Source organism: Janibacter sp. GXQ6167, assembly GCF_041365945.1.
Lineage (GTDB): Bacteria > Actinomycetota > Actinomycetes > Actinomycetales > Dermatophilaceae > JBGFSK01.
This window is the reverse complement of the sequence record NZ_JBGFSK010000003.1, coordinates 295,352-404,439: the sequence shown is the minus strand read 5'-3', so window position 1 is coordinate 404,439 and position 109,088 is coordinate 295,352. Positions and strand designations below refer to the sequence as shown.

Sequence of the window (109,088 nt, the reverse complement as noted above, 5' to 3'; positions counted from 1 at the left end):
GAAACGCCCGGTCCCATTCCGAACCCGGAAGCTAAGCCTCTCAGCGCCGATGGTACTGCACTGGAGACGGTGTGGGAGAGTAGGACACAGCCGGACAAACTTTCATACAAAGGCCCCATAACGACCGTGTCGGTTGTTGTGGGGCCTTTGTCATGCTCCGGTGAGGTGCGATCGGTGGCCGGCGTTTTTAGGACGGCTATTAGTTGTACGAGGCCACCACGTTCCTGACGCCATCCGGTAGGCGGGCCGCGGGCGGTTGGCCTCCTGCGGCACTGTGGGGCCGGTGGTAGTTGTAGTGGATGTTCCAGACCCCGAGGGCATTTCGACGTTGATCCTCGGATAGCCAAGTGGGGGCGTAGAGGAACTCCTCGGCGAGAATCCGGTTGTACCGCTACGATGTGGACCATGTGGGACCGGCCTGCGGGCGGTGATCTTGCGAGGCTCTCGATTAATCTCCCCGATCGGGTCGATGAACCTGCGCCGGTTCAGGTTCATTGCCGCGAGGTGTCGGGTAACGGTGCGGCGGCTGATCGTCACCCCCTCCTCCTGGAGATCGTAGGCAATGCGTGTCGCTGGCCACTTGTGAGATCGGCGCATCTGCTCGATCCGGGCCACGATCGCGCCGCCGGTTGCGGTCGGCCGAGTGTTGGCCGCCGGTTGCGGTCGGCCGAGTGTTGGGGGCAGAGGACCGGTCCAACAGCGCGAGTTCGCCGTAGCGGTGGTAGCGGTTCACCCACTTCGAGGCGCATGCCCGTGAGATGCCCATCTCGGCGGCCACGTGCGCGATCGGCCTGGTTTGGCAGCGGGCGACGAGCCGACGACGTCTTCCCACGGACAGCGACGCGTTCCGATGAGCTGTCACGGGTGACTCCCTTGCGGTCGAGTTGGCTCCGTTAGCGAATGATGATTCACTAATAAGGTGGCGAGACCAAGACGCGAGGAGCAAGACGTCCTGATCGACCGCATCGCGGCGGCGCTGAGCGCGCGGGAGCAGCTCGAGCCGTGGACGCTGGCCGACATCGCCCCGGCCGCCGGCCTCAGCCCCGCAGGACTGGTCAAGCGCTTCGGCTCGCGCAGCGGAATCCTCCAGGCACTGAGCCGCCGGTGGATTGAGTCGATCCCCGATGGCCCGCGGGCCATCTCGGCGGAGGAGGAGCTGCGGACATGGGTCGCCGGTCGCTTTGCCGCCGGCGGGCCGCACGCGGTCGCCTACGGCTTGGTCAACCTGGTCGATGACCTTGTCGATGACCAGCTACGCCCCCTTCTCGCCGAAGGATGGGGTAAAGAGATGCGCTATCTCGCAGCAATGCTTGAACAACTCGGGCTTCGGCGTCTATCCAATCCGATGGCAGGAGCCGCCCTGCTGTTCGACGCGCTACATGGGGCGATGCTCCGCGGCGCTGTTGAAGCGGATCTACCCGCGCCTTCGCGCATCCTCGACCAACTCTTGGAGGCATGGACATGAAACGAGAGCACAACTGGAAGGGGCGGGTCTTTATCGGAGCCAGCCTCGACGGCCAGATCGCCCGGCCAGACGGGAACATCGACTGGCTCACCGACCCAGCTCCCGGTCCCAGCCATGCCAACATCACCAGCAGTACCAAGGTGGAGGCGTGGGACACCTTCTTCCCAAGCGTCGACCACCTGGTGATGGGCCGGGGAACCTACGAGAAAGTAGCCACCTTCGACGCATGGCCCTACGAAGGCAAGAAGGTCATGGTCCTGTCCACGACACTTGAGCCAGGTGATGGCCGGATCGCCATCGTCCGCAGCCTGGAGGATGCAGTGCGACGCCTAGACGAGGCTGGCGCCGAGCAGGTCTACGTCGACGGCGGCCAGGTCATCCAGGCATTTCTCCGCGCGGACCTGATCGACGAGATCAGCATCGGCTGGGCCCCCGTACTTATCGGGTCAGGCCGACCCCTCTTCGGTGCGCTCGACGCCGACATCCAACTGGCGCTCGTTGCCAGCAACGCCAGCAGCGGCGGGATGGTGCACGCGACCTACCGTGTTCACCGCGGACACCCCTCGCAGGACTAGCCTCGATTGCCGCGCCGTCGAGCAGTTTGAGAAGCAGCAGGCTTGAAATTCCTACTCCAACCGGGTCTGATCCGCTCCTTGCTCCATCGCTAAATCACTGAGCGTGCACAGGATTTGGTGCCGCTCGCTGTGGCACCGCCGCCGTCGAACGTCCTGACCTCACCACACTCACCCTGTCAACAACGTCCCGGCCCGCAACAATTAGTGGCCTGTGAGCGCGCCGAGCGCCCGCCCGAGGAGCGCCGGTTTCCCCGTGCGCTCTTCCTCGCGGTCGGCCCATTCGGCCGCCTTGAGGCCGAGATTGATCCCGGCCCACCGCAACGGCTCCGGCTCCCACGAAGGGCTGTGATGCCCGATCCACGGCAGTTCGGTGCGCTCGGAGGGTTCGCCGACGAGAAGGTCCGCCAGGGTGCGGCCGGCGAGCTGGCTCGCGGCGACGCCATCGCCGACGTAACCGCCGGCCCACCCGACCCCCGCACCCGAGTCGTACCCGACGCTCGGGTGCCAATCGCGCGCGATGCCAAGCGGTCCGCCCCAGGCATGGGTGAAGGCGACGCTCGCGAGTTGTGGCAGAAGGGAGCGCAAGGTTGCACGCAAGGCGGCAAAGACCCGCGGGTCGTGATCGAAGGCCGGCGAGATCCCCGAGAAGGGGTGATAGGGCGCGCCCCGCCCGCCGAAGGCAATCCGATCATCGGGGGTGCGTTGCCCGTAGATGATGACGTGCCGGTGATCGCTGAAGGTTTCCCGTTTGGCGAGTCCGATCTCCTCCCACAGCGCAGGAGCGAGCGGCTCGGTCGCGACCATGAGCGAGTAGACCGGGGCGATCCGGCGCCGCAAGGACGGCAGTCGCGCGGTCCAAGCCTCGGTGGCACGCACGATCTGGCGTGCTCTGATGGTGTGCCCGCCCGCGACGACAACGGTGCCAGGAGAGGCGCCGGCGACCGGGGTCCCTTCGATGATCTGCCCGCCGCGGGCGCGCACGACGCGAGCGAGGCCGTCGACGAGACGGCGCGGATGAAGCCGGGCACAGTCCGGGTCGAAGGAGGCCCCAAGGACCCGGGAGGCCTGGATCCGCGCCTGCGCAGCCTCGCGGTCGAACCAGATCGATCGGCCGCCCCAGGCCTGATGGGAGGCGACCTCGTCGCGAGCCCGGGCCACCTGGGCGGGTGATCGCGCGAGGGAAATCGTCCCGCCTTTGATGTAGTCGCACTCGATCCCCTCGGCGCGGGCAATTTCGCCGATCGCGTCGACGCTCGCGCGGAGGTGAGTTCCCATGGCTCGCGCCGCTGGAGCACCATAGCGCCGAGCGAGCACCGAGGCGCCGACGGGATAGAGGGCGCTTGCCCACCCCCCGTTGCGTCCGCTGGCGCCGAAGCCGACACGTTCGGCCTCGAGGATCACGACGTGGGCGTCGGGTCGCCGCCTCAGATAGTGATAGGCAGTCCACAGCCCCGTGAAGCCGGCGCCCACGATCACGAGGTCGGCTCGCCGCGGAAGGGCGTCGACCTCGTCACCGGCCGGCGCCGCGTCGTCGGACCACAGCGGGGCCGTGGCCTGCCCGTCCATCACAGGTAGCGGCTGGCCTCGCTCAGGACCGAGCGCAGACGCTGCTCGATGTCATCGAACTCGGCCTGGCCGATCGTGAGCGGCGGAGCGAGCTGGAGCACCGGGTCGCCGCGGTCGTCGGCGCGGCAATAGAGGCCCGCGTCGAACAGGGCCTTGTCGAGATAGCCGCGGAGCAGGCGCTCGGACTCCTCGTCCGAGAAGGTCTCGCGGGTCTGCTTGTCCTTGACCAACTCGATCCCGTAGAAGAAGCCCTCGCCACGCACATCTCCGACATGCGGCAGGTCGAGCAGCCGCTCCAAGGTGGCGCGGAAGGCCGGGCCCTGCGTCTTGACGTGCTCGTTAATCCCTTCGCGCTCGAAGATGTCGAGGTTCGCGAGGCCAACGGCAGCCGAAACGGGGTGCCCGCCGAAGGTGTAGCCGTGAAGGAAACTCGTCGTCCCCTTCGCGAAGGGCTCGAAGAGGCGGTCGCTCGCGATCATCGCGCCCAAGGGGGAGTAGCCGGAGGTCATCCCCTTCGCGCAGGTGATGATGTCCGGGACGTAACCGAAGTCCTCACAGGCGAACATCGAACCGATCCGGCCGAAGGCGCAGATCACCTCGTCGGAGACGAGCAGCACGTCGTACTCGTCGCAGATCTCGCGGACTCGCTCGAAGTACCCCGGAGGCGGTGGGAAGCAGCCCCCGGCGTTTTGCACCGGCTCGAGGAAGACCGCGGCGACGGTATCGGGACCTTCGAACTCGATCGCCTCGGCGATCCGGTCCGCGGCCCAGCGGCCGAAGGCCTTCGGGTCGTCGCGCAGCGACTCGTCGGCGCGGTAGATGTTGGTGTTTGGCACCTTGTGCGCGCCGGGGACGAGCGGCTCGAAGGCCTCCTTCAGCGGCGGCAGCCCGGTGATGGACAGGGCGCCCTGAGGGGTGCCGTGGTAAGCGATCGAGCGCGAGATGACCTTGTGCTTGCCGGGCTTGCCGACGAGCTTGAAGTACTGCTTGGCGAGCTTCCACGCGGACTCGACCGCCTCGCCACCGCCGGTGGTGAAGAAGACGCGGTTGAGGTCACCGGGGGCCCCGGCCGCAAGGCGCCCCGCCAGCTCAATGGCGCTTGGGTGGGCGTAGGACCAGAGCGGGAAGAAGGCGAGCTGCTCGGCCTGCTTCGCGGCGGCCTCGGCAAGCTCGGTCCGGCCGTGGCCGACCTGCACCACGAAGAGGCCGGCGAGGCCGTCGATGTACTCACGGCCGGTGCTGTCCCAGATCCGGTGGCCCTCACCGCGAACGATGATCGGGACCTCGCCCCCTTCTTCGTAGACCGAGTGCCGGGAGAAGTGCATCCACAGGTGGTCGCGGGCGGTATCGGCAAGGCTCTTGGTCATGATGCTCCCCAGTGATAGTGCTGCTTGTTGAGTTTCAAGTACATGAAGGTCTCGGTCGAACGGATGCCTGGCAGGCCCCGAATCCGCTTCGAGAGCAGGTCGAGCAGTTCGTCGTCATCGGCGCAGACCACTTCGACGAGCATGTCGAAACTCCCCGCGGTGGTGACCGCGTAGGCGACTTGCGGGATCTGCGAGAGCGCCTCGCCGACCTCGGCGAGGTCGCCGTCCACGCGGATGCCGATCATCGCTTGGCGGTAGAAGCCCACCTGAAGGGGGTCGGTCACCGCCACGATCTGCATGACCTCCGCTTCGAGGAGGCGCTGCACCCGCTGGCGCACGGCCGCCTCGGAGAGCCCGACCGCTCGGCCGATCGTCGCGTACGACTGGCGGCCGTCGATCTGAAGGCGCTCGATGATCGCCATCGAGACCTCGTCGAGGCGCGCGGCATCGCTGGTCGGGGGTCGGGACATGCCCCCATCGTGGCCCGCGTTCACGCCGGGCGCAAGCCTCCCTAACGACGAAATCAGTTGTTTGGTGATCGAAGCGCGGCGGATTTCGAAACAGACATCGAGAAAGGGTGTTGTGATCGGCAGTTCCGGACTATCGTGCAGGTCACAGTCGGTCGATGGTGATCGGCCGTGGCCTCACCGAGCGCCGTGCAGGGCCCATAAGGTCCCGCGGCGCGCCCCAACGAAAGGGTTTTGCTCGTGTCGGACGTCCGTCAGCTGCGTAACTTCATCAACGGCGAATATGTCGATCCGCGAGGGGATGAGCGCATCGACATCGTGAACCCGGCGTCGGCCAAGGTCGTCGCGAGCGCTCCGGTCAGCAGCGAGGCCGATGTGGACGCCGCCTATGCCGCCGCGGACAAGGCCTTCGAGACCTGGGGTGAGACCACGCCGGGGGAGCGGCAGGCGGCGCTGCTGAAGTTTGCCGATGCCCTCGAGGCTCGCGCCGACGATCTGATCCGCCTCGAAGGCGAGAACACCGGTAAGCCCCACGCGCTGACGGCCTCCGAAGAGGTCCCGGTCATGTGCGATCAACTCCGCTTCTTCGCCGGTGCGGCTCGCGTCCTCGAAGGGCGTGGGTCGGCCGAGTACATGGCGGGCCACACCAGTTGGATCCGCCGCGAACCGATCGGCGTCGTCGGCCAGGTCACGCCGTGGAACTACCCGATGATGATGGCTGCCTGGAAGATCGGCCCGGCCCTCGCCGCGGGGAACACCATTGTCTTAAAGCCCAGCGACACCACGCCCGAGACCACCTTGCTCATGGCCGAGATCGCCTCGGAGTTCTTCCCCGCGGGCACCTTCAACGTGATCACCGGCGATCGCGAGACCGGCCGGATGCTGGTCGAGCACCACACGCCGGGGCTCGTCGCGATCACCGGTTCGGTGCGCGCCGGGATCGAGGTGGCCGCCTCGGCCGCCAAGCAGGTCAAGCGCGCCCACCTCGAGCTCGGTGGGAAGGCGCCGGTCATCGTCTTCGACGACGCCGACATCGAGGCCGCCGTCGAGGGAATCGGTACCGCCGGGTACTTCAACGCCGGGCAGGACTGCACGGCGGCGACCCGCGTGCTCGCCGCGCCCGGGATTCACGACGAGTTCGTGGCCGCGCTGTCGGAGTTCGCCAACAACGAGGCCAAGGTGGGCGGCGTCGACGACGAGGACGCCCTGCTCGGCCCGGTCAACAACCGTGACCAGCTCGGCAAGGTGAGCGGGTTCATCGAACGCCTGCCCGATCACGCCACGCTCGCCGCCGGCGGGACCCGCGTGAGCGAGCTCGGCGATGGCTTCTACCTTCACCCCGCCGTCGTCGCGGGCCTGCGCCAGGACGACGAGGCGATCCAAAACGAGATCTTCGGCCCGGTCATCACCGTGCAGAAGTTCTCCGACGAGGCCGAGGCGCTCGCCTGGGCCAATGGCGTCGACTACGGTCTCGCGTCCAGCGTCTGGACCAAGGACTTCGGGCGCGCGATGCGGATGAGCAAGCGGCTCGACTTCGGCTGCGTCTGGATCAACACTCACATCCCGCTCGTCGCCGAGATGCCGCACGGTGGGTACAAGAAGTCGGGCTATGGCAAGGACCTGTCGATGTACGGCTTCGAGGACTACACGCGGATTAAGCACGTCATGGCCAATATCGAGAGCTGATCGCTTCGGCACCAGCGAGATCGCACCACCCGCACCACCGGCCTTCGGCGCTGGGGTGATCACCGAGCAGGGGGGCTTGGTCATCACCGCAGCGCCGGAGGCCGCCTCCAACCCACGCCCCACCTAAAACGAAGTGCGAGCCCTTCATGTCCCCACTGAGGCCCCCCGCTGATCCGATGACCGCGGCGCTGATCCGTGCCGCCCAGCACAGCCAGCGGGCGCGCCTCACGCGACGTACCGTGCTCGGCGCGGGGCTCGCCGGGATGGGCGCGGCGGCGCTCGCGGCGTGCGCGCCACCTTCGCCACCGACCGGCCTCGGCGCGACCGGCCCCACCCTGCCCGAGGACCGCAGCGAGACCGAGAAGACCATTAAGTGGGCGAACTGGACCGCCTACCTCGATATGGACGATGACGACAAGGGCTACCCGAGCCTGGAGGCCTTCAGCAAGAAGACCGGGATCAAGGCGTCGTACTTCGAAGAGATCGAGGACAACGACTCCTACTACAACAAGATCGCTCCCCAGCTGCGCGCCGGGCAGAGCATCGACCGCGACATCTTCACCTTCACCGACTGGATGGCCCTGCGCGTCATCCGCGACCAGCTCTGCCAGCCCCTAGACCTCATCCAGATGCGCAATGCCTCGAATCTGCTCGAGGCGCTCAAGGAGGTCACCTTCGACCCCGGGCGCCGCTATTCGCTCACCTGGCAGTCCGGCTTCGCCGGCATCGGTTACGACAAGTCCAAGGTCGGCCGAGAGCTGAAGAGCATCGAGGACCTCTGGGCGCCGGACCTCAAGGGTCGGGTCACCGCCCTGTCCGAGTTCCGCGACACGGTCGGGCTGATGATGCTCGCGCAGGGCGTCGACATCGGCAAGGACTTCACCAAGGAGCAGTTCGAAGCCGGAGTCGGCGAGGTCGATAAGCGGGTCAAGGACGGCAGCATCCGCAAGATCAAGGGCAACTCCTATATCGAAGACCTCAAGTCCGGCAACGCCGTCGCGGGGATCGTCTGGAGCGGTGACCTTTTCATCCTGCGCGCCGAGACCAACAACCCGAACTGGGAGTTCGTCATCCCCGAATCCGGGGGCACCCTCTGGAGCGACAACATGATGATCCCGATCACCTCGACCCATCGTCAGAACGCGATGACGCTGATGGACTACTACTACGAGCCGAAGGTCGCCGCCGAGGTCGCCGCCTGGGTGAACTACGTCTGCCCCGTCGAGGGGGCGCAGGACGAGATGGAAAAGATCGACCCCGAACTCGCGAAATCCCCCTTCATCTTCCCCAGCGATGACTACATCGAGAAGCACAACATCCAGGGTTTTCGGGCCCTCGAACCGCAAGAGGACGCCGATTTCAGCGCCATCTGGCAGAAAGTGCTGGGCAACTGATGGCACGCACGAGTGGATTCCGCGATGCGACCGGCGACCTGCGCCTCGTCGACGTGACCAAGAGTTTCGGCGACTTCACCGCCGTCGACGACCTCACCCTGACCGTCCCACGCGGCTCGTTCTTTGCCCTTCTAGGCCCATCGGGATGCGGTAAGACGACCACCTTGCGGATGGTGGCCGGCCTCGAGCAGCCGACGGCCGGGCGGGTGCTCATCGGAGAGACCGATCTGACCGGATCGCGGCCCTACGAGCGTCCGGTCAACACGGTCTTTCAGTCCTACGCGCTCTTCCCCCACCTCACGATTCGCGACAACGTCGCCTTCGGTCCCAAGCGAAGGGGGGACAAGAACGCCGTCGCCCTCGCCGACGAGGCCCTCGAACTGGTCCAACTCGCTCACCTCGCCGGTCGCAAGCCCGCCCAACTCTCGGGTGGGCAACAGCAGCGGGTGGCGCTCGCGCGGGCGGTCGTGAACCGGCCCGAGGTCCTGCTGCTCGATGAACCGCTCGGCGCGCTCGACTTGAAGCTCCGCCGCCAGATGCAGGTCGAGCTCAAGCGCATCCAGTCCGAGGTGGGCCTCACCTTCATCCACGTCACCCACGACCAGGAAGAGGCCATGACGATGGCCGACACCGTCGCGGTGATGAACCACGGCCGGATCGAGCAGATGGGAGAGCCGGTGGCGCTCTACGACCTGCCGCAGACCCCCTTCGTCGCGAACTTCGTCGGCCAGTCCAATCTCGGGACCGGCCGGATCACCGGCAGCGACGGCGGTCACTACGTCGCCGATATCCAAGGCACGCGGGTGAAGATTCCGAAGGAGCGATGCGCGGTTGACGGCGGGGAGGTGACCTTCGGGGTGCGCCCGGAGAAGGTCAAGGTCAAGCGGGATCGAGTCGACGGCGTGGGCGATGACGCGCGCGGCACGGTCCTAGACGTCTCCTTCACCGGAGTCGCGACGCAATACATCGTGCGCCTGCCGAGCGGCACGACCTGGTCCGCCTACGAGCAGAACCTCGACCTCGAGCCACTGGACCNACGCGCGCGGCACGGTCCTAGACGTCTCCTTCACCGGAGTCGCGACGCAATACATCGTGCGCCTGCCGAGCGGCACGACCTGGTCCGCCTACGAGCAGAACCTCGACCTCGAGCCACTGGACCTGCGCCCGGGTGACGACGTGTGGCTCACCTGGAACGCGGGCCACGCTTTCGGGGTGCCGGTCGACGAGCAAGAGGCCGCGGCCGCCGCGGCCGCGGTGGACTGACCCGATGAGCGCGCTCGCTCACGTCGGTGGCGGGGGACCCGCGGCGGATACCAAGGCGTCCCGCAGGAAGAGTCGGACGGCGTACCTGCTGCTCCTGCCCGGAACGCTTTGGCTCATCGTCTTCTTCGTCGTCCCGATCGCCCAACTCTTCACGGTCAGCCTGCAATCGCAGATCCCGTGGGCACCGGGCTACTACTACCGCGACGTCAACCTCGAGAGTTATGTGCGGGCGCTCACCGACTTCGCCCCCCACTTCGGCCGCTCCCTTCTCTTCGCCGGGCTCGCGACCTTCTTCGCCTTCTGCCTCGCCTATCCGTTGGCGTACGCGATGGCCTTCAAGGCGGGGAAGTGGCGGGGCCTGATGATGATCTGCGTCATCGCCCCCTTCTTCACCTCCTTCATCCTGCGCACGATCGCCTGGCGCCAGATCCTCGCCGACGAGGGCTGGCTCGCGCAGAGCCTCAACGCCTTGCACCTGCTGCCAGGCGGGCGAATCACCGAAACCTGGATCGCGGTCGTCGCGGGCCTGACCTACAACTTCCTGCCCTTTATGGTCCTGCCGATCTATGCCTCCTTAGAGCGAGCCGACGCGCGGGTCATCGAGGCCGGCGGGGACCTCTACGCCAACGGGTTTACGACCTTTCGGACGGTGACGCTCCCGATGAGCATGCCCGGAGTGATCGCGGGGACCTTGCTCACCTTCATCCCGGCGATGGGTGACTACGTCAACGCCGAACTCCTTGGATCCGACCAGGACAAGATGGTGGGCAATGTGATCGAGAGCCAGTTCTTTAAGGTCCTCGGCGGCTTCCCCGTCGCGGCCGCGCTCTCCTTCACCCTGATGGCGCTGATCCTCGCGATGGTCTTTATCTACGTGCGCAAGTTCGGCACCGAGGAGGTGTTCTAGATGAGTACTCCGGGCACCGCCTACCGGCCGAGCGCGTGGCGCCGGGCGACCACCTGGATCTCGAACCGGTTCGCGATGATCATGGCGATCCTCGTCCTCGGCTACCTCTTCTTGCCGGTCGCGTACACCTTCGTCTTCTCCTTCAACGATTACCGCAAGTCGAATATCTCGTGGAACTCCGACGCGGGACCGACCCTGAAGCACTGGAGGAACCCGTGCGGAGCACCGGGGGTGTGCGAGTCCCTCGGGAACTCGATCCAGATCGGGCTGATCGCGACGATCGTCGCGACCATCCTCGGCACCCTGCTCGCCTTTGCGCTCGTGCGCTATCGCTTCCGCGGGCGCTCGGCGGGCAACATGCTCGTCTTCATCCCGATGGCGACCCCGGAGATTGTGCTCGGCGCGAGCCTGCTCACGATCTTCGTCCAGGGCTTTTCGAACGTCGGCCTGCGCCTAGGCTTTTGGACGATCGTGATCGCCCACATCATGTTCTGCATCAGCTTCGTGGTCGTGACCGTCAAGGCCCGGCTGCAGAGCCTCGACCCGCGGCTGGAAGAGGCGGCACAGGACCTCTACGCCGGGCCCGGCTCGACCTTCTGGCGGGTGACCTTCCCGCTCGTTCTGCCCGGCATCGTCGGAGCGGCGTTGCTCTCCTTCTCGCTCTCCTTCGACGACTTCATCATCACCAACTTCGTCTCCGGCAACGAGATGACCTTCCCGAAGTTCGTCTACACCTCCTACCTGCGCGGCATCCCCGCGCAGGCCAATGTCATCGGTTTTTCGATGTTCTTGATCGCGGTGACCCTGGTGGTCGTCGGGACGCTCATCGCCAACCGCCGCCGGCAGTCGTAGGCGAAGGGGATGTCCGGTCCGATGCGACGGACGGGTTCGGAGGTTGTCGGCGCGGGGCCGTAGCGTTAGCCGGATGAAACTGCGCGATCTCGAGCGCACCCGCTGGGCCGCCGACCTAGACGAGCGGACCATGCTGCAGGTCTTCGGCTCGGCGACCCTGGAGCGAGCGACGCTCTACGCCCATGACGGCGCGATCGAGCGGCTCACCGTCGGGGGAGAGGGCGAGGTCCTCCTCGCCTCGGTCCGCGGCACTCGATCGACGCCGTATCAGGTCGTGATCCAGGCGGAGCGCGCGAGCGAGACCGGGCGAGTTCGGATCACCCCACGCTGCAGTTGTCCCGTCGGGTCGGCGTGCAAGCACGCTGCTGCCGTCTTGATCCACCTGCGGACCGCGCACGATGCCCAGGTGCTCGCGACGCCGGCCGCGGTCGACCTGCCCTGGCGCGAGGCCCTCGCCCCTATCGCCGCGCTGAGCGACGACGACGCCGAGGTCGCCGGGACGGATCTCCCACCAGCGGGGCTCTTCATCGAGATGGAGCGCCGACCAGCGAGCGCATGGGAGCGGCGCAGCGAGGTGGTGGTCACCTTGCGCGGGACGCGCTGGGGTAAGAGCAAGCGCTGGGTTCGCAACCTGAGCTTCGAGGCCCTCGCCTACGGGCAACACGACTACCGCCGGAGTAGGCCGGTGCTGCTGGCTCGTGAAGAGCACGCACACCTTCTCGCCGAGTTGATGACGCTGAGCGAACGAGGACGGCCGCGGCGCGGCTACCGCTACGGCTACGGGTCCCCAGGGTCCGGGTCCGCGCTCGATCTCGACGATGTCGGTGAAGCCTTCTGGGAGTGGGCCAGACGCGCCACCGACGCGGGGCTACGCCTGCTCGGGTCGTCCGAAACTCCCGAGGTTGGTGGCGTGGACTTCACGCCGGTCGGCGTGAGCGTTGACCTCACCCGCGATGACGAGGGCCTGCGTCTGAGCGCCCAGATCGACGGGGTGGATGACCCTCGGGGGCTTGGCCTCGAACTCATCGGTTCGCCGCCGCACTCGGCGGCGGTCGGCAGCGGCGACCAGATGACCTTGCACCCCGTCGCCGGCCTCACCGAAGAGATCGTCGCTCTCCTTCGAGCCGGTGACATCCATGTCCCCGCGGCGGATGAGGCGGAGTTGGTCGAAAACTACCTCCCCGCGTTGCGTCACCGCGCGCAGTTGATTTCGACCGATGGCTCGGTCGACGTCGCGACGGCCGCGCGACTTCGCCTCGTCGCTCACGTCACGGCGCCGAGCGCCGACAGCGTCGAGATCACTTGGGGGGTCGAGACGCTCCTTGGTGAGAGCGCGAGCGCCTCACCGGTTCGCCCCCTTCGCCCTCACGGACGCGAACCGCGCCCTCAGGTGCGCGACCTCCTCGTCGGCATCGACCTCCTCGCGCAGTTGCCCGATGTCAAGCACCGAGGTGCCTGGAACGAACCCCCGCCGCGCAGCCATCTGACCGGCGCGGACGCTGTGCGCTGGGTCGAAGACCTCGGCCCACGCTTCGCCGACCACCCGGACGTTCGGGTCGAGCAGGTCGAGCGGCTCGGCCTCCGGGAGGCCGACGACGACCCCTTGGTGAAGGTCGGAGTGCGCGACGCCGACGAGGGCGGTACCGACTGGTTCGACCTGGAGGTCAGCGTCGCTCTCGGTGACGAAGAGGTGCCGCTCGCCGACCTGCTCGTCGCCCTCGCTCGGGGCGAGCAGGTCATGGTGCTCGCGAGCGGGACGTGGTTCACCCTCGACCGGCCCGAACTCGAGCGCCTGCGCGAACTGCTGGAGGAAGGGCGTGAGCTAAGCGACGGGCCGGAGGGCTCGATTCGGATCAGCCGCCACCATGTCGGCTACTACGACGAACTCGTCGAGCTCGGCGTGATCGAGCGCGAGTCGAAGGTCTGGACCCGCCAGCGCGAGCGGCTGCGCGCGCTGCAGATCGAGGCCGCGCCACCGCTACCGGTCGGGGCGACCGCGACCCTGCGGCCGTACCAGAGCGAGGGATACCAGTGGCTCGCCGGCCTCTGGGACGCCGGGCTGGGGGGAATCCTCGCCGACGATATGGGACTTGGGAAGACCCTTCAGGTCCTCACCACGCTCGCCCGAGCGAGCGAACGCGATGACTTACGCGGGCCGGTCCTGGTCGTTGCCCCGACCAGCGTGCTCGGTACCTGGGTGAGCGAGGCCGCGCGCTTCACCCCGACGCTGCGGGTCGTCTCTCGGCCCCGCACATCGGCCCGGTCGCCGCGGACCCTGGCCCAGGATCTCGCCGAGGCCGATGTCATCGTCACCTCCTACGCCGTCCTGCGGCTCGACGCCGATGCCTACGCCGACTACCCGTGGCGTGCCGTCATCCTCGACGAGGCGCACACCGTGAAGAACCACCAGTCGAAGACCTATCGCGCGGTGCGTGGCCTCGCCCGCGAGGTCACCTACGCCGTCACCGGTACCCCGGTCGAAAACCACCTCATGGAGTTGTGGTCCCTGCTCTCGCTCGCGGCCCCGGGCCTTTATCCCCGGCCCGAGGTCTTCCACCAACGCTGGCGGCGGCCCATCGAGGCCGGGGACGCCGATGCCCTCGCGACCTTGCACCGGCGGATCCGCCCCCTGATGCTGCGCCGGACCAAGGACGAGGTCGCGCTCGACCTGCCGCCGAAGACCGTCCAGATCCTCCCGGTCGAACTGACCCCCGGCCACCGGCGGATCTACGACCGGCACCTGCAGCGCGAACGGCAACGCATGCTCGGCCTCCTGCGCGACCCCGACGCCAACCGGGTCGCGATCCTCGCCTCCTTGACCCGGATGCGCCAACTCGCCCTCGATCCACGCCTTGGCGCGACCGAAGACGAAGTGGCCGCTGGCAAGGTGCGCTCGGCGAAGATCGAAACCCTCCTCGAGCACCTCGTTGAGGTCGTCGAAGAGGGGCACCGCGCCCTGGTCTTTAGCCAATTCACCCGCTTCCTCGGGCTCGTCCGCGAGCGCCTCACCGAGGCGGGCCTGGCGACCAGCTATCTCGACGGCTCGACCACCGACCGCGCCGCGGTGATCGAGGGCTTCCGCACCGGTCACGACCCCGTCTTCTTGATCAGCCTGAAGGCAGGCGGGGTTGGCCTCACCCTCACCGAGGCCGACTACGTCTACGTCCTCGACCCGTGGTGGAATCCGGCCGCCGAGTCGCAGGCCATCGACCGAGCACATCGGATCGGGCAGGACAAGCCGGTCATGGTCTACCGCCTCGTCTCGACCGGGACGATTGAGGAAAAGGTCGTCGCTTTGCAGGACCGCAAGCGTGACTTGGTCGCTCGCGTGGTCGACGATGACCCCTTCACCGGTGGGCTCGCGGTCTCCGACCTCCAGGCCCTGTTAGAGGGTGATGAAGGGGGAGCGCGCGGGCGCTAGCATCCTTCGATATGAGCCTCAACGCCGCGGACCTGCTTGCCTCCACTCCGACCCAGCTTTACGTCGACGGCGCGTTTGTCGGCGCCGAAGGGGGAGCGACCTTCGACGTGCACGATCCGGCGACCGGTGAGGTCCTCGCCCAGGTCGCCGACGGTTCGGTGGCCGATGGCGCCAAGGCCCTGGACGCAGCGGTCGCCGCCCAAGCGTCCTTTGCCGCCACCCCTCCGCGGGAGCGCTCCGAGATGCTCCGCCGCGCCTACGAACTCGTCGTGGAGCGCACCGAGGAACTCGCGCTGCTGATGACCCTGGAGATGGGCAAGCCGCTCGCCGAAGCGCGCGGTGAGGTCACCTATGGCGCCGAGTTCTTCCGCTGGTTCGCCGAGGAAGCCGTGCGGATCAACGGCACCTACGCCGTCGCTCCGAATGGGGCGAGTCGCCTCGTCACGATGAAGCAGCCGGTCGGCCCCACCCTGATGATCACGCCGTGGAACTTCCCGCTCGCGATGGGCACCCGCAAGATCGGCCCGGCGATCGCGGCCGGCTGCACGATGGTGGTCAAGCCCGCTCACGAGACGCCGCTCACGATGCTCGCGCTCGCGCAGATCCTCGAGGATGCCGGGGTCCCCTCGGGCGTCGTCAATGTCGTGACGACCACCCACAGCTCGGACGTGATGGAGCCCCTGATTCGCGACCCACGGGTCCGCAAGCTCACCTTCACCGGGTCGACCGCCGTCGGCAAGAAGCTCATGGAGCAGTCCTCCGAGCAGCTGTTGCGCCTGTCGATGGAGCTCGGCGGCAACGCCCCCTTCCTCGTCTTCGACGACGCCGACCTCGATGCCGCGGTCGAGGGTGCGATGCTCGCCAAGATGCGCAATATCGGTGAGGCCTGCACGGCGGCCAACCGCTTCTACGTCCAGGCGAGTGTGGCCGAGGAGTTCAGCGCTCGCCTCACCGAGCGGATGGAAGCCCTCCAGGTAGGCCACGGCGCCGACGAGGACACGCAGGTCGGCCCGCTCATCACCGCCAAGGCCCGCGACGGCGTCGATGAGCTCGTCCAGGACGCCATCACTCAGGGCGCTCGGGTCCTCACGGGGGCGAAGGCCCCCGATGGGCCGGGCTTTTTCTACACCCCCACGGTGCTCACCGACGTCCCGAGCAGTGCGCGGCTCACCCGCGAGGAGATCTTCGGTCCGGTCGCGCCGGTCATGACCTTCGCCGACGAGGACGAGGCCATCGCACGTGCCAATGACAGCGAGTTTGGCCTGGTCGGCTACGTCTTCACCCGAGACAACGCCCGAGTGTTGCGCGTCGCCGAGGCCCTGGAGTTCGGGATGATCGGCATCAACACCGGCATCGTCTCCAACCCGGCCGCCCCCTTCGGTGGGGTCAAGCAATCCGGCTTTGGTCGCGAAGGCGGCGCCGAGGGGATCGAGGAGTACCTGGAGACGAAGTACGTCGGCATCGTCCTATGAGTCGTCGCGCCTCCTGGCTGCGACTCGTCGGAGGCCTCATCGTCATCGCCCTCGCGGCGTGGGTGCTGTGGTCTCAGGGTGCCGGGTCGGGCGAGGCGACGACGTCAGGGAGTCCGTCGACGACGCGCACCGCGACCGCGAGTGCATCATCGACCCCGACGTCGGGGCTCGCGACGATCCGCGAGTCCGCGTTGCCTCCGCAAGCCCGCGAGACGCTGCGCTTGATCCGCGCCGGCGGTCCCTATCCCTATGCCCGGGACGGGATCGGTTTCGGCAACCGCGAAGGGGTGTTACCTGAGCGGTCGCGCGGCTACTACAAGGAGTACACGGTGCGAACCCCGGGCGTCTCGCACCGCGGGCCGCGCCGGATCATCACGGGTTCGCAGGGCGACCGGTACTACACCGACGACCATTACGAGAGTTTCCGTCAGGTGGTGCTCGGCCAATGATCCATCTCGACCAGGCGGAGGTTGCCCCCTTCATCATGGCCCGGTCCCGAGGCGGGGAGCATCTGCACGTCGTGATGGACGATGGGGAAGGGGACATCTACGACCCCTTCGTTCGCGCGCTCCATCTGCCATCGTGGACCGGCCACAATCTCGATGCCCTGATCGATGCCCTACGCGACGTGGTCGACCGGCATGACGCCCCCTGGACGCTCGTCTGGCAACCGGCGCCGGGGCGGGAGCGGACGGCCGGTGTGCGCGCCGTGCTCGCAGATCTCGAGGACGAAGCACCCGGGCTCACCGTGGCGCTCGCCGATGGGGCGTCGGGTCCACGGATGTGACGATGGCGCGGGGCGACGGGCCCAGGCATGCTAGACGGTGCAGAGTCGTCGGCGAGAGAAGGGGGAGCGCGTGAAGTGCGGGTCGTGCGGGCAAGAGAATGAGGCCGATTCGTCCTGGTGCGCCATGTGTGGCGCTGCCCTCGGCGCTCACGACCAAACGCTGACCTCCGAGCCCCTGCCGAGGATCCCGGTGTCGCCGCGGCCGGAGGACGAGCGGCCCGAGCGCCGGTTGGCGTGGGTTGCTGGTGGGGCCGCCCTGGTCATCAGTGTCGCGATCGTCGGCGTCCTGTGGTGGGCGCTCGCCGGGCGCGATGGGACGGCCGCGGCGGCAGTGACGACATCGAGCAGCACCGGGGCCGTCACGACCACGACCACCCCGGCGCCGACACCGTCGACGGTGACGGTGACCTCGACCCCGCCTCAGACAGTCACCACCACGGTCACCTCCTCGGCGACCGAGACGACCTCGGACGGGGTGAGTGAGAGCGAGGCGCAGGACTTCTTCGACTGGTATTACTCCACGGCGCCGGTCGATCCGTCATCGACCTGGGAATCGCTCAGCCCCGGAATCCAGTCGGTCGGCACGGGGTATAGCTCCTATACCGAGTGGTGGGAGTCGATCGCCTCGGCGCAAGGGAGCGTCCTCGCGGTCGACGGTGAGACCGTCCGGGTGAGCGTCCACTATGTCCACACCTCGGGCAAGACCCGCGATGAGACCTATACCTATGTGCTCCGCCGGGACGAGTTCGGGTCGCTGCAGTTGGCGGACAAGAACGGTCAGTGACAGGCGACAATGGGGCGGTGACTTCTTCCCCTTCGCCCACCGAGGTGACGATCCTCGGATCCACCGGTTCGATCGGTACCCAGGCCCTGGAGGTCCTCGCGCGCTTCCCCGGCCGCTTCACCGTCGCGGCCCTCGCCGCCGGCAGCAACCTCGACCTGCTCGCCGAGCAGGCCGTCGCGACCCGCGCTCCCGTCGTCGCGGCGGCAGCTGGCGCAACCGAGGACCTCGCGGCGGCGATTCGGGCGAAGGGGGGCGCGGACTATGCCCCGGAGATCGTGATCGGTCCCACCGCGGCGACCGAGGTCGCGGGGCGGCCCACCGGAGTGGTGCTGAACGGCATCACCGGCTCGATCGGACTGCGCCCGACGCTCGCCGCCTTGCAAGCGGGGACCACGTTGGCACTGGCCAACAAGGAGTCGCTGATCGTCGGGGGGCCGCTCGTGAAGGCGCTCGCCGGCCCGGACCAGATCGTGCCGGTGGATTCCGAGCACTCCGCGATCGCCCAGAGCCTGCGCGGCGGGCGATCCGAGGAGGTGCGGCGCCTCGTCGTGACCGCGAGCGGCGGCCCCTTCCGCGGTCGGAGTCGCAGCGAACTCGCCGAGGTGACTCCTGAGCAAGCGCTCGCGCACCCCAATTACGCGATGGGGCGGGTGATCACGACCAACTCGGCGACCCTGGTCAATAAGGGCCTCGAAGTCATCGAGGCCCACCTCCTGTTCGATATCCCCTTCGAGCGGATCGACACGGTCGTGCACCCGCAGCAGTGGATCCACTCGATGGTCGAGTTTCATGACGGGTCGACGATCGCGCAGATGGGCCCGCCGCGGATGCTCGTGCCGATCGCGCTCGGGCTGACCTGGCCGGAGCGGCTGCCCGATATCGACGAGCCTTGCGATTGGAGCGTGGCCCAATCCTGGGACTTCTTCCCCCTCGACGATGAGGCCTTCCCGGCGGTCCGGCTGGCGCGCCAGGTCGGTGAGGCGGGCGGGACCTATCCGGCCGTCTATAACGCCGCCAATGAGATCGCCGTCGATGCCTTCCACGACCGGGCGATCGGCTTCCTCGACATCGTGGACACCGTCGCCGCGGTGGTCGATGCCCACGACCCCGCCGCACACGACGCTCACTCCGTCGACGGGGTGCTCGCCGCCGATGCCTGGGCTCGCACCGAGGCGGCCCGCCGCCTCGGTGTCAGCGAGCTGTCGGCGAGGGATGAGACCATCGAGTAATGCTCTACCTCATCGGTGTGCTCGTGATGGTGATCGGGATTGGCGCCTCAATCGCCCTGCACGAAGTCGGCCACCTCGTCCCGGCCAAGCGCTTCGGCGTGCGCGTGCCGCAGTACATGGTCGGTTTCGGCCCGACGTTGTGGTCGACCCGACGGGGAGAGACCGAGTACGGCGTGAAGGCGATTCCGCTCGGCGGCTACGTCCGGATGATCGGGGTGTTCAAGCCCAATGCCGCCGGCGAGCCGAGCACGCGGCGCGGCCGGATGGCCCAGACGGTCGAAGACGCGCGCGCCCAAAGCGCCGAAGAGATCGAGCCGGGCGACGACAAGCGGGTGTTCTATGCCCTCTCGGTCCCGAAGAAGATCACCATCATGCTCGGCGGGCCGATGACCAATATCGTCATCGCGCTCGTCCTCTTCACCGGCATCTTCACCCTGTACGGAGTCGCCCAGGCGAGCACCACGGTGCGAACCGTGAGCCAGTGCGTCGACACCAACGTCTCGGCCACCGGAACCGCCGCTACCGAGTGCACCCCGCAGATGCCGAAGGCTCCGGCCGCCGAGGCCGGCTTCCTCCCGGGGGACACCATCACCGCGGTCAACGGCGAACCGGTCACCACCTGGGATCAGATTCGCGAGGACATCCGGGTGAGCGGCGATCGCGCGATGTCCTTCACCGTCGAGCGCAAGGGCGAGACCCTCACCCTCGATGCGACGCCGATGATGATGGATCGTCCGCGCTACGACGAGGCCGGGCGCCCGCTCGTCGGCGAGGACGGTAAGCCCCTCACCGAACGCGTCGGCTTCCTCGGCGCGGCTCCGTCGCAGGAACTCGTCAAGCAGCCGATCACCGCCGTGCCGGGGATGTTCTCCGACATGGTCGGGACGACGGTCAGCTTCATCGGTCAGATCCCGAGCAAGCTGGTCGGTGTCGGGCAGGCGGCCTTCGGGTCGGCCGAGCGCGATGTCGAGGGCCCGATGTCGGTCGTCGGGGTCGGGCGGGTCGCCGGTGAGGTCGCCAGTTCCTCCGAGGCTGGCTCCTCGATGGATCGCTTCGTGCTCCTCATCAGCTTGATCGCCGGGCTGAATCTCGTCCTTGGCATCTTGAACCTCATCCCCCTTCTGCCGCTTGACGGTGGGCACGTCGCGGGTGCGATCTGGGAGGGCATCAAGAAGGGGTGGGCTCGGCTGCGCGGTTTGCCCGACCCCGGGCCGGTCGATACCGCTAAGGCCCTCCCGCTGGCCTATACGGTCGCGCTCGCCTTCATCGCGATGACGGTGTTGCTCGTCTACGCCGACATCGTCAAGCCCGTGCGACTCACGGGATAAGTCCAGGATCGAAGGGGGATAATGGCGCCATGACGATTTCCCTTGGCATGCCCGCTGCCCCCGCGCCGGTCCTCGCGCCGCGCCGTCCGACCCGGCAGATCAAGGTCGGGTCGGTGGGGGTGGGCTCCCAGTCGCCGATCTCGGTGCAGTCGATGACGACGACGCTGACCGCCGATGTCAACACCACGCTGCAGCAGATCGCCGAACTCACCGCGGCCGGTTGCGACATCGTGCGAGTCGCCTGTCCGAGCCAGGACGATGCCGACGCGCTCGCCGAGATCGCCCAGCACTCCCAGATCCCGGTGATCGCCGACATCCACTTCCAACCGAAGTACGTCTTCCAGGCGATCGAGGCCGGGTGTGCTGCGGTGCGCGTCAACCCCGGCAATATCCGTAAGTTCGACGACCAGGTCGCCCAGATCGCCAAGGAGGCTGCCGACCATGGCACCTCGATCCGGATCGGGGTCAACGCCGGATCGCTCGATAAGCGGTTGCTCGAAAAGTACGGCAAGGCCACCCCCGAGGCGCTCGTCGAGTCAGCGGTGTGGGAGGCGAGCCTCTTCGAAGAGCACGGCTTCCACGACTTCAAGATCTCGGTGAAGCACAACGACCCGGTCGTGATGGTCCGGGCGTACGAACTACTGGCCGAGCGCGGCGACTGGCCGTTGCACCTCGGCGTGACCGAGGCCGGCCCGGCCTTCCAAGGGACGATTAAGTCCGCGACCGCCTTCGGTGCCCTGCTCTCGCGCGGGATCGGGGACACCATCCGGGTTTCCCTTTCGGCCCCTCCGGTCGAAGAGGTGAAGGTGGGCCTGCAGATCCTGCAGTCGCTCAACCTGCGCGAACGCAAGCTCGAGATCGTCTCCTGCCCGTCCTGCGGCCGCGCCCAGGTCGATGTCTACAAGCTCGCCGACGAGGTGACCGCCGGCCTCGATGGCCTCACCGTACCCCTGCGCGTCGCGGTCATGGGCTGCGTCGTGAACGGCCCGGGTGAGGCGCGCGAGGCCGACCTCGGCGTGGCGTCCGGCAACGGCAAGGGGCAGATCTTCGTCAAGGGTGAGGTCATCAAGACCGTGCCCGAGAGCCAGATCGTCGAGACCCTGATCGAAGAGGCGATGCGGATCGCTGAGGAGATGGGCGAGCCGGTCGACGGCGAGACCGGCGCACCGAGCGTGACCGTCGGCTGATTTTTTGCTGGCGGCGGACTTAGGCTGAGGGCGTGCTTCGCACCCGATCTCCGGTCCGCCTGCTGACTCACGCCGATGTCGACGCGGCGTTGGAGCTCTGCGCGCAGGACCTGGCGGCGAATGTCTTCGTCGCTAGTCGGATCGCTGCCGGCGCGCTCGGCGTCGGATCGCAGGCCGTCCTCGGCTTCGTCGAGGACCGCCAGCTCAGTTCTCTCGTGTGGACCCAGGCCAATGTCGTGCCGGTCCAAACCGATGCGCGGACCCGGGCGGCCCTCGCGGTCGGCGTGCGCCGCGCGCGGCGCCGCACCGCCTCCCTGCTCGGCCCCGCCGATCAGGTCCTCGCCCTGTGGGATCTCGTCGACACCTCCTACCCGCGACCGCGCTCCCTTCGCCCGGTCCAACCTCTGCTCGCGACGCGCACACCCCCTTCGCGCCTCGGGGTAGCCCTCGACCACAGGGTGCGTCCGGCGCGACTCGAAGAGACCGATCTGATCGTGCCCGTGGCGGCGCACATGTTCACCGAGGAGATCGGGTACCCGCCCTACCAGGGGTCGTCGAATTACTACCGCGAGTCGGTGCGGACCCTGATCGCGCTCGGCCGGACCTACGCGGTGATCGAGGGCGGCGAGGTGATCTTCAAGGCCGATGTCGGATCGTGCGCGCTCGGGGCCTTGCAGATCCAAGGCGTCTGGCTGACCCCACGGCTGCGGGGACAGGGGCTCGCGACCGCGATGATGGCGGCGACCATCGAGCAGGCGATGGCCGATCACGCCCCGTACGTGACGCTGTATGTCAATGACTACAACGCGCCGGCGCTCGCGACCTACTTGCGCTGCGGGATGGAACAGGTCGGCACCTTCGCGACCGTGCTGCTCTAAACCGGGTCGCGCAGATCACGTCGGCTAGGGGAACAAAGGCCTTCTCTTCAGACCTAAATTGGGGTAGAGGAGCGCGGATCGAGGCCTCGCTGGCAGGCTCCGCGCAACTGATGTGTTGACTGAACACCGAAGGGATGTCACGCCCCGTGACTCGTTTGGAATGGACCCCGCTGACCGAAGCCGACCTGCCGGGTGTGCAGGCGGTCGCCGAGGCCTGTCTTGAGCGCGATGGTGGGCTGCCCGAACTGGCCGATCAGGACCGTCTTCGTGCCCTCTTCCTCACCGATACCGCGATCGTGGGGCGAGATGCGCTCGGTGACATCCTCGCCGCCACCGCGCTCGGCTGGGGTTCTGGGGGACGGCGGATCGCGACCGGGTTGGTCCACCCCTCCGTCATGGGACAGGGGATCGGCGCCGAACTCGTCCAGTGGTCGCGCGAACAGGCCGCCGGCGAGCCGGTGCGCGTGATCGCGGAGACGATCAGCCCCGAGGCGGAGGAACTCTTCGCCCAGAGTGGATTGCACCTCGTCTTCAGCGAGTCCGTGATGCGCCACAGCCTGCGCCATATCCCGGTGGTCCGTCTCCCCGACGGGCTGGTGAGCCTCCCCTTCACCGACGACACCTCCGCCGCCTTCCACCACGCCTACCAGCAATCCTTCGCGGACCAGCCCGGGTACGAAGAGGGAGCAGCCCAGGCGTGGGGTGCGTGGCTCCGGCAGCAGGAGGGTTTCCGGCCCGAGGATTCTCGAGTGCTCGTCGACACCACCGGTCACGTCGCGGGCTTCGTCACCTTAAGTGACCACTGGATCGAAGAGGTGGGCGTCGTCCCCGCGTGGCGGGGGCACAAACTGGGAGCACACCTCGTGGCTCGCTCGCTGACCGTCTTCGCCAAGCGGGGGGACTCGGCGGCTTGGCTCTGCGTCGGCTCGCGGAATCCCGCGCGCTCGCTCTACGAACGCCTGGGTTTTCGCTACCACGGCTCGCGGGGGCTCTACGACGAGGTGCCGGCGGCGGGGCCGACCCCCCTCGCCCTCCCCGAGAGCGTGCGGCAGGATGGAGGGGAACCGGCAGGCACCGCGGCCGAGCCGCACGCCACGCCGCAGGACTAAAGGAGGCCGCTCACCCGTGACCGCGACGCCGCACGTGCTCGATCCGCAGATCGTCGAGGCGGTGCGCGCAGCGCAGCAGGTGATGGTCCTCTCGGGCGCCGGGATGAGCGCCGAGTCCGGAGTCCCCACCTTCCGGGATGCCCAGACCGGCCTCTGGGAAGATTTCGATCCGGAGGATCTTGCGACCCCCGGTGCCTGGCAGCACGACCCGGAGTTCGTCTGGGCCTGGTACGCGTGGCGGATCGGGTTGGTGCGCGGCGTGGAACCGAACCTCGGTCACCGCGCTCTCGCCGAGTTGGCGCAGTTGCGCCCGACGACCATCGCCACCCAAAACATCGACGACCTCCACGAGCGCGCCGGTTCTGAGGTCCTCGCGCACCTCCATGGCAGCCTCTTTCGGTTCCGCTGCGCCGAGTGCGGCGCGCCCTACGACGGCGCGGTCGAGGTCCCCGATAAGCCCGTCGAACGGTTGGCGCCGCCGCGCTGCGAGACGTGTGGGGAGCGCGTGCGTCCCGGTGTCGTGTGGTTCGGAGAGGACCTGCCGCTCGCCGAATTCGAAGCAACGGTCACCGCGATCGAGAACCTGTCGCCGGGAGATGTCGCCCTCGTCATCGGGACCTCGGGCGTCGTCTTCCCCGCGGCCGGCTTGCCCGCGATCGCGCTCGCGGCCGGCGCGACGGTGATCGAGATCAACCCGCAAGAGACCGAGATCTCCGATATGGCGCACCTGCACGTCCGCGCACCGGTCGCGGTGGCGCTGCCTCCCCTCGTCGCCGCCCTGCGGGACTAGCGCCGCGGCTCCGTGCCGGGGCTCGAGCCGTGGGCTCGCAGAGATCGCCCTCGCGCGGGGTGGACCTCCCGGACCGCGCGATATCCTGCCCGGGGTGCCGCGAGGTGCCGCTTACCCCCTTCGCACCACTGCTTTTGTGAAAAAAGGAGCCTGCCCCCGTGGTCATGCGCATGTCGTCCCTGTTCCTTCGCACCCTTCGCGAGGATCCGGCGGACGCCGAACTCCCGGGCCACAAACTGCTGGTGCGAGCGGGGTACATCCGCCGCGCGGCGCCGGGGATTTACACCTGGCTGCCGCTCGGTCTGAAGGTGCTGCGCAAGGTGGAGGGGATCGTGCGCGAAGAGATGGACGCGATCGGGGCACAGGAACTCACCTTCCCTGCCCTGCTCCCGAAGGAGCCCTACGAGGCCACCGGGCGCTGGACCGAGTACGGCGACAACCTCTTCCGCCTCACCGACCGCAAGAACGCGGACATGCTGCTCGGGCCGACGCACGAGGAGATGTTCACCCTCGCGGTCAAGGAGTTCTACACCTCGTACAAGGAACTCCCGCTCGCGCTCTACCAGATCCAGACGAAGTACCGGGACGAGGCGCGGCCGCGGGCTGGGGTCCTGCGCGGGCGCGAGTTCATCATGAAGGACAGCTACTCCTTCGACATCGATGCCGCCGGGCTGCAGAAGTCCTACGACCTCCACCGGCAGGCCTACGTCAAGATCTTCGACCGCTTCGGCTTCGAGTACGTGATCGTCCAGGCCGACTCCGGTGCCATGGGCGGGAGCGCGAGCGAAGAGTTCTTGGCCGTGAACGACGGCGGCGAGGACACCTTCGTGAGTGACGGTCAGGGGTATGCCGCCAATGTCGAGGCGGTTGAGGTCCCGCAGGCGCCGCCGGTCGAGGTCACCGCGGGTCCCGCACACGTCGAGGACACCCCGAACACCCCGACGATCGAGACCCTCGTCGCGGCCCTGAACGCCGACCACCCTCGGGCCGATGGCCGCGAGTGGACCGCTGCGGACACCTTGAAGAACGTCGTCGTCATGCTCGCCTACCCGGATGGGACCCGCGAGCCGCTCGCGATCGGCCTGCCCGGCGACCGCGAGGTCGACCCCAAGCGACTCGAAGTCAAGGTCGCCCCCGCCGAGGTCGCCCCCTTCGACGAGAGCGACTTCGCCAAGCATCCGAGCCTCGCGAAGGGGTACATCGGGCCCGGTGTGCTCGGCGAAAAGAAGGCGAGCGGGATCCGCTATCTCCTCGACCCGAGCGTCGCCGAGGGTAGCGCCTGGGTGACGGGCGCCGATGAGCACGGCAAGCACGTCATCGACCTCGTGTACGGACGCGATTTCACCGCCGACGGGACGATCCAGGCCGCGGAGATCCGCGAGGGTGACCTCGGGCCGAGCGGCGCGGGCTTGACCCTGCGCCGCGGCGTGGAGATGGGCCACATCTTCCAGCTCGGCACCAAGTACGCCGAGGCGCTCGGCCTGAAGGTCCTCGACGAGCACGGCAAGCTCGTCACGGTCACCATGGGTTCCTATGGCATCGGGATCACCCGCGCCGTGGGTGTCATCGCCGAGGACAACCACGACGAGCTCGGGCTGATCTGGCCGCGCGAGGTCGCCCCCTTCGATGTGCATCTGGTTGCCGCGGGGAAGGGGGAGGACCTCTTCGTCGCCGCCGGTGAACTCGCCGCTCAATTGGAGGCCGCCGGGCTCGACGTCCTGTACGACGACCGGGCGGGCAAGGTGAGCCCCGGGGTGAAGTTCAAGGACTCCGAGTTGCTGGGCGTCCCGACCATCGTGATCATCGGCAAGGCGCTCGCGGATGGGCTCATCGAGATCAAGGACCGCCGCAGCGGCGAACGGCGCTCCGTCCCGGTCGCCGATGCCGTGCGCGAGATCGTGGCCGAGGTCGGAGGCGACCGCTCGGCATGAGCGACGACGCGATCCGCCTCACCGCACCGCGCCCCACGCCGGGGCCGGTGGCGGCGGTGATCTTCGACTGGGGCGGCACGCTCACCCCCTGGCGCTCGATCGACCTCGCCGAGCAGTGGCGGATCTTCGCTCGGGTGATCCGCGGGGTGCCTCTCGATTCCGATGATGTGCCGCCAGAGGATCTGGCGCGGGCCGAGGAGTTGGCAGGGCGCATCCACGCGGTCGAAGACGATGCCTGGCGACGGGGGCGCAGCGACTTTTCCAGCGCCCGGCTCGATGATGTCCTACGCGCAGCTGGGCTCGACCCGGCACATGACCGGCACCACCTGGCGCTCGCCGCCTACCGGCGGTTCTGGGAGCCGTATACCGTGACGGACCCGGCCGTGCGGCCGCTCTGGACCGCTCTGAAGGAGCGAGGGGTCGCGATCGGGGTGCTCTCCAACACCATCTGGTCGCGCGGATACCACCGCGATGTCCTCGCTCGCGACGGAGTCTTGGAGTTCGTCGACGCGGATATCTACTCCTCCGAGATCCACGTCGTGAAGCCGCACGCCGAGGCCTTTACCGCTGCCCTGGATGCCCTCGGCGTCCGGGCGACGTCTGCGGTCTACGTCGGCGACCGCCTCTACGAGGATGTCCTTGGCGCCCAGGAGGCAGGGCTTCGCGCGATCTGGGTGCCCCACAGCGATATCCCCGTGGACCAGCAGGTCAACGTCGACGTGACGCCCGACGCCGTAGCCCACGACCTCGGCGACGTGCTCGACATCGTGACCGAGTGGGGGACCGTGGGGTCGGGCGCGCGGTGACGGGCGTCGACTTCGGCGGCGAGTTCCTGATCTGGCTGGCGGTTGCTGGTCTCGTCGCTGGCTGGATCGACGCCGTGGTCGGCGGAGGCGGACTGGTCCAACTTCCCGCGATCCTGCTCGCCTTCCCGGGCGCGAGCCCCGCTCAGGTCCTCGCGACCAACAAGCTCGGCTCCATCGCCGGCACGACGACGAGCGCGATCACCTACTACCGGCGGGTGCGGCCCGACCTGCGGACCGCCCTTCCGATGGCGGCGGTCGCCTTCCTCGGAGCAATGGGCGGCGCCCTGATCGGCCTGCACATCCCGAAGGCTGCCTTCAACCCGATCATCTTGGTGCTGCTCGTCGTCGTGGGCGCGTACACCCTCTTACGGCCCGACCTCGGATCGGTCACGGCGTTGCGTTTTAGCGGTGCCAGGCACACCGGGGTCGCGATGGTGACCGGTTTCGTCATTGGGATCTACGACGGTGCGCTCGGACCCGGGACCGGGTCCTTTATGGTCTTCGCGCTCGTCGGGCTGCTCGGCTACGCCTTCTTGGACGCGAGCGCCAAAGCCAAGATCACCAACTTCGCGACGAACCTTGGCGCCCTCGTGATCTTCGCTCCCGGCGGGCATGTGATGTGGGCCGCTGGCGCGGTCCTTGCCGGAGCCAACCTGGTCGGCGGGTACATCGGGGCGCGCACGGCCGTGGCCCGGGGGAGCGGGTTCGTGCGGCTGGTCTTCGTGCTGGTCGTTGGCGCCTTCATCGTGCGCATCGGCGGCGACCTGATCGGATGGTGGTGACGATGGCGAAGGGGGAGCCACGCGTGCTGATCCTCGGCGGGACGGCCGAGGCCAGGGCCCTCGCCCAGGCGCTCGTCGACGCCGGTGTCGACGTCGAATCCTCGCTGGCCGGTCGCGTCTCGCGCCCACGGCTGCCGGTCGGTCGAGTGCGCTCGGGCGGGTTCGGGGGAGCGGAGGGGCTCGCGGCGTACTGCGTCCGTGAGGGGATCACCCACCTGGTGGACGCCACGCATCCCTTCGCGACGACGATGACCGCGCATGCCGTCGCAGCGGGGGAGCAGGCTGCGATCCCTATGCTGCGCCTCGCGCGTCCCGGCTGGCGATCGCATCCCCTCGCCGACCAGTGGCGCTGGGTGTCCTCGTATGACGGGGCGCGCGAGCGAGCCGACGAGGTGGGCGGCACCCCCTTCATCACGACCGGACGCCAGACCCTGGAGCACTACGCGTCCTGGGCTGGCCGGGAGGTCCTGGTACGGGTGGTCGAGCCCCTCGACGGTGCGCCACCAGATGGCTGGACGGTCCTGCAAGATCGCGGCCCGTACACCGTCGATGGCGAACTCGAGGTGATGCGCCGCCATGGTGTCGGCGTCGTGCTCACCAAGGACTCCGGCGGGTCGTACACCTCGGCGAAACTCGATGCGGCGGCCGAGTTGGGGGTCCCCGTGATCATCGTCGCGCGACCAGCGATCCCGAGCGGCGCGGCCGAAGTGGGCACGGTCGCGCAGGTCCTTCACTGGCTTGCTCATCCGGCGCGCTGACCGCGCCCCGAGCGGAACAAGCCTTGACGGCGCAGTGTGACCGCTGTCAGCGCTGCTCACCTATGACGACATGGTCAAGCAGCTCGCTCAGATCGAGCGGACCTCGCGCGGCACGGTCAAGGTCTCGACCTTGGCGGCCTCGGGATCAATCCCGGCCGGTCCGAGGCTGGTCGTGAGTTGTACGTCGCGACCGTGGGAACCGGAGCGACTAAGGTCTGGCTGCAGGGACGGATCCACGGCAACGAGCCCTATGGCACCGACACGCTCCTCGATGTCTTAAAGACCCTCGGGTCGAGCGGTTCGCCAACCGCGCGGGCCATCCGCGCCGCCTGCACCGTGCATGTCATCCCGATGTACAACCCCGACGGGACGGAGCTCTACATCCGCCATACCGTCCTTCAAGACGGGACCGAGCGCCGGATCGACCTCAACCGCGACTGGGCGCTGAACGCCTTCGTGGCCAAGGAGTCGAAGGCTTGGTACACGTACTGGACGCAGGTCAAGCCCGACTGGGGGCTCGATATCCACCACCAGGGTCTGAAATACGACACCGAAACCGACGAGCCGATCACCATGTCTCTTGGGATCTCGCTCGCGCCGAGCGGGCCGACCCTGCCCGATATCAGGGGCGGCGAGTTTGACCGGACGACGCGGCGCATGCAGGGCTACGTGTACGAGCAGCTGAGCCGGTACGGCTATGTCAACATTGACCGCTACAGCGTGGGCGGGCCGGGCCAATACCGCGAGATCGACATCAAGGGCGGTGTCGCCTCGGCCGTCATGCTCGGACTCAACTGGAACAACCTCAACCCGAGCGGGCACTCCCACCCGATGGTCTTCTTCGAGACCTACGGCGGTTCGATTGGTCAGAAGTCGCGGGGCAAGGCCATCCAGCAAAACGTCCGAGGGGCCACCGAACTGCTGCACGGAATGGCGACGGGCGCGGTCGCGGCGACCGACCCGATGATCTGGCATCGGATCCCGCACGTGCCCTATGTCGGCTACTTCACCGACACCGGGGCGACGACGGGTTGGCCTACCCGACCGCCGGTTTAACCACGCCGGTCCCTCGGCCTAGCGCCGCGCGATGGCCGTCCGCACGAGACTGCGGGCGGCGACGGCGATCCCAAGGGAGATGACGCCGCTCGCGCGGACGAGCGAGACAGCTCGCGGGATATCGGATGCGGTCGGGGCGGGCCCGTCGCCGAGATAGCCGCGATCCTCGCTCACGCCGTCGTAGGTGTTCGCCCCTCCGAGGCGGACCCCAAGGGCGGCGGCGGCGGCCGCCTCGACCGGGCCGGCATTCGGGCTCGGGTGCGCCGGGGCGTCCTCGCGCACCGCGTGGAGGATCGAAGCGACCGCGCGCGGACGCGCCATCATGGTGGCGAGGACAGTGAGCCGCGCCGGTATGGCATTGGCCAGATCGTCCAGGCGCGCTGCGGCCCAACCGAACTCGCGATAGCGCTCGCTGCGGTGGCCGACCATCGCATCGAGCGTATTGATCGCGCGATAGCCGAGCAGGCCCGGGATGCCGGCGACAGCGCCCCAGAAAAGAGGCGCGACCACCGCGTCGGCGGTGTTTTCGGCGACCGACTCGATGCAGGCTCGGGCGACCTCGTCCGCGCTCAACTGGGAGGGGTCGCGCCCCACGATCCACGAGACGCGCTCGCGGGCGCCGCCGAGGTCACCCCCTTCCAAGCGCCGGTGGACTTCGCGAGCCTCGCGTTCGAGGGACCGCCCGCCGAGCACGACCCAGGTGGCCGTAGCAGTGGAGGCGACGGCGGGGAATGAGCGCCAGCGGCTCGCGGCGAGGCCAATCAGGACGACCGGCCCGACCAGCAGCGCTTCGTGCAACACACCGCGGGAGCGCCGAGGGGCGTAGGTGAATTGCTCCACGCGCAGAGCAGCCTGACCAAAACCGGCCACGGGATGACCGCGTCGCGGGTCGCCGACGAGGCGGTCCGCCAGATATCCGAGCACCAGACCGGCCGCGACCGGATCCACCCGACGCGCGACCCGCCGGAGGTCGGGCATCACTTAGCCCTTGACGACCAGGGGCTGGCCGGCGACCACGAGAACGACGCGGTCGCAGACCGTCGCGACCTCCTGGTTGATCCGCCCGAGCCAGTCAGCGAAGACGCGCCCGGCGCGGTTGCTGGAGACCACGCTCATCCCGACCTCTTCGCTCACTAGGGCGATGTCGACCCCCGAGCGCAGGGCCGCGACGAGCTCGGTGACCTCGGTGCGCAGCTCCAGACCCCACTTCTCTTCCGGAGCGTCCCACGCCGCCAGAGCGTCAAGGCGCGCGGTCAGCCAGGTCCCAAGGGAATCGATGAGGACCGGCCCGGTGGCCTCGTTGAGCGCGGTCGGCAGGTCAGTGGTCTCGATCGTGGTCCACGCCGTCGGTCGGCCCGCGCGGTGAGCCGCGATGCGCGCCGACCAGTCGGCGTCGCTCGCCTCAGGGACTGCACCGGTCGCGATGTAGGTCACCGAGTCGAGGTCGGCGAAGAGCGATTCGGCGTAGTCGGACTTGCCGGAGCGAATGCCTCCGGTGATCAGGGTCTTCATGCAATGGCTCCCGTGGAGTAGACGATGAGAAGGATGGTTGCCGCGATTTCGATGCCGGCGCCGAGGACATCGCCGGTGACGCCACCGAAGACTCGGATGGCGGTGCGGGTGACCAGCGCGACGGTGAGCCAGGCCACGGCGGAGGCAAGCAAGCCAACCCACCACGCTACTCCCGCAACGAGCGCGGCGATGACGAGGGCGGCTGTCGTCGCACCCAACGCGAGCACCACCAGCCCTACCGGGACGGAAGCAGCCATGACCGCGCCCATCCCGGATTGCCGCGCGGCGGGCACGATGGTCGCGCACATGAGGGCGCAGGCGGTGCGTGAGCAGATCACGGCCGCGGCGACGAGCAGCCAGCCGCGCTCGGCCTGCGCGAGAGCCGCGATGGCCCCGGCTTGAGTGAGCAGCGTGATGACCAGGGCCGCGGCGCCCATCGGGCCGACATCTCCGCGGTGCATGACCTCGAGCGCGCGGTCGCGATCCCAGCCCGCGCCGATCCCGTCGGCGGTGTCGGCGAGCGCGTCGAGGTGCATCGCGCGGGTCGCGAGGGCGAGCGCGCCGAGGGTCAGTCCTGCGGTGACGAAGGGGGCGAGCCCGATGGCCCGCCCGGCGGCCACGATGGCGGCGGCGATGAGGCCCAAGGGGAGCGCCGCGACCGGAGCGAGCAGCATGGCGGCGCGCCCGACGCGCCGGTCGGGCGCGCCGATATCGCCGACCGGGATGACGGTAAGCGTCCCGGTCGCGAGGCGCAGACCCGCGGTGAGTGACATGTCGGCGACCTACTCCGGTGGAAGCAGGTCGGCGAGCAGAGCCATCTCGTTGATCACGGCGATCGCCGAGCGCAGCAGGGGAAGGGCGGTGACGGCGCCGCTGCCTTCGCCGAGACGCATGCCGAGGTCGATGAGCGGGGTGAGGCCAAGGTGTTCCAGGGCAATCGCTTGGGCCGGCTCGGGGGAGCGGTGGCCCGCCTGCCACCAGGCGCGCGATCCGGGAGCGATGGCCTCGGCGATGACCGCTTCGGCGACATTGATCACCCCATCGAGCAGGACGGGCAGGCGGCGCCGCGCGGCCTCGACCAGCATGCCCACCGCGACGGCGAGATCGGGCGCGCCGAGCGCCGCGAGGCGCTTGATGGGGTCGCGCACCTTGTCCTCGCGACGGGCGCGATCCAGGGCGGCCTGAACGACCGCGGTTTTGCGGGCGAGGCCCTCGTCGTCGAGTCCCGTGCCCCGACCGGTCACGGCATCGGCCTCCACGCCGAGGCTGGAGGCGATCAGCGCCGCGGCCGGGGTGGTGTTGCCAATCCCGAGGTCGCCAACGATCAGCAGTTGGGCGCCGGCCTCGATCTCCTCCCCGACGATGCGCGCGCCGGTGGCGAGGGCCTGCTCAGCCTGCTCGACCGTCATCGCATCCTCGATGTCGATCGCACCACTGCCACGCCCGAGCTTGTGGGAGGTGATCGCCTCATCGAGGTCGGTGAGGTCTGCGGAGACACTGATATCCAAGACCCGCACGGACGCATCGTGCTGGCGAGCGATCACGCTGACGCCAGCGAGCCCAGCCGCAATGGTGCGGACCATCGCGCCGGTGATCTCGGCGGGGTAGGCGCTGACCCCCGACGCGACGACCCCATGGTCGCCCGCGGGGACGACGACGCGCACCCGCTCCAGAGCGCTGGGCGGGCACTGGCCCTGGCAGGCCGACCACCAGGCCGCCAGGTCCTCCAGACGCCCCAGGGATCGACGTGGCTTGGCGAGGCCATCCAGGCGCTCGCGGGCGAGGGCGTAGGCGTCCGGGTCTGGCGGGGCGACCGGCTTCACGGCTGCTCCAATGCGGCCACGCTCGGGCCGATCACGGTGACGGCAGGCGCGCTGATCTGCGCGTCGGCGGCCGCGTGGGCGAGATGTGCCAGGTCGGCTCGAGCGGCGCGCTGGGTTGGCATCCCGCCGTCGGCAATGCAGGCCGCGGGGGTCTGGGGGTCCATCCCGGCCCCGATCAATCGGTCGACGATCTGGTCCAGCGCACCCACGCCCATCAAGATCACCACGGTGAGCCCGCAGGTCGCGAGGGCGTCCCAGTTGACGTCATTGCGGGAATCGCCGGGTGCGACGTGGCCGGTCACCACGACGAAGCCCGGAGTGAGGTGGCGATGGGTGACCGGGATCCCGGCGAGGGCGGGGACGGCCACGGCGGAGGTGACCCCGGGGACCACCCGCACGGGGATCCCGGCGTCGACGCAGGCATTCCACTCTTCGCCGCCGCGGCCGAAGACGAAGTTGTCGCCCCCCTTCAAGCGCACGACGGAGCGTCCGGCGCGGGCATGCTCGAGCAGGACGGCGTTGATTCGCTCCTGCGGGGTGAACTCACCGCGCGGGATCTTGCCGACGGGGATGCGGATCGCGTCCTGACGCGCGTGGTCGAGCAGGCCGAGCGGAGCGAGCCGGTCGTAGACGATGACATCGGCGGCGGTCAGGGCCGCGAGCCCGTCGAGGGTCATCAGGCCCGGGCTGCCGGGCCCGCCTCCGACGAGGACGACTTCGCCAGGCGCGGCGGCCACGGGTGTCGGCGCCGCCTCGGCGGTCGCCAGATCGCGCACGACGAGGTCGAAGTCAAGCGGGTTCGCCGACGTCACCGCGGTGATGAGGCCCCGGTCGGCGAGATCGGTCACGACGGCTCCGGGGGACTCGGTGAGGATCGTGACCGCCGCACCGGCGTCGATGAGCGGGTGCACGGTCTCGGCGACCCGCGGCCCCGGGTGTGTGACCAGGGCGGTGGTCGGCGTGCCGGGCAGGGTGAGGCTCATGCGATGCGCTCCGTGGGTGCGATGGTGGCCAACTCGCGGAGCAGGCCGTCGATGGTGAGGGGATCGCGGACGGCGATCCGGACCCAGGCGGGTCCAAGCCCGGGGAAGGTATCACCCCGGCGGACGGCGTAGCCGCGCGCCCGCAGGGCCTCGCGCACTCCGTCGCCGACCTCGACCAGGACGAAGGGGGCCGACCCCGGGACGGGGCGGAGGCCAAGGTCGCTCAGCCCTCGCACGAGGTGAGCCCGCCAGGCCACCCCTTCGCGGGCCAAGCCATCGGCCTCGGCGAGTGCAGCCGGAGTGGCCGTCGCCTCCATGACTGCGGTGGCAGGGGAGGAGACCGACCAGTGCGGCTGCTGCTCGGCGAGCGCGGCGATCAGCTCGGGGTCGCCGACCACGTAGCCGGCGCGCAGACCCGCAAGGGCCCACGTTTTGGTGAGGCTGCGCACGACGAGCACGCCATCCATGTCCGGTCCAATGAGGCTGTCGGCCTCGCCCGGCACCGCGTCGAGGAACGCTTCATCGACGAGCAGGATGCGTCCGGGGCGGCGCAAGGCGCGCAGGGTGTCGGCCGAGTGCAGCACCCCGGTGGGATTCGTCGGATTCCCGACGATGACGAGGTCGGCGCTGTCGGGGACCGAGCCGGGGTCGAGCATGAAGTCATCGCCGGCCTGCAACACGTGGTGGTGCACGGCGTGGCCCGCGCGCATCAGGGCCAGATCGGGCTCGGTGAACTGGGGGTGCACGATCAGGGGGGCCTTCACCTGAAGCCCTCGGGCGGCCAGCGTGAACGCCTCGGCAGCCCCGGCGGTCGGCAGGACCATCTCCTCCGGCACACCGTGGCGGCGGGCGATGGACGTGCGCGCCCTCGTCGTCGACGGGTAGGCGCCGAGCCCGGCGGTGGTCGCGCTCACGTGCGCAGCGAGCCACCGTGGCGGCTGCGCCTGACGGACGTTGACCGCGAGGTCCACCAGTCCTTCGGCCAACTCGGCGTCGCCGTGGTGGTCGAGACCAGGTGCCGTCGAGGGCGGCTCGGTGGCGGGCGAGGAGACGGGCAGTGGCGCGATCGACGAGGGAAGGGAGCGAGCCGGTGCGGCGCGGTGCGCGCGCACGGCATCGGCGAAGGAGGCCGCCACTTGCGGGGACCCCGCCCAGTGGGTGTGCAGGTAGGAGGCGTGCAGGGTCGGGGTGCCGGTCCCGGCCGGGTCAAGCGCCCAACCGTCGGTCACCTGCTCCGTCGCCCACGCGGGGACCGGACCCGCGGGCGGGTCGGTCTGCGTGCGGTGGAACTCGTGGCCCCTCACTTCGGTCCCGGCGGGGCCGAGGAGGGTGGCGACCGTGGTCCGGGAGATCCGGTAGTGCAGGGTGAGGCGCGGGTGCATGGCCGCGCGGGTGGGGACGGCGCCGACGAAGGGGTGCCCGTCCACGGCCTCGGAGAGGTAGAGCAGCCCCGCGCACTCCGCCACCGTCGGAACCCCGGACGCGACGGCGTCGCCGACCTCGCGCAGCAGCGCCGTGTTACGTGAGAGGGCGACGGCGTGCACCTCGGGGAAGCCACCGCCGAGGTAGAGCCCCGCGGTCCCCGGCGGCAGGCTCGTATCGATCGCCGGGTCGAAGGGGACCGGCCGGCACCCGGCCGCGCGGAGGAGCTCCTCGGTCTCGGCGTAGCGGAAGGTGAAGGCTCGGCCGCCGGCCACCGCGACGACCGGTGCAGGACCCCCTTCGACCCGCCGATCGCCTAGTGCCGCACCCGGATCCCACGCCGTGGCGGACAGCGGGGGAGCGGTGCGGGCGAGCGCGACGAGGGCATCGAGATCGATAAATTCGGCGGTTTGCTCGGCGAGGCGGTCAAGGGATGAGGCCGCGTCATCGCGTTCGGCGACGGGGACGAGCCCAAGATGGCGCGAGGGCGCGCTGACCCCGGCGTCGCGGGGGAGGACACCGAGGACGGGCAGGCCCAGGGACTCGACGCTGCGCCGCACCTCGCCGGCGTGGCGGGGGCTGCCGGACTTGTTGAGGATCACCCCGGCGACCTCGACCCGCTCGTCATAGGTCCGCAGGCCATGCACGATCGCGCCGACCGTACGGGCCGCCGAGGAGATGTCGACGACCATGACGACGGGGGTGCGGGTGAGCCGCGCGAGGTGGGCGGTCGAGGCGTACCCATCGGTGCCGATCCGTCCATCGAAGAGGCCCATCACCCCTTCGATGACCGCGAGATCCGCGGGCGCCGGAGTCGCCGCGCCATGCAGCAGGAGCGGAGCGATGAGCTCCTCGCTCGTCAGCCAGGGGTCGAGGTTGCGGCCCGGGCGTCCGGTCGCGAGCGCGTGGTAGCCCGGGTCGATGTAATCCGGTCCGACCTTCGCGGGCGCGACGGCGTGCCCGGCGCGGGTGAGCGCCGCCATGATCCCGACCGCGACGGTGGTCTTGCCCTGCCCGGAGGCCGGTGCCGCGATCGCGATCCGCGGCAGGGAGGTGCTCGCTACCACTCGATGCCCTTTTGCCCCTTCTGACCGCGGTCGAAGGGGTGCGCGAGCTTGGTCATCTCGGTCGCGACGTCGGCGATCTCGAGCAGGCGCGGGTGCGGGTCGCGGCCGGTGATGATGACGTGTTGGTAGCCGGGGCGCTCGGTGAGGGTCGTCACGACATCATCGATGTCGATCCAGCCCCACTTCATCGGGTAGGTGAACTCGTCGAGGACATACACGGTGTGCTGTTCGGCGGCGAGGCGGCGCTTGATCTCGGCCCAGCCCTCTTGGGCGTCGGCGGCGTGGTCCTCTTCGGACCCGGCCTTGCGCGACCAGGACCATCCGGAGCCCATCTTGTGCCACTCGACGGGTCCCCCTTCGCCGGTCTCCTCGTGCAACCGGCCGAGCGCGGTGAGGGCCGCCTCCTCGCCGATCCGCCACTTCGCGGACTTCACGAACTGGAAGACACCGATCGACCAGCCCTGGTTCCAACCGCGCAGGGCGAGGCCAAAGGCGGCGGTCGACTTGCCCTTGCCCGCGCCGGAGTGGACGACGACGAGGGGGGAGTGGCGGCGCTGGCGGGTGGTCTTGCCGTCCTGCGCGACGACGGGGGTCTGTCCTTGGGCCATCAGGCGGCGCTCCTGCGGTTCAGTCGGGCGTCGCGCACGACGTCGACCAGGGCGCCGGCGGCGATCTGCTCGAGGGGGACGTGCTCGGCGCCCATGCGGTGGGCGAGGTCGGCGGCGAGGCCAAGGCGGAAGCGCCCGCTCTCGCAGTCGACGACGACGGTGTCGGTGCCGGGCCAGCGCTCGGCGATGTGCTGGGCCCGGGTGAGGGCGTCGGGGCCGGCGGTCGCTCGACCGTCGGTGACAAGGACGAGCAGCGAACGACGTCGGGGGTCGCGAATGTGCTCAAGGCGCAGGACCCGCGCGGCCTCGGTGAGCCCTTCGGCGAGGGGGGTGCGCCCGCCGTGGGGGAGGTCCGCAAGGCAGGCCGCGGCGGCTTCGACCGAGGAGGTGGGGGGCAGATCGCGGTGGGCGTCGCTGCCGCGGAAGGTGATCAGTCCCACCCGGTCCCGGCGCTGGTAGGCATCGAGCAGGAGCGAGAGCACGGCGGTCTTCACCTCGGCCATCCGTTTGCGCGCCGCCATCGAGCCGGAGGCGTCGACGACGAAGAGCACGAGATTGGACTCGCGGCCCTGCGCGATTGTGGTCCGCAGGTCGCTCGAGGTGATCCGGAGCCGGTCGGTTCGGGTCCGCTCCGGGCGGGGTTCACCCGCCTGACGGCGCGCCGCGGCGGTGATCGTCGCAACGAGGTGGGGGTGCCCGTGCTCGTCACCGCGCGGGCGACGGGAGCCAATCGTCCGGCCGAAGTCGGTGATAGCGTGGCTTCGTTTGCCCGGCTCGCCCTGCCCGAGACCGCGCACGGTGAGCTTGCGGGTGCGGAAGGGGGATTGCGCCGCCGCGACTCCCGCAGCGGCAGGTGCCGACTCGGGGGCGTCCTCGGGCGCATCCGGCGCGTGGTCCTGCGGCGCCTGCGGTTGCGGCGGCGCGGGCTGCTCGGGAGCCTGCGGAGTGTCCGGGCTCTGATCCTGCGGACCGCCGTCGTGGTTCGGGGGCGGCCCGTCGGCCTCTTCGCCCCCTTCGTCCTGGTCGTCGTCGCGGTCGGGTTCGTCGTCCGGCCGGTCCGGGTCAGTGGGGGGATCATCGTCCGGGTCGTCGTCGCCGAGCAGGTCGTCGAGGAGGTCCTCGTCGAGGCCCGGGGCGTCGAAGGGGTTGCGGCGCCGACGGTGGGGCAAGGCGAGGCGCGCGGCGACGCGGATGTCCTCGCGGGTGACATCGGTCCGGCCCTCCCAGGCGGCGTTGGCCCGGGCGGCGCGGGCGGTCACGATGTCGGCGCGCATCCCGTCGACATCGAAGCCGGCGCACACCGTCGCGATCTTGGTCAGGGCCCAGTCGCTGAGCGCGACGTCGGGCAGCAGGGCTTGGGCGGCGGCGATCCGCTCGCGGAGGGACTCCTGCTCGGCGGCGTGGGACGCGGCGAAGGTCTCCGGGTTGGCGTCGAAGGCGAGACGCCTACGGACGACCTCGGCGCGCTGCTGCGGGTCACGGCTGGCGGCGATCTCGACGGTGAGGCCGAAGCGGTCGAGCAGCTGGGGGCGGAGCTCCCCCTCTTCGGGATTCATCGTGCCGACGAGCACGACCCGCGCGGCGTGACTGACCGAGACCCCGTCGCGCTCGACGGTGTTGCGGCCCATCGCGGCGGCGTCGAGGAGAAGGTCGACGAGGTGATCGTGGAGCAGGTTCACCTCATCGACATAGAGCAGGCCGCGGTTCGCGTCGGCGAGGAGGCCAGGCTCGAAGCTCGCCTCACCCGCGCCGAGCGCCTTGCGCAGGTCGAGCGAGCCGATCACGCGGTCCTCGGTCGCGCCGACGGGGAGCTCGACGAGGCGAGCGGCGCGGGTGGTGGTCGCTGCCTCGGCGTGCGGGCCGTCGGGGCAGGTGGGGTCCGGGGCCGCCGGGTCGCACCCGAAGCGGCAGCCCGCGACGACCTGCTGCTCGGGGAGGACATCGGTGAGGGCGCGCACCATCGTGGATTTCGCGGTGCCCTTCTCGCCGCGGACGAGGACACCACCGACCTCGGGCGAGACGGTCGTCAGGAGCAGGGCCAGGGCCATGTCGTCGGCGCCGACGATGGCGGCGAAGGGGTACTGGGTCATGCGCGAAGCAAGTCCTCCTAGGCGAGTAACCACGCTCGCCGGATGAGCGTCAAGCGCCGACGCGGGAGTGCGCCGAGCGCGACGCAGGGTGATGTTCTGGCTTTAAGCCCCCTTCGCGGGAAACGAAAGAAGGGAGCCCTCACAGTGGCGGGACCGCTGCCGGATTCTCACCGGATTCCTCACGTCTGCGTCGCCGGTCATCATCCCACACCTGCGCTGGGCGACTCGGTGCGCCATGACCCGCGCGATTAAGGTGGCGGGCGTGATCGAGGTCGTCGGTATCGGTGAGGCCGGGTGGGAGGCCCTGGGCCCGCATGAGCGCTCCCTGGTCGAGCGTGCGCGCCTCGTCATGGGCGGCGCTCGTCACCTGGAGTTCCTCCCCGAGATCGAGGGCCAGGAGCGAAGGGCGTGGCCGAGCCCCCTTCGCCCGGCGTTGCCGGGGCTGGCGCGAGAGCCTGGCCCGGTCGTGGTCCTTGCGAGTGGAGATCCGCTGCGGTCGGGGATTGGCACCACGCTCATCGAGGTGCTCGGGGCGGATTCCGTCAGCATCTATCCGACCGTCTCCTCGGACCTGCTGGCGCGGGCGCGGATGGGCTGGTCGGCCGAATCCGTGCAGGTCATCACGCTCGTTGGGCGGGATATCGATCGGGTTGTCCGCTGGCTGACCCCGGGAGCGCGCCTGATCGTGCTGTGCGGTGACGGCGATGGGCCAGCCCGCGTCGCCGACCGCGTGAGTGCGGCGGGCTATGGCGACTCCGCGATGACCGCTTGGTGGCATCTCGGGGGGCCGCGCGAGGGGTCCTCGACCGCGACGGCCGCGACCTGGGGCCCAGAACCGACCCCCGATCTGGTGCTCGTGTGCCTGGAGGTTGCGGACGGCGGGGCCGATCAGGGGCCCGCGCCCGGGCGGAGCGAAGACGCCTTCGACCACGATGGCCAGATCACCAAGCGGGACGTGCGCGCCAGTGCTCTTGCTCACCTGCGCCCCACCCCCGGCCAGGTCCTGTGGGATCTCGGCGCCGGGTCCGGAGCCGTCGGGATCGAGTGGGCGCTCGCGGCGCCGGGTGCCCTCACCGTGGCGGTGGAGCGCGATCTCGAGCGTGCCGCGCGGGTCGAGGCCAACGCCGCTCGCCTCGGTGTCCCTGAGGCCGTCACCGTCGTGACCGGCGAGACCATCGAGGTGCTCGGCGCCCTCCCTTCGCCCGACGCGGTCTTCTTCGGCGGGGGAGTTGACCGCGATGTCCTCGCGGCGGCGTGGTCGCGACTGCCCATCGGCGGCCGATGCGTCGTCCACGCGGTGACCTTGGAGGCCGAAGAGGTCTGCCTGGCCGCCTTCCGCGAACACGGTGGCTCACTGACCCGCCTGTCGGTCGAGCACGCCGAGGCCCTCGGGCGCTACCTGTCCTGGAAGCCTGCCCGCCCGATTACGCAGTGGTCGGCGACCAAGATCGACCCGCTTACTTAAGGAAAGTTTGGCGACGTGACCGTTCATTTCATCGGAGCCGGACCCGGCGCCGCCGACCTGCTCACCGTGCGCGCGACCCGGCTACTCGGGCACAGCCAGATGTGTCTCTACGCGGGGACCTATCTCGATGCCGAGGTGCTCTCGCACTGCCCACCGGACGCCGAGCTAGTCGACACCCAGCACCTCTCGCTCGATGAAATCACCGCCCACCTGGTGCGCGGGCACGAGGCGGGTTGGTCGGTCGCGCGTCTCTGCTCGGGCGACCCGTCGGTGTACTCGGCGATCGCCGAACAGGCGCGGCGGCTGGACGCGGCCGGCGTGCCCTGGGATATCACCCCCGGGGTGGCGGCGTACGCGGCGACCGCGGCCCTCGTCGGCCGAGAACTCACCGTGCCGGAGGTGGCCCAGTCGGTCGTCCTCACCCGGGCGCATAAGGACTCCACCAAGATGCCGCCGGGGGAGCAGCTGGCCGCCTTCGCCGCGACCGGTGCGACCCTCGTGCTGCACCTCGCGATCCGGCACACTCGGCGCCTCGCCGAGGAACTCGCCGCGCACTACGGCGCCGACTGCCCGGTGGTCGTCGGCTCGCAGGTCTCGGGGCCCGAGGAACTGATCCTGCGAGGCACGCTCGCCGATATCGCCGACCAGGTCGAAGAGGCTGGCCTACGCCAAGCAGCGGTCATCATCGTCGGGTGGGCGCTGAACGCCGAGGGCTTCGTCGAGTCGCACCTGTACTCCTGCCGCCCGCGACCCGCCCGCGCCTGAGTGCCGCCGGCTAAGACGTCACGGTCCGGGGGGTCCAGACCCGACCGGTGCCCGTGACCTGCGTGCTGGACGCCCCGATGATGACGAGGCAGCTCATGTCGACGGACTCGACGTCGAGCTCGCCGAGCGTGGTGACCGTGAGCGATTCGCCTTCTCGGCCGACCTGACGGGCGATGATCACGACGCGCTGCGCACCGACTGCGTCGACCAGGAGGTCCCGGGCGTGAGCGAGGGTGTCCGGGCGGGAGCGAGAGCGCGGGTTGTACAGCGCGATCGCGAGATCGGCCTCGGCGAGCGCGACCAACCGCTGGGCGAGCACCGGCCAGGGCTTGAGGTTGTCCGACAGGTTCACCAGCGCGTGGTCGCCGCCGAGCGCCGCGCCCGCGAGGGCCGACCCGGCGTGGGCGGCGGTGATCCCCGGGATGACGCGGATGTCGACGTCGGCGTAGCGGGGATCGGCCGCGGCCGCCTCGAAGACGGCGGTCGCCATCCCGAAGACACCGGCGTCGCCGCCGCTGACGACCGCGACGGACTCGCCCTCGAGGGCGAGATCGAGAGCGAAGCGGGCGCGGTCGACTTCGACGGTGTTGCCACTGGCATGGCGGACCAGGCCCTCACGCTGGGGCACCCGCGCGACATAGGGGCCGTAGCCGACGACGTGATCGACCGAGGCGAGGACCGTGCTGGCCTCGGGGGAGAGCCACCGGTCCGGCCCCGGCCCCAGCCCGACGACGTGCACCGTCGGTCCCCCTTCGTCGTGACCCGACGGGGCGACCTCGTCGTCCGGCGCGAAGGGGGCTTGCGTGCTCCCCTCGTGGCGGCCCGCGGCATCGGCGCGCAGACCCTCGCCGGGGATCACGATGAGCGACATGTAGGGCACGGTCTGCGCGTCGACCTCGGCGAGCGGCAGCACGCGCTCGCGGCGGCCGGAGGCACGCTCGACGTACCAAGCGCGGTCGCTCATCCCGGCCTGGCGGATCGCTTCGCGGACGGCGGGGAAAGTCGCACCGAGCTTCATCACGATCGCGGCATCGGTGTCGGCGAGGCGGCGCGCGAGCTCGGGGGTGGGGAGGGTCCCCGGCAGGACCGTGAGGGTGTCCTCATGGCGACACAGACCCGTCGCGACGGCGGCAGTGGCCGCGCTCACGGAGGTCACGCCGGGCACGACCTCGGTCGGATAGCGCGGCGAGAGCCGGTCATGGACGTACATGAAGGAGCCGAAGAAGAGCGGGTCGCCGACGGCGAGCACGACCACGGATCGTCCCGCGGCGAGATGGGCTTCGAGGCGGTCGGAGCACTCGTCGTAGAAGTCCGCGAGCGCTGCGTAGTACCCGCCGGGGTGGTCGGCGAAGCCGGTCGTGACCGGGTAGCGAAGCTCCTCTTCGATGGCCGAAGGTGGGATCAGTTCGGCGACGATCGAACGGGCCATCGACTGCTTGGTCGTGCCCGCGTGGTAGGCGATCACATCGGCCGAGCGGATCAGATCGGCGGCCCGCAAGGTGACGAGGCCCGGGTCTCCGGGGCCGACGCCGACACCGTAGAGCCGACCGGTGGAGGCGCTCAGATCGGTCGTGCTCACGCGATCTCGGCCTTGGTGGCGAGGGCGTTGAGGGCGGCGGCGGCCATCGCGGAACCGCCGCGCCGACCATGCACGGTGAGCCACGGGATCTGGGAGCCGCCGGCGAGCGCGTGGTCGGCGAGGGCCGCCTTGGACTCGGCGGAGCCGACGAAACCAACGGGCATCCCGACGATTGCGGCGGGGCGCGGGCCGCCGTCGAGGATCAACTCGAGCAGGTGGAACAGGGCCGTTGGGGCATTGCCGATGGCGACGACCGCACCGTCGAGGCGCTCACCCCAGAGCGAGACCGCCGCTGCGGCCCGAGTCGTCTGCCATTGCTGCGCCAGCGCGGGGACTCGCTCGTCGCGCAGGGTGCAGATCACGTCGTTATCGGCGGGGAGGCGGCGGCGGGTGACCCCGGCGGCGAGCATGTGCGAGTCGGTGAAGATCGGCGTACCGGCGTCCAGCGCCCCGCGGGCGGCGGCCACGACCTCGGGGTGCGCGGCGATGTCATCGAAGACGTCGACGTCACCGGCGGCGTGGATGATCCGCCGGGTGACGACTCGCAGGTCGTCGGCGACGGGCGGGAGGTCGGCGGCGTCGATCTCGGCCTGGATCATCGCGAACGAGCGGCGGTAGATCTCGGCGCCGTCGCGGACATAGTCGTAGTGGCGGGTAGGCGGGGCGATCATCGGTGGTTCTCCAAGATGGCGAGCACCGCGTCGGCGTCCGCCGGGTCGGTGATCAGCAGGTGGTCGGTGTGGGGGGCCCCGCAGGCGCGGTCACAGCCGACGAGGTGGACCCGGCCCGCGGACGGGGGCAGGTCCTCGGCGATCTCGCGGGCAATCGCGGAGGTCGGGCTGGTCGTCCGGGCGCAGTAGGGCGCCCCGGAGCAGGCCGAGAGGCGGGTCCACGGCGAATTGGGGTCGGTCACCACACCCGCTGCGGCGAGCGCGGGTCCGTGCACCGCGCCGCCGGGGACGATCAGGGTGCGCCAGGCGGTGGTGCGGACGCGATCGGTGACGGCGGCTAGGGCCGTGATCGCCTCGGGCGTGATGACGCCGAGCGGCACGGCGACGACGAGGTCCTCGCCGACCGGTCCCGGGGCCGGGGGCGGGAGCAGCGCCGCAGGGGCGAAGGGGGCGTCGGTCGTCCCGGCGTAGACGGCAGCGTCGCCGGGCAGGTCGCGCACATTCCAGGTCCGCTCGTCGGCTCGCTCGCTCAAGAAGGCGACGGCCCGCTCGACAAGTGCGGCGACGGCGCGCGAGCGTGACACCGCGAGACCTCGCTCGCCGACCCGGATGATTCCGGCCTCGGGCGAGGTCGCCTCATAGGCGAGGTCGTAGGGCTCGGCGAGCACACCCCCTTCACCGCCGGCGATGGCGAAGAGGAAACGGCCGGGCAGGCTCGCCAGGACCGGTTCGGCGCAGATCGCCGCGTCGAGTTCGGCGACGATCGCGGGCAGATCCAGGGACGGGTCGGCCAGGGGGTCGGCGATGATATTGCGGGCTCGCTCATGGGTGCGCGAGGGAAACAAGCTAGTGGCCAGGACCGCGCGCGCGACCTCGTCGGGCAGGGGCGTCGGCAGGCCGCGAACCTGCAGGCTGCCGCGGGTCGTGACGTGCAGGCCGGGCGTGCCGTGAGTCGCCGCGACCTCCGCGAGGGTGACCAGGGCCGAGGTCGGGACATCGCCGCCGGGGACCCGGACCCTGATGATCGAGCCGTCCGCCGAGTCGAAGGGCCGGAGGAGACCCGGGCAGCGGTCGGCTCCAGTACGCGTGGTCACCGGTTGAGCATACGGACTTCGTTAGGATCGCCCCGGCAGCCCCCGACGGAACCCGGTGCACACTCCGGGACGGTCCCGCCACTGTGACTCGAGCCCCGAGGGCCCGAGAAGTCAGGAACGTCGGGCGCCGCCGGTCGACGCGGCCCGCGTGGACCCCCTTCACCAACCCGCGGGGCGCGGACCCCGCCGAGGAGATTCGCCCATCGTGCCCCGCATCGCCCTGCTGTCGACATCCGATACCGATCTGCTGAGTGCCCGCGCCAGCGGCGCCGACTACCTCTGGGCCAACCCGGCCCGCCCCGGCCACACCGAGATGGGTGAGGCCATCGAGTCCGCCGACATCGTGATCGCCCGCATCTTGGGTGGGCCGCAGGACCTCTGCGATGGATTCCGGCGGATCGCCGCGACCGGAGTGCCGCTCATCGTCCTCGGCGGTGAGCAGACCCCGAATGCCGCGCTGATGGAGCTCTCCACGGTGCCGCAGGGTGTGGTGAGCGAGGCCCACCGGTACCTCGCCGAAGGGGGGAGCGCGAACCTCGCGCAATTGCACGCCTTCCTCGGCGACACCTTGTTGCTGACCGGCGAGGGCTTCGAGCCCCCGCAGGCCCTCCCGACCTGGGGCGAGCTCGAGAGGCCCACGCTCGACCCCCTTCCCGGTGGCGCGGATCGCCCACGAGTCGGGGTGCTCTTCTACCGGGCCCAGTACGCGGCCGACAACACGGCCTACGTGCACGCGCTCGCCGACGCGATCGACGCCGCCGGGGGCCAGGGCGTCCCGATCTATACGACCTCGCTGCGGGACGCGAGCGAGGACCTCCTGACGCGGCTCGGCACCCTCGACGCGCTGATCACGACCGTGCTCGCCGCCGGGGGGACCAAGCCCGCGACCGCGAGCGCGGGGGAGGACGACGAGGCGTGGGATGTCCAGGCGCTCGCCGCCCTCGACATCCCGATCCTGCAGGGGCTTTGCCTCACCTGGAGCCGCGCGGACTGGGCCGACTCCGATGACGGGATGTCCCCGCTCGACGTCGCGACCCAGGTGGCGGTGCCGGAGTTCGACGGGCGCCTGATCACGGTGCCCTTCTCCTTCAAGGAGCTCGACGGCGACGGGCTGCCGCACTATGTCCCGGATCTCGAACGCTGCGCCCGCGTGGCGGGGATCGCGCTCGGGCACGCCCGGCTGCGCCACACGCCCCCGTCGCAGCGCCGGATCGCGGTCGTCCTGTCGGCCTACCCGACGAAGCACTCCCGGATCGGCAACGCCGTCGGGCTCGACACGCCCGTCTCGACCGTGCGGCTGCTGCGCGCGATGCAGGCCGCGGGCTATGACCTCGGCGACGGCTTCCCCGGGATGGACCCGCTCGAACCCGTCGACGGCGAACACCCGGACACCACCGCTGGCAATGCCCTCATCCACTCCCTGATCGCCGCGGGCGGGCAGGACCCGCAGTGGCTCACCCAGGAGCAGGTCGCGGGCGCCCAGGTGCGGATCCCTGCCGCGACCTACGAGCGCTGGTTTGACGCCCTTCCGGCCGACCTGCGTGAGGCGATGACCGAGCATTGGGGACAGGCGCCGGGCGACCTCTTCGTCGATCGCGAGTCGGACCCGAAGGGGGAGATCGTGACGGCCGCCCTCCAGCGCGGCAACGTCGTGCTGCTCGTCCAGCCGCCGCGTGGCTTCGGGGAGAACCCGATCGCGATCTACCACGACCCGGACCTGCCGGTCACCCACCACTACCTCGCGACCTATCGATGGATCGAGGAGGAATTCGGCGCGCACGCGATCGTGCACGTCGGCAAGCACGGCAATCTCGAGTGGTTGCCGGGGAAGAACCTTGCGATGTCGGCCTCGTGTGGCACCGACGCCGCGCTCGGCAGCGTGCCGCTGATCTACCCCTTCCTCGTCAATGACCCGGGTGAGGGCACCCAGGCCAAGCGCCGCGCTCACGCGACGATCATCGACCACCTCGTGCCGCCGATGGCTCGGGCCGAGTCCTACGGCGATATCGCCCGCCTCGAGCAACTCCTCGATGAGTACGGGAATGTCTCGGCGATGGACCCGGCGAAGGCACCGGCCCTGCGCGGCGAGATCTGGACCCTGATCCAGGCCGCCAAGATGGACCATGACCTCGGTGTGAGCGACCTCGACCTCGCCGATGACGAGTCCTTCGACGACTTCGTCATGCACGTCGACGGGTGGCTCTGCGAGATCAAGGACGTCCAGATCCGCGATGGCCTGCATATCCTCGGCGAGGCGCCGACGGGCGAGGGCCTGCGCAATCTCGTCCTCGCGATCCTGCGCGCCGGGCAGGTCTTCGGCGGTCAGGGCGGCAATATCCCGGGGCTGCGGGCGGCGCTCGGCCACGAGGAGCATGTCTCCACCACCGCCGAGACCGACCGTTTCGAGGAGCAGGCGCGGGCCTTGGTCGAAGGGGTGGCCGCCGCCGGTTGGTCCCCCGACGCCGTGCCCGATGTCGTCGCCTCCGTCCTTGGTGAGGCCAACGACGGGGCCGTGGCCTCCCTTCGGTTCGCCTGCGAAGAGGTCGTGCCGCGCCTCGCCGAGACCGCCCGCGAACTCCCGATGGTGCTACACGCCCTCGACGGCGGCTATGTCCCCGCTGGGCCGAGCGGATCCCCCCTTCGCGGTCTGGTCAACGTGCTGCCGACCGGCCGCAACTTCTACTCGGTGGACCCCAAGGCGATCCCGTCGCGCCTGGCGTACCAGACCGGGACGGCGATGGCGGTCTCGCTGCTGGAGCGCTACCAGGAGGAGACCGGCGAACTGCCGCGCTCGGTCGGTCTGTCGGCCTGGGGCACCTCGGCCATGCGGACCTCCGGCGATGACATCGGCGAGATCCTGGCGCTGCTCGGGGTGACGCCGGTGTGGGACGAGCAATCCCGCCGCGTCGTCGGCCTCGAAGCGCTCACGCTGGAGGAGCTGGGCCGCCCGCGGATCGACGTGACGGTGCGGATCTCGGGCTTCTTCCGTGACGCCTTCCCGCACGTCATCGCCCTGCTCGACGATGCGGTGGCGCTGGTCGCGGGCCTCGACGAGCCCGATGAGATGAACTACGTCCGCGCGCACGCTCGCGCCGACCACGCCGAGCACGGTGACGAGCGGCGCGCCCGGACCCGCATCTTCGGCTCCAAGCCGGGGTCGTATGGCGCGGGCATCTTGCAGGTCGTCGAGTCCGGGAACTGGCGCGGCGATGAGGAACTCGCCGAGGTCTACACCGCCTGGGGCGGCTACGCCTACGGGCGCGACCTCGACGGGGCTCCCGCGCGCGAGGACATGGAGCGGACCTACCGTCGGATCCAGGTCGCGGCGAAGAATGTCGACAACCGCGAGTCCGACATCCTCGACTCCGACGACTACTTCCAGTACCACGGCGGCATGATCGCGACCGTGCGGGCGCTCACCGGCGCCGAACCCAAGGCCTACGTCGGCGACTCCACCTCGCCGGATGCGGTCAAGACCCGCACCCTCCAAGAGGAGACGAACCGGGTCTTTCGGGCGCGCGTGGTGAACCCCCGCTGGATCGCCGCGATGCAGCGCCACGGGTACAAGGGCGCCTTCGAGCTGGCCGCGACGGTCGACTACCTCTTCGGGTTCGACGCGACCGCGTCGGTCGTGCCGGACTGGATGTACGAGCGGCTCGCCCGCGAGTACGTGCTCGACCCGCAGAACCAGGAGTTCATGCGCCAGGCGAACCCGTGGGCGCTGCACTCGATCGTCGAGAAGCTGAGCGAGGCCGCCGACCGGGGCCTCTGGGAAGAGCCCGACGAAGAGGTGATGGCCCAGATACGGCAGGTCTACCTCGATGTCGAGGGTGATCTGGAGCAGTGACCCACTACGCGCGCCCGACCCCAACGATCGGTGACCCCTCCAGCGCCGCCGAGCGGCGCGAGGATCCGTCCGGTTGGGCGATGGGCGAGGACGTCGTGGCGGCGCTGGCCTCGGTCGTCGCGGGTCGGCGCGATATCCGGCGCTTTCGCCCGGACGCGGTCCCGCCCGACCTGATCGAGGCGGTCATCGCGGCCGGGCACCAGGCGCCGAGCGTCGGGCACTCCCAGCCCTGGCGCTTCATCGTGGTCACCGATCCGGCGACCCGGGACGCCGCTGCCGCGATGGCCGACCGGGCGCGCCTGGAGCAGGCCGATCACCTGACGTCCGAGCGGGCCGCCCGGCTACTCGACCTCAAGCTCGAGGGCCTGCGCGAAGCCCCCGTCGGTCTGGTCGTCGCCTGCGATCGCCGCACGCCGGCGACCGGGGTACTCGGCCGGGCGACCTTCACCGACGCCGACCTCTGGTCCTGCGCGACGGCCGTGCAGAACATGTGGCTGACCGCTCGGGCGCATGGCCTCGGGATGGGCTGGGTCACCCTCTTCGAACCTCCCGAACTGGCTCGCCTGCTTCACCTGCCCGAGGGGGTGGAGACCCTCGGGTGGCTCTGCCTCGGATGGCCCGATGAGCGGCCCCCTTCGCCTGGGTTGGAGCGCGCGGCGTGGTCGCGCCGCCTGCCGCTCGATGAGGTGATCCTGCGCGAAAGGTGGCCCGCTCCGGACGAGGTCGAAGGGGGAGCGCCGTCGCCGCCGCCGTCGCACCTGCGGGGGCCGAACGCGGATCGGCTCGTGGGCGCCAGCGATGATGCCGATGCCTTGCTCTCGCCGCCGGAGTCCCTCGGCGTCCTCGACCGGGCGCTCAACAAGGTGATCGCGACCGGGGGAGCGGAGGTGACGACCGGGACCTTGGTGCTGGTCGGAGCGGACCACCCGGTCGCCGACCTCGGCGTGAGCGCCTACCCGGCGAGCGTGACCGCCGATGTCATGCGCGCCGCGGTCGACGGTGCGAGCGTCGGCGCCGCCGCGGCCCGAGCAGCTGGCCTCGCGGTGACCGTGATCGATGCTGGGGTCACGGGGTTCGAGCGCTTCGCCCCCACCGGTGGGGGCGAAGCGCTGGTGCGTGCTCGCCCCGAGGACGCACGCGGTGACCTCGCGGACGCCGACGCCCTGACGCGATCGGATGCCGAACGCCTCATCGAGCGCGGCCGGGAGGTCGGCGTCGAGGTCGGCAAGCGGGGCATGGTCCTCCTTGGCGAAGTGGGGGTCGGCAACACGACCGTCGCTGCCGCCCTGGCCTGCGCCCTGCTCGATCTCGACCCGGACGACGCGGTCGGCCTCGGCGCGGGTTCGGACTCCGAGGTGGTGGCTCGCAAGCGCTCCGTGGTGACGCAGGCTTTGCTGCGGACGGCCGAGAAGCGGCAGGCGGCCACGGCGAAGGGGGCTCACGAGCTTGCGCTGACATCGCTCGCGGCGCTCGGCGGTCCCGAGATCGCGGTGCTCACGGGAGTCGTCCTGGGCGCCGCCTCGGTCGGGGCGCCGGTGATCCTGGATGGGTTGGCGGGCTCCCTTCCGGCCGTGGTCGCCACGGCGATCGACCCGAGCGTGCAGGGCTATCTGATCGCCGGGCACCAGTCCCGCGAGCGCGCCCACGGCGCCGTGTTGCGGGTCCTCGGCCTCGAACCGCTGCTCTCCCTTCGGCTGCGGGCCGGAGAAGGGGTGGGCGCGTGCCTCGCCGCGTCGCTGATCCTCCAGGGATTGCAGATGCGTGCCCTGACCGCCCGGACCGGGTGAGCGCCCCTCCCGCGCGGAGTCCCTAGAAACTCCCAAAATCACCTGGAGTTCCACGAGATGTCGGGAACTTCCGGGGACGGTGCAGGTCGCGGGCGGGAAACGCCGGCCCGGCAGAGCGCTACCGGGCGAGTTGGATTTCGGTCGGTTCGCCATCGAGGATCAGGTATCCGCGCCCAGGGCGGCGCTGCAGGGGCGGGACACGCACCCCGAACGCATCCCCATCGGATCGTCGGGTCGGGCTAAGCAGCACGCCGCACCGGCCTCGGGCGACCTCGGCGACGAGCCTGCGGACGACCCGGTTCGCGGCGCTGGTGGTCGAGGTGGCGACGACGAGGGAGCCGCGGCTCTCGGCGATCCGGGTGAGCTCGGTCAGGACGTCCTCGACCGGGGTATCGCTCATCCGGTCGGCGTCATCGATGAGGACCGCGGCCCGGGGATAGGCCTCGATCAGCCGGATGAGCTCGTCCCGGTCGTGCGGGCCGAGCGCTCCGACGAGGGTGGGGCCAGCCACCGATGGGATGGGCTCTCGGGCGACCACGATCACCGGCGTGCCGGCATCGAGCAGCCCGCGGGCCATGGTGATGAGCGCGGTGGTTCGGCCTGATCGGCTCGGCCCGGCGATCAACCACCGGTGCGACTCGCTGGGTGACCAGGTCAGGCAGGTGCCGTCGTCACCACCGATGCCGAGGGGATACCCGCTGGCGGTGGGCGTGATCTCCGCATACGAGACCTCGCTCGGCAGTTCGCCGACGGACCAATGCCACGGACTGCGCGCAGGTCCAGCCCCCGCTGGTGGCGCCGATGGCGGCAGCGCGACCTGGACGGTCCGGAGGTCGTCGGTGAGCACCCCACGCCCGGCGATGCCGGTGCCCGGTACTGACGCCCGCGGGATACCGGCGAGGGCCGCATCGGTGGGGTCGGGAAGGGAGAGGACCACTCGCCTCGCGATGCTGGAGGCGATCCGGCCGACGAGAAGCTCCCGGCCCCCGGTCACCACGAGACGGACCCCGAGCGCCAACCCCTCCCGCGCGATCGCCTCGATCTCGCCAGCTGCCTCGAGCATCAGGTCACCGCTCGTGGGGTCGCTGAGCAGTTGCCAGTTGTCGATCGCGAGGACGAGGACCGGGGGAGCCGAGCCCCCTGCACCGGTCGGGGACTCGCCCCCTTCGATCTCGTGCTCCCACCACTGATTCATGCTCGAGTGCCCGCTCGCCCGCAGCGCGACCGCGCGGTCATCGAGGTCGCGCCGTAATCGGCGGATCAACCGGGCGAGCACCGCCTCATCGTTGGCATCAACGACCGACCCGACGTGCGGCCACTCGCGCAGTCCGAGCAGGGCGGGGCTGCCGTCGCCGATGGCGTGCACCACGGCGGGTCGTCGCTCGCCCACTCGGGTGATGAGCGAAGCCACCGCGGTTGTGCGGCCCGTGCCCGGCCCGCCAACGATCATGAGATGGGCGTCCGCGGGATCCCAGAGGAGGGGTTCGCGTCGCTGGAGAGCCGGGTCGTCGATCAGCCCCCAGACGACGGCGGGGGCGGGCGGCAGCGCGTCGTCGGTGATGCGGGCAGGCAGCGGCGGGAGCCAGGGGCGGTGCGGTGCGGGTGCGCCGCGCGCGCGTTCGACGGCCGTGATGGTGGCGACGAGACGGTGCAGGTCCATCGGGCCGTGGCCCCCTTCGAGCGGAGGGGGTTCGGGGTCACCGACGCGCCGCAGCGTCGGGCCGGCGCGGCGCGACGGCTCTCGCCCGGCGACCCGACCCGCTTGGAAGGCGACCGGGGGTCCGCTGCCTGTGCGCTGGTAGGCCCGCCCCGGAGTGCGTTCATCGATCGCGGCGGCCAGGGGCGAGCCCAGCACGTCATCACTGTCGGTGCGATCGCGAACCCGCAAGGCAATCCGCAGGTTGACATTGGCCCGCACGTCCGCCGAAACGATCCCGCCCGGCCGCTGCGTGGCGAGGACGAGATGGATCCCGAGCGACCGCCCGAGCGCCGCGATCTTGATGAGCTCCTGGAGCACCTCGGGCTGGTCCTCGGCGAGCATCCGGAATTCGTCGATGATGAGGACCAGCCGGGGAAGGGGGATCCCGTCCGACCGGCGTCGATAGGCCTCGATGTCAGCGGCGCCGACCTCGGCGAGGAGACGTTCGCGTCGGGTGAGCTCGGCGCCCAGGCTGGTCAAGGCCCGTCTCGCAGCTGCGGCGTCGAGATCGGTCACCATCCCGACGGTGTGGGGCAGGTGTGCGCACTCTCCGAAGGCCGCCCCGCCCTTGTAATCGACGAGCACGAAGGTGACCTCGTCGGTCGTCAGATGTGCGGCGAGGCTCGCGACCCAGGTCTGGAGGAGTTCGGATTTGCCGGAGCCGGTGGTCCCGCCGAGCAGCGCGTGCGGGCCGTCGGCCACGAGGTCGATCAGGCAGGCACCCTCCTGGCCGGCGCCGATCGGCACGGCGAGGCCCCGCCGGAGGTCCTGGTGGCGGTGTCGAAGGCGCGTCAGGTCCTCGCTGGAGTCCGGATCGATCCCGAGCAGATCGACGAACCGCACGCTCCGCGGCAGGGCCTGATGACCGCGTCGCGGCGTGGTGTCGCGAAGGGGGGCGAGGGCGGCGGTCAAGCGCTCGGCCCACCACGCCCCGACCAGGTCCGCGCAGACCTCGGTCTCGACGCCCCCGGCCACGGCCAGGTGGGCGGTACCCCCTTCGGCCACCGTCACGACGGCGCCACAACGGGGCGGAAGGGCGGCAAGGTCCGGGGCGATCAGGACCGTATAGATGCCGACGGCTGGGCCGTGGTCGAGGATGTGGTGAAGGGGGCCGTCGTCGCGCAGCCTGGACGGGTCGTCGACAACGACGACCTGCGGGAGCCAGGTTGCGTGAGTGTCGCGGGTTGCGGTGCGCTCGGTGACCTCGGACGCGAGGGCCGTGACGAGCCGAGCGGCCTCGTCGGACGTCGTCGAGCAGCGAGAGGTCGCTGGGCGCCCTGGGTCGGACCGCAGGTGCGGGAGCGCCTCATAGTCGGCGACCCAAGACGACGCGGTGGTGGCGATCAGGGTGAGATCGAGTTCGGTCGGCGAGTGCCAGGTCGCGAGCTGACCCACGATCGAGCGGCCGAGGGCCGCTGCGGTGGGCCCGGCGCAGCCGAGGACTCCGGAGGCTCGCAGGTCAACGGTGACCGGGACCCGCGCGAGGGGTGGGTGATCGCTCGCTCCGTGCGCCCCCTTCGCGCTGACTTTGGCCGCAAGGGTGGCGAGCCCAAGCCGCACGTGTAAGGCATCGCGATCAGGTACTCGACGCTCCCATAAGCGGCGGGTGGGGCCCGTCGCCGCGAGCAAGGTCGTCGCGGGGTCGGGCGCCGCGCGATGGCGCTCGCGGAATTCGGCCACCAAAGCGAGCGCGAGACGCCGGCGTGCTTCGTGAACCGCGGCCGCCCATTCCCGCCTCTCCGCTCGATGATCGGCAGCGCCCCCGATCCGCTCGGAGAGGGTCGAACCCAGGATCATCACGGGGGAGAGGAGTCCGAGGATCATCATCCGTGGGTCGAAGATGATGGCGAGGAGCACCGCGAACGGCACGGGAAGCAGCAGCATCGCCCAGGGCATCCGGCGTCGCCGCGGGGCCTCCGGCTCGGCGGGGAACTCGATCGTCGGCGCCGCCTCCTCACTGATCACCCGGGGGTGGGGGCTCGTCTCGAGCGTCCCCTCGCCGGTCGGGGGCAAGGGCGGACCGCGCCCCGGCGCTGGGGCGAGGACAATCTCGGTACTGCCGAGGGTGAGGCGTTGCCCGGTCTGCATCGGCGCCGGCTGATCGGTGAGCGGTTCGCCGTCGAGCCGGGCCCCATTGGTGGAGCCGAGGTCGGTGACGAGCACCCCCTTCGCCTCCGGGCTGATCCGTAGATGCAGCCGCGACAGGCTCGGATCGTCTAGCGGGAGCTCGGCGGCGGCCGAGCGCCCGACGCGTATTGCGGTATCCAGCGGGACGCAGCGTCCGGCGTCGGGTCCGGCGGTGACAAGGAGCCGAAGGGGGCGGTGCGCGCCTCGCGCCGCGCTCGCCGGGGGCGGGGTATCGGTGATTCGCAGCGTCGCGCCGTCGAGCAGCGGAGGGCTGCCGATCGGTTGGTCGTCGGCGAGGGCGGTATCGGCGTAGACGATGTGCTGATCGGGCGCGAGGTGCAACGCTCGGCGCAGGTCACCGACGACCTGTCCGCGCTCGGCGCTCAACTCGTACGCCTCGGGTGTCCGGCCCGCGCCGGCTACCACCAATACACGCAAGTGCATCTTCGGGACGCTAGAGCAGCTTGATGACATCGCCCCGGGTTATCCACATCGGGGCGCTGGCGGTGAAGGGGGCATGAGGCGGGGAAGGGTCCGCGCCAGGCGTCCTTTTCCCAGCCAAAGGCGACGGGGGGCACCCCTTCGCCCCGCCGCCTAGTAAGGCATGCCTAAGGAGATCGCGTACGCTAGAGGGCGTGGACCAAATGATCACGTCATGGCCGGTGTGGCTGGCCTTCGGCGTGCTCTTCCTCGGGGCCTTCGCGCGCGGCAATGCCACCTACTGGGTGGGCCGGGGGTTGCGTCGCGGGGGGGAGCGCACCAAGGCCAGTGACCGCTTCGACTCGGCCGGGTTCGTGCGCGCCGAGCGCGTGGTGCGGCGCTTCGGCGCGCCCGCGGTGAGCGTCGGCTTCCTCACCGTCGGATTCCAGACCGCGATCAACCTGACCGCCGGGATGATGCGGATGCCGCAGTCCCGCTTCCTCCCAGCAGTCACCGTCGGCGCGCTCTTTTGGGCGACCCTCTATACGACGGTCGGGATGGCCGTCATCGAGGCCGCGCTCGGTCGGGTCCCGTGGTGGTGGATGCTCGCGGGCCTCGCCGCCGTGATCGCGACGATCCTCATCGGGAAGCGGCTGATGAACCGCCCTGTTGACGCCGCCGAGTTGGCCGAGACCGAAGAGGCCGACGGTGGCAGCGATCTCGAACGCGTCTAAGCGCTGAGATCGGTATCTCGGATTGAGCAGCAGAGAGTTAGCGTAACGACCATGCCAGAACTGCGTTCTCGGACCTCAACCCACGGCCGCAATATGGCCGGTGCCCGCGCCCTCTGGCGCGCGACCGGTGTGACCGATGCCGACTTCGGCAAGCCGATCGTCGCGATTGCCAATTCGTTTACCCAGTTCGTGCCCGGCCACGTGCACCTGAAGGACATGGGTCAGTTGGTCGCAGGTGCCATCGCCGAAGCGGGCGGGATCGGCCGGGAGTTCAACACGATCGCCGTCGACGACGGGATCGCGATGGGGCACCACGGGATGCTCTACAGCCTGCCGAGCCGCGAGGTCATCGCCGACGCGGTGGAGTACATGGTGCAGGCGCACTGCGCCGATGCGCTCGTCTGCATCTCCAACTGCGACAAGATCACCCCGGGCATGCTGCTCGCCGCCCTTCGCCTCAACATCCCGACGGTCTTTGTCTCCGGCGGCCCCATGGAGGCGGGTCGGATGCTCGGCGACGCCGTGGTCGACGGCGAACCCGAGGTTAAGCGGCTCGACCTGATCGACGCGATGATCAAGTCGGTCGATGACTCGGTCTCCGACGCCGAGATCGAGCAGATCGAGCAGTCGGCCTGCCCGACCTGTGGGTCCTGCTCGGGGATGTTCACCGCGAACTCGATGAACTGCCTCACCGAGGCGCTCGGCCTCTCCCTTCCGGGCAACGGCTCGACGCTCGCGACGGCCGCCGCCCGCCGGGGCCTCTTCGAAGACGCCGGCCGCCTCGTGGTCGACCTCTGCCGCCAGTACTACGACGGCGACGACGCATCGGTCCTGCCGCGCGCGATCGCGACGAAGCCCGCCTTCGCCAACGCGATGCGCCTCGACATCGCCATGGGCGGCTCGACGAACACGATCCTTCACCTACTCGCCGCCGCGCAGGAGGCCGGCGTCGACTTCAACCAGGACGACATCGATGCCCTCTCGCGGGTCACGCCCTGCCTGGTCAAGGTCGCCCCGAACTCGACCCAGTACTACATGGAAGATGTCCACCGTGCCGGCGGCATCCCCGCGATCCTCGGCGAACTCAACCGCGGCGGGATGCTGGACACCGGTGTTCGCTCGGTGCACAGCGAGTCCCTGGAGCAATGGCTGCGGGACTGGGATATCCGCTCCGGAGCGGCGCGTGCGGAAGCGATCGAGCTCTTCCACGCAGCCCCCGGTGGGGTCCGCACGACCGAAGCCTTCTCCTCGACCAAGCGCTGGGCGAGCCTCGACACCGACGCCGACGAGGGTTGCATCCGCTCGGTCGAGCACGCCTACACGGTCGAAGGGGGACTCGCGGTCCTCACGGGCAACCTCGCCCCGGACGGGTGCATCGTCAAGACCGCGGGCGTGCCCGAGCACCAGTGGGAGTTCTCCGGCCCGGCCCGGGTCGCCGAGTCCCAGGAGCAGGCGGTCGAGATGATCCTCGGCGGCCAGATCCAAGCCGGCGATGTCGTCGTGGTGCGCTATGAAGGGCCGAAGGGGGGACCGGGCATGCAGGAGATGCTCTACCCCACGGCCTACTTAAAGGGGGTCGGCCTGGGCCCGAAGTGCGCCCTGATCACCGACGGTCGTTTCTCCGGCGGGTCCTCCGGTCTCTCGGTCGGGCACGTCTCGCCCGAGGCTGCGGCCGGGGGAGCAATCGGCCTCGTCCGCGACGGCGATGTCATCGAGTTCTCGATCCCCGACCGGCGGGTGCAGGTCCTGATCGACGACGACGAGCTGGCCCGGCGCCGCGCCGAGCAGGACGCCGCTGGTTGGCACCCCGCCGCCGAGCGGGACCGCCCGATCTCGGCGGCTCTGAAGATCTTCGCCCGCTTCGCCCAGTCGGCGGACAAGGGCGCCGCCCGCCGCGTCGACTAGGGCGCAGGATCGGTGCCGCTCGCCGAACGTGAGTGACCACATACCAACCACCGCGGTCCCGCGCCCACGGACCTGCCTACAGTGGTCGGGGCACAGCGGCGTGCCACCTTCCCCGCATGACCCCATCTCGCAAGTGAAGAAGAGGACGTAACCCGTCGTGACCAAGCCTCACGTGCTCATTGCCGAGGAACTTTCTCCTGCCACCATCGACGCCCTCGGCCCCGATTTCGAGATCGTGCGCTGCGATGGCGCCAACCGGGACGAGTTGCTCCCGGCCCTCGCGTCCGGTGTCGACGCGGTCCTCATCCGCTCCGCGACGATGATGGATGCCGAGGCGATCACCGCGGCGAAGGGCCTGAAGGTCATCGCCCGCGCCGGTGTAGGCCTCGATAACGTCGACGTCGACGCCGCCACCAAGGCCGGCGTCATGGTCGTCAACGCCCCGACCTCCAACATCACCTCGGCCGCCGAGCTCGCCGTCGGTCTGCTGCTCGCCTCCGCGCGACACATCGCCCCCGCCAACGAGGCGCTGAAGGGCGGGAAGTGGGCCCGCAAGCAGTACGGCGGCGTCGAGCTGCTCGACAAGACCGTCGGCGTCGTCGGCTTCGGGCGGATTGGCCAGCTGGTCGCCGAGCGCCTGCGCGGCTTCGGCATGGAGGTCCTCGCCTACGACCCCTTCGTCTCCGCGCAGAAGGCCGGTCAGCTCGGCGCCCGCCTCGTCACCCTCGATGAGCTCCTCGCCGAGTCCGACTTCATCACCGTCCACCTGCCGAAGAACAAGGACACCCTTGGCCTGATCGGCGAGGAAGCGCTCACCAAGGTCAAGCCCAGCGTGCGGATCATCAACGCCGCCCGCGGCGGGATCGTCGACGAGCAGGCCCTCGCCGACGCGATCGCGCAGGGTCGCGTGGCAGGCGCGGGCATCGACGTTTTCGCCACCGAGCCGTGCACCGACAGCCCCCTCTTCGCCTCGGAGAAGGTCGTCGTCACCCCGCACCTCGGCGCCTCGACCGACGAGGCCCAGGAGAAGGCCGGTGTCTCGGTCGCCAAGTCCGTGCGCCAGGCCCTCGCCGGTGACCTCGTCCCCGACGCCGTCAATGTCTCCGGCGGCGTGGTCCCCGAAGAGGTCCGCCCCGGCATCGACCTGGTCGAAAAGCTCGGTCGGATCTACACCGCCCTCGCCGGCGCGGTCCCGGTGCAGCTCGACGTCGATGTCCGCGGCGAGATCACCGAGCACGACGTCAGCGTCTGGAAGCTCTCCGCGCTGAAGGGCGTCTTCGCCGATGTCGTCGAGGTCCCGGTCACCTATGTCAACGCCCCGCTGATCGCCGAGGAGCGCGGCAGCGAGGTGCGCCTCATCACCGACCCGGTCTCGGAGGACTTCCGCAATATCACCACGTTGCGCGGCACCCAGGCCGACGGCACGCAGCTCTCGGTGGCGGGCACCCTGACCGGCCCGAAGATGGTGCAAAAGATCGTCGGCATCGACGGCTTCGACCTCGAGGTGCCGCTGTCGAACCACATGGCCTTCTACCGCTACGAGGACCGCCCCGGCGTCATCGGCGTGATCGGTGGCGTCTTCGGCGACGCGGGCGTCAACATCGCCGGCATGCAGGTAGCTCGCGATGAGGCCAAGGGCACCGCGCTCGTGGCGCTCACCCTCGATGCCGCCGTGCCGGACGAGCTCGTCGCCCAGGTCGCTGAGCAGGTCTCGCTCGACCAGATCAAGGTCGTCGACCTCGACTGAGCCGTGGTGTGAGGGAACCCACCGTCCACATCGTGGGCGGTGGGTTCCATCATCTGGATGATGGCGCGTAGCGTGCGAAGCGAGATCGCGGCGATCCCGCGAGAGCCCGAAGAGCCACCACTACCGCCAGGAGGTTCGCGATGAGCGAAGAAGCCGCCGAGGCGCGTCGGGCCCTGCAGGAGAGCATGGACCGTCGCGACCAGGGTCAGACCGACTGACCCGATCACGCCGATAGGTGACGAAGGGGGAGGCCGCAGCCTCCCCCTTCGGCGTGCCTGACGCCCGATCATCATGCGAGACAAGGCATCCACATGTCGGACGCGCGTCTTAGGGTGTGGGCATGAGTGAGCAGAGCATCGACCTGGCGGTTATCGGCGGCGACGGCATCGGCCCGGAGGTCACGGCCGAGGGTGTGAAGGTCCTGCGCGCGGTCGTCGGCGAGGATGCCGTCAACGCCACGGAGTACGACCTCGGCGCCCGCCGCTGGCATGCGACCGGGGAAACGCTGCCGGACTCGGTCGTGGAGGAGATCCGCGGTCACGACGCGATCTTGCTCGGCGCGATCGGCGATCCCAGCGTCCCCTCCGGTGTGCTCGAACGCGGCGTCCTGCTCCCGCTGCGCTTCGCCTTGGACCACTTCGTGAACCTCCGCCCGGCCAAGCTGCTGCCCGGCGTCACGAGCCCGCTCGCCGAGCACGTGCGCGAAGGGGGGATCGATTTCGTCGTCGTCCGTGAGGGCACCGAGGGTCCCTACGTCGGCAACGGTGGCGCGCTACGCGTCGGCACCGACCACGAGATCGCGACCGAGGTGAGTGTCAACACGCGGTTCGGCGTGGAGCGGGTCGTGCGCGACGCCTTCGCCCGGGCGCAGGCGCGCCCTCGCCAGCACCTCACCCTGGTGCACAAGCACAACGTCTTGACCCATGCCGGTCACCTCTGGCGGCGCACCGTCGAAGAGGTCGGCGTCGAGTTCCCCGAGGTCGAGACGGCCTACCAGCACGTCGACGCCGCGACGATCTTCCTCGCGACCGACCCGGGCCGCTTCGATGTGATCGTGACCGACAACCTCTTCGGCGACATCATCACCGACATCGCGGCCGCGATCGCCGGTGGCATCGGCCTCGCCGCGAGCGGCAATATCAACCCGACCGGCGCTGCTCCGAGCATGTTCGAGCCGGTCCACGGCTCCGCGCCCGATATCGCCGGGCAGGGCAAGGCCGACCCGACCGCTGCGATCCTCTCGGTCGCGATGCTGCTCGCACACCTCGGCCGAGACGCCGACGCCGCTCGGGTCGAAGACGCCGTCGCCGCCGACCTCGCCGAGCGCGGAGCAGCCGCCCGCAGCACCGCCGCCATCGGTGACGCGATCGCCGCGCGCCTGTGACGGGAGGGCTGACAGGGGGCGCCCGGCGCAGGGGGTTAACCTTCGTCTAAGCCGCAGTTCGTTAGCCAGGAGATCAACGACGATGACCTTGTCCTTCACGCGTACCGCCAACACCTCGCCCACCAGCGAGGAGCGCCGGGCCGAGATCCTGGCCAACCCGGGATTCGGCTCGCACATGACCGACCACATGGTGACCGCGACCTGGCGCCAGGGGGAGGGGTGGATCGACGCCGCGCTCGAGCCCTATGGCGACATCACGATGAGCCCGGCGGCCTCCGTGCTGCACTACGCGCAGGAGATCTTCGAGGGCCTGAAGGCCTACCGGCATGAGGACGGCTCGATCTGGAGCTTCCGCCCGGATAAGAACGCCGAGCGCCTCAACGCCAGCGCGCGTCGCATGGTGCTGCCCGAACTCCCGGTCGAGGACTTCCTCACCTCCCTTCGCCTGATCGTCGAGGCCGACCAGGAGTGGGTCCCGGCCTTCGGCGATGGCGAGAAGAGCCTCTACCTACGCCCCTTCATGTACGGCTCGGCGGCCTTCATCGGCCTGCGGCCCTCGACCGAGGTCAAGTACTCGGTGATCGCGAGCCCGGCCGCCTCGATCTTTACCGGCGGGCCGAAGCCGATCACCTTGTGGGTCGCCGAGAAGTACGCGCGCGCCGGCGCGGGCGGGACCGGCGCCGCCAAGTGCGGCGGCAACTACGCCTCGGCGCTCGCGGGTCAGATCGAAGGGGCCGAGCACGGCTGCGACCAATCGGTCTTTCTCGACTCCTCGACCCACACCTATGTCGACGAACTCGGCGGGATGAACGTCTTCTTCGTCATGAAGGACGGAACCCTCGTCACCCCCGAACTCACCGGCACGATCCTGCCGGGGATCACCCGCTTGTCGGTGCTCGAGCTCGCGCCCGAGTTTGGCCTCACCCCGGTGGAGCGGCGCGTGCCGATCGCCGAGTGGAAGGACGGCGTGGCGAGCGGCGACATCCTCGAGGTCTTCGCCTGCGGCACCGCGGCGATCATCACCCCCATTGGCGAGCTTCGGTGGGACGGTGGCACCGCTCCGTCGACGGCTGGCGAAGGGGGAGGCGAGGTCACCCGTGGCCTTCGCGAGCGACTCCTTTCCATGCAGCAAGGCCGCACGGACAACACCTACGGATGGATGCACCAGCTCGTTTAACGAGCGGCGCGAGAACGACATGTTCGCCCGGCCTCGGCTGATCGCCACCGATCTCGACGGGACGTTGCTTCGCAGCGACGGGACGGTCTCTGCGCGGTCCGCCCGAGCCCTCGCGGCCGTCGCCGAACTCGGTGTCGAGACGGTGCTCGTGACCGCTCGACCGCCGCGGTGGCTCCACGATCTCGCCCATGTGGTGGGGGCCCGGGGGGTCGCGATCTGCGGCAATGGCGCCTTTCGTTATGACGTCGCCGGCCGGCGCGTCTTCGGTGAGCAGACGATCCCGCCCGAGGTGGTGAGTGAGGTCGCCCGGGACCTGCGCCGCGAGCTCCCCGGCACGGGGTTCGCTGCCGAACGCGCGAGCGGTCTCGCCGCGGAGCGGATGTTTGCGGCGATCCATGACCATCCCGAGGATCTCGTGACGACCGATCGGATCGAGGCGCTCGGCGATGGCCGCGTCGGCAAGTTGCTCGCCCGCAACCCGCACCTCGACGATGACGAGTTCCTTTGCGCGGCCCGGGAGATCGTGGCTGACCGGGTGGTCCTCGCCTACTCCGGCGCGGGCGGCCTCGCCGAGATGTCCGCGCCCGGGGTGACCAAGGCCGCGGCCCTCGCCGCGTGGTGTGCCGAGCTCGGCATCGAGGCCGCGGAGGTGTGGACCTTCGGCGATATGCCGAACGATCTGCCGATGCTCACCTGGGCGGGTCGCTCGTTCGCGGTGGCCAACGCCCACGACGAGGTGCACGCGGCGGCGAGTGATCGGTGCCCGGCCAATGATGACGACGGGGTTGCGCAGATGATCGAGACGCTGCTCGGCGGACGCTAGGCGCGAGCTGCGGTCTTGACGAGCGTCCGCTGGTCCTTGCCCTCGTAGAGTCCGGCGGCGAGCACCGTGCGGGCCGCGTCGGCGTCCCCCATGAAGGCTCGCAAGGTCGTCGGGACGTCGATTCCGCTGCCCGAGCGGGCCACCGCGATCTCGTCTCCAGGGCGGATCTCGCCCCCTTCGATCACCCGGAAATAGGCCCCGGCGCGCCCCCGCTCAGCGAAGCGCTTGACCCAGCGCGGCTCGCCCATCCGGGCCGCGAAGGTCGCGCACGGGACCCGGGGACCGGTGACCTCGAGGACCGCGCTGCCGACCCGCCAGCGATCACCGACCTCGGCGGCATCGACATCGATCCCGGTGGTCGTGAGGTTCTCGCCGAAGGCCCCCGGCGGCAGTTCGCGGCCCAGTTCTTCCGCCCAGTACGCGAGCTCTTCGACGGCGACGGCGTAGACCGCCTGCTCCGAGCCGCCGTGATGGCGTCCGTCACCGATGAAGTCGCCGGCCACCCCGGAGACGCCAGCGCCGTCTTCGATGCGTTTGCGTCCGGGATCGGCCACGCTGATCATCGCGACGGGTTCCTTGCCAATCCCTGTTGCGCGCCTGCGCGGGATGGATTGGTGGAGGGGGCGACCGATGTTGACCGAGAGCACGAGGGACACCACCCGCACGCTACCCCCTTCGTGACGAGGCGAAGGGGGAGCACTTACGTGGCTAGCGCGGCAGGCCGGAAAGGCGCCAGCCGCCCGGTCCGACCGGGAAGGTGGTGCGCATCGCCCGCTGCGGGTGGCCCCACTGCGAGCGGGCCGAGGGAGCGGGCTCTTCGCCCCCACCGAGGCCCGAGAGGACCGCGAGCAAGGCGGCCAGCTGCTCCTCGGAGGCGTCACCAAGCACCGAGATGACCGGACCGGCCGGGGCGGGTGCCTCGGCCGATTCGGGCTGCTGGTCGGCGCTCACAGCGGGATGTTCCCGTGCTTCTTCGGCGGCAGCGTCTCGCGCTTGGTGCGCAGCGCCCGCAGCGCCCGGGTGACGTTCATCCGGGTGTTCGACGGGGTGATGACCGTGTCGATATAGCCGCGCTCGGCCGCCACGTACGGGTTCGCGAGGGCGTCTTCGTAGGCGGTGATGAACTCCTGGCGCGCCTCTTCGACATCGCGGCCCTCGGCCTGAGCCTCTTTCAGCTGCTTGCGGTAGAGGATGTTGACCGCGCCCTGCGCGCCCATGACGGCGATCTGCGCGGTCGGCCAGGCGAGGTTGATGTCCGCGCCAAGGTGCTTCGAGCCCATGACGTCGTAGGCGCCGCCGTAGGCCTTGCGGGTGATCACGGTGACGAGCGGGACGGTCGCCTCGGAGTAGGCGTAGATCAGCTTGGCGCCGCGGCGGATGATCCCATCCCACTCCTGGTCGGTGCCCGGGAGGAAGCCCGGCACGTCAACGAGGGTGAGGACCGGAACGTTGAAGGCATCGCAGGTCCGCACGAAGCGAGCGGCCTTTTCGGAGGCGTCGATGTCGAGGGTCCCGGCGAACTGCATCGGGTTGTTGGCGACGACGCCGATCGAGTGGCCCTCGATCCGGGCGTACCCGCAGATCATGTTCGGCGCGAAGAGGGGGTGCACCTCGAGGAACTCACCGTCGTCGACGATGTGCTCGATGATCTTGTGCATGTCGTACGGCATGTTCGCCGAGTCGGGGATCGCCGTGTCGAGCCACAGGTCGTCCTCGGTGACCGTGAGGTCATTTTCCTCGCCGAAGACCGGGGCCTGCTCGAGGTTGTTGCTCGGCAGGTACGACAGCAGGGCCTTGACGTACTCGATCGCGTCCTCTTCGTCGCTTCCCATGTAGTGCGCGACGCCGGACTTGGTGTTGTGGGTGCGCGCCCCGCCGAGCTCTTCGAACTCCACGTCCTCGCCGGTCACGGTCTTGATGACGTCCGGGCCGGTGATGAACATGTGCGAGGTCTGGTCGACCATCACGGTGAAGTCGGTGACCGCGGGGGAGTAGACGGCACCGCCAGCGCACGGGCCCATGATCAGCGAGATCTGCGGGATGACGCCGGAGGAGTGCACGTTGCGGCGGAAAATCTCGCCGTAGAGGCCGAGCGAGACGACCCCTTCTTGGATGCGCGCGCCACCGGAGTCGTTAATGCCGATGACCGGGCAGCCGATCTTCATGGCGAAGTCCATGACCTTGCAGATCTTCTCGCCGAAGACCTCACCGAGCGAGCCACCGAATACGGTGAAGTCCTGGGCGAAGACCGCGACCTGGCGACCGTCGACGGTGCCGTAACCGGTCACCACGCCGTCACCGTAGGGGCGGTTCTTCTCCTGCCCGAAGGCGGTCGAGCGGTGCCGCGCGTACTTGTCCATCTCGACGAAGGTGCCCTCGTCGAGGAGCAACTCGATCCGCTCGCGCGCGGTCTTCTTCCCGCGTGCATGCTGCTTCTCCACGGCCGTTTCGGACCCGGCGTGGGCGACCTCGGCCACGCGACGCTTCAGGTCCTTCAGCTTGCCGGCAGTGGTGTGGATGTCGATGTCGTCCGGGACGTCGGTGCCACCGATGGACTGGTTCGGTTCCGCCGTCGTGGTGGAGTTTGTGCTCTGGGCCATGACCGTCAGCCTAGCCTTCACGATATGAGGCATGACATCGACGTCCAGGCGATCTGGGATCGGCTCACGACGAGCGCGTCCGCGGGCGACGAAGGGGGCGCGCGAACCCCCTTCGCCCCCGACGCCTTCACGGTTTTGCCGCAGGTCGGCTCGACCAATGCCTATCTCGCCGAGCACCCGACAATGTGGGCGCCGGTGATCGCCGAGCACCAAGGCGAAGGGCGCGGCCGGCTCGGTCGGACCTGGCGGGAGGTGCCGCGAGCCGGGATCGCGATGTCGGTCCTTGTCCCGGCGCCCCCTGCGCAGCGGATCGGGTGGTTGCCGCTGCTCGCGGGGCTCGCCGTCCATGACGCGCTCGCCCGCCAGGGGCTCGCGACGGAGGTGAAGTGGCCGAATGACGTCCTCGTCCCGTCGGCCGATGACGCGAAGGTGTGCGGCGTCCTTGCCGAGCTCCGGCCCGAAGGGGTGATCGTGGGGATCGGCATCAATGTCGATCACAGCCGCGAGGAATTGCCCGTCCCCACCGCCACCTCGGTCCGGCTCGCGCTCGGATCTGCGCCGCGGCGCGAGCCGATCATCGCCGATGTCCTCGCGGGTCTGGCGGGCTATCACGAGGCCCTGCGGGGCGACGGCCCCGCCCTGAGCGCCGCGCAACGCGCCTATCGGTCGGTGAGCGCCACCATCGGAGCGAGCGTCGAGGTCCATCGCCCGGGCCGCGAGCCCGAGCGGGTCCAGGCGCTCGACGTCGATGCCTCCGGTGGACTCATGGTGCGCGGAGTGGGGGGCTCGGATACGGTGACCGCTGGTGACGTGCAGCACATTCGGCGGGTCACCGACGTCTAGTCCACGGCAAGTAGCGCACGCGAGCGGAGGTGGAAGATGACGGATCTTCCTCGGCACGCGGCCACCCCGTCCGACGATCCGCACGAAGCCCTTGAGGCGACCCCGGAGGGCCTCGAGCGCGCGCTCCTTGGTCGACCGGCGTCGATGGGCCGCCGGGAGGTCTCCCGCGGAGCTCAGGTCTCGGTGCGCTCGGCGCGCAAGTTCTGGCATGCCCTCGGCTTCCCGCTCGTCCAAGAGGGCGAGGCGATGTTTACCGAGGCCGACCTTGAGGCGCTGAAGCGGGTCGCGACGATGGTCCGCCAGGACACCGTCGATGAGGAGTTCGCGCTCGGGATGACCCGCGCGATCGCGCGCACGATGAACCGGCTCGCGGTCTGGCAAACCCAGTTGATGTCCGAGGCGGTCGCCGAGCAGGCCGGAGAAACCTACGACATCGGCGCGGACCTCGGCCGGATCAACTCACCGGAGGTCGCTTCGGCCGCGGCCCTTGCGATGGCCCGTCTCACCGACGAGCTCGAGCCGCTCATGATCTATGTGTGGCGGCGCCAACTCACCGCAGCGATTAACCGCATGCTCGCCGACGCGACACCGGAGCGGGATACGACGGGCGTGCCGCGCGCGGTCGGCTTCGCCGATTTGGTGAACTTCACCTCGCTGGTCCAGCGCATGAACGAGCGCGAACTCGCCGCCATGGTCGAACGTTTCGAGTTGCTCGCGACCGACATCGTGACCGCGCACGGTGGCCGGGTCGTCAAGACCGTGGGCGATGAGGTCATGTTCCTCACCATCGAGGCCGCCCCGGCGGCGGCCATCGCGCTCGATCTAGTCGAGGCGATGGCCGAGGACGATCTCGTCCCCGACGCCCGGGTCGGGATGGCCTACGGCTCGGTCATCAACCGGCTGGGCGATGTCTTTGGCACCACCGTCAACCGGGCGAGCCGGTTGACCGCTGCGGCGCCGCCCGGTGGGGTCTTCGTTGACGACGCGTTTGCCAAACTCGTGGCCCCGGTCAGCGGCTTTTCGACGCGACCAGCGCGCCGGCGCACCCTTCGCGGTCTCGGGGCGGTCACCCCGAGCCGACTCGTGCGGGTGACGGGCGTGCGAGGCCGGGTGGACGTGACCGCCCACCCCTGACCGAGTCAGGCCGGCTCGTCCTTGGCACCGCCCTCGTCGGCGAAGACGAACGCGCGGTAGAGCCAAAAGCGCAGGATCGTCCCGAGTCCGATCCCGATGATCGTCGCGATGTTGTCCGCGGTCCGCGTCTGGAACCACGGATACTCCCCGCCGATCACATAGTGCGAGAGGACGAGGACGAAGGTCGCTACGACCAGCGCGATGCCGTTGACGACGAAGAAGTAGAAGACCTCGTGCGCCATCGGGCGGCTGCGGCGATGCCGGAAGGTCCACCACCGGTTCCCGGCCCAGGCGAAGAGGGTGGCGGCGATGCCGCTCACGATCTTGGCCGTCGTGACCCGCCCTTCGAGCAGGGTGTGGGTGAGCAGGTTCATCCCACCGAGGTCGATCACGAAGGCGATCGCGCCGATGACACCGAACTTCGCGATCTCGTGCCAGACCGTGTCGACGAGGCCCCGCAGGCCACCGTGCCGAGGTGCCGTCGCCTCGGATTCGAGCGCGGCGTGGGAGTTTTCGGGCACCGCACCACCTTACGTGGCCCGGGCGTGCGGGGGGAAAACGCGCGCTCCGGCCTCGGTATCCTGACCCCCGTGCCGAAGACTCCTCCTCACGCCCCAGGCGGCTTCCCGGTCGTCGGGATGATCGGCGGCGGCCAACTGGCCCGCATGTGCGCCGGCCCCGCTGCCGAGTTGGGCATCACCCTCGCCGTGCTCGCCGAGGCCCCGGACGCGTCGGCGGCCCTCGTCACCCCCTTCGCTCCGGTGGGCGATTACACCGATGTCGAGGTGGTCCGTGAGTTTGCCGCGGCCTGCGATGTCGTGACCTTCGACCACGAGCACGTCCCTGCGGAGGTCCTGGAGGCGCTCGACCGCGACGGTGTGGTGATGCATCCGCGGCCCGAGGCCCTTACCTACGCGCAGGACAAGCTCGCGATGCGGCGCCGGCTCACCGAACTGGGCCTGCCCTGCCCGCGCTGGGCAGTCGCGACCACCGAGAGCCAGGCGCGCTCGTTCGGAGACCAGGTCGGCTGGCCCATCGTCGCGAAGACTCCGCGCGGCGGCTACGACGGTAAGGGCGTGCGGATGGCCCAGTCCGCCGATGAGCTCGCGGATTGGTTTGACCTCGCCCGGGAGAAGGGGGAGCCGCTGCTCCTGGAGGAGCGGGTCCCCTTCACCCGTGAACTCGCGGTCCTGATCGCACGGAGCCCGTCGGGGCAGGCCGCGGCCTGGCCGGTCGTCGAGACCGTCCAGACCGACGGGATCTGCACCGAGGTCCTCGCGCCCGCTCCGGACCTTGCTCCCGAGACCGCCGAGCTCGCGACGCTGATTGGCCTCGAACTCGCTGGCGCGCTGCAGATCACCGGCGTCTTCGCCGTCGAACTCTTCGATACCGCGCGCGGCCCGCTCATCAATGAACTCGCCATGCGCCCGCACAACTCCGGGCACTGGAGCATGGATGGCGCCGTCACCGGGCAGTTCGAGCAGCACCTGCGGGCGGTCTTGGACCTGCCCCTCGGGAGTCCGAGGGCCCGGGCTCCCTTCACCGTGATGGCCAATGTGCTCGGGGGAGAGTACGAGGACCTCTATCCCGCCTACCGCCATCTCATGGCCCGCGACCCGGAGCTCAAAGTGCACCTCTATGGCAAGAGCGTGCGGCCCGGACGCAAGATCGGCCACGTCAATCTGAGCGGTGACGACCTCGCTGACCTGCGTGAACGGGCCAGCCATGCCGCCGACTACCTCCAAGGAGTGGTGACCGAATGAGCGCGCACCCGATCGTCGGGCTCGTCATGGGCAGCGATAGCGACTGGCCGGTGATGGAGGCCGCCGCAACGGCGCTGGCGGAGTTCGAGATCGCCTACGAGGCCGATGTCGTCTCCGCCCATCGCATGCCGACCGAGATGATCGCCTACGGGCAGGAGGCGGCCGAGCGGGGCCTGCGCGTCATCATCGCGGGCGCCGGGGGAGCGGCCCACCTGCCGGGCATGCTCGCCTCGGTGAGCCCGCTGCCGGTCATCGGCGTCCCGGTGCCGCTCAAATATCTCGATGGGATGGACAGCCTGCTCTCCATCGTGCAGATGCCCGCTGGGATCCCCGTGGCGACGGTCGCGGTCGGCGCGGCCCGCAACGCCGGGCTGCTTGCGGCCCGGATCCTCGGGGCCGGTGAGGGCGCCGACGCCGAGCGGATCCGGGCCGCGCTCGCGACCCACGCCGATCGATTGCGCGACCAGGCGCACGCGAAGGGGGCCCGGCTGCGCGAGCGGCGCGGCGGACCCCCTTCGGCCTGACGGCCTGAGCTGGGCGGCTCCTAGCGGGCCATCCCGGTGGTCTTCAGGCGCCGGAACTCGATCTTCGGACAGGTGTTCATCACCACGTCGAGCCCGGCCTCCTTCGCGCGGTCGGCGGCGGCGTAGTCCTCCACGCCGAGCTGCATCCAGATGGCGTCGATCTGGAGCCGGTCCTTATTGGCGATGGCCTCGTCGACGACCTCGCCGACCTTGTCGGAGGAGATGAAGCACTGGACGACGTGGACATCGGTCCCGTCGGGGATATCGCTGATCGAGGCGTACCCCTGATCGCCATCGACCTCCTCGGCCGACGGGTGGACGGGGATGATGCCCTTGTCCTGCTCGTACTTCAGCCACCGCGCGACCCGCGAGGCGTCCCGCTCTTCATTGGTGGAGAGGCCAACCACCACCCAGATGCCCGGGTCGGCGATGAGGCGCTGCATGGTGCGGGGGTCATTGGTGTGCGTGAGGGCCATGGCCCCATCCAACCGCCAATGACCTCGGTCACACAATGACATCGGGTCTTTGGCGGTCCGCGGTCCGCTTCGAGCGCGCCGCGTCCTAGGCTGAGGGCACACCCCTTTGATCTCTCTTAGCGATGGCGTCGCGCTTGGCGACGCGGTAGGAGCGCCATGAGCACCACGATCGCCGTGGTCGGTACCGGATACGTCGGCCTGTCGATCGCCGTCTTGCTCGCCCGCCACCATCGGGTCGTGGCCCTCGACATCGACGCAGAGCGAGTCGAGACGATCGCGCAGGGCCGTAGCCCCATCCACGACGAGCAGATCAGCCAGTTCCTCGCCGGTGGCGACCTCGACCTCACGGTGACGCTCGATCCGGCGCAGGCCTACGCCGACGCCGAGTTCGTGGTGATCGCGACGCCGACGGACTATGACCCGGACACGAACTACTTCAACACCTCCTCGGTGGAGAGCGTGGCCAAGGACGTGCTGGCGCACGGCAGCGCCGCGACGATGGTGGTGAAGTCGACGATCCCGGTGGGCTTTACCTCCTCGCTCCGAGAGAGCCTGCAGACCGACCGGATCTTCTTCTCGCCGGAGTTCCTCCGCGAGGGGCGGGCCCTCGAAGACAACCTCCACCCCTCGCGGATCGTGGTCGGCGACCGGGGGGAGAAGGGGAAGCGCTTCGCCGATCTGCTCGTCGAGGCCTCCCTGGAGCCGGAGGTGCCGGTCCTGCTGACCGATTCGACCGAGGCCGAGGCGATCAAGCTCTTCGCTAACACCTATCTCGCGATGCGCGTCGCCTACTTCAATGAGCTCGACACCTTCGCGGCAACCCACGGGCTCGACACCCGCCAGATCATCGACGGTGTCGGCCTCGACCCGCGGATCGGGGCGCATTACAACAACCCGAGTTTCGGCTACGGCGGGTACTGCCTCCCGAAGGACACCAAGCAACTCCTCGCGAACTACCAGGACGTCCCGCAGAACCTCATGCAGGCGATCGTCGACTCCAACACCACGCGCAAGGATTTCGTCGCCACGGATGTCCTGCGCCGCAAGCCCAACGTCGTCGGCGTGCACCGCCTCATCATGAAGTCCGGCTCGGACAACTTCCGGGCGAGTTCGATCCAGGGGATCATGAAGCGGATCAAGGGCAAGGGCGTCGAGGTGATCGTCTACGAGCCCGAGCTTCGCGAGGAGAGCTTCTTCGGCTCCCGGGTGATCCGCGACCTCGAGGCCTTCAAGGCCGAGGCCGATGTCATCATCGCCAACCGCAGGGTCGAGGAACTCTCCGATGTCTCCGAGAAGGTCTATACCCGAGACCTCTTCGGCCGCGACTCCTAACGAGGTCCCACCGGGCGCCCGCCGCTCGGTGCGGCGATACGATCAGTCCTTGTGACTGCGAACTCCGATTTCGACCTGTACCGGATCTCCGAGGACCACGAGGCGCTGCGCGAGGCCGTGCGCTCGATCGCCGAGGACAAGATCGCTCCCTTCGCCGCCGCGGTGGATGAGGAGGCTCGCTTCCCGCAGGAGGCGCACGACGCGCTCGTGGCGACCGACTTCCATGCGCCGCACGTCGGGGAGGAGTACGGCGGTGTCGGTGCCGACGCGCTCGCGGTCAGCATCGTGATCGAAGAGGTGGCTCGGGCCTGTGTCTCCTCGTCGCTCATCCCGGCGGTCAACAAGCTCGGCTCTCTGCCGGTGATCCTCGCCGGCTCCGAGGACCTCAAGCAGCGCTACCTGACCCCCCTCGCGGCCGGCGAGGGCCTGTTCTCCTATGGCCTCTCCGAGCGCGAGGCCGGCTCGGACACCGCTGGCATGCGCTGCCGCGCGACCCGCGACGGCGACGACTGGGTGCTGAACGGGCAGAAGTCGTGGATCACCAATGCCGGTGTCTCCGAGTACTACACGGTCCTTGCGGTCACCGATCCGGACGGTGCGCGTGGCCGCAACATCTCCGCCTTCGTCGTGGAGAAGGGCGATGAGGGTTTCACCTTCGGGGAGAAGGAGCGCAAGCTCGGCATCAAGGGCAGCCCGACCCGCGAGCTGCATTTCGAGAACACGCGCATCCCGGGCGACCGGATCGTCGGGTCGGAAGGCGAAGGGCTGAAGATCGCTCTGCGCACCCTCGACCACACCCGCGTCACGATCGGAGCCCAGGCTGTCGGCGTCGCGCAGGGCGCCCTCGACCACGCCCTCGCGTACGTCAAGGAGCGCAAGCAGTTCGGCAAGGCCATCGCCGACTTCCAGGGGATCCAGTTCATGCTCGCCGATATGGCGATGGAGCTCGAGGCCGCGCGCCAGATGGTCTACGTCGCCGCCGCGAAGTCCGAGCGCGGCGACGCCGACCTCACCTTCTTCGGCGCGGCCGCCAAGTGCTTCGCCTCCGATGTCGCGATGAAGATCACGACCGACGCGGTCCAACTGCTCGGGGGCGCGGGCTACACCCGTGACTTCCCGCTCGAGCGGATGATGCGCGACGCCAAGATCACCCAGATCTACGAAGGCACCAACCAGGTCCAGCGGATCGTGATGGCCCGCCAACTCCTCTCGGGCCTGCCCTCGGCTCGCTAACCGGCCCGCGGCCGGACCGGGGATCTACCCGTCGTAGGTGTAGAACCCGCGTCCGGCCTTGCGGCCGAGCAGGCCCGCGTCGACCATCCGGGCGAGCAGCGGCGGCGGCGCGTAGAGCGGCTCCTTGAACTCCTCGTAGAGCGACTCGGCGACCGCCATCGTCGTATCGAGACCGATGAGGTCGGCCAGGGCGAGCGGGCCCTGCGGGTGCGCGGCACCGAGCACGAGCCCGTTATCGATGTCTTCGGCGGTCGCGAAGCCCGATTCGTACATGCGGATCGCGCTCAGGATGAAGGGGATGAGCAGGGCGTTGACGACGAAGCCCGCGCGGTCCTGGCAGGTGATCGCGTGCTTCGACAGGTCGCCATCGACGTAGGCGCGGGCGCGCTCGGTGGTCTCGGGGGCAGTGAGCAGAGACGGGACAAGCTCGACGAGCTTGAGCACCGGCACCGGGTTGAAGAAGTGGACGCCGAGGACATGTGTCGGACGCTTGGTGACCGTCGCGAGCTTCATGATCGGGATCGAGCTCGTGTTTGAGGCAAGGATCGCCTCCTGGTCGGTCACGATCTCGTCGAGGGTCTTGAAGAGCTCGACCTTGGCCGCCTCCTGCTCGACGATCGCCTCGATCACCATCTGGCGGTCGGCGAGATCGGCCAGGTCGGAGGTGACCCGCACTCGCTCAAGGACGGCGGCGGCGGAGTCGATCTTCCCTCGCCCCTCGGCGCGCTGCAGCGAGCGCTCGATTCGGGAGCGGCCGGCCTCGGCCGCCTCGGCGCTGGATTCGACGACGATCACATCGCTACCCGCGCGCGCACAGACCTCTGCGATCCCCGAGCCCATCAGGCCCGCCCCAACAACTCCGATTCGATCGATGCTCGTCATGAGCCCAAACCCTAGTGGCCGTGCGTGAGCGCGGTCACATGAGGGGGGCCTTCGCCGGAGGCGCTAGTCCTGACCGGGCGCGATGCTGAGGGGGCGGTTCTCCCGAAGGGCGGCGAAGAGTTCCTTGGACTTCACCGGATCCCATTCCACGGCAGTACCCGCCGGGGTCGGCAGGTTGGGATTGGAAATCGGGACAGTCACCGAATTGCCGTCCCCCTTGGCGATCGCTCGGATTCCCCAGAAGGCGCGGGCGGTGCCAAAGAGCGAGTCATCCTCACCGACCGTCAGTGCGCCGGCCGTGGCCTTACCAAGGGAGTTGACCTTCCAGGGCTGCATCATGTTGGTCGGCGTCGCCACCTTGCCCATGAGCGCTCCGAGGAACTGCCGCTGGCGCTGCGCCCGACCGAGGTCGCCCTCGGGATCGGAGTAGCGGGCGCGCACATACCCAAGGGCGGTCGGCCCATCGAGGTCCTGGCACCCCTTCTTCAAGTTGATGTGGGCCTTGGGGTCGTCCATATCCCGCTTGACGCAGATATTGACCCCATCGACGGCGTCGACGACGGTCGCGAAGCCCCCGAAGCCGATCTCCATGTACCCGTCCATCCGCAGGCCGGTGTTTTGCTCGATGGTCTGCGCCAGGAGTTTCGGCCCGCCGAGAGCGAAGGCGGCATTGATCTTGTTCTTGCCGTGGCCCGGGATATCGACGTAGGAGTCGCGGGGGATCGACAGCAGCGTCGGGCGATCACCGCCGGTGTGCAAGACCATGATCGAGTCGGTCCGCGCACCCTCGGCGGTCCCGGTCCCGAGCTCCTTGCGCTGGTTTTTCGTCAGGCCCTCGCGGCTATCGCTGCCGACGAGCAGGACATTGCGACCGTCGCTGTTCGGCCGATCACCGCTTGGCGTCGCATCGACCCGATTGACGGCGTTCCAGGCGGAGTTGACCGCCCAAAGCGTGGCGCCGATCCAGAGCAGCGCGATCAGGCCGAGGGCGATCGCGGCGGTGCGAAGGCGGTGACGTCGCCGAGGAGCGCGTGGTCCGCCGGTCGGTCCGCCCGGCCGGGCTCCGCCCGGGCGCGCTCCGCCCGGGCGAGGTCCGCGTGGCCCCCCAGGGCCACCAGGCGCGGTGGGACCGCCCGTCGGTCGTCCTCGCTCACCCGGTCTGGTGGCAGCGGCGGGGCGCCGTGCCGCGCCGGATGCGGGACGCTCCGCTCGGGGCGCGGGCGGGCGCTCACCGCCCGGGCCTCCGGGGCGCAACGTGGCCCGGTCCGGCTCGGGCCGCGGGGGAGAGGTGGGGAACTGACGACGCCCGCCGGGGCGCGGTTGGCCCGGTCGACCCGAGCGAGGCTGGCCGCCGCGCGACCCACGCCGGGTATCGAACGTCAGGGCATCGTCCCCGGCGGGGTCGAGGCGACGCGACTGTTCGTCGGGGCGACGAGGCCCCTGAGGACGATCCGGCATGACGACAGAGTAAACGTCAGCAGCCGCCCAAATCGGCGCGGCACGCATGCCCGGGTCATACTGAGCCCGTGTCTGACCATCCTCCGATCAGCGTCGTCATGCCCGTGCTGAACGAAGAGCGTCACCTCAACGCCTCCGTCTGTCAGGTGCTCGACCAGGACTACCCCGGCACGATCCAGGTCGTGCTCGCCCTCGGCCCCTCGAAGGATGCGACCGATGAGGTCGCGGCCGCTCTCGCAGCCGACGACCCCCGCGTGCGGACCGTGCCGAACCCGAGCGGGCGAACGCCCGAAGGGCTCAACGCGGCCATCGCCGCGTCGACCGGCGAGATCATCGCCCGGGTCGATGCTCACGCGGAGATCCCGCGCGATTATCTGCGCACCGCGGTGCGCACCCTCACCGAGACCGGGGCCGCCAATGTCGGCGGTGTCATGAACGCCGTCGGCGAGACCCCCTTCGAGCGGGCCGTGGCGTGCGCGATGAAGAGCCCGCTCGGCGTCGGCAACGCGCGCTTCCACATCGGTGGCCAGGCGGGCGAAGCCGAGACGGTGTATCTCGGGGTGTTCCGGCGCTCGGCGCTCGATGGGGTCGGTGGCTACGACGAGCACTTCTCCCGGGCGCAGGACTGGGAGATGAACCATCGCATTCGTGAAGGGGGCGGGCTGGTCTGGTTCACCCCCGACCTGGTGGTGACCTACCGTCCCCGGCGCAATCTCAAAAAGCTCGCCGACCAGTACTTCCATTACGGCCGGTGGCGGCGCGTCGTCGCGCGCCTGCACGCGGGCACGGCGAACGCCCGCTATCTCGCGCCCCCAACGACGGTCGTCGGGACGACCGCGGCTGCGCTCGTGGGCCTCGTCTGGCGCCCGGCGCTCGCGGTCCCAGCGGCGTACGCGGCGGCGGTGACGGTGGGCGGGTTCGCGATCAGCCGAGGTGAGCCAGCAGCGGTCCGCGCCCGGGTCCCGGCCGTGGTCGCGTGTATGCACTGGGCGTGGGGGATCGGGTTCCTCACGAGCCCGCGTTCGCTCACCAAGGAGGAGTCAGACCGGCCCCGGTGAGGCGCGCAGATCGCCCCCCGAAGGGGGCTAGCGCAACCGGTCGAAGTGAGTCATGGTGAGCCATGCTCCCAACGAAGCCCGGGCGTCGTCGCCGCCTGATCGCCGTCCTGACCGTCGCCGCGATGGCGAGCCTTCCGGGAGCTGCGCTCGCTGCTCCCTCCGGTGACACCCGCTCACCGGTCCCGACGTCTTGGTCTCTGACCGGATCGGGATTCGGGCATGGCGTCGGGATGAGCCAGTATGGGGCGCGCGCCCTCGCCGATCAGGGCAAGAGCGCCCGGGAGATCCTCGCGTTTTACTACCGCGGGACCACCTACGACGCGGTCGTCGACAATCGCACGATCTACGTCAACCTCGAGCGGGCAGCCTCGCGGGTCACGATGAGCGGACGGGCGCGGACGAAGGGCGCCGGCTCCTTCACCGTGACGGCCGACGGGAAGACGATCCGCGCCGCGGCCAAGCAAGAGGTCACCGCCACTCGGCGAGGCTCCGGGGTGCGCTTTACTTGCCCGACGTGCTCGGGGACTCAGAGCATCACCGCAACCCGAGGGGAAGTGGTGTTAAGGAGCGGCACCGACCTGATCGTGTCCGGGAAGCGCTACCGCTACGGCACCCTTCGGATCGCGCCGACGACGGGCGGATCAACGCTCGAAGCCGTCCTGAGGATGCGCCTGCACGACCAGTACCTCGACCAGATCGCCGAGGTCCCGTGGAGTTGGCCCACGGCCGCCATGGAGGCCCAGGCCGCGGCGGCACGCTCGTACGCCCTGCGGCGGATGAGCGCCAAACTCCGCCCCGACTGCCAGTGTCATGTCCTCGACACTCCGGCCGACCAGGTCTTCGGTGAGACCCCGACGGGGATCACCGCCTCGGTGCACTGGCCGAAGTGGAAGGCCGCGGTCCGCGCCCGAGGCACCTCGACCACCGGGTACGTCCCGCGCTATCAAGGGCAGATCATCCAGGCCCTGTACTCCTCATCACACGGCGGGTACTCGCTGAACAACGAGGACGTGTGGGGCGGAGCACCGCTGCCCTATCTTCGTAGCCGCCAGGACCGGCCGAGCCTCGCGGCCGGCAATCCGATGCGTTCATGGACCCGGACCGTTTCCGGTGCCGATCTCGCGCGCGCCTTCGGGCTGCCCGACGTGGCCACCCTCGACCTCAGCAGCAGGGTGACGGGGACCGCCCTTCGGACCGCCGTCGCCACCTCTTCGTCGGGGAAGAAGGCGACGATGAGCGGGGACCGCTTCCGCTCACGGCTTGGCCTGCCGTCCTCCTTCGTGAACCTGACGAAGTAGGGCTGTTAGCGGCCGTCGATGAGCGGCGGTTCGGTGGCGGCGACGACCTCGTCCCAGGTGACCCCGTCGGCGAGTTCGCGCAAGACCAGGCCGTCATCGGTCACATCGATGACCGCCAGGTCGGTGATGATCCGCTGGACGACCCCCTTGCCGGTGAGGGGAAGGGAGCACTCCGTCACGATCTTCATCGACCCGTCGCGGGCGACGTGCTCCATCAAGACGATGACGTGGCGGGCGCCATGGACGAGGTCCATCGCGCCGCCCATGCCCTTGACCATCTTCCCGGGGATCATCCAGTTCGCGATGTCACCGTTGGCGGCGACCTGCATCGCCCCCAAGATGGCCGCGTCGACCTTGCCGCCGCGGATCATGCCGAAGGAGGTGGCCGAGTCGAAGATCGAGGCACCGCGGCGCAACGTGACGGTCTCTTTGCCCGCGTTGATCAGGTCGGCATCGACTTGATCCTCCAAGGGATAGGCACCGACGCCGAGCAGGCCGTTTTCGGATTGCAAGACGATCTCGACATCGTCCGGGACGTAATTGGGCACCAGGGTCGGCAAGCCGATGCCGAGGTTGACGTAGTCGCCATCGTGGAGTTCTTCGGCCGCGCGGGCCGCCATCTGCTCTCGGGTCAAAGCCATCACTTCACCTCTTCGCTGACGCGCACGGTGCGCCGTTCGATCCGCTTGTCTTCGGCCTGTTCGGGCGTGAGCGGCAGCACCCGCTGCACGTAAATCCCGGGCAGATGGACCTCATCGGGATCGATCTCTCCCGGCTCGACGAGGTGCTCGACCTCGGCGATTGTGAGGCGCCCCGCCATCGCGGCGAGCGGGTTGAAGTTCCGGGCGCTGGTGCGAAAGACGAGGTTGCCGTGGCGGTCTCCCTTCCAGGCGCGTACCAGGGCGAAGTCGGTGGTGATCGCCTCTTCGAGGACGTACTCGTGTTCCTCGTCGCCACGGGTGAAGGTGCGGACCTCCTTGGCAGGGGAGGCGATCGCGATCGCGCCGTCGGCGTCATAGCGCCAGGGCAAGCCCCCGTCGGCAATCTGAGTCCCGACGCCGGTCCGCGTGTAGAAGGCGGCGATCCCGGCGCCTCCCGCGCGCATCTTCTCCGCCAGCGTCCCTTGGGGGGTGAGTTCGACCTCGAGCTCCCCGGAGAGGTACTGGCGGGCGAACTCCTTGTTTTCCCCGACATAGGAGGAGACCATCCGGCGGATCGCACCGCCTTGCAGCAGGATGCCGAGCCCCCAGTCGTCCACCCCGCAGTTGTTCGAGACGCACTCGAGGTCCGTCACCCCCGCCCGATGGAGTTCGGCGATGAGCACGCTCGGGATGCCGCAGAGCCCGAACCCGCCCACCGCGAGGGAGGAGCCATCGGTGATCCCGGCGATGGCTTCCGATGCAGATGAGACGACCTTGTCCATGGGCGTGAGCGTAGCGCGCATGTGACGGGGGCCACGCTGCCGGGCGCGGGCGGCGACGGCTCGAACCACAGGGACGTAATTAGGGCCGGGGACTGGCGTGTCCGCTGGGCCAGATGAGATAAGAGTGAAGGTCTGCGACTCCAGTGGCGTGTGTGACTACTGGGGCCGAGACCGTCCTGTCGGCCCCACGCACCAGGAGTACCGCGTGTCTCGTACTGCCCGCATCATCGGCGCCACCATCGTCCCGGCTGTCGCCGTCCCCCTCGCGGCACATAGCGCGGTGAGTTCCAGTGGCCAGATCCCTCGGCCGCCGACCAATACGCGCCTGCCGGCCGCGGTCGACGTGGCCTCGCCCTACATCCCGCAGACGGTGTGCTCGCCCGCTGCCAAGCCGGGCGTTGCCGCCTTCGCACGGCTCATGGCGAACCACTACAGCGAGTTCAACTACGGGATCTCGCGGCACTGCAACGCGGGTCTGACCGAGCATTCCGAAGGGCGCGCGCTGGACTGGATGCTCAACGCCAACGACCCGCGCGAGCGAGCGATCGCCGATTCCGTCCTGCGCTGGTTGCTTGCCCCCGGGCCTAACGGGGAGCCGGCCGCGATGGCACGGCGCTTCGGGATCATGTACATCATCTGGAACCGCCAGATCTGGGGTTCGTACAACATGTCGGCCGGATGGCGTCAGTACACCGGACCGCACCCGCACACCGACCACATCCACTTCAGCTTCAGCTGGGATGGTGCGATGCAGCGCACGTCCTGGTGGACCGGTGTCGCTCGCACGACGGTGACCACGACGCCCGGCGGCAACCCCGGGCAGAGCCAGCCCGCCCCGCCGTCCTCGCTCGCGCCCTACCTCACGACCACCGTGCGCCTCGGCTCGAGCGGCGAATCCGTCTCGGCGCTGCAGCGGACGCTCGGCGGCGTGACGGTCGATGGGAAGTTCGGTCCGGCGACCGAGCGGGCCGTGAAGTCCTTCCAGCGGAGCAAGGAGCTCACCGAAAACGGGATCGTCTCGCCGAACGTTTGGCGCGCTCTCGCGGGCCGGCCGTACACCAAGACCGCGGCACCGAAGACGAGCCCGCTGGCGCCTTATCTCACGACCACGGTCAAGCTGGGCTCGAGTGGTCAAGCCGTCACCGCGCTGCAGCGTCGCCTCGGTGGTGGACTGGCCGTCGATGGGAAGTTCGGTCCCGCGACCGAGCGGGCGGTGAAGTCCTTCCAGCGGAGCAAGGAGCTCACCCAGAACGGGATCGTCTCGCCGAATGTCTGGCGCGCCCTCGCCGGCCGGAAGTACACCAAGACGGCCGTCAAGGCGGCTCCGAAGCCGAGCACCAACCCCCTTGCTCCCTACCTCACGACGACGATCCGCACTGGTTCGAGCGGTAACGCGGTCAAGGCCTTGCAGCGTCGCCTCGGTGGTGGTCTGGCCGTCGATGGGAAGTTCGGTCCGGCGACCGAGCGGGCGGTGAAGTCCTTCCAGCGGAGCAAGGAGCTCACCCAGAACGGGATCGTCTCGCCGAATGTCTGGCGCGCCCTCGCGGGGCAGAAGTACACCAAGACCGCGCCGAAGGCGGCTCCGAAGCCCTCGTCGACGTCGATCACCGCGTACCTCAACACCACGATCCGTAGGGGGTCGAGCGGTAACGCGGTCAAGGCCTTGCAGCGTCGCCTCGGTGGTGGTCTGGCCGTCGATGGGAAGTTCGGTCCGGCGACCGAGCGGGCGGTGAAGTCCTTCCAGCGGAGCAAGGAGCTCACCCAGAACGGGATCGTCTCGCCGAATGTCTGGCGCGCCCTCGCGGGGCAGAAGTACACCAAGACCGCGCCGAAGGCGGCTCCGAAGCCCTCGTCGACGTCGATCACCGCGTACCTCAACACCACGATCCGTAGGGGGTCGAGCGGTAACGCGGTCAAGGCCTTGCAGCGTCGCCTCGGTGGTGGTCTGGCCGTCGATGGGAAGTTCGGTCCGGCGACCGAGCGGGCGGTGAAGTCCTTCCAGCGGAGCAAGGAGCTCACCCAGAACGGGATCGTCTCGCCGAATGTCTGGCGCGCCCTCGCGGGGCAGAAGTACACCAAGACCGCGCCGAAGGCGGCTCCGAAGCCCTCGTCGACGTCGATCACCGCGTACCTCAACACCACGATCCGTAGGGGGTCGAGCGGTAACGCGGTCAAGGCCTTGCAGCGTCGCCTCGGTGGTGGTCTGGCCGTCGATGGGAAGTTCGGTCCGGCGACCGAGCGGGCGGTGAAGTCCTTCCAGCGGAGCAAGGAGCTCACCCAGAACGGGATCGTCTCGCCGAATGTCTGGCGCGCCCTCGCGGGCCAGAAGTACACCAAGACCGCGGCCCGTGCGGCCGCGCCGAAGGTGTCTCCCGGTACGGCGACTCGGGTCTCCACGACCACGTCGTTCAGCGCGGCGAAGTCCCAGGTCCTCGCCAAGGGGTCTCGCGGCGCTGCGGTGAAACTGGCCCAGCAGGGACTCGGTGGCATCGCGGCCGATGGGGTCTACGGTTCGGCGACCGAGCGGCGCGTCCGGGCGTTCCAGAAGACGGCGGGCCTGCGAGTGACGGGCATTGTCGACGCGCGGACCTGGGATGCGATCGAAAAGCGCGTGCACCCCTTCATCGCCTACCGCTCGATGGTGCTCCGCGCGGGCTCTCGTGGGGATGCGGTCAAGGCGGTCCAGCGGGCCCTTGGCGTGAGCGCCGACGGGGTCTACGGCAGCCGGACCGAGCAGGCCGTTCGCGACTTCCAGGGCCGTAACAAGCTGAGCCGTACGGGCTACGTCGGCGGGACCACCTGGGTCGCCCTGGAGCGGCACGTCACGCGCTGACCTCCGTGACGCCCTCGCTGGCATTGCGCCGCGAGAGCGTCTCGGCGCTCGGGTCGCCGAGGTGCAGCACGAGCGAGCCGCCCGCCGCCCAGGTGGTGACCGCGGTCGCGATCAGGTCGAGCGGGTCGGGGTCGATCACGGCGATCCGGCCCCGCGCCGCGCTGGCGTGCCGGGCGAGGGTGGCCGGGAGGCCGGCATAGGTGGTGCGCTCGCCGGCCTGAAGCGCCAGGTCGTCGCCGCTCGGCTCGTCCCAGGCGTCGAACTGGTCGCCGTAGGTCGCGACCTCGGCAGCCTCATCGAGGGTGTCGGCAGGCAGATCGATCCCCGCGGATCGAGCGAGGGCCGCCGCGGTGACGAAGACCGCAGGAGTCGGCGGGGTGGGGAGGTGCTGCGGCTCGTCGGTAATCACCAGATCGGCGGCCTCGTCGCCGCCGATCACCACGGCCGCTCCAACCGACCACGTGGCGAGTGCCCAATACAGCGTGCGCCAGTGAGCGGCGAGGTCGACGCGCACCCGGGACCCGGGACCGAGATCCCACTCCTCCTGCAGGGCATTGGCGGCCTTGGCCACCCAGGTCCCAAGGACCCGGGCCGATAACTCCACGCGTTCGCCCCGGGTCGGCCCCTGGCGATCGTCATAGCAGGTGATCCGGGGCGCAGCCGGGTCAGTACGCAGCATCAGGGCCAGGGTCTCGGTGGGGCTCAGCACCGCTCCAGGGTACGAAAGGTAAAACGGGATAGCGTGTCCGCCGTGACCGACCTCGACGAGCAGCGCGCCCCCTTCTCCGCCCTCGTCGCTCGGCTCGTCATCGCCGCTGGCCTCGTGCTGGTCCTCGTCGGCTTCGCCGGGGCGGTGATCGCGGCCCTCGGCGGCTGGACGCCGCTCGTCGGCAGCTGCGTGATCGTGGTGGCCGCCGCCGTGGCCTGGCGGCTTAGTCGGGCCCTGCCTGTCCTGCCGGTCGCGAAGGGGGGAGCCGCTGCGGTCGTCCTCGCTGCCGCCGCGATCACGGTGTGGACGGGCGTCACCCATTCCGAGCAGATCCTGCCTCGGCGGGATTCGGCGAGCTACCTGCAATCGAGCATCAACCTCGCCGAAGGCGGCACCCGGCCGATCCCGATCGATGTCGAATCCGTCGGTGGGCCCGATGTGCTCCGCATCGATGGGGTGGGCCTCGAGAGCCCGGCGTTTTACCAGATCGGGAGCGCGAGCGACCCGGCGATTCAGCCGCAGTTCATGCCCGGTCCGTCGGTCTGGTACTCAGTTGCGTACTGGCTCGGTGGGGAGCAAGCGGCCTTCTGGGCCCCGGCGATCGCAGGGGGCTTTGCCCTCGTCGCCCTCGGTCTGCTGGTCTGCGCCTTCGCTGGGCGGTGGTCGGGGGCCCTCGCCGTGATCCTCATCGGCGCCTGCTTCCCCTGGCTCCACACGTCACGCTCGACCTACTCCGAACCGCTCGCGGCCCTCGCGCTCGCTGCCGGCTTCTACCTGCTGACCGCCGTCACCCGCTCGGCGGAGGAGCATCGGGTGACCGGGGGAGTGCCAATAGCTCGAGCGGCCGTCCTCGCCGGATTCCTCATCGGCGGGACCTCGATCGTTCGGATCGACGCGCTGCGCGAAACGATGTTGTTGGTCCCGATCGGCGCGCTGCTCTTAGCTCGCCAACGAGGCTGGGCTCGGCACACCCTCACCGGCGCGATCGGCTCCACGGCCGCCGGGTTCGTGATCGCCGCCGCCTTGTCCTGGCGCTACCTCGGTGAGATCGCCGCCTCGCTCATCCCTCTCGTGGGGCTCACGGTCTTGACCGGTCTGGTGAGCTGGTGGGTGCTCCGCCGCGGGTGGAGCCTGCCCGATCGGGTGCGTGCCCGGCTGCCACTCGGCCTGGCCGTCACCACGCTCCTCGTCGGGGTCTTCCTCGCGAGCCGGCCGCTGTGGTTGACCGTCCGACAAAACCCCCGCGACCCGGGCGCCATGTACGTCGCCCGGATGCAGGAGGCGCAGGGTCTGACCGTCGACGGCGGCCGCACCTACGCCGAGCACTCGGTGCAATGGCTCTCCTGGTGGGTCGGGCCGATCGCCCTCGTGATCGCGCTCATCACGCTGGCGGTGTTGAACCATCGAATGACCGCAGCCTGGGTAGATCGGGGCCGCCTCCCGGCGTGGAGCCCGGTGGTGCTCATCGCGACGGGTTCGACGCTGCTCACCCTGTGGCGCCCGGGGATCACGCCCGACCACCCCTGGGCCGATCGCCGACTGCTGATCGCGCTCCCACTCGTCCTGTGCCTCGTCGCGGTCGCCGTCGGCTGGGTCGTGAAGGGGGAGCGTCGCGCCCCCTTCGCCCGCTGGCCCGCCCTCGGGCCCGTGATCGCCGCCGCCCTGGTCCTCGCGACCGCCATCCCGACGGCGCTCGCCACCTGGCCACACCGGTCCGAACGCATCGAGCTCGGGGAACTCGCCGCCGTGCGCGAGGTGTGTGATCGCCTAGGACCGAACGATGTCGTGATCGCCGTCGACGACTGGGCGGTCAACCAATGGCCGCAGGTCGTCCGCGGAATGTGTGGGCGACCCGCCCTCGCGACCGAGGGACGGCTTCGCGATGACCCGGCGCGTTTGCACCAGGCGCTCGTGCAGATCGATCAGGCCGTCACCGAGCGCGGCGGCACGCTCCTGCTGATCGCGTCGCGGGAGGAAGGGACCTTGACGACGATTGGGGCCCGCGACATCCAGACCGTCGTTGACGTGACGGTCTGGGAGGACATGAGGGTGCTCGAGGAGCGTCCCGATGGTGTGACGCTGCTGCCAATCCAGCTCTGGAGTGGTCGGGTTGACCCCACTGCGGAGATAGGCTGACCCGCGACATGAGCAATCACCCCGAGACCGAAGTCCTGCCGACCATGCCCGCCCCGGGCGACCCGGCGTCCGTCACCCCAGCTGTTGCTGGCCACCCCGGCCGCCGCGACCCCGTGATTGAGCACGTGGGCTCCGGGGCACCGGTCGAGCGTCAGCCCGGCGACCCGGACGTCACGATCGTCCTGCCCTGCTACAACGAGGGCGAGCACGTCATGCTCGAGATCGAGCGGATCTCGCGGGTGATGGACGCGAGCGAGTTCAGCTACGAGTTGCTCTGCATCGACGACGCGTCGACCGACAACACGCTGGAGGTGCTGCGCGCCGCGGCGGTGGACTATCCGAAAATCCGGATCCTCGCCTTCCGCCGCAACGGTGGCTCGGGGACGGCTCGGCGGATCGGCACCCAGCAGGCCCACGGTGAGTACGTCGTGTGGACCGACGCCGACATGACCTACGAAAACGAGCGGATCCCCGATCTGGTCCGGGTGCTCGTCGAGGATGACTCCTACGACCAGGTCGTCGGTGCCCGCACCACCGAAGAGGGCACCCACAAGTGGGCCCGCGTCCCGGCGAAGTGGGTCATCCGCAAGATCGCCGAGAAGCTCAGCAAGCAGAGCATCCCCGACCTCAACTCCGGGCTGCGCGCCTTCCGCCGCGAGGTATCCCTGCCCTACCTGCGCCTGCTCCCGCCCGGGTTCTCCTGCGTCACGACGATCACCTTGGCCTTCTTGATGAACCAGCACGACATCAAGTACGTCGAGACGAGTTACGCCAAGCGGGCCGGCACGAGCAAGTTCAAGTTCTTCCGCGACGCGTACCGCTACATCCTGCAGGTGCTGCGGATGGTGATGTACTTCGATCCGCTGCGCGTGCTGATGCCGCCAGCCGTCGCGCTCGTGCTGCTCGGGATCTTCAAGTTCATCTTCGACATGGTGCGTAACCCCTTCTATCTCACCTCCAACACGGTGTTGTTGCTGGTGAGCGGAATGCTGATCGGGTCCCTCGCCTTGCTCGCCGATCTCGTCGTGCGATCGCGCGACGCCTGACGCGGCCCCGATCGGATCACCCCCACCCATGTCCTTCGATGCTCGCCTGCGCATTGCCGTCGTCGGGCCGACCCATCCCCAAAAGGGCGGGGTAGCAGCCCACACGACGACGCTCGCGCATGAGCTGAGCCGCGCCGGACATGACGTGACGCTGGTCTCGTGGACGCACCTCTACCCCCGGCTGCTGTACCCCGGACAGCAATCGGTGCCCGAAGGGGGAGCGCCGGACGTCGAGCCCTTCCCGCGGACCGTGCGGGTGCTGTCCTGGGCCAAACCGCAGAGCCTCATCGCGGCCGGTCGGCGCCTGCGTGATGTCGACCTGATCGTGCTCGTCCACGTGATCCCACCGGTCGTCCCCTTGCACCTGTTGCTCCTTCGGGCGGCCGGGGTCGGCCGGGTCGCGGCTGGCGGTGAGGGACCGCGGGCGGTCTTGATCGCCCATAACGTCCTGCCGCACGAGCCGGGTCCCGGGGACTCCGCGCTCGTCGGCGCGATGGTTCGCCGGGTCGACGCGGTGCTGGTCCATTCGAGCGAACAGGCCCGGCTCGCCGAAGAACTCGGGGCTCATCGGGTCGTCGTGGCGGATTTGCCCCCGCACCTTCCCGGTGGCGCGCCCGAGCGTCGCAGCGCTCATACCGGGGCTGCGCGGCTGCTCGCCATGGGCCTCGTCCGCGAATACAAGGGCATCGACCTGCTGATGCGCGCGATGCTGACCGTCCCCGAGGTCACGCTCACCGTGGCCGGGGAGATGTGGGGGAACGCCGGCGAAGCGATCCGGGCGCTGGCCCGTGACCCGAGGCTCGCGGGCCGGGTCACGGTCCTCGACGGCTATGTCCCCGCGGATCGCATCGCGGGCCTGCTCGCCGAGCACGACGTGCTCTCGCTCACCTATCGCAGCGCGACGGCGTCGCAGAATGTGCTGCTCGCCCACCAGCACGGCCTCCCGGTCTTGGCCTCCCGGGTCGGAACCTTCGGTCACCAGGTCCGCGACGGTGTTGATGGTCTCCTCGTGCCGCCCGGCGATGAGGAGGCGCTGGTCGCTGCCCTTACGACCCTGCGCGACCGGGACACCGTCGAGCGTCTGCGCGCCGGCGTCCGGCCGCCGGACCTCTCCGGGCCGTGGGCGCGTTATGTCGGCACGCTCGAGGCGGCCGCCGCAGCGCAGCCCGAAGAGGTCGACGTGGCAGCCCCGAAGGGGCTCGTCGCTCAGGCCGCAGCGGTGGCGGTCGACGGCGTACGGCTCGCCGCAGCGCGGCGCCGCCCGCGGGTGGAACTTCACCGCCGCGATATCCCGCCAAGCGTCCGCCCGACCGATGTGCTCGCCACCGATGACGCTGCCGCCGAAGCGCGCGCGATCGCTCGCGCCCTTGGGCTGCCGCGCAGCCGCGACCCGCTTGCTGCGTGGGCGGCCCTCGGTGCGCTCGGCGCCGTCCTCTCGGTCCGTGACGACGGTCGCCGCTCCGCCCTGATCCTCGACGACTCCGGTCCGCATTCTCCCTTCGGTCGCTGGGCCCGCGCCGCGGGCTTTGCTCCTCTCGAGGTCGCCTCGGGGTCACTGCGCTTCGGCATCGCCGATCTCGAACCCGGCAGCGTCGATGTGATCACCCGGCTCCACCCTCGCGATCTGCAAGGGGGCGAGCTCGGCGGTGTCCTCGACCACGCGGGATGGGCGCTTCGGGTCGGCGGGCTCCTCACCGTGACCGTGGCCGTCGGCGGCGAGGGCGCGCAGGCCATCGCCTCTCCCGCCGATCTTCGAGCGGTCGCTGCCGAGGCCGAGGATGCTGGCTTCGCGCTCGTCGGTGATCTCGACGGCGACCTCACCGCACGGCTGCGTCACGCTGCCGACCGGGCCGCAACGAGCGACCCCGACACGGCCTACGCCATCGCCCGGCTGACCTTCAGGAGGCGCTGATGGCGATGAACCGTACCCGCGTCCTCAATGTGGTCCGCATCGCCGTGATGGTGCTCATCGTGGCCGCGGTGACCGCTGCCGTGGTGCGCAACTGGAACGAGGTCTCGGGCTCGATCCACCAGATCGGGCTCGGCGCCCTCATCGGCTCCCTCGCCCTGGCCCTGCTCTCGCCCCTGCTCACCGTGCTGGGTTGGCGAGTTCTGATGGCCGACCTTGGCTCGCGGCTCCATCTCGCGCCCGCCTCCGGCGTCTTCTTCGTCGGGCAACTCGGCAAGTACCTGCCCGGCTCGGTCTGGTCGGTGGTCGTGCAGGCCGACATGGCCCGCAAACTCGGCGTCCCGCGCCGCCGCACCGCCGTGGTGGGGCTGATCACCATCGCGCTGTCGGCCCTGTGCGGAATGATCGCCGGCCTCCCCGCCCTGCCGGCCCTGATCAATCGCGGCCAAGAGGTCTTCCCGCAGTGGATCCTCGTCGTCGTCATCCTGTCGCTTCTCGTGATGTTGTGGCCGCCGCTGCTGAACCGGGCCATCTCCTTTGGACTTCGGCTGTTGCGGCGCGAGCCGCTCGAGCATGAACTCTCGGCCCGGGCGGTCGCCCTATCGACGATGTGGTTCACCGCCTCCTGGCTAATCGGTGGGTCGATGGTGTGGGTCCTGGCGCGGGGCGTCGCCCACCCCGGGGTGGATGAACTCCACCTCGCGATCGTGAGCGTCAGCGGCTACCTGCTCGCCGCAGGGATCGGGATGTTTAGCGTCGTCACCCCCGCTGGGGTCGGAGTTCGCGACGCGGTGCTCGTCCTGCTCCTCACCACATCGATGAGCCTCGCCGCCGCCGTCGCGGTGGTGGTCGTCGCACGCTTTTGGACCGTCGTTGCCGACATCGGTTGGGCGGCGGTCGGGTGGCTGTGGGGTCGAGCGCATCACCTGTTACCGGACCGTAAAGTGAGTTCTCATGGCTGACACCTCCTCTTCGTCCTCCGCGCCGACGCAGGTCGCGGCACCTCCGGGGGGCCGGCTGCTCGCGGTCGCCAAGCGGGTGGCCGAGCGCGCCCTGTGGACCCGAGTCGCCGTTCAGCGGCGCTGGCAAGGGCGCGGGGGAGGCGCCCCCGGCGCGGGACGACCGGTCCCGACCTCGGTCGCTCCGACTGGGGTCTTGGGCGACACCCAGACCTGGCAGCGGGCCGCCGATGAGGCGCGTGCCCTCGGCCTGCCGCTCCACCGCGACCTGCCGAAGAACTGGGATGCGCTCGGCGCAGTTGCGGCCGTGCTGAACCTCGCCGACGACGGCTCGCGCACGGCCCGGGTCATGGATGCGGGCAGCGCGCGCTATTCGCCCGTCCTGCCGTGGCTGCGCCTGTACGGCCTCGGCTCGGCCGCGGGGTCACTGCTCGGGATCAACCTCGAGTTCGGCCGCCAGGTCACGCGCGACGGGGTCGTCTTCCGCTACGGAGATGTCACCTCGACGGGCCTGCCGGATGCGCACCTCGACGCGATCACCTGCATGTCCGTGATCGAACACGGTGTCCCAATCGAGGGATTCATCAAGGAGTCCGCTCGCGTGCTTCGCCCGGGCGGTGTCCTCGTCGTCAGCACCGACTACGACCAGTCGCCGCCCGATACGACCGGCAAGATGATCTACGGCAGCGAGGTCCACATCTTCTCTCCCGCCGAGATCACCGACCTGGTCGCGCTCGCCGAGCGCCACGGCCTTGAGCTCATCGGCGAACTCGACGAGGCAACCTTCGCCCACGCCGAGCGCCCGGTTCACTGGAAGCGGGTCGACCTGCGCTACACCTTCATCCTGCTGACCTTCCGCAAGCGCTGAGCCCGGTGCCCTCGCGGGAGCGGCGCTATCGTCCTGGGGTCCCCGTGCCCCTTGGGATGATGCTCGCCCCCTTCATCCGAGGGGCCGGGGATCCGACGAGCGAACGGGAGCCCGGCCGCTGGTGGCTGGCCTGGAGGACGCCCGATGGCCCGGTGACCGCGACACTCGCCCCAGTCTCGGGGATCCCCCGAGCGGTCGAAGAGGTCGCAGCGACCGCCTGGGGGCCGGGGGCGCCGTGGTTCCTCGAGCGGCTCCCGCTCCTCCTCGGCGCAGGCGACGACCCGGACGGGTTCGAAGCCCATCACGACCTCATCGCTGCTCGATGGCGCCGGCTCTCCGGGTGGCGAGTGCCCTCATCCGGGCTGGTCTTCGCCGCGCTGGTCTGCGCCGCCATCGAGCAACGGGTGACCGGCAAAGAGGCCTTCGCTAGTCAGGCCATGCTCGTGCGCCGGTTCGGGACGCCCGCTCCCGGTCCGGGGGAGGAGCGCGGGCTGGTCGTCGCCCCGGAGGCCTCGGGGTGGGCGATGATCCCCTCGTGGGAGTGGACCCGAGCCGGCGTCGATGGCGGTCGCGCCCGCACCGTGGTCGCGGCCGCTCGCGTGGCCCCGCGCCTGGAAGAGTGCGTCGACCTCCCCCTGGAGGCCGCGCTACGCCGGCTGCGAGCCCTGCCCGGGGTCGGGCGATGGACCGCGGCCGAGGTGTCCCAACGCGCGCTCGGCGACCCTGACTCGCCCAGTTTTGGCGACTACCACGTGGCGACCGAAGTCACCCTCGCGCTCACTGGCGTGGCGGGTGACGACGAGGACCTCGCGGATCTGCTCGCCCCCTACGCCGGGCACCGGTACCGGGCGCAGGTGCTCGCCCTCGCCGGTCCGCGTCGCGAGCGTCACGGCCCGCGCCGGTCCTTGCCGACCCATCTGCCGACGCGCTGGCGTTAGCTCCGCGGCCGTAGGGTTACCCGATGGCCGCCGGGGTGGCGGTCATGCTTACCGTGCAGGTCTTCGGCCGCTTCGGCGACCGCCAAGCGAGCGGCCGCCACACCGAGGAGGTACTCGTCGGGGCAGGTCAAGGCGATGTGCGCGACCTCGGCCGCGATCTCGACGTCGGCCCCGAGGGCCTGCGCGTCGCCCCAGGCGTCGAGATCGGCGAGCGCCAGGTCGAGCGCCCGGGTGACGCGTTCGGCGAAGGGGGATCCTCCGAGCGAAGGGAGTCCGATCCGTTCGCTCGCGGGGGATCCGGGCGCGACGCCGAGCGCCCCTCGGACCGCCTCGACCGGTCCGAGCGCGAACCAGTCCGATGGTCCGCTCCGGACCAACTCGCGGGCGCTCCCCGGACCGAGCCAGGCCTGCGCGCCGCGCACGATGGCGACGGGGACACCGGCGCCCTTCCCCTTCACGAGGTCGGCGGCGGCTGCCAACTCATCGGCGACTGCGCGCACGGTGACGGCGAGCGTGTGCCCGTCCTCGTCGGTTTCGCCGCGATGGTCGAGGAGGGTGCGGACCCCGCTCGCGCCGATGGCGAAGTCGCTCAGCCCGTGCCGCCAGGGACGCCCCGCCGTGTCCGAGATGATCACCCCGAAGCGATCGGGGGCGAGGTCTAGGGCCGAGGCGAGCGCGGTGTGGAGCTCACGGGCCGCATGATCGGGATCGGCTGGCAGGAGCAGGACGGTGCCGGTCTCACCGGTACTCGAGGCATCCACGCCGGCCGCGGCCATGACCGGGCCGGCGACCGCCTCAACGACCCGGGTCGGGCCGTGCGCGCCCGCCCGCTCGGCGACGACCCGCTTGGTGTGCTCGGCGATCGCGAGTTCTCGCTCCGTCGCCGGGCGGCGGAGGCCCTGAACCTTGGAGATCACCTTGCTGGTCACGACCACGATGTCCCCGGCGGCGACCGAGGCGTGCGCGGCGATGGCGGCGGCGAGGTCGTCACCGGCCCCGAACTCGGGCAGTCCGGTGACGGGGTCGATGACGACGGTCATCGGCGGACGTCGTGAGCGAGGTCGAGCGCTGCGGTGGCCAGATCGGCCTCGTCGTCGGCACCGTCCATCAGCAGGTCGCGGTGGTGAGCGCGAACCGTCGGGCCTTGGCGGGTGGGCGCCGGCGCCGCATCCGCCGGGTCGACGAGCCAGCCGTCGAGGAAATCGCGATAGAGGCCGGCGACCCCGGCCGCGGTGCTCGGCACCCCGATCGCGTCCAGGCAGGTGTCGGCGTGACCGCGGACGGGGCGGCCGGCGATGATCGGGCTCACCCCAACGACGGGGGCGCTCGTCCCTCGCAGAGCATCACGCACCCCCGGGACACCGAGGATGATGCCGATTGAGACGACCGGGTTGCTCGGCGGCAGGAGCACCAGATCGGCCGTGCGGATCGCGTCGAGGACACCGGGGGCGGCGCTCGCCCGATCCAGCCCCGCGACGATGAAGCGGCTCGGGGTGGGTTGCGCACCGCCGCGGACCCACCACTCTTGGAAATGCAGTGCCTCTTCGCCCTGGGGGCCGTCGATCACCGCGTGGGTCTCGACGGGGACATCGCTCATGGGGCGAAGCGTGACCCCCTTCTCCGGCAGGCCCCACCGCGCCGCCAGCCGACCCGTCACCTCGGTGAGGCTCGCGCCCTCGGTGAGCCACTGCGTGCGCGCGATATGGGTCGCGAAGTCGCGATCGCCCAGGGTGAACCACCCCGGCTCGGCGCCGTAGGCGGCGAGGCCTTCTTGCACGCGGTAGCCCTCATCGGTCAGTCCCCAACCGCGGTCCTCATCGGCGCCGCCACCCAAGGTGTAGAGAATCGTGTCGATATCGGGACAGATCCGCAGGCCATGCATGGTGATGTCATCGCCGGTGTTGGCGATGACCTGGACATCGGGAGATTCGCCGCGCTGGGCGAGGGTGGCGAGCAGGCCGCGAGTGAAGCGAGCGCCACCCACGCCGCCGGAAAGAACGGTGATACGCATGGCAGGAAGTCTCTCAAAGGCTGCGTCCTCCCTCGGTCGCTGCACCCCTCACCCCAAGGGCCCCAATACAGGGCATCGCTTGACATTTCGAGGATGACACGCGTGTAATTTCGGTGATGTCGTTCTCCCGTCACCGGGCGGCGGACCGGCGTCGGGTCGAACAATTCGAGGAGGGGCCGTGCACGAATTGACCTTGGTGGTGGACCAACCGGACGGGGACGAGGAGCTGTCCTGGCAGGAGCGATCGCTCTGCGCGCAGACCGACCCGGAGGCGTTCTTCCCCGAGAAGGGGGGATCGACCCGCGAGGCGAAGCGGGTCTGCACCGGCTGCGAGGTGCGCCGAGAGTGCCTCGAGTATGCGCTCGCGAACGACGAACGATTCGGGATCTGGGGTGGCCTCTCCGAGCGTGAACGGCGCAAACTCAAAAAACGCGCGGTCTGATGTCGCGGTGACCGCGACCACCGACCTCAGCCCCACCAGTAGACCGTCCCGACGGCCCACCGCACGTCCCCTCCAGGTGACGGCCGTGATGGTCCTGCGCGATCGCGACGACCCCGCGGCCGCGATTGCTGCCCTGCGCGACCAAACGCGCCCGGTCGAGGAGGTCCTGCTCGTCGACGGGACGCTTCATGGCCTTCCCGACCTCGACGACATCGCCGCCACCCTGGGCGACCTGCGCGGTGGGGTGGCGCAGGCGCGGATCGAAGGGACCACCGGGCTGCGGCGCGCCCTCGCCGGGCTCGTGACCGATCTCCCCGAGCATCTCGGCGACCCCCCTGCCGACGCCGAGCACTACGTGTGGTTCCTCACCTCGCGCTGCCGCCCGCATGAGGACGCACTCAGCCACCTCACCGAAGCCGTTGGCCGCGATATCGCGATGGTCGCCCCGGCCCTGATGAACCGGCACGACCCGACGACCTTCATTCGCCGGGGCCTTCAGGTCACCGCGACCGGACGCCTCGTCGCTCAGCCCCGCTTTGGCGAGGTCAACCAGGGCCAGTACGACGCCGACGTCGATGTCCTCGCGGCCCCGCTCGACGGTCTGCTGGTCTCGCGTGATCGCTACCTGGCCTTGGCCGGACACGACCCCGCCCTCGGGGATCTTGGAGCGGACCTCGACCTCGGCTGGCGCTCCCAACGCTCCGGGGGTCGGGTGGTGATCGCTCCCGATGCGGTCGTCGAGGCCGAGCCGAGCGCTGCCGAGCGCCAGGTGAGCGACGAGCATCGGCGCCAAGCGCGTCGGGTCGCGCTCGCTCGGTGCAGTTGGTGGGCTGCCCCCTTCATCGCCGTGTGGCTCCTCCTCCAGACCATCGTGCTGGCCGTCGGGCTGATCGTGCTGAAACGCCCGGCCCAGGCCCGCGCCGAACTCTCGACCCTGCCGGCCCTGATCGATCCCCGGGTGCTGGCCGCGCGATGGCGGGGCAGATCCGCTCGCGGGGTAGCGCGGCGCGATCTCGCTGGGCTGTTCGTCCCTGCTCGCGACGGTTGGCGGCGAATCGTCGACGACTACCGCGGCGTGGGCCCCGGGCGCGGGGGCGTGGACGCGCGCTCGCTCGAGCACGAGCGGGCCACCACCTTGCGGCACCCCCTGCTCTATCTCGTCGTCGCCGTGGTCGCGGTCTCGGCTGTGGCCGGCCGGGCCATCATCGGAACGATCCGCCAGACACCCGGCGCCGGCCTCGTGGGCGGTGAACTCCTCGGTGGTCGCGCCGAGTCCTCCGGCCTGTTCGCGCTCTGGCGTGACGGCTGGAATGGCGCAGGGTGGGGCGCAGCGGGCGAACAGAGCCCGGCGTTCGCCCTGCTCGCTGGCGCGAGTTGGGTCGTGGAGCACATCCCCGGCCTGCAGGACTCGGCGTCACCGGGCGGCCTCGTCCTCGCCGCGGTCGTGATCGCCGGACTGCCCCTGGCTGCCGTCAGCGCGTATGGCGCCGCCCGCGTGTTCGACGTCGGAGCGTGGTGGCGCGCCCTCGCTGCCCTCGCGTGGGTCTCCGGTGGCGCGATCGCCGGGATCATCGGCGAAGGGAGGATCGGCGCGATCGTCGCGCTGGTGCTGCTACCCCGGATCGCGGCGGGGGTGGTCCGGGCGAGTCGGACCGACGGCACCTTCTCGGGGGCGGTTCGCACGGCCCTCTGGGCGGGACTGCTGGCCTGGTTCGTCCCCTTCCTCGGATCCCTCATCGTGGTCCTCGGCCTCGCCTGGACCCTGATCGGTGGTGGATCACGCCGGCAACACGGCTGGGTCCTCACGGTGATCCCGCTCGCGATCGCGGGTCCGTGGCTCACCACGCTTGTCTCCGAGCCCGCCCAAGTGTTCGGGGGGTGGGGTGTGGTCGCACTCCGCGAGGAGACGACTCCCTGGCTCCTCGCCCTCGGCGTCACCGAGTCAACCCCACACCTTGGGACCTGGTTCGCCATTCCGCTCGTCGTGGTCGCCCTTCTCGCCCTGATGATCCCCGGGAAGCGCCCGCTCACGTGGGCGGCCGGCGCCCTGGTCGTGATCGGCGTCCTCATCTCCCTCGCCGCGCCGCGGATCGTCCTCGGCACAGTGCCTGCCGGGCAGCCCGATGCCGGAGAGGTGATGACCGCCTGGCCCGGAGTGGGAGCTCTGCTCTCGGCGCTTGGAGTGATCGCCTTGGCGCTCACGGCCGTCCCCCTGGTTGCGACCCGTTGGCGCGCGCGCTGGAGGGCCCTGACCTGGATCCCGGCCGCTGCCGCGATCGCCGGCATCCTCGGTTCGATCGGGTTGCTCGCGTGGCAGGGGTTCGGGGCCAACTTGCAGGCCTGGAAGGAGCCGCGGCCACCGGTCGCGGTCGAGCACGCCGAGGGCCCGCTCGCGGGCCGTTCGGTGGAGGTCTGGCGCGACGGTGAGCGACTGGCCTATCGGATGATCGGACGCGAACCGGCGCCCTTGACTCGCGGCGTCCCCGCCGCGAGTGCTCCGGGCAGCGCCGACGATCGCGTGGAGGCCGCGCTCGCCGATGTCCTCGGCGTCGGTGAGTCCCAGCAAACCGCGCCCTCGCAGACGCTTGCTCGAGTGGGTATCGGCTACGTGGTGGTGCATCGCCCCACCGCGCGACAGGCCGCCGAGCTCGACAGCTTGGCCGGGTTCGCCCGCCTCGGGCGAAGTGGTCAGATCACGACCTGGTCGGTCCGCTCGGAGAGCGACGCGCATCCGCCGAGCCGCGTGCGCCTCGCCCGCGATGGCTCCTCCCTGCCGATCACGGGCGCTCGCGACCACGCGGCGCTGGTGGCGCCCGAGCGGGTCGCTGGCGGCGGGACCCTCGAGGTCGCCGAAAGCCTGGATTGGGCATCGCACGCGGTCGTGAGCGCGGACGGGTCGCCTGTGCCCCTCGCCACCAAGGGTCAAAACCCCAGTTACGTGATCCCGGACGGCACCGAGGCCGTCGATATCGACCTCGCGATCGGGCACCCCGTATGGAAGGCGCTCAGCGTCCTGATGCTCGCGATCGCGCTCTACCTGGCCCTGCCGACCGAACAGCAGCGCCGATCGGAGGACGAGCGGTGACCCCCCGCGAGCAGGACCCAGCGGCCCCGGACGAGGCCCCCGCCGTGGACGAAGAGCGGCCCGCCGTCGACGAGCAGCCCGCCGTCGAGGAGGCGAGCGAGCCGACCGCAGAGCGGGCCTGGCGTCGACGCGCCCGCGCCACCCTGGCGCCAGCCGCCCGGGTCGCCCTCGTCGGCGGCGCGGTCGCGGCGCTGGTCGCGGCTGCCGGCGCGACCTCGCGTGAGGTCTCCCTGGCAGCCTCGCCGGCCGCCTCGGGGTCCACGGCTCGGGCGGTAGCGGCGACCGATGCCCTGCTGACCTGCCCAGGCGCCCCGCTGTCGGGGACCTCGGGCGTTGCCAGCCAGTCCCTTCCCAGTTCGTATCTCGCCCGCTCGGCCCCGCAGCGAGTGATCGAAGCGATCGTCACCCCAAACGATGACGCTGGCGATATCGAGATCGCGGCGCCTGGTGTCACGCGTCCGATCGCGACCTCGAGCACCGACGTGGCGCGCGGAGCGAGCCCGGCCGGGGGAGTGCAGGTCCGGGCGAAGGGGGCTCGCGCCGCCGGCCTGATCGCGAGCCAACAGAGCGTCGCGACGTCCGAGACCGTCCGGGGCCTGGCGGTGATCCCGTGCGCGGCACCGACCACCGAGTCGTGGATCGTCGTCGGTGGCGATGCCCCGGGACGCCAGGAGCGCCTCGTGCTCACCAATCCCGGCGAGAACCCGGTCCAGGTGCGCCTCACGGCCTACCGCGGGGACGGAACCCGCGAACGCGTCGGCGGCGAGGACACCGTGATCCCACCGAACGAGCGCCGCAATGTGCTCCTTGACGGCTTAGTGGGGACCGATGGGGTGCAGGTCGTGCGCGTGCAGGCCGAAGGGGCGGCCGTGGGGGTGAGCGCGGTCGACACCTGGCTCGACGGGGTGACCCCCCGGGGGATGGCCTACGCCGCGCCGACGGCGGCGCCCTCGCGCGAGGCCGTGATCACCGGGGTGCCGAAGGGGGCGGCGATGCGCCTCGTGCTCGCCGCGCCCGGCGAGGAGGACGCGGTCGTGACCGTGCGCGCGCTCGTCGACGGCGAGCCCCGGCAGGTCAATGTCGCCACGGTGACCCGCGGGTCGTCGGCGACGGTCCCGATCAAAAACACTGCTGGCGCGCGCGGCTTCCTGATCGAATCCGATGTCCCGGTCCTCGCGAGCCTGGAATCGACGGTGACCGAGGCGGGCGGCGATCTCGCCTGGAGCCCGGCAACTCCGCCGATCACCGACCTCGCCGGGCTCGCGACGAGTCCGAGCATCGAGGGCACCGCCGTCACCCGCACCCTCACCATCGCCGCCACCGGCAAGCCGGCGACGGTCGAGGTCACGACCGTCGCCGATGGGGAGCCGCAGACGCGCTCGGTCGAGGTGCCTGCCGACCAGGCCGCCGAGGTCGCCCTCGACCAGGCCGAAGGGGTCTGGGTCCGACCGGTTCGCGGTGATGGCGTCCACGCGGCGGTGGTGCTGAGCGGACGCGGGAGCGGCGGGCGTGCCCTCGCCGAGGTCGTGCCGCTGGTGCCCGCTCGAGCAGCGGTCCAAGAGGTCGAGCTCGCCCCCGTCCCGTAGCGGGGCAGATCAGCGCCCCGGTCCTCCGACCGCATCGTCGACGTCATCGGCATCGACGCCGAGGATCAGGGCCACCTGCTCCACCAGCACCTCATACACCACGTCGTGGATGTCGTCACCGCGCTGGACGAGAGACTCGATCGGTCGGCGGTAGAGCACCACTCGGGTCGGGTGCCGGCCGCTCGCGGGGAAAACCCGAGCGAGCGCGACGCCTTGCTCCCAGCGGGTGGGGGCAAGAGGCGGCACGTCCTGGACGGCGAACTCGACCTCCTGCCAGTATCGGCCGAGCACCGATCGGAAGCGCTCGGTCGTCGTGACCACGAGGTCGTCGAAGGCGGCGCTGCGGGTCACCATCGCGGGGACCGGGGGCCACGCAAGCGGCCCGCGGCGGCCACGTCCACGGCGATCTCGGGAGGGGATGGTCACGGGGTTCAGCCTACGCACGGCCCGGCTGGGGAATCAGTCCTCGGTACCCCTTCGGGCGGTTACCTCCTCGCAAGCCCCTCACCTAGCGTGGCGGGGGTTACCAACGGAAATGGGGTTCGATGTCGAAGGGTCGGCCGCGCGAACGCGCCGAGCAGTTGGGTTATTCGGAGCAAATGAGCGTCATGCTCGATGAGGGATCGCGGCGACAAAAGGCCCGCAAACTCATCGCCGTGATCCGTCACGCTCTCGGCCGCGACGACCTCGCCGGACTCACCGCCGTCGACGTGGGATGTTCGGCGGGTTTCATCGCCGACGAACTCGCCGAGGCCGGGGCGAGCACCTCTGGCGTCGACATCGACGAGCCCGGGATCGCCCGTGCCCGGGCGCGCTTTGGTGATCGAGTCGACTTCCAGATCGCCCGCGGGGAGGATTTGCCGTTCGCCGATGAATCGGTCGATGTCGTGGTGCTGAACCACATCTACGAGCACGTGGTCGACCCGCAGGCCGTGATCGCCGATATCCATCGGGTGCTTCGGCCCGGAGGGGTGCTCTATCTCGGCGCCGCCCATCGCTGGCAGTTCATCGAGCCGCATCACCGGCTCCCCTTCCTGTCCTGGCTGCCGCAAGGACTCGCCGACCGCTATATGCGCATCACCGGCAAGGGGGACCACTACTACGAGCAGTTCGCGACGGTCGCCGGGCTGCGACGCCTGATGAGCGCTTACAACGTCTGGGATTACACCCTGCCGGTCCTCGCGGACCCGGTCGCGTTCGCGGGCGAGGACATCGTCCCGGCCGCCGTGTCGCGACTGCCCGAAGGGCTCCTCGCTCGGCTCCTGCCGATCGTCCCCACCTATATCTGGGTGGGTTTCAAGGGCGAAGGGCGACCTGCTGGTCCCGCGCTCAGCGTCGGCCCGCGTCCGATCGCGACCGCCTGATGCGCTGTTCGGCGCGCCATCGCGTCGACGTGCTCGCGGTGGCCTAACCTGCACGGGTGAGTGTGTCTCGGAAGTGCTCGCGGGCGGCATGCCCGAACCCGGCGACGTCGACCCTGACGTACGTGTACTCGGACTCGACGGTCGTCCTCGGTCCCCTCGCGACCTACGCGGAACCGCACGCCTATGACATGTGCGACTTCCACGCGAGCCGGCTGACCGCGCCGCGCGGATGGGACGTGGTGCGCGTCGGCGGCGACCAGCCGCCCCCCGAGACTCACGACGATCTCCTCGCGCTCGCCAACGCCGTGCGGGGCGAGGGTCCGCGCCGTCCGGCAGCGCCGAACACGCCCGCTCCTGCTGTCACCGAGGCGACGACGGCGAGCCCCATGCGAGAGACCTCGCGCCGCGGTCATCTTCGGGTGCTTCGCGACGTCTAAGGGGGCTCTGGTCGAGGTGTCCGCCCGGGCCCGCGGCAAGGAACTAGGCTGACCGCCGTGACCCACACTCTTTCCGACTTCGTCAAGGCCTATGACGTGCGTGGCCTCGTCCCTCAGCAGCTCAACGTCGACGTGGCCTGGGCCCTCGGAGCCGCCTTCGCCGAAGTGGTGGCGCGCGCCGAGCTGGACGGCGATGGACCGGCGCGGGTCGTGATCGGCCACGACATGCGGCCGAGTTCCCCCGAGTTGGTCGAGGCCTTCGCCGCCGGGGTCACCGCCCGTGGCGTGGACGCCTTGCTGATCGGCCTGGCGAGCACCGATGGCCTTTACTACGCCAGTGGCGCGCTCGGGATCCCCGGAGCGATGTTCACCGCGAGCCATAACCCAGCCGAGTACAACGGCATTAAGTTGTGTCGCGCCGGAGCGCGCCCGGTCGGCCAGGAGTCGGGATTGGCGGACATCCGCGACCGCGCTCAAGAGCTCCTCGACTCCGGGACGAGTGGCTTCTCCGATGTCCCGGCAGGCCAGATCGAGCGCCGGGATCTGACGGCCGACTACGCCTCCTTCCTGCGGGGGATCGCCGACCTCAGCGAGATCCGCCCCCTTCGCGTCATCGTCGATGCCGGCAATGGCATGGCCGGGCTCACCGTCCCTGCCGTGCTGGGGACGGCGGCGGGCCTGCCCGCGCTCCCGCTCACCCTCACCGAGATGTACTTCGAGCTCGACGGGACCTTCCCACATCACGAGGCCAACCCACTCGACCCGAAAAACCTGGTCGACCTGCAAGAGGCCGTGCGCACGAAGGGGGCGGATCTAGGGATCGCCTTCGACGGTGACGCCGACCGGTGTTTCGTCGTGGACGAGAAGGGCGATCCGGTGAGCCCGAGCGCGATCACCGCGATGATCGCTGCGCGCGAGATCGCCCGTGAGGTCGCCTCCGGGCGCTCGGCCGCCGACGTCGCGATCGTGCACAACGCGATCACCTCGGCCGCGGTCCCGGAAATCATCGCCGAGCACGGAGCACGACCGGTCCGTACCCGGGTCGGACACTCCTTCGTCAAGGCGGTGATGGGCGAGCACGACGCGGTTTTCGGCGGCGAGCACAGCGCTCACTACTACTTCCGTGACTTCTGGTTCGCCGACACCGGCATGCTCGCCGCGATGTACGTCCTCGCCGCCCTGGGCGAGAGCGACATCCCGCTGAGTGAGGTGATGGCCCCCTTCGATCGGTACCCCGCCTCGGGGGAGATCAACTCCACCGTCTCCGATGCCGCCGAGGTGACCGAGCGGGTCCGCGCCTGGGCCCTCGACGGTCCGCAGGAGGTCGGAGTGGACGAACTCGATGGCCTCACCGTCACCTCCTCGGCCGAGCCGATGTGGTGGTTCAACCTTCGGCCCTCCAACACCGAACCCCTGCTGCGCCTCAACGTCGAAGCGGCCGATCGCGCCACGATGGAGCGAGTCCGCGATGACGTCCTCGCCGTCGTGCGCAAGGCCTGACCCACCGACCCACCGCCTTAAAAAGAAGGAGATCAACGGACATGACCACGGCGAGCATCGAACCCTGGCTGCGCGAGATCTTGCGCTGTCCCGCCTGTCGCGCCGAGTTGCGCGACGCCGAGGGCCCTAAGGGCCCCGAACTGCAGTGCGTGAACACCGCCGAATGCGGGCTCGCCTACCGCGTCGATGACGGCATCCCGGTGCTGCTGGTCGACGAAGCTCGCCAGCCCTGACCGACCCGCACCCAGATGACCCCCTTCGACGAGACTCGGCTCGATGACGCCGAGGCGCGCAGCCGGATCGACCGATCGGACATGCTCCGAGCGCTCGCGACCGCCGGGGCCCAAGCACGTCTCGGCTGGACCCTCGCCGAAGAGGCGGGAATCGCGCGGCTCACCGGGGGCGAGCGTCCGCGCGCGGTCCATATCGCGGCCCTTGGAGCGAGCGAAACTGTCGCCGAGATCGCGAGCGCGCTCGTGCGCCGGAGCGGTTCGGTCCTCGTGACGACCGGCGGTTCGGGTTCGCTCCCGGGGTGGGTCGGGCCGCTCGATCTCGTGATCGGCGTCTCGCTCACCGGGCGGGCCGAGGGTCCGGTGGCCCAGGCCCACGAAGCGGCTCGCCGGGGAGCGGCGGTCCTGACCGTCGGACGTCCTGGGACAGCGCTCTCCGAGGCGAGTGCTCGGGCCCGCGGCATCCACGTCCCCGTCGGCGATGAGCTGCGACGCTCCCGCACGGCCCTGTGGAGCCTTGCCATCCCGGCGCTCGCCGGACTCGCCGCCGCCGATGTCATCGACCTTCCCGCCGATCTGCCCGGTCGGGTCGCCGACCGCCTCGATGAACACGCCGAGTCCTGCCGGCCGGACGCCGAACACTTCGTGAACCCGGCGAAGATGCTGGCCTTGGGCCTTGCCCCGGTGGTGCCGACCGTTTTTGGCGATGGCCCGCTCACCGGGGTCGCCGCTCGCCGGGCGGCCGCGATGCTCTCGCGCACGGCCCGAATCCCGGCCTCCTCCGGACGACTGCCCGATGACGCCTCACGCCTGATCGCCTGCCTCGAAGGCCCGTGGACCGGCGCCGCCTCAGCCGCTCCCGATGGGGGTCGGGACATCTTCGCCGACCCCTACCTCGACGCGCCGAGCACCCCGCCGCTCGGGGTGCTCCTCCTGCGCGATCCGCTGCCCGAACCGGTCACTCCAAGCGATGCGACGCGCCACGATGTGGCGCAGTCGATCCACGATCACGCCGAGCGCTCCGGGGCGATGGTTCGCGAGGTCGTCGCCGAGGCCGGACCCGATCTCGTGCGCCTCGCTGGCCTGATCGCGCTGACCGACCTCGCCGCCACCTATCTGTCGATCGGTTACGGGATCGACCCGGCGACCGCCCCCGGTCTCCGGGACATCCACGAGGGAGCCTGATGACTCACGTCGATCTCGCCATCATCGGCAGCGGGTCGGGCAATATGCTCCCCGGCCGCGATCTCGGCACGGCCGGAATCGACCAGGTCGCGATCATTGAAGGGGGACCCGTCTTCGGCGGGACCTGCCTCAATGTCGGATGCATCCCCACCAAGATGTTCGTCCGGGCCGCGGACGCAGCCGCCGAGGCCCGCGATAGCGCGCGCCTCGGCGTCGACGCGGTCGTCGAGCGCGTGCGATGGGCCGATATCCGCGACCGGGTCTTCGGCCGAATCGACCCCTTCGCGGTCTCCGGTGAGGAGTACCGCCGCACCGGGAAGCACACCTCTCTGCTGCGCGGACACGCGCGCTTTACCGCGCCGCTCACCCTCGAGGTCGACCTGCTCGACGGGGGGACCGAAGAGGTGAGCGCTGACCAGATCGTGATCGCCACCGGGTCGCACCCGCACGTTCCCGAGATCGTCCGGGCGAGCGGCGTCCCCTTCCACACCTCCGACACGGTGATGCGTCTTGACGAGTTCCCGGCACGGATGATGATCATCGGCGGCGGGTTCATCGCGGCCGAAATGGCGCATGTCTTCGGGTCGTTCGGTGCGCAGGTGAGCGTCATCGCCCGGAGTTCACGACTCCTGCGGCACTCGGATCAGGACATCAGCGCCGCCTTCACCGCCGCGGCCATGGAGCAGTGGGATGTCCACCTCGGCTGCGAGATCCTCGCGCTGCGCGGCGGCACCGAGGGTGAAGAGATCACCGCGGTCTTAAGCGATGGCAGCGAGGTCAGCGCCGACGTCCTGCTCGTCGCGACCGGTCGCCACCCGAGCAGCGGCGACCTCGGAGTGCAGGCAGCGGGTGTGCAATGCCACCCCGATGGACGGGTGGTCGTCGATGAGTTCGGCCGGACCACAGCGCCCGGCGTCTGGGCCCTTGGCGATGTGTGCTCGCCGCTCATGCTCAAGCATGTGGCAAACCAGCAGGCGCGGACCGTCGCGCACAACCTCGCCCACCCCGATGACCTTCGTCGCTTCGTCCTCACCGCGATCCCCGGAGCGGTCTTTAGCCACCCGCAGGTCGCGGGGGTCGGGCTCACCGAACGCGATGCGCGCGAGCGCGGCCACGACGTCGTGACCCACACCCAGATGTACGGATCCACGGCCTACGGTTGGGCCCTGGAGGACACGACCAGCTTTTGCAAACTCATCGGGGACCGCCGCAGCGGCGCCCTCTTAGGGGCGCACCTCCTCGGCCCCGAGGCCTCGACGCTGATCCAGCCGTTGATCCAGACGATGGCTCTCGGCACACCGCTCGAGGAGGTCGCTCGCGGCCAATACTGGATCCACCCCGCCCTCACCGAGGTCGTCGAAAACGCCCTGCTGGGTTTGATCGACGCCCTGCGCGCCCCCAAGGAGAACTAATGGCCGGCGGACTCGTCGCCCTGCTCGATGACATCGCCGCCTTTGCGCGGCTCGCCGCGGCTTCGGTCGACGATGTCGGCGCGGCCGCCGCTCGGGCGAGCGCGAAGGCGGCAGGGGTCGTCGTCGACGACACCGCGGTCACCCCCCGGTACGTGCAGGGTCTTTCGGCCGAGCGTGAGTTGCCGATCATTAAGCGGATCGCGATCGGCTCCCTTCGCAACAAGTTGCTCCTGATCCTCCCGGCGGCCCTGCTCCTCAGCCAATTCCTCCCCTGGGCCCTCACCCCGATCCTGATGGTCGGTGGCGCCTATTTGTGCTTCGAAGGCGCCGAGAAGATCTACGAGCACTTCTTCCACCACGAGCCCGCCGAGGCCGCGCAGGAGGAGGGGCCGGTCGATGAGGACAGCATCGTGAGCGGCGCCGTGCGCACCGACTTCATCCTCTCGGCCGAGATCATGGTGATCTCGCTCAACGAGGTCGCCTCCGAGCCCTTCGTCAGCCGGGCCCTCATCCTCATCGTCGTCGCGATCGCGATCACGGTCCTGGTCTACGGGGTCGTCGCCCTCATCGTGAAGATGGACGACATCGGCCTGCACCTCGCCGAAGGGGACGGGGGGAGCGCTCGCTTCGGCAGCTTCCTCGTTCGTGCCATGCCGAAGGTCCTCACCACCTTGTCCGTCGTCGGGGTCGCGGCGATGCTGTGGGTCGGCGGTCACATCCTGCTCGTCGGGGTCGACAACCTGGGCTGGCACGGCCTCTACGGCTTCGTGCATTCGATCGAAGGGGGAGTGGCCGACCTCATCCCCGCGATCGGTGGCGTGCTCGCGTGGATCGTCAACACCCTGGCCTCGGCCTTGCTTGGCCTCATCGTCGGCGCCATCATCGTCGCGGTCATGCACCTCATCCCGCGGGGGCGAAAGGCTCACTGACCCCCTTCGGGCCAGGGCCAACGGCTAGACTGGGCGCACGACGAACGGCGTGGGTGATGACCCGCGCGCCCAGATGGGCCGCGCCGAGCGCTACCAACACCACTTTTGCGAAATGAGTTTTGTCTTGTCTTTTGACTACCAGGTCGCCGATCTGAGCCTCGCCGAGGCCGGCCGTCACCAGATTCGCCTCGCCGAGCACGAGATGCCGGGCCTGATGAGCCTGCGCGAGGAGTTCGGCGAGTCCAAGCCGCTCACCGGTGCCAAGATCGCCGGATCCCTGCACATGACCGTGCAGACCGCCGTGCTCATCGAGACCCTGACCGCGCTTGGCGCCGAGGTCCGTTGGGCCTCCTGCAACATCTACTCCACCCAGGACGAGGCCGCCGCCGCGATCGTCGTCGGCACGGGCACCCCGGAGGACCCCCAGGGTGTGCCGGTCTTCGCCTGGAAGGGCGAGACCCTGCCCGAGTACTGGGACTGCACCGAGCAGATCCTCACCTGGCCCGGTGGCGAGGGCCCCAACATGATCCTCGACGACGGTGGCGACGCAACGATGCTCGTGCTGAAGGGCCGCCAGTGGGAAGAGGCCGGGCAGGTCCCGCCGACCACGGAAGAGGACTCCGAGGAGTTCGGGGTCTTCAAGGAGCTCGTGCGCCGCACGCTCGCCGAAGACCCCACGAAGTGGACCACGATCAGCAAGGGGATTAAGGGCGTCACCGAGGAGACCACCACGGGTGTTCACCGCCTCTACCAGCTGGCCGAGGCCGGCGAGCTGATCTTCCCGGCGATCAACGTCAACGACTCGGTCACCAAGTCCAAGTTCGACAACAAGTACGGCTGCCGTCACTCGCTGATCGACGGCCTGAACCGCGCCACCGATGTCCTGATCGGCGGCAAGGTCGCGGTGGTCTGCGGCTACGGCGATGTCGGCAAGGGCTGCGCCCAGTCCCTCGCCGGCCAGGGCGCTCGCGTCATCGTGACCGAGGTCGACCCGATCTGCGCCCTGCAGGCCGCGATGGAGGGCTTCCAGGTCGCCCAGCTCGAGTCGGTCGTCGACACCGCCGACATTTTCGTGACCACCACCGGCTGCTATGACGTCATCACCGCCGACCACATGGCTCGGATGAAGAACAAGGCGATCGTCGCCAACATCGGCCACTTCGACAACGAGATCGACATGGCCGGGCTCGCCAAGATCCCCGGCATCCAAAAGACCGAGATCAAGCCGCAGGTTCACGAGTGGACCTTCGCGAGCGGCAGCTCGATCATCGTCTTGTCCGAGGGCCGCCTGATGAACCTCGGGAACGCCACGGGCCACCCGAGCTTCGTGATGAGCAACTCCTTCGCGAACCAGACGATCGCCCAGATCGAGTTGTTCACCAAGCCCGGCGAGTACGCCAACGAGGTCTACACCCTTCCGAAGCACCTCGATGAGAAGGTGGCGCGCCTGCACCTCGACGCGCTCGGGGTCGAGCTCACCGAGCTCACCAAGGGCCAGGCCGAGTACCTCGGCGTCGATGTCGCCGGCCCGTACAAGCCGGAGCACTACCGGTACTAAGGCGCCGACCGGAGCCTGCACCCGGTGACCGACGCTCCCTTCGCCCACGCGTGGCGAAGGGAGCGTCGGCCTTTAAGTGTGTGAAGATGGCGAGAACAATCGCTTCTCCCTCCGCACGGAAAGGACCCCACGTGAACGGACGGGTACTCGTCGTCGATGACGACCTGGCGCTAGCGGAGATGCTCGGCATCGTGCTGCAGAAGGAGGGCCTCGAGACCACCCACGTCGCGGATGGCTCGAAGGCCCTCGCGACCTTCCGCGAGACCCGCCCCGACCTCGTGCTGCTCGACGTCATGCTCCCGGGCATGGACGGCATCGAGATCTGCCGTCGGATCCGTCAGGAGTCCGGGGTCCCAATCGTCATGCTGACGGCGCGGACCGACACGGTCGACATCGTGGTGGGCTTGGAATCCGGCGCCGACGACTATGTCGTCAAGCCCTTCAAGCCCCAGGAACTCATCGCTCGGATCCGGGCACGCCTGCGTCGCGGGGATGAGCCCGAGCCCGAGCGCCTCACGATTGGTGACCTCGAGATCGACGTCGCGGGTCACTCCGTGCGCCGCGGGGATCAGACGCTCGCCCTTACCCCGCTCGAGTTCGACCTGCTCGTCGCGCTCGCACGCAAGCCGTACCAGGTCTTTAGCCGCGAGGTGCTCCTCGAGCAGGTCTGGGGGTACCGCCACGCCGGAGACACCCGCCTCGTCAACGTCCACGTGCAGCGGCTTCGGAGCAAGATCGAGCACGACCCGGAGAATCCACAGATCGTGGTGACCGTGCGCGGTGTCGGATACAAGGCGGGACCGGCCTAGCCGATGACCGACGGACCGTCGCCCGCGGGGTCCGCGGCGGCTCGGGCCGTGCGGACGGTGCGCAACGCCTTCGTCGGCGTGATCCAGCGGTGCTACCGCGCCTGGCGGGGCTCGCTCCAGGTCCGGGTGATCATCTCCACCCTGCTGCTCGGTGTGGTGACCGTCTCGCTCGTGAGCGCGTACATGTACAGCAGCATCGCCGACGGGCTCGTCGAAGATGCCGTCACCTCGGCCCAGGCGGAGTCGCGGCATCTGACCTCGCAGGCCCAGGGCTATTTCGATCAGACCGACCGGACTTACTCGGTCGATCAACTGTCGGCGTCGGTCTCGAATACCGTCGATCAGCACCTGGCGTCGCCCGGTAAGGACAACAGCCGCTACGTGATCTTGATCCGCTCGCTGAACAACACCGAGCCGACCGAGTTGGACACCGTCTACCCGCGCCGGGCGGGTATCGGGCCGGACCAGGTCCCGACCGAGTTGCGCCAGGCGGTCGCTGCCGACCCGGGCCGACAGCAGACGACGGTGATCGACCTCGAACGGACGACTCCGGCGAATCCTGCCGACCCGAGCGATCCGGCGACCACCACCCAGACCGTGCCCGCGGTGGTGGTCGGCTCCCAGGTCCAGATCCCAGGCGCCGGCCCCTATGACCTCTACTTCATCTTCCCGCTCGATCAGGAGGAGCGGACCCTCGATGTCGTCGGGCGCTCCTTCCTCCTCGGCGCGGTCCTGCTGATCTTGCTGGTCTCGGCGGTCGCCTATGTCGTGACGCGCCAGGCGGTGACCCCGGTCCGGCGCGCGGCGAGCGTCGCCGAGCGGCTCGCCGCCGGCCACCTCAACGACCGGATGGCCGCGCGGGGCCGCGACGAGCTGGCGATGCTCGGCCAGTCCTTTAACGAGATGGCCGACAATCTGCAGGCCCAGATCCGCCAGCTCGAGGGTCTTTCACGCGTGCAGCAACGCTTCGTCTCGGATGTCTCCCACGAGCTGCGGACCCCCCTCACCACGATCCGGATGGCCGCGGAGGTGATCAATGCCTCCACCGACGAGATGAACCCGGTGACCGCTCGGTCGGCAGAACTGCTCACGACCGAGTTGGACCGTTTCGAGGCACTGCTCGCCGACCTGTTGGAGATCAGCCGCTTCGATGCGGGTGCGGCGGTCCTCGAGGGCGAGCCAAGCGATCTCGTCGGGATCGTCGCGCGCGCGGTGGTCTCGGCCGAACCGATCGCGAAGCGCCGAGGATCGGAGGTGCGGGTCCATAGCAGCGGCCCGGCGATCGCCGATGTCGACGCTCGCCGGATCGAGCGGGTGCTGCGCAATCTCGTCGTCAACGCCGTCGAGCACGGCGAAGGCCGGCCGGTCGATATCTACATTGCGCGAAATGACTCGGCGGTTTCCGTGCTCGTCGCCGACCGCGGGGTCGGGCTGCGCGCCGGCGAGGCCTCGATGGTGTTCAACCGCTTCTGGCGGGCCGACCCGGCCCGGGCCCGGACCACCGGGGGGACCGGGCTCGGCCTTGCCATCTCCTTGGAGGACGCCCGCCTTCATCACGGGTGGTTGCAGGCCTGGGGCGAACCCGGGGAAGGGTCCCGCTTCCGGCTCACCGTCCCGATCGAAGCTGGGGGACAGATCGAATCGGCACCACTCCCGCTCACCCCGCGGGAGGGGGAACTCGCGGAGATCGACCTATGAACCCGAAGATCACCCGTCGGGCGATCCTCGCCGGAGCCGGGGCGAGCGCGCTGCTCGCCGGGTGCGGGCTGAGCGCCGATCGCACGGTTCGTACGGGTCTTCCGATCGCCGGTCCGACCGATGACGGGGTCGCAGTGCGCCCACCCGGCCCCACGAGCGGAGCCTCACCGGAACAGATCATCAGCGGGTTCATGCGAGCTGGGGCCACGACGGGCCCGGAGTTGGCGGTCGCTCGTTCCTTCCTCACCGAGCAGGCCCAAGCCGCGTGGAACCCCGACCAGCAGACGGTCGTCTACGGTTCGACGGCACCGACGATTACCCGGGTTGATGACCAGACCTACCGGGTCCGCCTGCGCGATCTGGTCGCCCGGATCGATGGCGACGGTCGGTACGCGACGGCCCCGCCGAAGGACGAGATGAGCCTGGAGTTCAGCCTCGCGATCCTCGCCGGCGAATGGCGCATCTCGGCGCTCCCCGAGGACTACGGCCGCGCCCTGCACACGGTGCTTGTCGGGCGCATGTATCGCAACTACTACGTCCACTACCCGGTGATCGGCTGGAACTCCCTCGTCGCCGATCTGCGCTGGATCCCGCAGGATCAACAAAGCACCCGGCTCGCCCGGGCCCAGCTTGGGCCGGTCCCCGGATATCTCTCCGGCGCTGCCCGCACCGACGAGGGCGCGCGCCTGAGCGTCGATGCCGTCCCCGTGATCGGCGGGTCCGCGCAGGTCGACCTGCGCGCGGCCAGCCTCTCCGAAGACGTCACCGTGCGGACCAATCTCGCGGCGCAGTTCGTCGCCACCTTGATGCAACTGCCCGGGGTCGCCGACG

General features: G+C 69.8%; 90 protein-coding genes, 1 rRNA gene, 2 pseudogenes and 2 riboswitches. Of the genes and pseudogenes, 64 read left to right on the top strand and 29 right to left on the bottom strand.

The window, feature by feature from the left end:
• A 5S ribosomal RNA gene (gene rrf, locus AB8K43_RS06820) occupies positions 1-96 on the top strand; the annotation flags it as partial.
• A 103-nt stretch (positions 97-199) separates the two neighbouring features.
• Here the strand turns inward: rrf and AB8K43_RS06815 are convergent.
• Positions 200-862: pseudogene (locus tag AB8K43_RS06815) on the bottom strand (helix-turn-helix domain-containing protein).
• A 57-nt stretch (positions 863-919) separates the two neighbouring features.
• Between AB8K43_RS06815 and AB8K43_RS06810 the strand changes: the two are divergent.
• Both AB8K43_RS06810 and AB8K43_RS06805 read left to right on the top strand, forming a co-directional pair.
• Positions 920-1,465 carry a TetR/AcrR family transcriptional regulator gene (locus tag AB8K43_RS06810; RefSeq protein ID WP_370892764.1) on the top strand — a complete coding sequence of 182 codons (546 nt, stop codon included), beginning with the start codon at positions 920-922 and terminating at the stop codon, positions 1,463-1,465.
• The gene (locus tag AB8K43_RS06805) at positions 1,456-2,040 is read left to right on the top strand and encodes a dihydrofolate reductase family protein (RefSeq protein WP_370892762.1); all 585 of its coding nucleotides are present in this window, start codon (positions 1,456-1,458) and stop codon (positions 2,038-2,040) included. Before AB8K43_RS06810 ends, AB8K43_RS06805 begins: the two co-directional genes overlap by 10 nt.
• Positions 2,041-2,241: 201 nt before the next feature.
• On the opposite strand, the gene AB8K43_RS06800 is transcribed toward AB8K43_RS06805, so the two are convergent.
• From AB8K43_RS06800 to AB8K43_RS06790, 3 genes are read right to left on the bottom strand one after another with little or no spacing between them, the layout of a single operon-like run.
• A complete protein-coding gene (locus tag AB8K43_RS06800) occupies positions 2,242-3,606 on the bottom strand; it encodes an NAD(P)/FAD-dependent oxidoreductase (protein ID WP_370892760.1) in 1,365 nt (454 codons plus the stop codon).
• Entirely contained in the window at positions 3,606-4,973 is a 1,368-nt protein-coding gene (locus AB8K43_RS06795) for an aspartate aminotransferase family protein (RefSeq protein ID WP_370892758.1), read from the bottom strand. Before AB8K43_RS06795 ends, AB8K43_RS06800 begins: the two co-directional genes overlap by 1 nt.
• The gene (locus AB8K43_RS06790) at positions 4,970-5,443 is read right to left on the bottom strand and encodes an Lrp/AsnC family transcriptional regulator (RefSeq protein WP_370892756.1); all 474 of its coding nucleotides are present in this window, start codon (positions 5,441-5,443) and stop codon (positions 4,970-4,972) included. The genes AB8K43_RS06795 and AB8K43_RS06790 overlap by 4 nt, the downstream gene beginning before the upstream one ends.
• A 237-nt stretch (positions 5,444-5,680) precedes the next feature.
• Here AB8K43_RS06790 and AB8K43_RS06785 point away from each other — a divergent pair, with 237 nt between their 5' ends.
• The 22 genes from AB8K43_RS06785 to AB8K43_RS06680 all read left to right on the top strand — a co-directional run bounded on the left by AB8K43_RS06785 (position 5,681) and on the right by AB8K43_RS06680 (position 29,860).
• On the top strand, positions 5,681-7,126 hold the full coding sequence (locus AB8K43_RS06785; RefSeq protein WP_370892754.1) for a gamma-aminobutyraldehyde dehydrogenase: 1,446 nt from the start codon (positions 5,681-5,683) through the stop codon (positions 7,124-7,126).
• Between the two features lie 176 nt (positions 7,127-7,302).
• Positions 7,303-8,520 carry a PotD/PotF family extracellular solute-binding protein gene (locus AB8K43_RS06780; RefSeq protein WP_370892752.1) on the top strand — a complete coding sequence of 406 codons (1,218 nt, stop codon included), beginning with the start codon at positions 7,303-7,305 and terminating at the stop codon, positions 8,518-8,520.
• The gene (locus tag AB8K43_RS06775; RefSeq protein WP_370892750.1) at positions 8,520-9,692 is read left to right on the top strand and encodes an ABC transporter ATP-binding protein; all 1,173 of its coding nucleotides are present in this window, start codon (positions 8,520-8,522) and stop codon (positions 9,690-9,692) included. The genes AB8K43_RS06780 and AB8K43_RS06775 overlap by 1 nt, the downstream gene beginning before the upstream one ends.
• Positions 9,613-9,783 (top strand): TOBE domain-containing protein, encoded by a 171-nt coding sequence (locus tag AB8K43_RS06770; protein WP_370892749.1) that lies wholly within the window; start codon positions 9,613-9,615, stop codon positions 9,781-9,783. Before AB8K43_RS06775 ends, AB8K43_RS06770 begins: the two co-directional genes overlap by 80 nt.
• Positions 9,784-9,787: 4 nt before the next feature.
• Entirely contained in the window at positions 9,788-10,690 is a 903-nt protein-coding gene (locus AB8K43_RS06765; protein ID WP_370892747.1) for an ABC transporter permease, read from the top strand.
• Complete coding sequence (locus AB8K43_RS06760) at positions 10,691-11,542, top strand: ABC transporter permease (protein ID WP_370892745.1); 852 nt, start codon at positions 10,691-10,693, stop codon at positions 11,540-11,542.
• A gap of 73 nt (positions 11,543-11,615) precedes the next feature.
• Entirely contained in the window at positions 11,616-14,963 is a 3,348-nt protein-coding gene (locus AB8K43_RS06755) for an SNF2-related protein (RefSeq protein ID WP_370892743.1), read from the top strand.
• A gap of 11 nt (positions 14,964-14,974) precedes the next feature.
• On the top strand, positions 14,975-16,435 hold the full coding sequence (locus AB8K43_RS06750) for an NAD-dependent succinate-semialdehyde dehydrogenase (protein WP_370892741.1): 1,461 nt from the start codon (positions 14,975-14,977) through the stop codon (positions 16,433-16,435).
• On the top strand, positions 16,432-16,884 hold the full coding sequence (locus tag AB8K43_RS06745) for a ribonuclease domain-containing protein (RefSeq protein WP_370892739.1): 453 nt from the start codon (positions 16,432-16,434) through the stop codon (positions 16,882-16,884). The genes AB8K43_RS06750 and AB8K43_RS06745 overlap by 4 nt, the downstream gene beginning before the upstream one ends.
• Positions 16,881-17,222 carry a barstar family protein gene (locus tag AB8K43_RS06740; protein ID WP_370892737.1) on the top strand — a complete coding sequence of 114 codons (342 nt, stop codon included), beginning with the start codon at positions 16,881-16,883 and terminating at the stop codon, positions 17,220-17,222. Before AB8K43_RS06745 ends, AB8K43_RS06740 begins: the two co-directional genes overlap by 4 nt.
• A 190-nt stretch (positions 17,223-17,412) precedes the next feature.
• On the top strand, positions 17,413-18,006 hold the full coding sequence (locus AB8K43_RS06735) for a hypothetical protein (RefSeq protein WP_370892735.1): 594 nt from the start codon (positions 17,413-17,415) through the stop codon (positions 18,004-18,006).
• A gap of 17 nt (positions 18,007-18,023) precedes the next feature.
• A complete protein-coding gene (gene dxr / locus AB8K43_RS06730; RefSeq protein WP_370892733.1) occupies positions 18,024-19,235 on the top strand; it encodes a 1-deoxy-D-xylulose-5-phosphate reductoisomerase in 1,212 nt (403 codons plus the stop codon).
• The gene (locus AB8K43_RS06725; RefSeq protein WP_370892731.1) at positions 19,235-20,563 is read left to right on the top strand and encodes an RIP metalloprotease; all 1,329 of its coding nucleotides are present in this window, start codon (positions 19,235-19,237) and stop codon (positions 20,561-20,563) included. The genes dxr and AB8K43_RS06725 overlap by 1 nt, the downstream gene beginning before the upstream one ends.
• Positions 20,564-20,592: 29 nt before the next feature.
• A complete protein-coding gene (ispG, locus tag AB8K43_RS06720; protein WP_370892729.1) occupies positions 20,593-21,750 on the top strand; it encodes a flavodoxin-dependent (E)-4-hydroxy-3-methylbut-2-enyl-diphosphate synthase in 1,158 nt (385 codons plus the stop codon).
• 32 nt (positions 21,751-21,782) lie between these two features.
• A complete protein-coding gene (locus tag AB8K43_RS06715; RefSeq protein ID WP_370892727.1) occupies positions 21,783-22,628 on the top strand; it encodes a GNAT family N-acetyltransferase in 846 nt (281 codons plus the stop codon).
• Between the two features lie 146 nt (positions 22,629-22,774).
• Complete coding sequence (locus AB8K43_RS06710; RefSeq protein ID WP_370892726.1) at positions 22,775-23,737, top strand: GNAT family N-acetyltransferase; 963 nt, start codon at positions 22,775-22,777, stop codon at positions 23,735-23,737.
• 16 nt (positions 23,738-23,753) lie between these two features.
• Positions 23,754-24,527 (top strand): NAD-dependent deacetylase, encoded by a 774-nt coding sequence (locus AB8K43_RS06705; RefSeq protein ID WP_370892724.1) that lies wholly within the window; start codon positions 23,754-23,756, stop codon positions 24,525-24,527.
• Positions 24,528-24,691: 164 nt separating this feature from the next.
• Positions 24,692-26,458, top strand: a complete 1,767-nt coding sequence (locus AB8K43_RS06700) for a proline--tRNA ligase (RefSeq protein ID WP_370892783.1) — start codon at positions 24,692-24,694, stop codon at positions 26,456-26,458.
• Positions 26,455-27,264: an HAD family hydrolase gene (locus AB8K43_RS06695; RefSeq protein ID WP_370892723.1), complete on the top strand. Its 810-nt coding sequence runs from the start codon at positions 26,455-26,457 to the stop codon at positions 27,262-27,264. The genes AB8K43_RS06700 and AB8K43_RS06695 overlap by 4 nt, the downstream gene beginning before the upstream one ends.
• Positions 27,261-28,046: a TSUP family transporter gene (locus AB8K43_RS06690; protein ID WP_370892781.1), complete on the top strand. Its 786-nt coding sequence runs from the start codon at positions 27,261-27,263 to the stop codon at positions 28,044-28,046. Before AB8K43_RS06695 ends, AB8K43_RS06690 begins: the two co-directional genes overlap by 4 nt.
• 2 nt (positions 28,047-28,048) lie before the next feature.
• Positions 28,049-28,804 (top strand): cobalt-precorrin-6A reductase, encoded by a 756-nt coding sequence (locus AB8K43_RS06685; RefSeq protein ID WP_370892721.1) that lies wholly within the window; start codon positions 28,049-28,051, stop codon positions 28,802-28,804.
• Positions 28,805-28,996: 192 nt separating this feature from the next.
• Complete coding sequence (locus AB8K43_RS06680) at positions 28,997-29,860, top strand: M14 family zinc carboxypeptidase (protein WP_370892719.1); 864 nt, start codon at positions 28,997-28,999, stop codon at positions 29,858-29,860.
• A gap of 18 nt (positions 29,861-29,878) precedes the next feature.
• Here the strand turns inward: AB8K43_RS06680 and AB8K43_RS06675 are convergent, their stop codons facing one another.
• From AB8K43_RS06675 to AB8K43_RS06640, 8 genes are read right to left on the bottom strand one after another with little or no spacing between them, the layout of a single operon-like run.
• Entirely contained in the window at positions 29,879-30,838 is a 960-nt protein-coding gene (locus AB8K43_RS06675) for a cobalamin biosynthesis protein (RefSeq protein WP_370892718.1), read from the bottom strand.
• Between the two features lie 3 nt (positions 30,839-30,841).
• Complete coding sequence (locus AB8K43_RS06670; RefSeq protein WP_370892716.1) at positions 30,842-31,372, bottom strand: bifunctional adenosylcobinamide kinase/adenosylcobinamide-phosphate guanylyltransferase; 531 nt, start codon at positions 31,370-31,372, stop codon at positions 30,842-30,844.
• Entirely contained in the window at positions 31,369-32,145 is a 777-nt protein-coding gene (locus AB8K43_RS06665; RefSeq protein ID WP_370892714.1) for an adenosylcobinamide-GDP ribazoletransferase, read from the bottom strand. The genes AB8K43_RS06670 and AB8K43_RS06665 overlap by 4 nt, the downstream gene beginning before the upstream one ends.
• Positions 32,146-32,154: 9 nt before the next feature.
• The gene (cobT, locus tag AB8K43_RS06660) at positions 32,155-33,195 is read right to left on the bottom strand and encodes a nicotinate-nucleotide--dimethylbenzimidazole phosphoribosyltransferase (RefSeq protein WP_370892712.1); all 1,041 of its coding nucleotides are present in this window, start codon (positions 33,193-33,195) and stop codon (positions 32,155-32,157) included.
• Complete coding sequence (gene cobA, locus AB8K43_RS06655; RefSeq protein WP_370892710.1) at positions 33,192-34,178, bottom strand: uroporphyrinogen-III C-methyltransferase; 987 nt, start codon at positions 34,176-34,178, stop codon at positions 33,192-33,194. The genes cobT and cobA overlap by 4 nt, the downstream gene beginning before the upstream one ends.
• Entirely contained in the window at positions 34,175-36,667 is a 2,493-nt protein-coding gene (locus AB8K43_RS06650) for a cobyrinate a,c-diamide synthase (RefSeq protein ID WP_370892708.1), read from the bottom strand. Before AB8K43_RS06650 ends, cobA begins: the two co-directional genes overlap by 4 nt.
• On the bottom strand, positions 36,661-37,275 hold the full coding sequence (gene cobO, locus AB8K43_RS06645; protein ID WP_370892706.1) for a cob(I)yrinic acid a,c-diamide adenosyltransferase: 615 nt from the start codon (positions 37,273-37,275) through the stop codon (positions 36,661-36,663). Before cobO ends, AB8K43_RS06650 begins: the two co-directional genes overlap by 7 nt.
• Positions 37,275-39,365 carry a VWA domain-containing protein gene (locus tag AB8K43_RS06640; RefSeq protein ID WP_370892704.1) on the bottom strand — a complete coding sequence of 697 codons (2,091 nt, stop codon included), beginning with the start codon at positions 39,363-39,365 and terminating at the stop codon, positions 37,275-37,277. The genes cobO and AB8K43_RS06640 overlap by 1 nt, the downstream gene beginning before the upstream one ends.
• Positions 39,366-39,433: 68 nt before the next feature.
• Positions 39,434-39,595, bottom strand: a riboswitch (cobalamin riboswitch).
• Positions 39,596-39,600: 5 nt separating this feature from the next.
• Here AB8K43_RS06640 and cbiE point away from each other — a divergent pair.
• Together cbiE and cobM are read left to right on the top strand one after the other, a co-directional pair.
• Positions 39,601-40,830: a precorrin-6y C5,15-methyltransferase (decarboxylating) subunit CbiE gene (gene cbiE / locus AB8K43_RS06635; protein WP_370892702.1), complete on the top strand. Its 1,230-nt coding sequence runs from the start codon at positions 39,601-39,603 to the stop codon at positions 40,828-40,830.
• A gap of 15 nt (positions 40,831-40,845) precedes the next feature.
• Complete coding sequence (gene cobM / locus AB8K43_RS06630) at positions 40,846-41,595, top strand: precorrin-4 C(11)-methyltransferase (protein WP_370892700.1); 750 nt, start codon at positions 40,846-40,848, stop codon at positions 41,593-41,595.
• A gap of 10 nt (positions 41,596-41,605) precedes the next feature.
• Here the strand turns inward: cobM and AB8K43_RS06625 are convergent, their stop codons facing one another.
• From AB8K43_RS06625 to AB8K43_RS06615, 3 genes are read right to left on the bottom strand one after another with little or no spacing between them, the layout of a single operon-like run.
• On the bottom strand, positions 41,606-43,174 hold the full coding sequence (locus tag AB8K43_RS06625) for a precorrin-2 C(20)-methyltransferase (RefSeq protein WP_370892698.1): 1,569 nt from the start codon (positions 43,172-43,174) through the stop codon (positions 41,606-41,608).
• A complete protein-coding gene (locus tag AB8K43_RS06620; protein ID WP_370892696.1) occupies positions 43,171-43,845 on the bottom strand; it encodes a precorrin-8X methylmutase in 675 nt (224 codons plus the stop codon). The genes AB8K43_RS06625 and AB8K43_RS06620 overlap by 4 nt, the downstream gene beginning before the upstream one ends.
• Positions 43,842-44,939 (bottom strand): cobalamin biosynthesis protein CobG, encoded by a 1,098-nt coding sequence (locus AB8K43_RS06615; protein ID WP_370892694.1) that lies wholly within the window; start codon positions 44,937-44,939, stop codon positions 43,842-43,844. Before AB8K43_RS06615 ends, AB8K43_RS06620 begins: the two co-directional genes overlap by 4 nt.
• Positions 44,940-44,986: 47 nt before the next feature.
• Positions 44,987-45,058: riboswitch (cobalamin riboswitch) on the top strand.
• A gap of 86 nt (positions 45,059-45,144) precedes the next feature.
• On the opposite strand from AB8K43_RS06615, the gene cobN reads away from it, so the two are divergent.
• Positions 45,145-48,786, top strand: coding sequence for a cobaltochelatase subunit CobN (gene cobN / locus AB8K43_RS06610; RefSeq protein ID WP_370892692.1), 3,642 nt, complete (start codon positions 45,145-45,147; stop codon positions 48,784-48,786).
• Entirely contained in the window at positions 48,783-50,573 is a 1,791-nt protein-coding gene (gene bluB / locus AB8K43_RS06605) for a 5,6-dimethylbenzimidazole synthase (protein WP_370892690.1), read from the top strand. Before cobN ends, bluB begins: the two co-directional genes overlap by 4 nt.
• Positions 50,574-50,691: 118 nt before the next feature.
• On the opposite strand, the gene AB8K43_RS06600 is transcribed toward bluB, so the two are convergent.
• Entirely contained in the window at positions 50,692-54,843 is a 4,152-nt protein-coding gene (locus AB8K43_RS06600) for an FtsK/SpoIIIE domain-containing protein (protein ID WP_370892688.1), read from the bottom strand.
• A gap of 200 nt (positions 54,844-55,043) precedes the next feature.
• Between AB8K43_RS06600 and AB8K43_RS06595 the strand changes: the two genes are divergently transcribed.
• The 6 genes from AB8K43_RS06595 (at position 55,044) to AB8K43_RS06570 (ending at position 62,589) form a co-directional block, all read left to right on the top strand.
• On the top strand, positions 55,044-55,553 hold the full coding sequence (locus AB8K43_RS06595) for a DedA family protein (RefSeq protein ID WP_370892779.1): 510 nt from the start codon (positions 55,044-55,046) through the stop codon (positions 55,551-55,553).
• 51 nt (positions 55,554-55,604) lie between these two features.
• Positions 55,605-57,458, top strand: a complete 1,854-nt coding sequence (gene ilvD, locus AB8K43_RS06590; RefSeq protein WP_370892686.1) for a dihydroxy-acid dehydratase — start codon at positions 55,605-55,607, stop codon at positions 57,456-57,458.
• Positions 57,459-57,615: 157 nt separating this feature from the next.
• Positions 57,616-59,205, top strand: coding sequence for a phosphoglycerate dehydrogenase (gene serA, locus AB8K43_RS06585; RefSeq protein WP_370892682.1), 1,590 nt, complete (start codon positions 57,616-57,618; stop codon positions 59,203-59,205).
• A gap of 340 nt (positions 59,206-59,545) precedes the next feature.
• Positions 59,546-60,589, top strand: a complete 1,044-nt coding sequence (locus AB8K43_RS06580; protein WP_370892680.1) for a 3-isopropylmalate dehydrogenase — start codon at positions 59,546-59,548, stop codon at positions 60,587-60,589.
• An 82-nt stretch (positions 60,590-60,671) separates the two neighbouring features.
• A complete protein-coding gene (locus AB8K43_RS06575) occupies positions 60,672-61,766 on the top strand; it encodes a branched-chain amino acid aminotransferase (protein WP_370892678.1) in 1,095 nt (364 codons plus the stop codon).
• A gap of 19 nt (positions 61,767-61,785) precedes the next feature.
• Entirely contained in the window at positions 61,786-62,589 is an 804-nt protein-coding gene (locus AB8K43_RS06570; protein WP_370892677.1) for an HAD family hydrolase, read from the top strand.
• Here AB8K43_RS06570 and AB8K43_RS06565 read toward each other — a convergent pair.
• From AB8K43_RS06565 to AB8K43_RS06555, 3 genes are read right to left on the bottom strand one after another with little or no spacing between them, the layout of a single operon-like run.
• Complete coding sequence (locus AB8K43_RS06565) at positions 62,586-63,245, bottom strand: MOSC domain-containing protein (RefSeq protein ID WP_370892675.1); 660 nt, start codon at positions 63,243-63,245, stop codon at positions 62,586-62,588. The genes AB8K43_RS06570 and AB8K43_RS06565 overlap by 4 nt on opposite strands.
• A 52-nt stretch (positions 63,246-63,297) precedes the next feature.
• Entirely contained in the window at positions 63,298-63,540 is a 243-nt protein-coding gene (locus AB8K43_RS06560) for an acyl-CoA carboxylase subunit epsilon (protein WP_370892673.1), read from the bottom strand.
• Positions 63,537-65,189 (bottom strand): acyl-CoA carboxylase subunit beta, encoded by a 1,653-nt coding sequence (locus AB8K43_RS06555; RefSeq protein ID WP_370892671.1) that lies wholly within the window; start codon positions 65,187-65,189, stop codon positions 63,537-63,539. Before AB8K43_RS06555 ends, AB8K43_RS06560 begins: the two co-directional genes overlap by 4 nt.
• Before the next feature lie 24 nt (positions 65,190-65,213).
• Between AB8K43_RS06555 and AB8K43_RS06550 the strand changes: the two genes are divergently transcribed.
• Positions 65,214-66,032: a biotin--[acetyl-CoA-carboxylase] ligase gene (locus AB8K43_RS06550; RefSeq protein ID WP_370892669.1), complete on the top strand. Its 819-nt coding sequence runs from the start codon at positions 65,214-65,216 to the stop codon at positions 66,030-66,032.
• A 36-nt stretch (positions 66,033-66,068) separates the two neighbouring features.
• Entirely contained in the window at positions 66,069-67,166 is a 1,098-nt protein-coding gene (locus tag AB8K43_RS06545; RefSeq protein ID WP_370892667.1) for an adenylate/guanylate cyclase domain-containing protein, read from the top strand.
• A 5-nt stretch (positions 67,167-67,171) separates the two neighbouring features.
• Here the strand turns inward: AB8K43_RS06545 and AB8K43_RS06540 are convergent, their stop codons facing one another.
• Positions 67,172-67,687, bottom strand: coding sequence for a GtrA family protein (locus tag AB8K43_RS06540; RefSeq protein ID WP_370892665.1), 516 nt, complete (start codon positions 67,685-67,687; stop codon positions 67,172-67,174).
• A 117-nt stretch (positions 67,688-67,804) separates the two neighbouring features.
• On the opposite strand from AB8K43_RS06540, the gene AB8K43_RS06535 reads away from it, so the two are divergent.
• Both AB8K43_RS06535 and purE read left to right on the top strand, forming a co-directional pair.
• Positions 67,805-68,929 carry a 5-(carboxyamino)imidazole ribonucleotide synthase gene (locus AB8K43_RS06535; protein WP_370892777.1) on the top strand — a complete coding sequence of 375 codons (1,125 nt, stop codon included), beginning with the start codon at positions 67,805-67,807 and terminating at the stop codon, positions 68,927-68,929.
• Positions 68,926-69,453, top strand: a complete 528-nt coding sequence (purE, locus tag AB8K43_RS06530; RefSeq protein ID WP_370892663.1) for a 5-(carboxyamino)imidazole ribonucleotide mutase — start codon at positions 68,926-68,928, stop codon at positions 69,451-69,453. The genes AB8K43_RS06535 and purE overlap by 4 nt, the downstream gene beginning before the upstream one ends.
• A 20-nt stretch (positions 69,454-69,473) precedes the next feature.
• On the opposite strand, the gene AB8K43_RS06525 is transcribed toward purE, so the two are convergent.
• The gene (locus AB8K43_RS06525; protein ID WP_370892661.1) at positions 69,474-69,929 is read right to left on the bottom strand and encodes a CoA-binding protein; all 456 of its coding nucleotides are present in this window, start codon (positions 69,927-69,929) and stop codon (positions 69,474-69,476) included.
• A 156-nt stretch (positions 69,930-70,085) separates the two neighbouring features.
• On the opposite strand from AB8K43_RS06525, the gene AB8K43_RS06520 reads away from it, so the two are divergent.
• Positions 70,086-71,261 (top strand): nucleotide sugar dehydrogenase, encoded by a 1,176-nt coding sequence (locus tag AB8K43_RS06520; RefSeq protein WP_370892659.1) that lies wholly within the window; start codon positions 70,086-70,088, stop codon positions 71,259-71,261.
• A gap of 51 nt (positions 71,262-71,312) precedes the next feature.
• A complete protein-coding gene (locus tag AB8K43_RS06515; protein WP_370892657.1) occupies positions 71,313-72,494 on the top strand; it encodes an acyl-CoA dehydrogenase family protein in 1,182 nt (393 codons plus the stop codon).
• 24 nt (positions 72,495-72,518) lie between these two features.
• Here AB8K43_RS06515 and AB8K43_RS06510 read toward each other — a convergent pair whose 3' ends face one another.
• Entirely contained in the window at positions 72,519-73,376 is an 858-nt protein-coding gene (locus AB8K43_RS06510; protein WP_370892655.1) for a 3-hydroxybutyryl-CoA dehydrogenase, read from the bottom strand.
• A gap of 63 nt (positions 73,377-73,439) precedes the next feature.
• A complete protein-coding gene (locus tag AB8K43_RS06505; protein ID WP_370892653.1) occupies positions 73,440-74,834 on the bottom strand; it encodes an LCP family protein in 1,395 nt (464 codons plus the stop codon).
• 68 nt (positions 74,835-74,902) lie between these two features.
• On the opposite strand from AB8K43_RS06505, the gene AB8K43_RS06500 reads away from it, so the two are divergent.
• Together AB8K43_RS06500 and AB8K43_RS06495 are read left to right on the top strand one after the other, a co-directional pair.
• Positions 74,903-75,892 (top strand): glycosyltransferase family 2 protein, encoded by a 990-nt coding sequence (locus AB8K43_RS06500; RefSeq protein WP_370892651.1) that lies wholly within the window; start codon positions 74,903-74,905, stop codon positions 75,890-75,892.
• A 62-nt stretch (positions 75,893-75,954) separates the two neighbouring features.
• Entirely contained in the window at positions 75,955-77,190 is a 1,236-nt protein-coding gene (locus AB8K43_RS06495; protein ID WP_370892649.1) for a SpoIID/LytB domain-containing protein, read from the top strand.
• A 5-nt stretch (positions 77,191-77,195) separates the two neighbouring features.
• On the opposite strand, the gene AB8K43_RS06490 is transcribed toward AB8K43_RS06495, so the two are convergent.
• Both AB8K43_RS06490 and AB8K43_RS06485 read right to left on the bottom strand, forming a co-directional pair.
• On the bottom strand, positions 77,196-77,831 hold the full coding sequence (locus tag AB8K43_RS06490) for a CoA transferase subunit B (RefSeq protein WP_370892647.1): 636 nt from the start codon (positions 77,829-77,831) through the stop codon (positions 77,196-77,198).
• Positions 77,831-78,613, bottom strand: a complete 783-nt coding sequence (locus AB8K43_RS06485; RefSeq protein ID WP_370892645.1) for a CoA transferase subunit A — start codon at positions 78,611-78,613, stop codon at positions 77,831-77,833. Before AB8K43_RS06485 ends, AB8K43_RS06490 begins: the two co-directional genes overlap by 1 nt.
• Positions 78,614-78,818: 205 nt before the next feature.
• Between AB8K43_RS06485 and AB8K43_RS06480 the strand changes: the two genes are divergently transcribed.
• On the top strand, positions 78,819-81,446 hold the full coding sequence (locus AB8K43_RS06480) for a peptidoglycan-binding protein (RefSeq protein WP_370892643.1): 2,628 nt from the start codon (positions 78,819-78,821) through the stop codon (positions 81,444-81,446).
• Here AB8K43_RS06480 and AB8K43_RS06475 read toward each other — a convergent pair.
• Positions 81,436-82,155, bottom strand: coding sequence for a TIGR03089 family protein (locus AB8K43_RS06475; protein WP_370892641.1), 720 nt, complete (start codon positions 82,153-82,155; stop codon positions 81,436-81,438). The two genes, AB8K43_RS06480 and AB8K43_RS06475, sit on opposite strands and share 11 nt — an antisense overlap.
• A gap of 42 nt (positions 82,156-82,197) precedes the next feature.
• On the opposite strand from AB8K43_RS06475, the gene AB8K43_RS06470 reads away from it, so the two are divergent.
• From AB8K43_RS06470 to AB8K43_RS06445, 6 genes are read left to right on the top strand one after another with little or no spacing between them, the layout of a single operon-like run.
• Positions 82,198-84,291: a hypothetical protein gene (locus AB8K43_RS06470; protein WP_370892639.1), complete on the top strand. Its 2,094-nt coding sequence runs from the start codon at positions 82,198-82,200 to the stop codon at positions 84,289-84,291.
• An 8-nt stretch (positions 84,292-84,299) separates the two neighbouring features.
• On the top strand, positions 84,300-85,337 hold the full coding sequence (locus tag AB8K43_RS06465; RefSeq protein WP_370892637.1) for a glycosyltransferase family 2 protein: 1,038 nt from the start codon (positions 84,300-84,302) through the stop codon (positions 85,335-85,337).
• Between the two features lie 28 nt (positions 85,338-85,365).
• Positions 85,366-87,249 (top strand): glycosyltransferase, encoded by a 1,884-nt coding sequence (locus tag AB8K43_RS06460; RefSeq protein WP_370892635.1) that lies wholly within the window; start codon positions 85,366-85,368, stop codon positions 87,247-87,249.
• The gene (locus AB8K43_RS06455; protein ID WP_370892633.1) at positions 87,249-88,208 is read left to right on the top strand and encodes a lysylphosphatidylglycerol synthase domain-containing protein; all 960 of its coding nucleotides are present in this window, start codon (positions 87,249-87,251) and stop codon (positions 88,206-88,208) included. Before AB8K43_RS06460 ends, AB8K43_RS06455 begins: the two co-directional genes overlap by 1 nt.
• A complete protein-coding gene (locus tag AB8K43_RS06450) occupies positions 88,201-89,073 on the top strand; it encodes a class I SAM-dependent methyltransferase (protein WP_370892631.1) in 873 nt (290 codons plus the stop codon). The genes AB8K43_RS06455 and AB8K43_RS06450 overlap by 8 nt, the downstream gene beginning before the upstream one ends.
• Positions 89,074-89,117: 44 nt before the next feature.
• Positions 89,118-90,011: a DNA-3-methyladenine glycosylase gene (locus tag AB8K43_RS06445; RefSeq protein WP_370892630.1), complete on the top strand. Its 894-nt coding sequence runs from the start codon at positions 89,118-89,120 to the stop codon at positions 90,009-90,011.
• On the opposite strand, the gene cofE is transcribed toward AB8K43_RS06445, so the two are convergent.
• Complete coding sequence (cofE, locus tag AB8K43_RS06440) at positions 90,008-91,051, bottom strand: coenzyme F420-0:L-glutamate ligase (RefSeq protein WP_370892628.1); 1,044 nt, start codon at positions 91,049-91,051, stop codon at positions 90,008-90,010. The two genes, AB8K43_RS06445 and cofE, sit on opposite strands and share 4 nt — an antisense overlap.
• Positions 91,048-92,022 (bottom strand): 2-phospho-L-lactate transferase, encoded by a 975-nt coding sequence (gene cofD / locus AB8K43_RS06435; protein WP_370892626.1) that lies wholly within the window; start codon positions 92,020-92,022, stop codon positions 91,048-91,050. The genes cofE and cofD overlap by 4 nt, the downstream gene beginning before the upstream one ends.
• A 178-nt stretch (positions 92,023-92,200) precedes the next feature.
• On the opposite strand from cofD, the gene AB8K43_RS06430 reads away from it, so the two are divergent.
• From AB8K43_RS06430 to AB8K43_RS06420, 3 genes are read left to right on the top strand one after another with little or no spacing between them, the layout of a single operon-like run.
• Entirely contained in the window at positions 92,201-92,464 is a 264-nt protein-coding gene (locus AB8K43_RS06430; RefSeq protein WP_370892624.1) for a WhiB family transcriptional regulator, read from the top strand.
• A 7-nt stretch (positions 92,465-92,471) separates the two neighbouring features.
• Positions 92,472-95,549 carry a hypothetical protein gene (locus tag AB8K43_RS06425; RefSeq protein ID WP_370892622.1) on the top strand — a complete coding sequence of 1,026 codons (3,078 nt, stop codon included), beginning with the start codon at positions 92,472-92,474 and terminating at the stop codon, positions 95,547-95,549.
• The gene (locus AB8K43_RS06420) at positions 95,546-97,135 is read left to right on the top strand and encodes a DUF5719 family protein (RefSeq protein ID WP_370892620.1); all 1,590 of its coding nucleotides are present in this window, start codon (positions 95,546-95,548) and stop codon (positions 97,133-97,135) included. Before AB8K43_RS06425 ends, AB8K43_RS06420 begins: the two co-directional genes overlap by 4 nt.
• A gap of 9 nt (positions 97,136-97,144) precedes the next feature.
• On the opposite strand, the gene AB8K43_RS06415 is transcribed toward AB8K43_RS06420, so the two are convergent.
• Positions 97,145-97,561 (bottom strand): metallopeptidase family protein, encoded by a 417-nt coding sequence (locus AB8K43_RS06415; protein WP_370892619.1) that lies wholly within the window; start codon positions 97,559-97,561, stop codon positions 97,145-97,147.
• 119 nt (positions 97,562-97,680) lie between these two features.
• Between AB8K43_RS06415 and AB8K43_RS06410 the strand changes: the two genes are divergently transcribed.
• From AB8K43_RS06410 to AB8K43_RS06360, 11 genes and pseudogenes are all read left to right on the top strand, one after another.
• Entirely contained in the window at positions 97,681-98,499 is an 819-nt protein-coding gene (locus tag AB8K43_RS06410; RefSeq protein WP_370892618.1) for a class I SAM-dependent methyltransferase, read from the top strand.
• A 56-nt stretch (positions 98,500-98,555) separates the two neighbouring features.
• Entirely contained in the window at positions 98,556-98,936 is a 381-nt protein-coding gene (locus tag AB8K43_RS06405) for a DUF3499 domain-containing protein (RefSeq protein ID WP_370892616.1), read from the top strand.
• A 57-nt stretch (positions 98,937-98,993) separates the two neighbouring features.
• Positions 98,994-100,436, top strand: coding sequence for a phosphomannomutase/phosphoglucomutase (locus AB8K43_RS06400; RefSeq protein ID WP_370892614.1), 1,443 nt, complete (start codon positions 98,994-98,996; stop codon positions 100,434-100,436).
• 41 nt (positions 100,437-100,477) lie between these two features.
• Positions 100,478-100,669 carry a Trm112 family protein gene (locus AB8K43_RS06395; protein WP_370892612.1) on the top strand — a complete coding sequence of 64 codons (192 nt, stop codon included), beginning with the start codon at positions 100,478-100,480 and terminating at the stop codon, positions 100,667-100,669.
• A 15-nt stretch (positions 100,670-100,684) separates the two neighbouring features.
• Positions 100,685-101,851: an SIS domain-containing protein gene (locus tag AB8K43_RS06390; protein WP_370892610.1), complete on the top strand. Its 1,167-nt coding sequence runs from the start codon at positions 100,685-100,687 to the stop codon at positions 101,849-101,851.
• Positions 101,851-103,263 carry a mycothione reductase gene (locus tag AB8K43_RS06385; RefSeq protein WP_370892608.1) on the top strand — a complete coding sequence of 471 codons (1,413 nt, stop codon included), beginning with the start codon at positions 101,851-101,853 and terminating at the stop codon, positions 103,261-103,263. The genes AB8K43_RS06390 and AB8K43_RS06385 overlap by 1 nt, the downstream gene beginning before the upstream one ends.
• Positions 103,263-104,192 carry a DUF808 domain-containing protein gene (locus AB8K43_RS06380; RefSeq protein ID WP_370892606.1) on the top strand — a complete coding sequence of 310 codons (930 nt, stop codon included), beginning with the start codon at positions 103,263-103,265 and terminating at the stop codon, positions 104,190-104,192. Before AB8K43_RS06385 ends, AB8K43_RS06380 begins: the two co-directional genes overlap by 1 nt.
• Before the next feature lie 124 nt (positions 104,193-104,316).
• On the top strand, positions 104,317-105,750 hold the full coding sequence (gene ahcY / locus AB8K43_RS06375; RefSeq protein ID WP_370892775.1) for an adenosylhomocysteinase: 1,434 nt from the start codon (positions 104,317-104,319) through the stop codon (positions 105,748-105,750).
• A gap of 131 nt (positions 105,751-105,881) precedes the next feature.
• Positions 105,882-106,559, top strand: coding sequence for an MtrAB system response regulator MtrA (mtrA, locus tag AB8K43_RS06370; RefSeq protein ID WP_370892604.1), 678 nt, complete (start codon positions 105,882-105,884; stop codon positions 106,557-106,559).
• 3 nt (positions 106,560-106,562) lie between these two features.
• Positions 106,563-108,257 carry an MtrAB system histidine kinase MtrB gene (gene mtrB / locus AB8K43_RS06365; protein WP_370892602.1) on the top strand — a complete coding sequence of 565 codons (1,695 nt, stop codon included), beginning with the start codon at positions 106,563-106,565 and terminating at the stop codon, positions 108,255-108,257.
• Positions 108,254-109,088 (top strand): annotated as a pseudogene (locus tag AB8K43_RS06360) (hypothetical protein); the annotation flags it as partial. The gene mtrB and the pseudogene AB8K43_RS06360, both read left to right, overlap by 4 nt.

What these genes read in the sequence shown, in the direction of transcription:
- AB8K43_RS06450 (WP_370892631.1), top strand. Translation starts at nt 88,201, where the DNA reads ATGGCTGACACCTCCTCTTCGTCCTCCGCGCCGACGCAGGTCGCGGCA.
- AB8K43_RS06805 (WP_370892762.1), top strand. Translation starts at nt 1,456, where the DNA reads ATGGACATGAAACGAGAGCACAACTGGAAGGGGCGGGTCTTTATCGGA.
- AB8K43_RS06695 (WP_370892723.1), top strand. Translation starts at nt 26,455, where the DNA reads ATGAGCGACGACGCGATCCGCCTCACCGCACCGCGCCCCACGCCGGGG.
- AB8K43_RS06525 (WP_370892661.1), bottom strand. Translation starts at nt 69,929, where the DNA reads ATGGCCCTCACGCACACCAATGACCCCCGCACCATGCAGCGCCTCATC.
- cbiE (WP_370892702.1), top strand. Translation starts at nt 39,601, where the DNA reads ATGACCCGCGCGATTAAGGTGGCGGGCGTGATCGAGGTCGTCGGTATC.
- AB8K43_RS06700 (WP_370892783.1), top strand. Translation starts at nt 24,692, where the DNA reads ATGCGCATGTCGTCCCTGTTCCTTCGCACCCTTCGCGAGGATCCGGCG.
- cobA (WP_370892710.1), bottom strand. Translation starts at nt 34,178, where the DNA reads ATGAGCCTCACCCTGCCCGGCACGCCGACCACCGCCCTGGTCACACAC.
- AB8K43_RS06595 (WP_370892779.1), top strand. Translation starts at nt 55,044, where the DNA reads ATGATCACGTCATGGCCGGTGTGGCTGGCCTTCGGCGTGCTCTTCCTC.
- AB8K43_RS06460 (WP_370892635.1), top strand. Translation starts at nt 85,366, where the DNA reads ATGTCCTTCGATGCTCGCCTGCGCATTGCCGTCGTCGGGCCGACCCAT.
- cobO (WP_370892706.1), bottom strand. Translation starts at nt 37,275, where the DNA reads ATGGCCCAAGGACAGACCCCCGTCGTCGCGCAGGACGGCAAGACCACC.
- AB8K43_RS06395 (WP_370892612.1), top strand. Translation starts at nt 100,478, where the DNA reads ATGACCACGGCGAGCATCGAACCCTGGCTGCGCGAGATCTTGCGCTGT.
- AB8K43_RS06580 (WP_370892680.1), top strand. Translation starts at nt 59,546, where the DNA reads ATGAGTGAGCAGAGCATCGACCTGGCGGTTATCGGCGGCGACGGCATC.
- AB8K43_RS06790 (WP_370892756.1), bottom strand. Translation starts at nt 5,443, where the DNA reads ATGTCCCGACCCCCGACCAGCGATGCCGCGCGCCTCGACGAGGTCTCG.
- AB8K43_RS06750 (WP_370892741.1), top strand. Translation starts at nt 14,975, where the DNA reads ATGAGCCTCAACGCCGCGGACCTGCTTGCCTCCACTCCGACCCAGCTT.
- AB8K43_RS06760 (WP_370892745.1), top strand. Translation starts at nt 10,691, where the DNA reads ATGAGTACTCCGGGCACCGCCTACCGGCCGAGCGCGTGGCGCCGGGCG.
- AB8K43_RS06495 (WP_370892649.1), top strand. Translation starts at nt 75,955, where the DNA reads ATGCTCCCAACGAAGCCCGGGCGTCGTCGCCGCCTGATCGCCGTCCTG.
- AB8K43_RS06740 (WP_370892737.1), top strand. Translation starts at nt 16,881, where the DNA reads ATGATCCATCTCGACCAGGCGGAGGTTGCCCCCTTCATCATGGCCCGG.
- AB8K43_RS06620 (WP_370892696.1), bottom strand. Translation starts at nt 43,845, where the DNA reads ATGATCGCCCCGCCTACCCGCCACTACGACTATGTCCGCGACGGCGCC.
- AB8K43_RS06390 (WP_370892610.1), top strand. Translation starts at nt 100,685, where the DNA reads ATGACCCCCTTCGACGAGACTCGGCTCGATGACGCCGAGGCGCGCAGC.
- AB8K43_RS06555 (WP_370892671.1), bottom strand. Translation starts at nt 65,189, where the DNA reads ATGGCCCAGAGCACAAACTCCACCACGACGGCGGAACCGAACCAGTCC.
- purE (WP_370892663.1), top strand. Translation starts at nt 68,926, where the DNA reads ATGAGCGCGCACCCGATCGTCGGGCTCGTCATGGGCAGCGATAGCGAC.
- AB8K43_RS06510 (WP_370892655.1), bottom strand. Translation starts at nt 73,376, where the DNA reads ATGACGAGCATCGATCGAATCGGAGTTGTTGGGGCGGGCCTGATGGGC.
- AB8K43_RS06575 (WP_370892678.1), top strand. Translation starts at nt 60,672, where the DNA reads ATGACCTTGTCCTTCACGCGTACCGCCAACACCTCGCCCACCAGCGAG.
- AB8K43_RS06380 (WP_370892606.1), top strand. Translation starts at nt 103,263, where the DNA reads ATGGCCGGCGGACTCGTCGCCCTGCTCGATGACATCGCCGCCTTTGCG.
- AB8K43_RS06570 (WP_370892677.1), top strand. Translation starts at nt 61,786, where the DNA reads ATGTTCGCCCGGCCTCGGCTGATCGCCACCGATCTCGACGGGACGTTG.
- AB8K43_RS06545 (WP_370892667.1), top strand. Translation starts at nt 66,069, where the DNA reads ATGACGGATCTTCCTCGGCACGCGGCCACCCCGTCCGACGATCCGCAC.
- AB8K43_RS06765 (WP_370892747.1), top strand. Translation starts at nt 9,788, where the DNA reads ATGAGCGCGCTCGCTCACGTCGGTGGCGGGGGACCCGCGGCGGATACC.
- AB8K43_RS06535 (WP_370892777.1), top strand. Translation starts at nt 67,805, where the DNA reads ATGATCGGCGGCGGCCAACTGGCCCGCATGTGCGCCGGCCCCGCTGCC.
- AB8K43_RS06550 (WP_370892669.1), top strand. Translation starts at nt 65,214, where the DNA reads ATGAGGCATGACATCGACGTCCAGGCGATCTGGGATCGGCTCACGACG.
- AB8K43_RS06410 (WP_370892618.1), top strand. Translation starts at nt 97,681, where the DNA reads ATGTCGAAGGGTCGGCCGCGCGAACGCGCCGAGCAGTTGGGTTATTCG.
- AB8K43_RS06385 (WP_370892608.1), top strand. Translation starts at nt 101,851, where the DNA reads ATGACTCACGTCGATCTCGCCATCATCGGCAGCGGGTCGGGCAATATG.
- cofE (WP_370892628.1), bottom strand. Translation starts at nt 91,051, where the DNA reads ATGACCGTCGTCATCGACCCCGTCACCGGACTGCCCGAGTTCGGGGCC.
- AB8K43_RS06465 (WP_370892637.1), top strand. Translation starts at nt 84,300, where the DNA reads ATGAGCAATCACCCCGAGACCGAAGTCCTGCCGACCATGCCCGCCCCG.
- AB8K43_RS06665 (WP_370892714.1), bottom strand. Translation starts at nt 32,145, where the DNA reads ATGTCACTCACCGCGGGTCTGCGCCTCGCGACCGGGACGCTTACCGTC.
- AB8K43_RS06600 (WP_370892688.1), bottom strand. Translation starts at nt 54,843, where the DNA reads ATGCACTTGCGTGTATTGGTGGTAGCCGGCGCGGGCCGGACACCCGAG.
- ilvD (WP_370892686.1), top strand. Translation starts at nt 55,605, where the DNA reads ATGCCAGAACTGCGTTCTCGGACCTCAACCCACGGCCGCAATATGGCC.
- AB8K43_RS06755 (WP_370892743.1), top strand. Translation starts at nt 11,616, where the DNA reads ATGAAACTGCGCGATCTCGAGCGCACCCGCTGGGCCGCCGACCTAGAC.
- AB8K43_RS06780 (WP_370892752.1), top strand. Translation starts at nt 7,303, where the DNA reads ATGACCGCGGCGCTGATCCGTGCCGCCCAGCACAGCCAGCGGGCGCGC.
- AB8K43_RS06640 (WP_370892704.1), bottom strand. Translation starts at nt 39,365, where the DNA reads ATGACCCAGTACCCCTTCGCCGCCATCGTCGGCGCCGACGACATGGCC.
- AB8K43_RS06505 (WP_370892653.1), bottom strand. Translation starts at nt 74,834, where the DNA reads ATGCCGGATCGTCCTCAGGGGCCTCGTCGCCCCGACGAACAGTCGCGT.
- mtrB (WP_370892602.1), top strand. Translation starts at nt 106,563, where the DNA reads ATGACCGACGGACCGTCGCCCGCGGGGTCCGCGGCGGCTCGGGCCGTG.
- AB8K43_RS06520 (WP_370892659.1), top strand. Translation starts at nt 70,086, where the DNA reads ATGAGCACCACGATCGCCGTGGTCGGTACCGGATACGTCGGCCTGTCG.
- AB8K43_RS06485 (WP_370892645.1), bottom strand. Translation starts at nt 78,613, where the DNA reads ATGGACAAGGTCGTCTCATCTGCATCGGAAGCCATCGCCGGGATCACC.
- AB8K43_RS06745 (WP_370892739.1), top strand. Translation starts at nt 16,432, where the DNA reads ATGAGTCGTCGCGCCTCCTGGCTGCGACTCGTCGGAGGCCTCATCGTC.
- AB8K43_RS06685 (WP_370892721.1), top strand. Translation starts at nt 28,049, where the DNA reads ATGGCGAAGGGGGAGCCACGCGTGCTGATCCTCGGCGGGACGGCCGAG.
- cofD (WP_370892626.1), bottom strand. Translation starts at nt 92,022, where the DNA reads ATGCGTATCACCGTTCTTTCCGGCGGCGTGGGTGGCGCTCGCTTCACT.
- ispG (WP_370892729.1), top strand. Translation starts at nt 20,593, where the DNA reads ATGACGATTTCCCTTGGCATGCCCGCTGCCCCCGCGCCGGTCCTCGCG.
- AB8K43_RS06675 (WP_370892718.1), bottom strand. Translation starts at nt 30,838, where the DNA reads ATGCCCGACCTCCGGCGGGTCGCGCGTCGGGTGGATCCGGTCGCGGCC.
- AB8K43_RS06800 (WP_370892760.1), bottom strand. Translation starts at nt 3,606, where the DNA reads ATGGACGGGCAGGCCACGGCCCCGCTGTGGTCCGACGACGCGGCGCCG.
- AB8K43_RS06490 (WP_370892647.1), bottom strand. Translation starts at nt 77,831, where the DNA reads ATGGCTTTGACCCGAGAGCAGATGGCGGCCCGCGCGGCCGAAGAACTC.
- AB8K43_RS06670 (WP_370892716.1), bottom strand. Translation starts at nt 31,372, where the DNA reads ATGAAGACCCTGATCACCGGAGGCATTCGCTCCGGCAAGTCCGACTAC.
- AB8K43_RS06795 (WP_370892758.1), bottom strand. Translation starts at nt 4,973, where the DNA reads ATGACCAAGAGCCTTGCCGATACCGCCCGCGACCACCTGTGGATGCAC.
- AB8K43_RS06455 (WP_370892633.1), top strand. Translation starts at nt 87,249, where the DNA reads ATGGCGATGAACCGTACCCGCGTCCTCAATGTGGTCCGCATCGCCGTG.
- AB8K43_RS06725 (WP_370892731.1), top strand. Translation starts at nt 19,235, where the DNA reads ATGCTCTACCTCATCGGTGTGCTCGTGATGGTGATCGGGATTGGCGCC.